The organism is Alkalihalobacillus pseudalcaliphilus, from assembly GCF_028610675.1.
GTDB lineage: Bacteria > Bacillota > Bacilli > Bacillales > Bacillaceae_D > Alkalihalobacillus > Alkalihalobacillus pseudalcaliphilus.
In genome coordinates this window covers 1,168,250-1,275,276 of record NZ_JAQQWS010000001.1, presented here as the reverse complement: position 1 = coordinate 1,275,276, position 107,027 = coordinate 1,168,250, and the positions used below count along the sequence as shown (strand labels likewise).

General features: G+C 37.6%; 99 protein-coding genes. 73 read left to right on the top strand and 26 right to left on the bottom strand.

What is annotated here, in order from left to right:
• The first annotated feature begins 817 nt into the window (after nt 1-817).
• Together trmL and PQ479_RS06375 are read left to right on the top strand one after the other, a co-directional pair.
• Entirely contained in the window at nt 818-1,291 is a 474-nt protein-coding gene (gene trmL / locus PQ479_RS06380; protein ID WP_047988511.1) for a tRNA (uridine(34)/cytosine(34)/5-carboxymethylaminomethyluridine(34)-2'-O)-methyltransferase TrmL, read from the top strand.
• 384 nt (nt 1,292-1,675) lie between these two features.
• Nucleotides 1,676-2,230 carry a DUF5366 family protein gene (locus tag PQ479_RS06375; protein ID WP_047988512.1) on the top strand — a complete coding sequence of 185 codons (555 nt, stop codon included), beginning with the start codon at nt 1,676-1,678 and terminating at the stop codon, nt 2,228-2,230.
• Nucleotides 2,231-2,295: 65 nt separating this feature from the next.
• Here PQ479_RS06375 and PQ479_RS06370 read toward each other — a convergent pair whose 3' ends face one another.
• Entirely contained in the window at nt 2,296-4,167 is a 1,872-nt protein-coding gene (locus PQ479_RS06370) for a transglycosylase domain-containing protein (RefSeq protein WP_047988513.1), read from the bottom strand.
• 210 nt (nt 4,168-4,377) lie between these two features.
• Between PQ479_RS06370 and PQ479_RS06365 the strand changes: the two genes are divergently transcribed.
• The 4 genes from PQ479_RS06365 to PQ479_RS06350 all read left to right on the top strand — a co-directional run bounded on the left by PQ479_RS06365 (nt 4,378) and on the right by PQ479_RS06350 (nt 10,337).
• On the top strand, nt 4,378-6,273 hold the full coding sequence (locus tag PQ479_RS06365; protein WP_047988514.1) for a PrkA family serine protein kinase: 1,896 nt from the start codon (nt 4,378-4,380) through the stop codon (nt 6,271-6,273).
• Between the two features lie 198 nt (nt 6,274-6,471).
• Complete coding sequence (gene lepB, locus PQ479_RS06360; protein ID WP_047988515.1) at nt 6,472-7,005, top strand: signal peptidase I; 534 nt, start codon at nt 6,472-6,474, stop codon at nt 7,003-7,005.
• Between the two features lie 489 nt (nt 7,006-7,494).
• Nucleotides 7,495-8,637, top strand: a complete 1,143-nt coding sequence (gene yhbH, locus PQ479_RS06355; RefSeq protein ID WP_420535538.1) for a sporulation protein YhbH — start codon at nt 7,495-7,497, stop codon at nt 8,635-8,637.
• 224 nt (nt 8,638-8,861) lie between these two features.
• Nucleotides 8,862-10,337, top strand: a complete 1,476-nt coding sequence (locus PQ479_RS06350) for a methyl-accepting chemotaxis protein (protein ID WP_047988517.1) — start codon at nt 8,862-8,864, stop codon at nt 10,335-10,337.
• A gap of 142 nt (nt 10,338-10,479) precedes the next feature.
• Here the strand turns inward: PQ479_RS06350 and PQ479_RS06345 are convergent, their stop codons facing one another.
• Nucleotides 10,480-11,295, bottom strand: coding sequence for a lytic polysaccharide monooxygenase (locus PQ479_RS06345; RefSeq protein WP_047988518.1), 816 nt, complete (start codon nt 11,293-11,295; stop codon nt 10,480-10,482).
• 303 nt (nt 11,296-11,598) lie between these two features.
• Here PQ479_RS06345 and PQ479_RS06340 point away from each other — a divergent pair, with 303 nt between their 5' ends.
• From PQ479_RS06340 to PQ479_RS06330, 3 genes are all read left to right on the top strand, one after another.
• On the top strand, nt 11,599-11,724 hold the full coding sequence (locus PQ479_RS06340) for a hypothetical protein (RefSeq protein WP_273716829.1): 126 nt from the start codon (nt 11,599-11,601) through the stop codon (nt 11,722-11,724).
• 77 nt (nt 11,725-11,801) lie between these two features.
• The gene (locus tag PQ479_RS06335) at nt 11,802-12,668 is read left to right on the top strand and encodes a ComEC/Rec2 family competence protein (RefSeq protein ID WP_273716828.1); all 867 of its coding nucleotides are present in this window, start codon (nt 11,802-11,804) and stop codon (nt 12,666-12,668) included.
• 406 nt (nt 12,669-13,074) lie between these two features.
• Nucleotides 13,075-13,917, top strand: a complete 843-nt coding sequence (locus PQ479_RS06330; RefSeq protein ID WP_047988519.1) for an AraC family transcriptional regulator — start codon at nt 13,075-13,077, stop codon at nt 13,915-13,917.
• Between the two features lie 313 nt (nt 13,918-14,230).
• Here PQ479_RS06330 and PQ479_RS06325 read toward each other — a convergent pair whose 3' ends face one another.
• On the bottom strand, nt 14,231-15,418 hold the full coding sequence (locus tag PQ479_RS06325) for a DUF418 domain-containing protein (protein ID WP_047988520.1): 1,188 nt from the start codon (nt 15,416-15,418) through the stop codon (nt 14,231-14,233).
• Between the two features lie 1,084 nt (nt 15,419-16,502).
• Here PQ479_RS06325 and nfsA point away from each other — a divergent pair.
• From nfsA to PQ479_RS06305, 4 genes are all read left to right on the top strand, one after another.
• Nucleotides 16,503-17,261, top strand: coding sequence for an oxygen-insensitive NADPH nitroreductase (gene nfsA / locus PQ479_RS06320; RefSeq protein WP_047988521.1), 759 nt, complete (start codon nt 16,503-16,505; stop codon nt 17,259-17,261).
• A gap of 147 nt (nt 17,262-17,408) precedes the next feature.
• A complete protein-coding gene (locus tag PQ479_RS06315) occupies nt 17,409-18,596 on the top strand; it encodes a pyridoxal phosphate-dependent aminotransferase (RefSeq protein ID WP_047988522.1) in 1,188 nt (395 codons plus the stop codon).
• A gap of 26 nt (nt 18,597-18,622) precedes the next feature.
• The gene (locus PQ479_RS06310) at nt 18,623-19,252 is read left to right on the top strand and encodes a fumarylacetoacetate hydrolase family protein (protein WP_047988523.1); all 630 of its coding nucleotides are present in this window, start codon (nt 18,623-18,625) and stop codon (nt 19,250-19,252) included.
• Between the two features lie 68 nt (nt 19,253-19,320).
• Nucleotides 19,321-20,064: a glycerophosphodiester phosphodiesterase gene (locus tag PQ479_RS06305; protein WP_047988524.1), complete on the top strand. Its 744-nt coding sequence runs from the start codon at nt 19,321-19,323 to the stop codon at nt 20,062-20,064.
• 382 nt (nt 20,065-20,446) lie between these two features.
• Here PQ479_RS06305 and PQ479_RS06300 read toward each other — a convergent pair whose 3' ends face one another.
• From PQ479_RS06300 to PQ479_RS06290, 3 genes are all read right to left on the bottom strand, one after another.
• Nucleotides 20,447-22,867 (bottom strand): glycogen/starch/alpha-glucan phosphorylase, encoded by a 2,421-nt coding sequence (locus tag PQ479_RS06300; protein ID WP_047988525.1) that lies wholly within the window; start codon nt 22,865-22,867, stop codon nt 20,447-20,449.
• On the bottom strand, nt 22,830-24,296 hold the full coding sequence (locus tag PQ479_RS06295) for a glycogen synthase (protein ID WP_047988526.1): 1,467 nt from the start codon (nt 24,294-24,296) through the stop codon (nt 22,830-22,832). The genes PQ479_RS06300 and PQ479_RS06295 overlap by 38 nt, the downstream gene beginning before the upstream one ends.
• Nucleotides 24,297-24,397: 101 nt before the next feature.
• Entirely contained in the window at nt 24,398-25,561 is a 1,164-nt protein-coding gene (locus PQ479_RS06290; protein WP_047988527.1) for a glucose-1-phosphate adenylyltransferase, read from the bottom strand.
• A 286-nt stretch (nt 25,562-25,847) separates the two neighbouring features.
• Between PQ479_RS06290 and PQ479_RS06285 the strand changes: the two genes are divergently transcribed.
• The 9 genes from PQ479_RS06285 to PQ479_RS06245 all read left to right on the top strand — a co-directional run bounded on the left by PQ479_RS06285 (nt 25,848) and on the right by PQ479_RS06245 (nt 40,893).
• Nucleotides 25,848-26,318: a chemotaxis protein CheX gene (locus tag PQ479_RS06285; RefSeq protein WP_047988528.1), complete on the top strand. Its 471-nt coding sequence runs from the start codon at nt 25,848-25,850 to the stop codon at nt 26,316-26,318.
• A 175-nt stretch (nt 26,319-26,493) separates the two neighbouring features.
• On the top strand, nt 26,494-28,035 hold the full coding sequence (locus tag PQ479_RS06280; protein WP_047988529.1) for a bifunctional GNAT family N-acetyltransferase/carbon-nitrogen hydrolase family protein: 1,542 nt from the start codon (nt 26,494-26,496) through the stop codon (nt 28,033-28,035).
• A gap of 177 nt (nt 28,036-28,212) precedes the next feature.
• Nucleotides 28,213-28,641, top strand: a complete 429-nt coding sequence (locus PQ479_RS06275) for a FixH family protein (protein ID WP_047988530.1) — start codon at nt 28,213-28,215, stop codon at nt 28,639-28,641.
• 219 nt (nt 28,642-28,860) lie between these two features.
• Nucleotides 28,861-30,519 carry a glycerol-3-phosphate dehydrogenase/oxidase gene (locus PQ479_RS06270; RefSeq protein ID WP_047988531.1) on the top strand — a complete coding sequence of 553 codons (1,659 nt, stop codon included), beginning with the start codon at nt 28,861-28,863 and terminating at the stop codon, nt 30,517-30,519.
• Nucleotides 30,520-30,573: 54 nt separating this feature from the next.
• Nucleotides 30,574-32,313 carry a phospho-sugar mutase gene (locus PQ479_RS06265; protein ID WP_047988532.1) on the top strand — a complete coding sequence of 580 codons (1,740 nt, stop codon included), beginning with the start codon at nt 30,574-30,576 and terminating at the stop codon, nt 32,311-32,313.
• Between the two features lie 159 nt (nt 32,314-32,472).
• Entirely contained in the window at nt 32,473-33,882 is a 1,410-nt protein-coding gene (locus tag PQ479_RS06260; RefSeq protein ID WP_047988533.1) for a SpoVR family protein, read from the top strand.
• A 370-nt stretch (nt 33,883-34,252) separates the two neighbouring features.
• Nucleotides 34,253-36,001, top strand: a complete 1,749-nt coding sequence (locus PQ479_RS06255; protein WP_047988534.1) for an ABC transporter ATP-binding protein — start codon at nt 34,253-34,255, stop codon at nt 35,999-36,001.
• A gap of 15 nt (nt 36,002-36,016) precedes the next feature.
• Entirely contained in the window at nt 36,017-37,831 is a 1,815-nt protein-coding gene (locus PQ479_RS06250) for an ABC transporter ATP-binding protein (RefSeq protein WP_047988535.1), read from the top strand.
• Nucleotides 37,832-38,400: 569 nt separating this feature from the next.
• Entirely contained in the window at nt 38,401-40,893 is a 2,493-nt protein-coding gene (locus PQ479_RS06245; protein WP_047988536.1) for a coiled-coil domain-containing protein, read from the top strand.
• Between the two features lie 77 nt (nt 40,894-40,970).
• Here the strand turns inward: PQ479_RS06245 and PQ479_RS06240 are convergent, their stop codons facing one another.
• The 4 genes from PQ479_RS06240 to PQ479_RS06225 all read right to left on the bottom strand — a co-directional run bounded on the left by PQ479_RS06240 (nt 40,971) and on the right by PQ479_RS06225 (nt 42,868).
• A complete protein-coding gene (locus PQ479_RS06240; RefSeq protein WP_047988537.1) occupies nt 40,971-41,654 on the bottom strand; it encodes a PspA/IM30 family protein in 684 nt (227 codons plus the stop codon).
• A gap of 118 nt (nt 41,655-41,772) precedes the next feature.
• Nucleotides 41,773-42,213 carry a hypothetical protein gene (locus tag PQ479_RS06235; RefSeq protein ID WP_047988538.1) on the bottom strand — a complete coding sequence of 147 codons (441 nt, stop codon included), beginning with the start codon at nt 42,211-42,213 and terminating at the stop codon, nt 41,773-41,775.
• A 31-nt stretch (nt 42,214-42,244) separates the two neighbouring features.
• Entirely contained in the window at nt 42,245-42,673 is a 429-nt protein-coding gene (locus PQ479_RS06230; protein WP_273716826.1) for a tetratricopeptide repeat protein, read from the bottom strand.
• Between the two features lie 42 nt (nt 42,674-42,715).
• Entirely contained in the window at nt 42,716-42,868 is a 153-nt protein-coding gene (locus tag PQ479_RS06225; protein WP_069187717.1) for a YycC family protein, read from the bottom strand.
• 242 nt (nt 42,869-43,110) lie between these two features.
• On the opposite strand from PQ479_RS06225, the gene PQ479_RS06220 reads away from it, so the two are divergent.
• The gene (locus PQ479_RS06220) at nt 43,111-44,322 is read left to right on the top strand and encodes an aminotransferase-like domain-containing protein (protein WP_047988540.1); all 1,212 of its coding nucleotides are present in this window, start codon (nt 43,111-43,113) and stop codon (nt 44,320-44,322) included.
• 183 nt (nt 44,323-44,505) lie between these two features.
• On the opposite strand, the gene htpX is transcribed toward PQ479_RS06220, so the two are convergent.
• Nucleotides 44,506-45,399 (bottom strand): zinc metalloprotease HtpX, encoded by an 894-nt coding sequence (htpX, locus tag PQ479_RS06215; protein WP_047988541.1) that lies wholly within the window; start codon nt 45,397-45,399, stop codon nt 44,506-44,508.
• A 19-nt stretch (nt 45,400-45,418) separates the two neighbouring features.
• Nucleotides 45,419-45,970, bottom strand: a complete 552-nt coding sequence (locus PQ479_RS06210; RefSeq protein WP_083991225.1) for a LemA family protein — start codon at nt 45,968-45,970, stop codon at nt 45,419-45,421.
• A gap of 279 nt (nt 45,971-46,249) precedes the next feature.
• On the opposite strand from PQ479_RS06210, the gene PQ479_RS06205 reads away from it, so the two are divergent.
• Together PQ479_RS06205 and PQ479_RS06200 are read left to right on the top strand one after the other, a co-directional pair.
• Complete coding sequence (locus PQ479_RS06205; protein ID WP_047988543.1) at nt 46,250-46,450, top strand: alpha/beta-type small acid-soluble spore protein; 201 nt, start codon at nt 46,250-46,252, stop codon at nt 46,448-46,450.
• Between the two features lie 65 nt (nt 46,451-46,515).
• Nucleotides 46,516-46,761 (top strand): hypothetical protein, encoded by a 246-nt coding sequence (locus PQ479_RS06200; protein WP_047988544.1) that lies wholly within the window; start codon nt 46,516-46,518, stop codon nt 46,759-46,761.
• A gap of 37 nt (nt 46,762-46,798) precedes the next feature.
• On the opposite strand, the gene PQ479_RS06195 is transcribed toward PQ479_RS06200, so the two are convergent.
• The 3 genes from PQ479_RS06195 to PQ479_RS06185 all read right to left on the bottom strand — a co-directional run bounded on the left by PQ479_RS06195 (nt 46,799) and on the right by PQ479_RS06185 (nt 49,526).
• Nucleotides 46,799-47,896, bottom strand: coding sequence for an ABC transporter ATP-binding protein (locus tag PQ479_RS06195; RefSeq protein ID WP_047988545.1), 1,098 nt, complete (start codon nt 47,894-47,896; stop codon nt 46,799-46,801).
• 136 nt (nt 47,897-48,032) lie between these two features.
• Nucleotides 48,033-48,917 carry a helix-turn-helix domain-containing protein gene (locus PQ479_RS06190; RefSeq protein WP_047988546.1) on the bottom strand — a complete coding sequence of 295 codons (885 nt, stop codon included), beginning with the start codon at nt 48,915-48,917 and terminating at the stop codon, nt 48,033-48,035.
• A 423-nt stretch (nt 48,918-49,340) separates the two neighbouring features.
• Nucleotides 49,341-49,526: a hypothetical protein gene (locus PQ479_RS06185; RefSeq protein WP_047988547.1), complete on the bottom strand. Its 186-nt coding sequence runs from the start codon at nt 49,524-49,526 to the stop codon at nt 49,341-49,343.
• 186 nt (nt 49,527-49,712) lie between these two features.
• On the opposite strand from PQ479_RS06185, the gene PQ479_RS06180 reads away from it, so the two are divergent.
• The 10 genes from PQ479_RS06180 to PQ479_RS06135 all read left to right on the top strand — a co-directional run bounded on the left by PQ479_RS06180 (nt 49,713) and on the right by PQ479_RS06135 (nt 58,732).
• Nucleotides 49,713-50,852, top strand: coding sequence for a DUF445 domain-containing protein (locus PQ479_RS06180; RefSeq protein WP_047988548.1), 1,140 nt, complete (start codon nt 49,713-49,715; stop codon nt 50,850-50,852).
• A gap of 88 nt (nt 50,853-50,940) precedes the next feature.
• Nucleotides 50,941-51,303, top strand: coding sequence for a YlbF/YmcA family competence regulator (locus tag PQ479_RS06175; RefSeq protein ID WP_047988549.1), 363 nt, complete (start codon nt 50,941-50,943; stop codon nt 51,301-51,303).
• Nucleotides 51,304-51,840: 537 nt separating this feature from the next.
• Entirely contained in the window at nt 51,841-52,683 is an 843-nt protein-coding gene (locus PQ479_RS06170; RefSeq protein WP_047988550.1) for an HAD family hydrolase, read from the top strand.
• A 149-nt stretch (nt 52,684-52,832) separates the two neighbouring features.
• A complete protein-coding gene (locus PQ479_RS06165; protein ID WP_047988551.1) occupies nt 52,833-53,099 on the top strand; it encodes a hypothetical protein in 267 nt (88 codons plus the stop codon).
• Nucleotides 53,100-53,125: 26 nt separating this feature from the next.
• Nucleotides 53,126-53,884 carry a membrane protein insertase YidC gene (yidC, locus tag PQ479_RS06160; protein WP_047988552.1) on the top strand — a complete coding sequence of 253 codons (759 nt, stop codon included), beginning with the start codon at nt 53,126-53,128 and terminating at the stop codon, nt 53,882-53,884.
• A 141-nt stretch (nt 53,885-54,025) separates the two neighbouring features.
• Nucleotides 54,026-54,385 (top strand): hypothetical protein, encoded by a 360-nt coding sequence (locus PQ479_RS06155; RefSeq protein WP_047988553.1) that lies wholly within the window; start codon nt 54,026-54,028, stop codon nt 54,383-54,385.
• A 299-nt stretch (nt 54,386-54,684) separates the two neighbouring features.
• The gene (locus PQ479_RS06150) at nt 54,685-55,368 is read left to right on the top strand and encodes a response regulator transcription factor (RefSeq protein WP_047988554.1); all 684 of its coding nucleotides are present in this window, start codon (nt 54,685-54,687) and stop codon (nt 55,366-55,368) included.
• Nucleotides 55,365-56,756, top strand: a complete 1,392-nt coding sequence (locus PQ479_RS06145; RefSeq protein ID WP_047988555.1) for a sensor histidine kinase — start codon at nt 55,365-55,367, stop codon at nt 56,754-56,756. The genes PQ479_RS06150 and PQ479_RS06145 overlap by 4 nt, the downstream gene beginning before the upstream one ends.
• A 164-nt stretch (nt 56,757-56,920) precedes the next feature.
• Complete coding sequence (yhaM, locus tag PQ479_RS06140) at nt 56,921-57,880, top strand: 3'-5' exoribonuclease YhaM (RefSeq protein ID WP_047988556.1); 960 nt, start codon at nt 56,921-56,923, stop codon at nt 57,878-57,880.
• Nucleotides 57,881-58,453: 573 nt separating this feature from the next.
• A complete protein-coding gene (locus PQ479_RS06135) occupies nt 58,454-58,732 on the top strand; it encodes a sporulation YhaL family protein (protein ID WP_047988557.1) in 279 nt (92 codons plus the stop codon).
• A gap of 39 nt (nt 58,733-58,771) precedes the next feature.
• Here the strand turns inward: PQ479_RS06135 and PQ479_RS06130 are convergent, their stop codons facing one another.
• On the bottom strand, nt 58,772-59,689 hold the full coding sequence (locus PQ479_RS06130; RefSeq protein ID WP_047988558.1) for a peptidylprolyl isomerase: 918 nt from the start codon (nt 59,687-59,689) through the stop codon (nt 58,772-58,774).
• 244 nt (nt 59,690-59,933) lie between these two features.
• On the opposite strand from PQ479_RS06130, the gene PQ479_RS06125 reads away from it, so the two are divergent.
• Together PQ479_RS06125 and PQ479_RS06120 are read left to right on the top strand one after the other, a co-directional pair.
• Nucleotides 59,934-60,017, top strand: a complete 84-nt coding sequence (locus tag PQ479_RS06125; RefSeq protein WP_081939220.1) for a YjcZ family sporulation protein — start codon at nt 59,934-59,936, stop codon at nt 60,015-60,017.
• An 86-nt stretch (nt 60,018-60,103) separates the two neighbouring features.
• Nucleotides 60,104-60,193 (top strand): YjcZ family sporulation protein, encoded by a 90-nt coding sequence (locus PQ479_RS06120; protein WP_047988559.1) that lies wholly within the window; start codon nt 60,104-60,106, stop codon nt 60,191-60,193.
• A gap of 81 nt (nt 60,194-60,274) precedes the next feature.
• On the opposite strand, the gene PQ479_RS06115 is transcribed toward PQ479_RS06120, so the two are convergent.
• Nucleotides 60,275-60,454: a hypothetical protein gene (locus PQ479_RS06115; RefSeq protein ID WP_047988560.1), complete on the bottom strand. Its 180-nt coding sequence runs from the start codon at nt 60,452-60,454 to the stop codon at nt 60,275-60,277.
• A gap of 188 nt (nt 60,455-60,642) precedes the next feature.
• Here PQ479_RS06115 and PQ479_RS06110 point away from each other — a divergent pair, with 188 nt between their 5' ends.
• The gene (locus PQ479_RS06110; RefSeq protein ID WP_047988561.1) at nt 60,643-61,209 is read left to right on the top strand and encodes a YpmS family protein; all 567 of its coding nucleotides are present in this window, start codon (nt 60,643-60,645) and stop codon (nt 61,207-61,209) included.
• A gap of 644 nt (nt 61,210-61,853) precedes the next feature.
• Here the strand turns inward: PQ479_RS06110 and PQ479_RS06105 are convergent.
• Together PQ479_RS06105 and PQ479_RS06100 are read right to left on the bottom strand one after the other, a co-directional pair.
• Nucleotides 61,854-62,450 (bottom strand): HTH-type transcriptional regulator Hpr, encoded by a 597-nt coding sequence (locus tag PQ479_RS06105; protein WP_047988562.1) that lies wholly within the window; start codon nt 62,448-62,450, stop codon nt 61,854-61,856.
• 189 nt (nt 62,451-62,639) lie between these two features.
• Nucleotides 62,640-62,948 carry a YtxH domain-containing protein gene (locus PQ479_RS06100; protein WP_047988563.1) on the bottom strand — a complete coding sequence of 103 codons (309 nt, stop codon included), beginning with the start codon at nt 62,946-62,948 and terminating at the stop codon, nt 62,640-62,642.
• Nucleotides 62,949-63,023: 75 nt separating this feature from the next.
• On the opposite strand from PQ479_RS06100, the gene PQ479_RS06095 reads away from it, so the two are divergent.
• Nucleotides 63,024-63,230 (top strand): hypothetical protein, encoded by a 207-nt coding sequence (locus tag PQ479_RS06095; protein ID WP_047988564.1) that lies wholly within the window; start codon nt 63,024-63,026, stop codon nt 63,228-63,230.
• On the opposite strand, the gene serC is transcribed toward PQ479_RS06095, so the two are convergent.
• A complete protein-coding gene (serC, locus tag PQ479_RS06090) occupies nt 63,217-64,317 on the bottom strand; it encodes a 3-phosphoserine/phosphohydroxythreonine transaminase (RefSeq protein WP_047988565.1) in 1,101 nt (366 codons plus the stop codon). The genes PQ479_RS06095 and serC overlap by 14 nt on opposite strands.
• A 179-nt stretch (nt 64,318-64,496) precedes the next feature.
• Here serC and PQ479_RS06085 point away from each other — a divergent pair, with 179 nt between their 5' ends.
• Entirely contained in the window at nt 64,497-64,958 is a 462-nt protein-coding gene (locus PQ479_RS06085; protein WP_047988566.1) for a GNAT family N-acetyltransferase, read from the top strand.
• Nucleotides 64,959-65,006: 48 nt separating this feature from the next.
• Here the strand turns inward: PQ479_RS06085 and PQ479_RS06080 are convergent, their stop codons facing one another.
• Nucleotides 65,007-65,435: an HIT family protein gene (locus PQ479_RS06080; RefSeq protein ID WP_047988567.1), complete on the bottom strand. Its 429-nt coding sequence runs from the start codon at nt 65,433-65,435 to the stop codon at nt 65,007-65,009.
• 1,130 nt (nt 65,436-66,565) lie between these two features.
• Between PQ479_RS06080 and PQ479_RS06075 the strand changes: the two genes are divergently transcribed.
• From PQ479_RS06075 to PQ479_RS06065, 3 genes are read left to right on the top strand one after another with little or no spacing between them, the layout of a single operon-like run.
• Nucleotides 66,566-67,309, top strand: coding sequence for an ABC transporter ATP-binding protein (locus PQ479_RS06075; protein ID WP_047988568.1), 744 nt, complete (start codon nt 66,566-66,568; stop codon nt 67,307-67,309).
• A complete protein-coding gene (locus PQ479_RS06070) occupies nt 67,306-68,526 on the top strand; it encodes an ABC transporter permease (RefSeq protein WP_047988569.1) in 1,221 nt (406 codons plus the stop codon). The genes PQ479_RS06075 and PQ479_RS06070 overlap by 4 nt, the downstream gene beginning before the upstream one ends.
• 13 nt (nt 68,527-68,539) lie before the next feature.
• Complete coding sequence (locus PQ479_RS06065; RefSeq protein WP_047988570.1) at nt 68,540-69,268, top strand: EcsC family protein; 729 nt, start codon at nt 68,540-68,542, stop codon at nt 69,266-69,268.
• Between the two features lie 555 nt (nt 69,269-69,823).
• On the opposite strand, the gene PQ479_RS06060 is transcribed toward PQ479_RS06065, so the two are convergent.
• Nucleotides 69,824-70,537 (bottom strand): cytochrome c biogenesis CcdA family protein, encoded by a 714-nt coding sequence (locus tag PQ479_RS06060; RefSeq protein ID WP_047988571.1) that lies wholly within the window; start codon nt 70,535-70,537, stop codon nt 69,824-69,826.
• 251 nt (nt 70,538-70,788) lie between these two features.
• Here PQ479_RS06060 and PQ479_RS06055 point away from each other — a divergent pair, with 251 nt between their 5' ends.
• The 14 genes from PQ479_RS06055 to pheA all read left to right on the top strand — a co-directional run bounded on the left by PQ479_RS06055 (nt 70,789) and on the right by pheA (nt 86,623).
• Nucleotides 70,789-71,190 (top strand): hypothetical protein, encoded by a 402-nt coding sequence (locus tag PQ479_RS06055; protein WP_047988572.1) that lies wholly within the window; start codon nt 70,789-70,791, stop codon nt 71,188-71,190.
• Between the two features lie 35 nt (nt 71,191-71,225).
• On the top strand, nt 71,226-71,870 hold the full coding sequence (locus PQ479_RS06050; protein ID WP_047988573.1) for a PspA/IM30 family protein: 645 nt from the start codon (nt 71,226-71,228) through the stop codon (nt 71,868-71,870).
• Nucleotides 71,871-71,931: 61 nt separating this feature from the next.
• Nucleotides 71,932-72,789, top strand: a complete 858-nt coding sequence (locus PQ479_RS06045; RefSeq protein WP_047988574.1) for a DUF4097 family beta strand repeat-containing protein — start codon at nt 71,932-71,934, stop codon at nt 72,787-72,789.
• A gap of 30 nt (nt 72,790-72,819) precedes the next feature.
• Complete coding sequence (liaF, locus tag PQ479_RS06040; protein WP_053070381.1) at nt 72,820-73,839, top strand: cell wall-active antibiotics response protein LiaF; 1,020 nt, start codon at nt 72,820-72,822, stop codon at nt 73,837-73,839.
• Entirely contained in the window at nt 73,836-74,885 is a 1,050-nt protein-coding gene (locus PQ479_RS06035) for a HAMP domain-containing sensor histidine kinase (RefSeq protein ID WP_053070382.1), read from the top strand. The genes liaF and PQ479_RS06035 overlap by 4 nt, the downstream gene beginning before the upstream one ends.
• 2 nt (nt 74,886-74,887) lie before the next feature.
• Nucleotides 74,888-75,520 (top strand): response regulator, encoded by a 633-nt coding sequence (locus PQ479_RS06030; protein ID WP_047988575.1) that lies wholly within the window; start codon nt 74,888-74,890, stop codon nt 75,518-75,520.
• 186 nt (nt 75,521-75,706) lie between these two features.
• A complete protein-coding gene (locus PQ479_RS06025) occupies nt 75,707-77,854 on the top strand; it encodes a transglycosylase domain-containing protein (RefSeq protein ID WP_047988576.1) in 2,148 nt (715 codons plus the stop codon).
• A gap of 1,199 nt (nt 77,855-79,053) precedes the next feature.
• Complete coding sequence (gene hemE, locus PQ479_RS06020) at nt 79,054-80,115, top strand: uroporphyrinogen decarboxylase (protein ID WP_047988577.1); 1,062 nt, start codon at nt 79,054-79,056, stop codon at nt 80,113-80,115.
• 17 nt (nt 80,116-80,132) lie between these two features.
• Entirely contained in the window at nt 80,133-81,062 is a 930-nt protein-coding gene (hemH, locus tag PQ479_RS06015) for a ferrochelatase (protein WP_420535528.1), read from the top strand.
• A complete protein-coding gene (gene hemY, locus PQ479_RS06010) occupies nt 81,062-82,480 on the top strand; it encodes a protoporphyrinogen oxidase (protein WP_047988578.1) in 1,419 nt (472 codons plus the stop codon). The genes hemH and hemY overlap by 1 nt, the downstream gene beginning before the upstream one ends.
• Nucleotides 82,481-82,728: 248 nt before the next feature.
• Nucleotides 82,729-83,280: a Spo0B domain-containing protein gene (locus tag PQ479_RS06005; protein WP_053070383.1), complete on the top strand. Its 552-nt coding sequence runs from the start codon at nt 82,729-82,731 to the stop codon at nt 83,278-83,280.
• Nucleotide 83,281: 1 nt separating this feature from the next.
• Nucleotides 83,282-84,562: a GTPase ObgE gene (gene obgE, locus PQ479_RS06000; RefSeq protein ID WP_047988579.1), complete on the top strand. Its 1,281-nt coding sequence runs from the start codon at nt 83,282-83,284 to the stop codon at nt 84,560-84,562.
• Nucleotides 84,563-85,267: 705 nt separating this feature from the next.
• Nucleotides 85,268-85,717, top strand: a complete 450-nt coding sequence (locus PQ479_RS05995) for an ACT domain-containing protein (protein ID WP_047988580.1) — start codon at nt 85,268-85,270, stop codon at nt 85,715-85,717.
• Between the two features lie 18 nt (nt 85,718-85,735).
• Nucleotides 85,736-86,623 carry a prephenate dehydratase gene (gene pheA / locus PQ479_RS05990; RefSeq protein ID WP_047988581.1) on the top strand — a complete coding sequence of 296 codons (888 nt, stop codon included), beginning with the start codon at nt 85,736-85,738 and terminating at the stop codon, nt 86,621-86,623.
• A gap of 38 nt (nt 86,624-86,661) precedes the next feature.
• Here the strand turns inward: pheA and PQ479_RS05985 are convergent, their stop codons facing one another.
• Both PQ479_RS05985 and PQ479_RS05980 read right to left on the bottom strand, forming a co-directional pair.
• The gene (locus PQ479_RS05985; protein WP_047988582.1) at nt 86,662-87,204 is read right to left on the bottom strand and encodes a transcription repressor NadR; all 543 of its coding nucleotides are present in this window, start codon (nt 87,202-87,204) and stop codon (nt 86,662-86,664) included.
• The gene (locus PQ479_RS05980) at nt 87,164-88,336 is read right to left on the bottom strand and encodes an IscS subfamily cysteine desulfurase (RefSeq protein ID WP_047988583.1); all 1,173 of its coding nucleotides are present in this window, start codon (nt 88,334-88,336) and stop codon (nt 87,164-87,166) included. Before PQ479_RS05980 ends, PQ479_RS05985 begins: the two co-directional genes overlap by 41 nt.
• A gap of 96 nt (nt 88,337-88,432) precedes the next feature.
• On the opposite strand from PQ479_RS05980, the gene nadB reads away from it, so the two are divergent.
• The 12 genes from nadB to yajC all read left to right on the top strand — a co-directional run bounded on the left by nadB (nt 88,433) and on the right by yajC (nt 100,624).
• Nucleotides 88,433-89,980, top strand: a complete 1,548-nt coding sequence (gene nadB, locus PQ479_RS05975) for an L-aspartate oxidase (protein ID WP_047988584.1) — start codon at nt 88,433-88,435, stop codon at nt 89,978-89,980.
• Nucleotides 89,981-89,992: 12 nt separating this feature from the next.
• A complete protein-coding gene (gene nadC, locus PQ479_RS05970) occupies nt 89,993-90,820 on the top strand; it encodes a carboxylating nicotinate-nucleotide diphosphorylase (protein WP_047988585.1) in 828 nt (275 codons plus the stop codon).
• Between the two features lie 28 nt (nt 90,821-90,848).
• Nucleotides 90,849-91,958, top strand: a complete 1,110-nt coding sequence (gene nadA, locus PQ479_RS05965) for a quinolinate synthase NadA (protein WP_047988586.1) — start codon at nt 90,849-90,851, stop codon at nt 91,956-91,958.
• A 215-nt stretch (nt 91,959-92,173) separates the two neighbouring features.
• The gene (gene safA / locus PQ479_RS05960; protein WP_053070384.1) at nt 92,174-93,319 is read left to right on the top strand and encodes a SafA/ExsA family spore coat assembly protein; all 1,146 of its coding nucleotides are present in this window, start codon (nt 92,174-92,176) and stop codon (nt 93,317-93,319) included.
• A gap of 178 nt (nt 93,320-93,497) precedes the next feature.
• The gene (locus PQ479_RS05955; RefSeq protein WP_047988587.1) at nt 93,498-94,343 is read left to right on the top strand and encodes a YhcN/YlaJ family sporulation lipoprotein; all 846 of its coding nucleotides are present in this window, start codon (nt 93,498-93,500) and stop codon (nt 94,341-94,343) included.
• Nucleotides 94,344-94,451: 108 nt separating this feature from the next.
• On the top strand, nt 94,452-95,030 hold the full coding sequence (locus tag PQ479_RS05950) for an intercompartmental signaling factor BofC (protein ID WP_047988588.1): 579 nt from the start codon (nt 94,452-94,454) through the stop codon (nt 95,028-95,030).
• 1,147 nt (nt 95,031-96,177) lie between these two features.
• Nucleotides 96,178-96,789 carry a Holliday junction branch migration protein RuvA gene (ruvA, locus tag PQ479_RS05945; protein ID WP_047988589.1) on the top strand — a complete coding sequence of 204 codons (612 nt, stop codon included), beginning with the start codon at nt 96,178-96,180 and terminating at the stop codon, nt 96,787-96,789.
• Between the two features lie 14 nt (nt 96,790-96,803).
• Nucleotides 96,804-97,805 carry a Holliday junction branch migration DNA helicase RuvB gene (gene ruvB / locus PQ479_RS05940; RefSeq protein ID WP_047988590.1) on the top strand — a complete coding sequence of 334 codons (1,002 nt, stop codon included), beginning with the start codon at nt 96,804-96,806 and terminating at the stop codon, nt 97,803-97,805.
• A complete protein-coding gene (locus PQ479_RS05935) occupies nt 97,802-98,020 on the top strand; it encodes a DUF2905 domain-containing protein (protein ID WP_047988591.1) in 219 nt (72 codons plus the stop codon). Before ruvB ends, PQ479_RS05935 begins: the two co-directional genes overlap by 4 nt.
• Before the next feature lie 79 nt (nt 98,021-98,099).
• Nucleotides 98,100-99,143, top strand: coding sequence for a tRNA preQ1(34) S-adenosylmethionine ribosyltransferase-isomerase QueA (gene queA / locus PQ479_RS05930; protein WP_047988592.1), 1,044 nt, complete (start codon nt 98,100-98,102; stop codon nt 99,141-99,143).
• Nucleotides 99,144-99,174: 31 nt separating this feature from the next.
• Entirely contained in the window at nt 99,175-100,314 is a 1,140-nt protein-coding gene (gene tgt / locus PQ479_RS05925) for a tRNA guanosine(34) transglycosylase Tgt (RefSeq protein WP_047988593.1), read from the top strand.
• Between the two features lie 46 nt (nt 100,315-100,360).
• Nucleotides 100,361-100,624: a preprotein translocase subunit YajC gene (gene yajC, locus PQ479_RS05920; RefSeq protein WP_047988594.1), complete on the top strand. Its 264-nt coding sequence runs from the start codon at nt 100,361-100,363 to the stop codon at nt 100,622-100,624.
• A 52-nt stretch (nt 100,625-100,676) separates the two neighbouring features.
• Here the strand turns inward: yajC and PQ479_RS05915 are convergent, their stop codons facing one another.
• Nucleotides 100,677-101,060 carry a TIGR04086 family membrane protein gene (locus PQ479_RS05915; RefSeq protein ID WP_047988595.1) on the bottom strand — a complete coding sequence of 128 codons (384 nt, stop codon included), beginning with the start codon at nt 101,058-101,060 and terminating at the stop codon, nt 100,677-100,679.
• A 172-nt stretch (nt 101,061-101,232) separates the two neighbouring features.
• On the opposite strand from PQ479_RS05915, the gene PQ479_RS05910 reads away from it, so the two are divergent.
• A complete protein-coding gene (locus tag PQ479_RS05910) occupies nt 101,233-101,895 on the top strand; it encodes a DUF421 domain-containing protein (protein ID WP_047988596.1) in 663 nt (220 codons plus the stop codon).
• Nucleotides 101,896-101,991: 96 nt separating this feature from the next.
• Here the strand turns inward: PQ479_RS05910 and spoVB are convergent, their stop codons facing one another.
• Nucleotides 101,992-103,557, bottom strand: a complete 1,566-nt coding sequence (gene spoVB / locus PQ479_RS05905) for a stage V sporulation protein B (protein WP_047988597.1) — start codon at nt 103,555-103,557, stop codon at nt 101,992-101,994.
• Between the two features lie 129 nt (nt 103,558-103,686).
• On the opposite strand from spoVB, the gene PQ479_RS05900 reads away from it, so the two are divergent.
• The 3 genes from PQ479_RS05900 (at nt 103,687) to secF (ending at nt 106,350) form a co-directional block, all read left to right on the top strand.
• On the top strand, nt 103,687-103,974 hold the full coding sequence (locus tag PQ479_RS05900) for a post-transcriptional regulator (RefSeq protein WP_047989523.1): 288 nt from the start codon (nt 103,687-103,689) through the stop codon (nt 103,972-103,974).
• Between the two features lie 137 nt (nt 103,975-104,111).
• On the top strand, nt 104,112-105,416 hold the full coding sequence (secD, locus tag PQ479_RS05895; RefSeq protein WP_083991289.1) for a protein translocase subunit SecD: 1,305 nt from the start codon (nt 104,112-104,114) through the stop codon (nt 105,414-105,416).
• Nucleotides 105,406-106,350, top strand: a complete 945-nt coding sequence (secF, locus tag PQ479_RS05890; protein WP_083991229.1) for a protein translocase subunit SecF — start codon at nt 105,406-105,408, stop codon at nt 106,348-106,350. The genes secD and secF overlap by 11 nt, the downstream gene beginning before the upstream one ends.
• Nucleotides 106,351-107,027 lie beyond the last annotated feature (677 nt).

The following is a 107,027-nucleotide window of genomic DNA, read 5'->3' as shown; positions in this document are numbered from 1 at the left end:
GAGAGGGTTAATGTGAAGATACGGAGGCCAAACCTCGGAGTATCTGCACAAAGAGAGGGTTAATGTGAAGATACGGATGCCAAACCTCGGAGTATCTGCACAAAGAGAGGGTTAATGTGAAGATACGGAGGCCAAACCTCGGAGTATCTGCACAAAGAGAGGGTTAATGTGAAGATACGGAGGCCAAACCTCGGAGTATCTGTACAAAGAGAGGGTTAATGTGAAGATACGTATGCCAAACCTCGGAGTATCTGTACAAAGAGAGGGTTAATGTGAAGATACGGAGGCCAAACCTCGGAGTATCTGCACAAAGAGGAGGTTAATGTGAAGATACGGACGCAAAACCTTGGAGTACCTGTACAAAGTGGTCATTCATGTGTAGTGACGACTTCTTAACCTGTGGGTACGTTTACAACTAGTCCTCTCCAAAACATGTAAGTAGGGTTTCACTCTTTAACTGGTGGAACTTCATTCAATTAATATTTGCTTTTTATTAGTTGGCTTTTCATTCAGTCAGTCATTCATTTGTTTTGTAAGAGAAGTTCTCTAACCAAGAAGCTTGCACCAACCCAAGCGGAGGGAATGGGGTGGCCGACTCCTGCAGGAATAGCCTGAGCCTTGAGACCCCGCAAGCGAAGCGCGGAGGCTCAAGCAAGGCCTGCGGAAAGCGTGCCCCCTACTCCCGAAGCGATCATCGAAGATGAGCATATCATCTTTCGTACACTTTCATATAAAAGAAATCGCCCATTGTTTTTCGCAACGATTAATAGGTATAATAAGGTTGTTTACTGAATGGAAAGAATAGGAGTGCTTAAGCTTGGGATTACATGTTGTCTTATATCAACCAGAAATACCAGCCAATACGGGTAATATTGCTCGTACATGTGTTGGAACGAATACATCTTTACACCTAATTAGACCATTAGGCTTTTCAACAGAGGATAAAATGCTAAAAAGAGCAGGTTGCGATTATTGGCCAGATGTTAAAATTCATTATTATGATTCCATTGAGGAATTATTTCAAAAATTCCCCGAAGGTGAATTTTATTTTATAGAAACATTTGGTACAAAAAATTATAGTGAATTTGACTATACCGATGAAAACAAGGACCATTTTTTTATTTTTGGAAAAGAAACAACCGGGATTCCACGAGAAATTACTGAGCAATATCCTGAACGTTGTTTTCGTATTCCACAAACAGATAAAATTAGGTCACTAAATCTCTCCAATACGGCTGCCATTATTATCTATGAGGCTGTACGTCAACAAGGATTTAAAGGGTTAACCTAATTGAAAAATGAGGACAAAAAAAGAAAACTCGTCTTGTCATATAGACTAGACGAGCTTCTCTTTACTTCATTACTTTTTGTGTGGGTTGTCTTCATATCCAGCAGTAAAGATTGAAATTAAAAATACAAGACAGACACCAAGAATCAAAAGTGTGTTCATCATAATGATAGGCCTCCCTTTATGTACATCATTCCATTGGGTGTTCAAAAAGTAAGTTTTTTACTCTTACACGTTTGCACATTGGAAAGTTAACTATGAACTATTATAAAGGATCATAACGAAAAAGAAAACGAAACGATTTCATTTTTCACAAAATCATTAATATTATTTTGTTCAAGTCGATAAAAATGTATGTAAAAAGTTTTAAATGTGGAGGAATTAGTAGTGTCCAATCGTTATATCACAAGTCATTTCCCACTCATCTCCATTGTGTTGTTTAGCTTGGCCTTTGCCTTATTTGTACAAGGATTTCTAATTGAACAATTGATGAGTTTTGGGCTATATGAAGGAATGAGAGAATTTTTTTCGGAAAATGGAATTAAATTAACGTTATTATTCTTATTATTATTACTTTTTTTTATGGTATTCTCGGCACTTAAACTAATTGCAGATACAACGCTTCAGCTATCCCTTTTATTTTTTAGTAATGATGAGGAAGGGAAAGACTTAATAAAAGTCCGAACTGGCTCATGGGTGTTTTTTATAAGTGGCATGTTATCATTGTTTTTGGTCACGGAATGGCGCTGGTTATTGCTTTTATTTTTAGTCGCATGCCTCATTTATTTTGTGTATTTTATATATCAGGTGAGCGATTCAATGAGTTTTTTTGGAATGTTTGGAATGGTATTTTTCCATGTTATATTTTGGACAGGCTTTTTGCTTCTAACCTTATATGCAGCCGTCAAATTATATAACAGCTTTATTGCTAGCCTACCTTAGTAACAGTCGGTATCAATGAGAATACAACAGTAAAAGACCAACCTATTGGGTTGGTCTTTTTGGTTTTAATCAGCTTGCATGATTTCTTTCCAAATCAACAGTTGTGGTTGTCGGTCATTGACTGCAGCTAGGCTAGCCTTTTTGTCATAACCTATCCAAACTCCAGCCGTATAGTTTTCCGTTAATCCGACAAACCAGAGATCGTGATATTCATTGGTAGTACCCGATTTGCCTCCAATATATTCACTAGGGAAGTAAGCCCTTCGTCCGGTGCCATTTGCGATAGCCGCATATAGCAATTCATGCACCTTACCCACGGTTTCTTCATTCCAAACTTTCACAGGCGACTCATTCCATTCGTACAGCAATTTCCCATCAAGAGAGGTCACTTTTTGAATAGCTCTAGCTGGCTGATAAAAGCCATCATGGAAGCTTGAATACGCTCTCGTTATTTCTAAGGGTGAAAAACCATACTGGAACCCACCTATAGCTGCAGGTAAGCGGTAATCCTCCTCTGTCACTTTTTCAAATTGAAAGGAATCTAAGTATGAAAAAGCAGTCTGTATACCTGTTTGATCGAGGAGTCGGACAGCAGGCGTATTATAAGATTGCTGCAATGCTCTCGTCAAGCTTACATACCCATACTCAGAATTTCCATAGTTATTAGGGCAATAAGCTTGACTACCTTGCCCATAACAAACATTATTCGCGTTGACAGTTGACGACAATGGAGCTTGCGTTTCTTCTAAATAAGGAGCAAAAACAAGTAAAGGCTTAATAGTTGAACCCGGCTGTCGATAGCTTTGATAGCCTCTATGGAAGTCAAATTTTTTAAAACCACGACCACCTGAAATGGCGACTAACTCATTCGTATGATGATTAATTAATGAAGCGGCACCTTGAATATCGGTATGCTGAAGGTGGTTCTCAAAGGATTGAATCATTTGGTTTTGTTTACTTTGGTCCAAAGCTGTGTGTATGTAAACGCCGTTATCTACAACGGCTTGCACACGTTCCTTTAATGATTGTTGTATATGCAAAAGTTCCTCTTCAGATGTTGCTAGGTGTATTTTTTGAGTGTATCCTTCTTTCTCCGCAATTAATTGCTCGAGTTCATGATGAACAAAGGTCGTGTAATCAGGAAAATAATCCGTTTTTCCACTAACCTCTAAGGTGATTTCCTCACTCTTGGCGGCGTCCAGTTGTTCCTGATTAATAGCCCCATGTTCAAACATTTTATCGATCACCCATTCTTTACGTAAATGCGTACGTTCAATATGTTCTAATGGGTTGTAATAAGAAGGGTTATTAGGAACCGCTGTTAATAAGGCAACTTCAGCAATAGAAAGGTCGTTACTTTCTTTATTGAAGTAATATTGACTAGCGGCTTCAATCCCATATACTCGGTTATGAAAAAAGACGGTATTCAAATAAAGTTCTAGAATTTCTTCTTTGGAAAACTGGTTTTCTATCTCTGTTGCATAAAGGATTTCAGAAAATTTCCGTTCATAGCTTACATCATGAGTTAAGTAGAGGTTACGTACAAGCTGTTGAGTTATCGTGCTTGCCCCTTCTTCAATGCGATTGCGCTTCATATTAATGGAGAGAGCTCGAACGATTCCAGGAAGGTCATAGCCCTGGTGCTCGAAGAAACGATGGTCTTCCGTCGAAATAAAAGCATCAATAAAATGCGGTGGGATATCCTCATATTGGATGTATTTGCGATTTTCATCCTTAAATATTTCAGAAATAACCGTCTCATCCTCAGCTAAAATATAACTATTTCTTTTAAGCGAATAATCGTTCAAGTCCACTCTTTCTTGAATAAAGGAATCAATGGAAGTGGTTTGAGCGAGTTCAATGGAGGTTTCTTTTAATAAAAAGACAAAACCAATAAACATTAGTATGGTCATGAACCAGCCTGTACCTACTTTCATGACACACCCTCTTTTCTATTTCTTTTTTACTATTGTAGCATTGTCATTGAGGTTGGTATGTAGTTCTTTTTCTGAAAAATGCAACGGATAGTAAAAATATCCAATTAAAATGGATAAGCTGCATTTGCAATTCAGATGCATGTTCATGTTAGCAGTTGCATAAGTTTTATTAATCTCGCACTTGACCACGAGGATGGAGGTACGCGAATTATGGATATATTACGAAAAGTTGAGAAATATCGTGAAGAAGAAGAACGTTTAAAGTGGGAAGGTACCTTTGCTGAGTATTTACAACTGTTGAAGGAAAAGCCTTGGATAGCCCAGACTGCACATTCACGTGTCTACCATATGATTAAAGATGCTGGTGTAGAAGAAGAAGATGGCAAAAAGGAATATTCCTTTTTTAAAGACCAAATTTATGGGCTGGAGGATTCAATTGAAAGACTTGTAGAAGAGTATTTCCATTCGGCGGCAAAACGGTTAGACGTTAGAAAAAGAATCTTATTATTAATGGGTCCCGTTAGTGGAGGGAAATCAACCCTTGTTACAATGTTAAAGAGGGGATTAGAGAAATATTCTAGAACGGATGGAGGAGCAGTGTATGCCATAAAAGGTTGTCCAATGCATGAAGACCCTCTACATCTTATCCCCCAGCATCTCAGGAAAGAATTTCAGGATGAATATGATATTAAGATTGAAGGCAATCTATCGCCATTAAATATGATGAGGTTAGAAGAAGAGTACGGCGGAAGAATTGAAGATGTGGTTGTAGAAAGAATCTTTTTTTCTGAAGATAAACGGACTGGAATTGGAACCTTTAGTCCATCTGACCCGAAGTCGCAAGATATTGCTGATTTGACAGGAAGTATCGATTTCTCTACGATAGCCGAATTTGGTTCTGAATCTGATCCGCGAGCTTATCGATTTGATGGGGAATTAAATAAAGCTAATCGTGGTATGATGGAATTCCAAGAAATGTTAAAGTGTGATGAAAAATTCCTTTGGCACTTATTATCGCTAACGCAAGAAGGAAATTTTAAAGCGGGTAGATTTGCATTAATTAGCGCAGATGAACTGATTGTGGCACATACGAATGAATCGGAATATAAATCATTTATTTCAAATAAAAAAAATGAAGCCTTGCATTCGCGAATTATTGTCATGAAAATTCCTTATAATTTACGGGTCACTGAAGAAGAACGTATTTATAAGAAAATGATTGAGGATAGTGATTTATCACATGTTCATATTGCTCCACATGCCTTAAAAGTAGCAGCCATTTTTACGATCCTGACCCGATTAAAGGAGCCTAAAAAACAAGGGGTCGATCTCGTAAAGAAAATGCGGCTATATGACGGTGAAAATGTAGAAGGGTTTAATGCTCAAGATTTGCAAGAATTAAAAGAGGAATACCCTGATGAAGGGATGAGTGGCATTGATCCACGTTACGTGATTAATCGAATTTCTTCAGCGATCATTCGTAAGCAACTAACATCGATTAATGCGTTAGATGTTTTGCGCTCAATTAAAGAAGGGTTAGATCAGCATGCCTCCATTTCAAAAGATGATCGGGAGCGCTACCGCGACTTTATTGCAACGGCAAGAAAAGAATACGATGCTTTAGCAAAAAGTGAAGTACAGAAAGCTTTTGTTTACTCTTATGATGAGTCAGCCGTTACGCTTATGGATAATTACTTAGATAATGTTGAAGCATATTGTAACAAAAATAAACTTCGAGACCCATTAACAGGTGATGAAATGACACCAGATGAAAAATTAATGCGTTCGATCGAAGAGCAAATTGGAATTTCAGAAAATGCAAAAAAAGCTTTTCGAGAAGAGATTCTCATTCGTATCTCAGCTTATGCGAGAAAAGGGAAGAAGTTTGATTATAACTCCCATGAAAGATTACGGGAAGCAATTCAGAAAAAATTGTTTGCAGATTTAAAAGATATTGTTAAGATAACGACTTCTACCAAAACGCCTGATGAATCACAATTGAAAAAAATCAATGAAGTGATTGCTCGCTTGATTGATGAGCATGGCTACAATTCGGTTTCAGCCAATGAATTACTTCGATATGTCGGCAGCTTATTAAATCGTTAAGAAAAAAGGCACTTTCATCATGAGGATGGGAGTGCCTTTCGTACGTGCTAATGATTGATTCAGACATCATAAGGAATTTCGATGCCAATCGCTTATGATAAATTTCCACTAATTTTTTTATTCACTAGACTTTTACTTGTTGCTATCGAAAGTAAATGTTAAATTATAGAAGAAGACGAACCATAAAGGGTGAAGTACATGTTTTCGGAAGAGAATCATTGGGTTGAAGGTTGTAAGGCATTTATCCTAGCTATTTTACTAGCTGTTATTATTAAAACATTTTTATTTGCAAGCTATGAAGTTCGTGGTGAATCAATGCTTCCAACCGCACAAGATGGTGAGCGTTTTATTGTTAATAAAATTGGTTATGAATTTTTAACACCTCAGCGCTTTGATATGATTGTATTTCATGCGAATGAAGAGGAAGATTATATTAAAAGGGTCATTGCCCTACCTGGGGAATCTTTAATGTATATCGATGACGTATTATTTATAAATGGGGAGTCTGTAGAAGAGCCATTTTTAGATGAAAGAAAAGAAGATTTCCGAGGGATTTATACACAAGATTATTACTTTGATGGCGTCATACCAGAAAATCATGTTTTTGTGTTAGGTGATAACCGACCAAACAGTACAGATAGTAGACGGTTAGGTCCAATTCCAATAGATGAAATTGTAGGCAAGGTCGATTTACGCTTTTGGCCGATATCGGAGTTAGGGATTATGAAATAAGCAGTATATACGAATCACAAGAAACAAAGCGAGCAGCTAAAAAGATGCTCGCTTTGTTTAGCGTTGCATCAGAGTGGAATTTGGGAGTTTTGATGGGAGTGATGTCTTGTTTAGGTCATCTATCGAAAAATGGAGGACCACCTAACTTCAAGGCATAACTATCGCATCCAAGCAACTCCCACACAAAAACAATCCCAAATTATTCAGAGAAAATCAAAGCTTAACTCTTGAACTTTGGCTTGTCCATCAATCATTTATCAGAATTTATTGGCAACTAAAGATTTAAATTGCATAGGATAGAGTAAGCCTTTAAATAGGTGTGAAATCACTTATTGCGTACGTGTTTCGTCATAGTGTATGCAAATGACTAATGATTGGTGTTTGTATGTTGATTATTTTCAGTTGTATGGAAAAGGAACGGTTTATATAGGTGTAGTTAATATCATAGGAGGGAAGCGTGTGAAAAAAGAAAACAACCATAACTTTGTCATGTCACAGGAGAACTGGACCCTCCATCGTAAAGGTCACCAAGATCAAAGAAGGCATCAAGAAAAGGTTCAAGAGGCGATCAAAAAAAACTTGCCTGATTTAGTTAGTGAAGAAAATATTGTCATGTCAAATGGGCGCGATGTAATTAGAATTCCTATTCGCTCATTAGACGAATATAAGATTCGTTATAATTATGATAAAAACAAACATGTCGGTCAAGGTAACGGAAAAAGTAAGGTAGGGGATGTTGTTGCTAGAGATCCAAGTGGACAGCAACAAAAGGGGCCAGGGAAAGGTCAAGGAGCAGGAGAGGACGCTGGAGAAGATTATTATGAAGCTGAAGTATCGATAATGGAGCTTCAGGAAATGCTTTTTAAAGAATTAGAACTGCCTAACCTGCAAAAGAAAGAGGATGCTAATATTATTATTGAAGATATTGCTTTCCATGATATTCGCAAAAAAGGACTGATGGGGAATATTGATAAGAGAAGGACGATTTTATCTGCTATAAAAAGAAATGCACTAGAGGGAAGACCTGGTATTGTTCCTATTAGTAATGACGACCTTCGGTTTAAGACATGGACCGAAGTGACTCGCCCAGAATCTAAAGCGGTTGTTTTAGCAATGATGGATACGAGTGGCTCGATGGGAAGATGGGAAAAGTATATGGCACGTAGTTTCTTTTTTTGGATGACACGTTTTTTAAGAACGAAATATGAAACCGTAGATATTGAATTTATCGCTCACCATACAGAAGCAAAGGTCGTATCGGAAGAAGATTTCTTTTCTAAAGGGGAGAGTGGAGGAACCATTTGCTCGTCTGCTTACAGAAAAGCTTTAGAAATCATCGACCACAAGTATGACCCTGTTCGCTATAATATATATCCATTTCATTTTTCTGATGGTGATAATTTAACTTCTGATAATGCAAGATGTTTAAAGTTTGTGAATGAATTAATGGATGTTTCAAGTATGTTTGGCTATGGGGAAGTCAATCAATATTCAAGACACAGCACATTAATGAGTTCTTATAAAACGATTGATGATAAGCGTTTTCGTCATCATATTCTGAAAGAGAAAGGTGACGTTTACCACGCAATGAAAACCTTTTTTAAAAAGGAAGATGAAGAAACGTTTGCTTAAAATATGGTTTTACTTATTCATTTATCTAGATACTATCGACAGGTATGATGTACTCGTCGATAGTATCTTTTTTAATTAAGTCATTGTGATTATCTTTAAGGGCAAGTTCTAACATATAGTTCTAGTGTGACCTAAGGGTTAGTTAATTAGAATTAAAAAAAGTATACATATTACCCCTTTTTTAGTACAATATTCCTATAAAATGATTGAAGGGGAATGGAAATATGAGCATCGAAGAGTTACAACTACAAACCTTAAGAAAAAAGAATTTAATCACTTTGTATATGTTTTTAATTGCGATCTTATTGGGAGTAGCTGTTGAGGTTGTGTTAGCGAAGCCTCTCATACTTATCTTAACTATCGCTATTGGTGGAGGGATAATTTGTGGGTTTATTGCCTTTTGCCATTATAGCCATAAATTGACGAAGCAACTTCCTTACGTGGTCATCATAGGGCTTTCGTTAGTGTTAGGAAGTATTATTTTAATTAGTCCATCTGAGAATAATTTATCACTTATTTACTTTTTACTAGTTAGCTCAGCTTTATATATGAATTTAATCTTATATTTTATAGGGACAGGCCTTGGAGTAGCTCTATTATTTTTTGCATTCAATCTCAATGGTGACATTTATTCTGCTGATATCCTCACGTATTTATTAATATTTTCACTTGCTGTTATTGTGTTATTTTTCCAACAGAGGATTATGGGCAAGTTAGAGTGGGATTTAGCACATATGGAACAAGAATCTCAAGTAAAACTTGAGAAGCAAAGAAAGCAGAACGATATAATAGAGGAAAGCTCTATGGTTATAGCTGGAAATATGATAAAGGTTACATCCCAAACAGAGATCGAACAATTAGCGTTAGAGGAATTAAATGTCGCCGTGCAAGCAATAGCAGAAGGAACACAATCTCAAAGTGACTCCATACAAGACTTTATGGAGTCTATCCAAAGAACAAGTGGACAAACGGCGTCGATGAAAAATCAGGTTACTCATATCGATTATTTTACAGATGAGATGACGAGCAAAATAGATGAAGGGCAAGTTCAGTCACAAGAATTAAATAAACAGATGGATGAGTTTCAAGAATTTATTACTCAAATGGAAAAAGAGTTTAATCAATTAAGCGATAAGATTGAACAATCATTAAACTCCATTGAGGCCATTCAGGGAATTACAGCCCAAACTAATCTACTTGCTTTAAATGCATCAATCGAGGCAGCACGAGCCGGAGAAGCTGGGCGGGGGTTTTCAGTAGTAGCGGAGGAAATTAGGAAGTTAGCTGATTCTTCTGATCAGACCGCGGAGGAAATTTCTACAACCTTAAATCAACTGTATGATAATAATCAAATGACACAAAAGCAAATGAAAGCTGTTTCAGACAAAATGGTCGTTACTAGTCAAGGAACCGAGCGGAATCATGAGATCTTTGATTCGATTCAATCATCTATCTATCAGCTCCAAAAAGATGTGCAGGCGTTTAGCCAAGTTTCAAGTGTAATTGATAAAGATACAGAAAAGATGAGTATAGCTATGAATGAATTTGCAACCATTATTGCAGAATCTTCTGCATCATTGGAAGAGATAACCGCTACGGTTCAAGAGCAAACAGTCAATAAAGCGAAGTTAGCCGATTTAGTTCAAATGACTAATCAAGCGACACACAAGCTTAAGGGCCTTCTAAATGAAAGGGATTAATTGAAGTTGATATCAAGGATGGGACTTGCTAGTGCAGTTTGTAGTTTGGTAACAGTCAAAGATAACAAAAAACGGTGACAGTCCTAAGTGGATGTCACCGTTTTTCTATTTTTTCTATGTTTGTTTTATTAAATCGTATGGATTAAAGTTGTCTCCAAACATAAGAAGCAGTCTCTGGATTTTCACCCATTGTCCACCATCTTGCTTCATACACTTTGCCATTATAAATAACTTGACTACCACCTACGTAAGCTGTATTCGGATCCCAAGTAGGGAGGTTAGGTAGCTCTGGATCTGGCTCATTTGGATCTGGATCAGGATCTGGTTGTCCTGGGTCTGGACCTGGATTCGTACCACCGCCGAAGTTTACATCAATGACATTATAGAAAGCGTTTACAGTATCAGCAACATCCCATACACCTAAAATAACGTGATAACCTGTACGTTGTGGAATGGTTACGTCATGACTGACTTTTTGACCAGGTCTAGCTCCACCATCATACACTTCATAAAAAGGAACAAGCTCAAATTGATCACGAGTAAGCGGAGCATTTGGATTCCAATTTGGCTTTGTAATATAGTAATGCCACTTAGCTGTTGCATGCATAGCTGTTAGATGCCAATTCATTGTATTACGACCTGAATTTAAATTAACTTTTGCCCAACGATTGGAGGATTGTTCATCTAACTTAGGGAAGACCCCACCTGCTGATGCAATTTGACCATCAGGGATACTAGGACCTGGGAAGCCTTTAGGTGCTTCTAAACTTTGCGGTTCCCAAACGACACCACCACAATCTTGATTAGCCCCTTCTTTACATAGTAGTCCACGTGACTGTGGATTCTCAAGGTAACCGTGGGCTGAAGCAGACTCAACACCAACAAAAGAGAATAATGCAAAGGCTGCTATTGCTGTTCCCACCATTTTAGTGCTTTTCTTCCTAAGGACTTTTAACATAAAAAACCTCCTTAAAATTTTGTTGATAGATTATAACAATCTATCGTTATAATCATTGTATAAATAATTTAGAAAATTTTAAATAGTAAATACTAAGTATTTTTGTTTCTCTATGTGGTCGTTTTAGAAATAAAAATCATGCTTTGTAACTAGACTTATCATAGTCCTGATCTATTCTTTCGTAGAAAGCGAAGAAATTTTATCGAAGAAGGAGAAGTATTTTTTATATTAGATGAATGAGTTTAATTTTATTAAAAGAGGGTATTTTCTTATTGAAGTATGGAGCTACCTTAGGAGGTAAGAATGAAGAAGGATCAGAAGCTTGAGCTTTTATTAAAGTATTTTGAGAAAAAATATCAGAAGTCTTTGAGAAAAGTGGAGCGTGAAATGATAAAAGCATATATGTCAAAGGAAAATATTCTTAAATAAGAAGAATCATGCTTGACAGTCGGATGAGGAACAATCATACTTATTTTTCGTATCGACTGTGAAGAGGAGAGGATTTATTGTATAAGAATGTTTGGTTAGCCATGGTAATGGCTCTTTTTTTGGGTGGTTGTTCCTTAGAAGAATTAGAGAGAATCGTGACAACGACAACAAAACAAATCCAATCACCTATCGTAGAAGGAGAAGCGATGATTGCTTTTCTTGACGTAGGTCAAGGTGATAGTACATTAATACAAAGTGAGCAAGTAACGATATTAATTGATACGGGAAGACATGACTCTGAATTAATTTTTAGTCGATTAGAAGAATTTAATGTAGATTCGATAGACCTTCTAGTATTAACCCACCCGCATGCAGATCATATTGGGAATGCAGATCGAGTTATTGAACAATATGAACCGAATGAAGTTTGGATAGATGGTAATGAGGCTACAAGCAGAACATTTGAACGGTTAATTGATGTTTTACTTGAAAGTGAAGTGACTGTTAACGAACCACGTGCTGGCGAAAGCTATGAAGTAGGAGATATACTTATTGATGTATTAAGTCCGTTTGAATTAACGGGTAATCTTAATGATGATTCAATTAGTATGAGGATTACGTATGGTGATGTGCGGTTATTGACGACAGGTGATGCCGAGCGAAGAAGTGAGATGAAAATGCTTGAGAGTGGTTCGGACTTAGCTGCAGATATTTATAAGGTTGGCCATCACGGTTCATCTACTTCTAATACCAAAGAATTTGTTCAGGCGATTTCACCAGAAGTGGCTATTTATTCAGCGGGTAAAGATAATCAGTATGGACATCCGCACAGAGAGGTTATCGCTCTCACGGAACAATTAGGGATCGACATGTATGGAACAAGTGAACATGGTACAGTCATTATTGCAACGGATGGCGAAACTTTTGAATTAAGTTACAAATAAGTGAAAACCAAACGATCTGACCAACTAGACAAGGTCAGGTCTTTATTTGTATATCGAACCATTTCATTATTTTCTACATGTATATGAATAAATTAATCTTATTAAAGGAGGTTTTTGGTCTCTAAAACAAGAACATAAGTATATGAATCAACCTATGATATTTTAGGTGAATTCCTAAGACAAATTCCTTAAAGAAGAGAGCGATTTTTTCAAATTTTTATATTAATTAGTTATTTATTATATATAAATGTAAATGAAAGCGCTTTATAATAGGGGTGTATAAGTAATTGATTGTATTTTAGTTCGTTAGTCTTAGAGGAGTAAAATGCAAAGCAAGATGAAAGGTCAATACTTTTAATGAAGTTCAGTTATGAAAAAGTGAAATAGCTAAGGAGGACTGCGTATTATGATGGAAACGAAAAAGCGATATTCTTTTTCAACATCTGAATCATTTCTACCTCTATTCGTTGAAAGTATTGGATTTAACCCAAATGAAAGTGAAATGAATAGACCGAATGGATATCCCTATTACCACTGGATTCAAACCGTTGAAGGGGAAGGTAGAATTAGCTTTAACAATGAGGAAATCACATTATCGAAAGGGAGAGGGGTATTGCTTTTTCCGCATACTCCACATAAGTATTACCCAAAAAGTAATCACTGGTCAACGATAAGTATGACGTTTGGGGGAAGTGCGGCTGAATCTATATTAAGAGCACTACAAATAAATCGTACCGCTGCTTATATGGAAACGGATCAAGGGTCTTTTCAGAGTGTCATTTTTAAGATGATTGAGGCTGTTGAAAAAGAAGAAACCTTTTTACAGCTTGATTATTCCAAAGATTTATACCATTTCTTAATCATGATTAAGAAATTTGGACAAATGAATAATCAACCATCTTTATCCCAATCTTATGAGAAAATTAAACCTGTAGTTACTTGGTTGGAGAAAAGAATTGGTGAAGATGTGCGTTTACCAGATATGGCGAGGTATGCGAATATGAGCTCCCAATATTTAAATTTATTATTTAGAGAATCTTTTGGGATGAGCCCTTATTCATATTTAATACAACTTCGTATTCGAGAATCCAAAAGACTATTAATAAGTGAAAATGGATATTCTCTAAAAGATATAACAAAAAAGGTAGGCTTTAAAGATGTCAGCCATTTTGTAGCAACTTTTAGAAGGAAAGAAGGAATTACACCGAAGAAATATAGGAATCTTCACAGAGTCTCGGTCACAGTCTAACAACCTTCACATAACGTTCATGGATAGTTATCATAGAGAGGATGTCCAACAATAATATGAATAAGCGGGAGTGATGATCATCACTCCCGCTTTTTTTGATTTGAATTATACATGGATAACTTACTAAGCAACTCACCACCAACAAAGATGAAAGTGTGGTTTCGCTCTTTACCGGTGGCGACGAGTAACGCTCTATGTTCGCACTAACTTTCATACAAAACGCTCATGGCGAAGCTTATGTCGCTCCGCCACGAACAAATATAGAAGTAGGTTTTTGCTCTTTGACTGCTGGAATTTCGTTCAATTGTATTGATTACTTCTTGAATTTAGGCATAATCATATAGGTGACTGCTCTGAAAAACCATTCAACAGGTCCAATTACAAATCGGCTCAACCACCACTTGCTTACGAGTACTTGTAGTACAAAGAACACAATCGCGATACATGTCCCTACAAAAAATCCAAGCTGGCCAAATAAGCCAATACCGTATCCATAAAATAAGGTGGTAAAAACAATGGACTGAAGTAAATAATTCGTTAGTGACAATCTCCCAACATACGTAAGCGGGTGAAGTAATTTTGCACCTTTCTCAGTCCTTGATAAAAGGATAACCGAAGTGACGTAAAATATAGCAGTAAATGGTCCACCAATAGCTAGCATTAAGCCTTCTGAAAAGTAAGTAGGCGAAATCGCATAAGGCAGTTTAGTACCAAAGCCTACAAAAAGAGTAACCCACCAAATTTTCTTAAATAAAGAAAGATTGCCCTCTATATCATCCAGCCACTTTTTCCTAGCGAAATAAGCACCAAGTAAAAACATCCCCATCACCGCAATGACAGTCGATATTTCCATAAGAATATCGCCAAATATACCTAGTCCGGTGATGTCAGATGTCATCCGGAACTCAAGAACTTCTAAGTAAGTACCATTTTCTAATACTTCCTTCTCTGCTAAAGAGTATTGATACATCGTGTCTTCTTGCTGTTGAAGCTCACTTACATCTCCTGACCCTGGTGGAGGTATAAATAAAAGCATGACACCTAAGAAGATAATCGCTGAGATTAACAGCCCTTTTGCTTTAAAAAATAAGAAAAAGAAAAGTATAAAAGAGGCGATTGCATAGGTGACTAAGATGTCGCCTTCCCAAATATAGGTTCTATGTAATATACCTAAAATGAATAAAAAGAAAGCTCTTCGCCAAAATATCCCGGTAAAGCTTGCTTCTTTTAATGTCGATCTATCTTGAAGAATAACCATACCGTATCCAAATAAGAAAGCAAAAAGTGTGTAAAAACTTGTGCGAATAAATAAATAGAGGATGCTTTCTGTTAGTTGATCAATTGTACCAAGCGGGTAATATTGATGTACATCTGGAAGTAATAATAGCCCGTATTGAAAGTTCATAATGTTGACTAATAAGATTCCGAGGATGGCGAGACCGCGCATCATATCTAGAGGCTGCAAGCGTCCTTGGTTAAGGGGTGCTAAGGTTGGCTTCATAATTAGCTTTCGTCCTTTCGTAATTCAATATGTGTCTTTTTTATCGTACTGAAGTTCTGGTGAATTCTCAATAGTTTTGTATGAAAGTTTACTTAAGGGTGATAGTGTGTAGATACAGATGCCACACTATGGAGCATCAGCACAAAGAGGCGGTTAATGTGAAAAAAGGCCGAACGTGACAGTTACTCAAGGGGATGAAGTCACAAGGACCTCTTGAGCTTAATGATTAGTCGTAACCTGTAAAACACTGGAAGTGAAATTGACGAAAATCAGTGCATCACTCATTGAACGTTCATATAGAACCCACATCGTGGAGCCAGAACCGATCCACCACCAACAAAGATGAAAGTCATCTATCGCCACCTTAAGGCTCATAAGGAATCGTGAAGATACTAAGGCCAAACCATGGAGTATCTACTCAAAGAGGTGGTTAATGTGAAGATACTAAGGCAAACCCATGGAGTATCTGTACAAAGAGCGGGTTAATATGAAGATACTAAGGCAAACCCATGGAGTATCTGTACAAAGAGCGGGTTAATGTGAAGATACTAAGGCAAACCCATGGAGTATCTGCACAAAGAGCGGGTTAATGTGAAGATACTGAGGCCAAACCATGGAGTATCTGCACAAAGAGCGGGTTAATGTGAAGATACTGAGGCCAAACCATGGAGTATCTGCACAAAGAGAGGGTTAATGTGAAGATACTAAGGCCACACTATGGAGCATCAGCACAAAGAGGAGGTTAATGTGAAGATACTGAGGCAAAACCTTGGGGTATCTGCACAAAGTGGTCAATCATATGTAGTGACGACTTCTTAACCTGTGGGTACGTTTACAACTCGATCACCATCAGGAGTCGGCCTGAACAAACAGGGAGCACTGTCCTATTAAGGTCATTTATCTCGAGATGGATGACGAGCTAACTTCACGGCACAAACTATCGCCCCTAATTAACTTTCATATAAAATGAAAAGCCGCTGAGTAAAGCTAATACTTTTATGTTTTGTAGTTCAACAACACCGAATCTTTTGTATTTTTTTATATTTTAGTCTAGAATATGTAGTGATATGAGGGAGGTTTTTTGATGTCAAATGAAGTTATTAAGCTTATTCAAAGTCATCGTTCAATTCGTGCTTTTACAGATCAAGAGATAAGGGAAGAACAGATTACTGATATTGTTGAAGCTGGTAGAAGGGCACCTACTTCTCACAATGTTCAAGCATACAGCATTGTAGTTATTCAGGACCCAAAAAAGAAGGATGAACTGGCTCGTCTGTCTGGAAATCAATCATATATCTCAAAGTGCCCGGTCTTTTTTGTATTAATTGCAGACTTTTATCGTTTGAAAAAAGCGAGTGAAATCCACGAACAGCCTTTTGAAGTTGGTGAAGTGGAGCAGTTGCTTGTAGGCAGTGTAGATTGTGCGTTAGTTGCAGAAAATATGTTGGTTGCGAGCCGCTCACTTGGACTTGGTGGTGTGATGATCGGTGGTATCCGAAATAATCCAGAAGAAGTAGCAAAGCTTTTGAATTTGCCAGAGTATACATTTCCAATTATGGGACTTTGTATTGGTTATCCAGATCAAAATCCAGACCAAAAACCAAGATTGCCTAAAGGTGCTATTGTATTTAATGAGAATTATGATACGGATCAAGTGGAGGCAGGTTTGAAGGAGTATGATGCGGTTACTGAGGAATATTATCGTCAGCGTACAAATGGCTTAAAAACAGATTCTTGGTCCAAACAAATGGCTACTTTTTCATCCAATCCGAAGCGTTCTCATGTTGGTGATTATGTGAAAGGGCAGGGCTTCTTAACGGCTTATCATAAAAAGAACTCTTAATAGTTTGAAAATCTCTTGCAAGTTGATAGGGAAACTAAGTATGATAGATGCAATCAAAAAAGATTATGAGGAGAAGTCTGTCCTATGAGGTGATGATGACCTTTTGGGGCAGTCTCTTTTTTACAAAGAAATAGGGGAGTGGAAGATGTGGTTGAGTTTTCTAAATCAAATGCGTTAGACAGGTTGCCGAAACAATTTTTTGCGAAGCTAGTTAAGAAAGTCGCAGAAGTCAAAAAAGAGCATGATGATGTAATTAACCTAGGTCAAGGTAATCCAGATACGCCAACACCAAGGGGAATTATCGAACAGTTGCAACAAGCTTCAGAAAACCCTCTGTATCATAAATATTCACCATTTGATGGCTTTCCTTTTTTAAAAGAAGCTGTAGCTGAATACTACAAAAAAGAATATGGGGTGGAGATTGATCCTCAGACAGAGGTAGCCGTTTTAAATGGGACGAAAACAGGATTGGTTGAAGTTAGTCAATGTTTACTGAATGAAGGAGACGTTGTCCTACTACCTGATCCAGGTTACCCTGATTACTTGTCAGGAATTGCTTTAGCCGGAGCTACGATAGAGACGATGGAATTAGTTGAACAGCTCGGCTTCCATCCTGATTTTGATCTAATAGATAAAGATGTTTTAGAAAAGGCTAAACTTATGTTTTTGAATTATCCTAATAATCCAACGGGGGCTATTGCATCGGTTGAATTGTTTGAAAAAACGATTGAAGTGGCTACTGAGCATCAAATTTGTGTCGTTCACGATTTTGCTTATGGTGCCATTGGTTATGACGGTCATAAACCATTAAGCTTCTTACAAATACCAGGAGCCAAAGATATTGGTATTGAAATGATGACTTTGTCAAAGACCTATAATATGGCAGGATGGCGTGTAGGTTTTGCTGTTGGCAACCCTAGTGTGATTGAATCAATTGAGCTTCTTCAAGATCATTATTATTGTAGCTTATTTGGCGGGATTCAAGAGGCTGCTGCCTATGCATTAACTTCGAACCAAGATTCTGTCCGAGAGTTAGTTCATTTATATGAAGGGCGTAGAAATAAGCTTGTTCAAAAAGCGGAGGAGATGGGCTGGCATGTAACAGCGCCTAAAGGCTCTTTTTTTGCATGGTTTAAAGTTCCAAGTGGTTTTACGTCTGAACAATTTGCCGATTTACTACTTGAAAAAGCACGAGTAGTAGTGGCGCCCGGTGTTGGTTTTGGTGAAGCGGGTGAAGGTTATATACGTATTGGCTTATTGGCAGATGAAAGTGTGTTAGAGGAAGCCATGCAGCGAATCGCAAGCTTAGAAGTTTTTGCTTTAAAGAATCATTAATTTGACGTGAGAAGGAGAGATAAAAGGTGGCAAATATTTATTGTATTGGTCGGAATTATGTAAATCATGCCAAAGAATTAGGCAATGAAGTGCCGAAGCAGCCGCTTTTGTTTTCAAAGCCAACCCATGCTCTTGCACGAGCAGATGGCTCTACGTATACGTATGACTATAACAAGGAAGATATTCATTATGAGCTGGAGATTGTTTTGCATATTGGTAAAGCTGTAAGGCCGGGAGATAAGGTCGATGATGTCGTTGACAAAATAGGACTAGGTGTTGATTTAACTTTAAGAAATTTACAATCAAAATTAAAAGAAAAAGGGCACCCATGGCTAAGAGCTAAAGGTTTTCCGAACTCAGCCATTCTCACAAACTTATGGGAATTTAAAGGTGTAGAAGATTGTCGAAATAGGCTTTTTTCTCTTTATCAAAACGGAAATCAAGTTCAGTGTGGTTCAATTCGTGACATGTTATTTGATTTTCAAGCGATTATTGACGAATGTTCAACGTGTTTTGGACTTGGAAAAGGTGATCTTATATATACAGGTACACCAGAAGGGGTTGGATCAGTTGAGCATGGAGACCATTTTGTTTTAAAATGGGATGAAGAAGTTGTTGGCTCATTTCAAACACAAAGGTCGCAATCGTATCAATGAAGTTCATATAGGGTAACGACATATTTTATTTATTTGAAAGAGCCAAGAAAAAAGAAGGAGTTGTCATCATGATTCATAATGAGATTTTTGCCCATCGAGGTTTTTCAAGTAAATATCCTGAGAATACAATGGTTGCTTTTCGTGCAGCAGCTGAGCTTGGTATTGAAGGGATCGAAATAGATGTTCAGTTAACAAGGGACGAAGAGTTAGTTATTATGCATGATTTAACTTTAGACCGGACAACGAGTGGTAGTGGCTTTGTTAGGCAGACATCTTCTATTGAAGTTACAGGTCTATCAGCAGGAGCGTGGTTTTCAGAGGAGTACAAAAATGAATTTGTTCCAACATTAAAGGAAGTTCTGGCGTGGATTAAGCCTTTATCATTAAAGTTAAACATTGAGATAAAAGGTTTTGTTGAGGATCGTGAGAAAACGATTAATCAAGTTATTCAACTAATTCGAGACTATCAATTAGAAGATAGAGTTATATTTTCATCCTTTGACCACCGTGGTATGAAAATCTTAAAGAATCGTGCCCCAGAAATTGAATCAGCTGTATTAGCGATGGCCGCTATTTTTGGACCGGAAAATTATGCGACATCTGTTGGTGTGGAAGCCTACCATTTCTATCATCCAACACTTTTAGAAGAGGAAGCTAAAGAATTAATTCGTTCAGAATTTCTTATCCGACCATTTACAGTAAACCGCGAAGAAGATATCCGTAAGTTCTTAAGTTGGGGAGTCGCTGGAATCTTTACTGACAAACCAGATGTAGCCCTTAAAATTAGAAAAGAGCTTGAGAATAATAACTAAGCCAACAAACATGAAAGTGATGCTTAGTTTTTAACAACTCAGCTCCAGGTGATTGTCGCGGAGCATGATTTTCGGTAGCGGTAAGTATAGCGCCGCATATGAGTATCAACTTTCATACAAAACACTCATGGCGAAGCGAATTCACTTCGCCACCGACAAAGATCAAAGTAGTGGCGACTTCTTAAACAGTTGGCTCGTTTACAACTCCATCACCATAAGGAGTCGCACGAACAAAAAAGGGAGCAGTGTCCTGTTAAGGTCATTTATCGCAAGATGAATGACCAGCTAACTGCAAGGCACAACCTAGCGCTCCTAAATCCACTTTCATACAAAAGCTAGGATAAGCACTAAAGCTTACCCTAGCTTTTTTGGTTATTGAGAACTATTGTGGGTGGATGTCCCAAATTTGATTAGCATATTCAGAAATGGTTCGATCGCTTGAGAATTTTCCGGAATGAGCCATATTAGTGATACTTTTTTTCAGCCAACTCTGCTGATTTCGGTAGGTTTGCTCCACATGTTGTTGGGCCTCTACGTAACTATCGAAATCCCTTAATACAAAATATTCATCATTGTTGTAGAGCAACGAGTAATAAATATTTTTAAATTCTACATCGTCAGGAGAGAAGAAAGTACCAAGCAGTTTATCCATCACTTCTCGTAATCGTTTATCACTATTATAAATATCTCGTGCTCGGTATTGGCCATTTTTTTGATAATCAAATACTTGGTCAGAGGTTAAGCCGAATGTAAAAATGTTTTTAGGGCCAACCATATCACTAATTTCTATATTCGCGCCATCAAGTGTCCCAATCGTTAAAGCACCATTCATCATCAATTTCATATTCCCTGTACCCGATGCCTCTTTACTTGCGGTTGAAATTTGCTCACTTAAATCGGCTGCGGGGATTATTTTTTCTGCTAAGGAAACCTTATAGTTCTCAAGAAAAACAACCTTCATTTTATCTTTTGTAGCGGGGTTATTATTAACCTTCTCCGCTGTTGCAGTTATAAGCTTTATAACTTGTTTAGCAAAATGATAGCCTGGTGCTGCCTTCGCTCCGAAGATAAAAGTACGAGGCACCATTTGATAATTAGGATTATCAACACAAAGTTGATACAAGTGTAAAATATGAAAGAGATTAAGCAACTGTCGTTTATAACCATGTAACCTTTTGATATGCACATCAAATATAGAGTTGGGGTTAATCGTGATTTGATAGTGCTCCTTAATATAAGCAGCTAATTTTTCTTTATTTGTATGTTTTACCTCAGCGATTTGTTTTTGGAAACTAGCATCATCTGCGTATTTGATTAATTGGATGAGTTCGCGTGGCTCTTGTATCCAGTTTTCACCGATAGCTCCCGTAATTTTATTCGCTAAATCTCGGTTAACATTGAGTAGCCAGCGCCTGTGTGTAATTCCGTTTGTTTTATTATTAAATCGTTCTGGGAAGACGGTGTAGAAGTTTTTCATCTCTCTATTTTTTAGAATGTCTGTATGAAGCTTAGCCACTCCATTGACAGAGTAGCTACCGACAATTGCCAAATGGGCCATATGAATTTGTTCATATGAAATAATCGCCATATCGGCAATCTTCTCTCGTAAATGAGGAAAGTCAAAATAAATAGACTGGCAAAAACGCTCATTAATTTCTTCAATGATCATATAAATGCGTGGTAATAACGATTTGACCATTTCGGTTGGCCATTTCTCTAGAGCTTCAACTAAAGTGGTGTGATTGGTGTAGGCGACTGTGCTCGTGGTGATCTCCCAAGCATCATCCCAACCAAACTTTTCCTCATCCATGAGGATCCGCATTAATTCAGGGATAATGAGACTAGGATGGGTATCGTTAATTTGTAGAGAGACTTTTTGTGGGAGTAATTGAAAGCTTTGATGTTTGCTTTTAAATCTTTTTAAAATGCTTTGTAAACCTGCTGAAACAAGGAAATATTGTTGTTTTAGACGTAAAAGCTTGCCTTCATAATAAGAATCATCTGGATAAAGAAATTCTGAGATTTGTTCGACGGAGCGTTTGTAATCTAGGTAGTGGTAATAATCATGTCCTTTAGGGGAGTGAAAGTGAAAGGAGTTAGGCATTGATTCTGCACTCCATAAACGTAACGTATTGACGGCGTCCGTTTCATAACCAACAATAGGTACATCATAAGGGACGGCTAAAACCCGTTCATAATTTTGGTGGTGAACCGTATACTGGTTGTCTTTTTTTTCAAGTGTTACATGACCGCCAAAATGAACTTCGACAGCCTTTTCCGAACGTTTTGTTTCCCACATATAGTCGTCGTTTAACCAATAATCAGGTAATTCTACCTGATAACCATCGACCATTTTTTGTTGGAATAGTCCGTATTTATAACGTATCCCGACACCATGGCCTGGTAAGTTAAGTGAGGCTAAAGAATCAAGGAAACATGCAGCAAGTCGACCTAATCCCCCATTTCCTAACCCGGCGTCATGTTCTTCCGTAAAGACTTGAGCGGGCTCAAAGCCAAGCTCTTTTAAGGCATTTTCACATACTTCTAATAACCCCATATTTAACAAATTACTTTCAATCAATCGCCCTAATAAGAATTCCATCGAGAAATAATACATTTGCTTTTCGTCTGTTTCCAGTTGGTTTGTTTGTGTTAATTGCCATTTCCTAAGAATGATGTCTTTTAATAATAAACTGACGGTTTGGTAAGCTTCTTTATTCGTTGCTTCTTCAACCCTAATCCCTAATGTTGTGGTTAGTTTATCGTTAAATAGGTCGATGAATTCTTGTTGGCTCAAGCTCATACGTTGGCACCCCTTCCACTCCTAGTAAATGATTATATAATTGTTGGTACTGAACGGCTGATTTACCCCAGTTAAAATTGGATTGATAGACGTTTTGTAAAAGTAAATTCCAGAGCGTTTTATTTCTAAATAAGGTAATAGCACGGTTAAGAGTAAACAAGAAGTCATTAGCATTATAATTCGTGAAGCTTAGTCCATTTCCCTCTAATGTATGTTCATTAAATGATAAGATTGTATCTTTGAGACCACCGGTTTCCCGAACGATGGGTACCGTTTCATAATGAATGGCAATCATTTGGCTAATCCCACATGGCTCAAATAACGAAGGCATAATAAGAAAGTCGGAGGCTGCATAGACTTGACGTGCTAAGTCTTCTGAAAAACCAATAATCGTACGAACTTTAGTAGGATATTTACTTTGTAACTTTAAAAAACGCTCTTCGAAAAGCTTCTCACCTGAGCCAACAATAATCAGTTGTACTTGATGGTGTTCTAAAAATAAATCAGCAACAGATAACAATAAATCAAGACCCTTACTTTGAACTAATCTCGATATGACAGCAAATAAAGGTAAATTCTTTGAAATGGATAGTTGGAGTTCGGTTTGAATCTTGTATTTATTTTGGCTTTTGATGGTAGCGTTTTGTTTATAAGGGTATGTGAGAGCTTGATCGGTTTGTGGATTGAATTCGTCGGTATTAATGCCATTTACAATGCCAGAAAGCTTAGACTGATATTGACGGAGGACAGGGGCGAGTCCATGTCCTCCTAATTCGGTTGTTATTTCTTCTGCATAAGTGGGGCTGACCGTTGTAATGTGGTCTGCGTGAAAAATAGCAGCCTTCATAAAATTAACGAGGTGGTTATGAGTAATACCAGGTAAGTGTTCACTTGAGAAATGAAGTAATTCATCAAACACTGAAAGTGGAAATTGACCTTGATATTGTAAATTATGAATCGTAAAAACCGTTTTTTTCACCTGTTTTGTCCCTTGAATTTTTACATAAGCAGGAATTAAACCTGTTTGCCAATCATGGCAATGGAGAATATCAATGGGGTGTCGCAGACTTTCCATTACTTCTAGAGCGGCATGTGTAAAAAAGGTGAAACGCTCCCCGTCATCATCATATCCATAAAGTCTGTCTCGACCAAAGTAATAATCATTTTCTATAAAATAAAAGGTAATCTGATCTTTTTTTAATTGATAAAGTCGGGTCACTTGCTTCCGCCAAGTTACATGGACATGGAAGCTTTTTTGAAACGTTAATTGCTTGTTATATTCAGCAGGCAGTGCTTGTGCTTTAGGTAGAATAACGGCTATTTGATTATGGGGACTAGCTAACTTTTGTGGAAGAGAACCAATCACATCGGCGAGACCACCAGTTTTAAAAAATGGAAAACACTCACTTGCTACAAAAACGATATTCATATTAAACCGTCCTTTTCTTTTTCTGTATCAACATATACTCGTTGGAATCCTATTGTTAAGCGGATATAGCTTAGTATGTGAAACAGCTTTAGCGTGTGTCATTAAGCATTACTAACACGTTTTTGTGAGATTAGTTGATGAATAAAGTCGTGATTAACCGTCAGGATACGTTCTGGTGTACCAGTGATTTTCATGTTGGCTGGTATGATTGTTTGCTCAGTAACGATGACATTTTCTAAGTGAACATTGGCACCGATAGAAGCACCTGGAAGAATAATTGCTTGATAGATAGTGGCTCTTGAGTCTATTCGAACATCCCGATAAATATACGATCTACGAATATAACCATTGGTTTGTGCATGGTTATCAATAAACGAATGTTGGATAGCGTGATGATCGTCAGGAATAAATGAAACTTGAGCAGGTTTGTTAGTCGTCAAGTTCCATGTCTTTGCATTCGGATTTTTTACAGTGTAATCGATGATATCCATATGGGCGTGCCAGTAGCTTTCAATCGTGCCAACATCCTTCCAATATCCTTTAAAAGGGAAAGTGAACAATCTTTTTTGAGCTGCCAACATTTTAGGAATAATATCTTTGCCAAAGTCATGATTTGATTGTGGATCGTTTGCGTCTGAAATGAGGAATTCTTTTAAGAGCGCCCATCTAAATACATAAACACCCATTGATGCCATATTACTTTTGGGATGTACTGGCTTTTCTTCAAATCCAATGATTTTCTGTTCACTAGTAGCTGTCATAACCCCAAAACGATGTGCCTCAATAAATGGCACATGAATGACGGAAATCGTGGCATCCGCTTGTTTTTTGAAATGAGCATCTAAAAGTAGCCTGTAATCCATTTGATAGATATGGTCTCCTGAGAGAACTAATAGGTGTGTAGGGTTCAAGTGTTCGATATAGGACATATTTTTATAAATGGCATCAGCCGTTCCTAAATAGGTTGAGTTATCATCATCATGTACATAAGAAGGGAGACTTGTTAATTGACCTTGATTTTGAGGGAAGTTCCATGCGGATCCATTCCCTAGATGTGCATGTAATTCTAGTGGTAAATATTGAGTTAAGACACCAATATGATTGATGCCTGAATGCATACAATTATTCAATGTATAATCGATAATTCGATAACCTCCACCGAAATGAACAGCAGGTTTAGCGGTTTTCTTTGTTAATACTCCTAGTCTTTTTCCTTCTCCACCTGCAAGAAGTAGAGCAAGACAATTCGTTTGATTGCTGGACATGAATAAACCCCCTTCTGAAAAAGCGAACTAAAAATAAATCTCAAATGATTTCAATGATGTCTATGTAATGGAAAACGTTTACTATTCCAAGAAAAAAAAAGAATATAAAAAAGTAGGTCATGGAGAACTTGTTTCTTTCGAATCAAAATTTATTGAATAGTACTTTATTTCTAGTCTAAAAGTGTTATAGTAGAACTATATATGTGGATTAGGGCTCGTTTTAACGTATGATTCTTTATTTTTTAGATAAAATGAACTATAGATAGGAATAGGGAGGAGGAAAAAGATGGAGGTAAAACATATTAATGCGATCTGTCAAGCGACGAAACAAATTATTTCTACGCATTTTGGTGTAGGTGTTGATATTCTAAGGCCTTCGGCTGGTAGAGGAAAGTTAACCTCTGAAGAGATTTCAGTGATATTAGGGATTAAAGGACAATTAAGAGGACAAATCATCTGTACATTCTCTACAGAAACAGCTCGTAGTATTATAAGTACGATGATGGGAGGTATGGTTGTCCAAGATATTGATGAGTTAGGATGGAGTGCTGTACAAGAGTTTGGAAACTGGGTCGCAGGAACAGCTGCAACGGAACTTTCAAAAGAAGGTTGTTTGATTGATGTCACGCCACCAATTATTAATGAAGGAGATTCTAAATACTATTCAGAATCACCTTTTATATCGATTCCACTTCACTCAGCACTTGGACATATTGGTGTACATATCAGTGTTCAAGAGGTAAGACAAGGCGCTTAAAAGCTTGGAGTTTCACTGGAGGGTTTGTTTCGTTGCCTCCAGGGGAACTTTTTTTTGTTTGGGAGCTTCTACTTTTTTGTAGTTGCGTAGAAAAAAAGTATTCAAATAGATTAAAAAAGGGTAAACTCATGATGGAGAATCTGAAAGTTGTTTTAGTAAGAAGGGGTGGATGGCAATGACTTCTGAAATCGATGTATCAAAATTCGAGAAGAAAATGATTATTCGACAAATCGAAGAAAAAGATTTTAAAGAGATTATTGAAATGCAAAAAATATGTTTCCCAAAAATGGAACCTTGGGAGATTGTTCATTTAGAGAGTCATGTCCATATATTTCCAGAAGGGCAAATATGTGTGGAATATGACGGTAAGATTATTGGCTCTTCGTCAAGCTTAATTATTAATTTTGATGAATATGATGACCAGCATACATGGGATGAAATTACCGATAATGGATACATTACGAATCACGATTCTGAGGGCTATAATTTATATGGAATTGAAGTTATGGTCCACCCAGATTATCGTCGAATGAAAATCGGGCGTAGGCTCTATGAGGCAAGAAAAGATATCGCACGTCAACTAAATTTAAAAAGTATTATCATTGGGGGGAGAATCCCTAATTATTATCAGCACTCTAAAGAAATGACACCAAGGGAATATGTAGAGCAAGTTACCATGCATAATATTTATGACCCAGTCTTAACTTTCCAAGTGTTAAATGGTTTTTCATTAAAGAGAATTAATCGAAATTACTTAGATGATGATAAAGCTTCATTAAAATACGCGACTTTAATGGAATGGAATAATATTGATTATCAACCAACGACACCAAAGCGCTCTTTTAAGACTTCGTTTCCGGTTCGGATTACAAGTATACAATATGAAATGAAAAAAATTGATTCCTTTGATGATTTCGCGATTCAGTGTGAATATTATACTGATGTTGCAGCAAGTTATAGCTCTGACTTTGTAGTCTTTCCGGAGATTTTTACCTTGCAGCTTTTATCTTTTTTACCAGAGAAAAGCCCAAGTTTGGCGATACGCCGATTAACGGAGTTTACGGAGGATTATATTGAATTATTCACGAATTTATCGGTGAAATATAATGTAAATATTATTGGAGGCTCTCACTTTGTAGAGGAAGAAGGGAAGATTTATAATATCGCCTATTTGTTTAGGCGTGATGGAACGATTGAAAAGCAGTATAAGCTACACATAACACCAAATGAGCGAAAGTTCTGGGGTATTACTGGTGGTGATGAAGTGAAAGTGTTTGATACGGATTGTGGGAAGATTGCTATTCAAATATGTTATGACATTGAATTCCCTGAGCTTGGTCGTATTGCTGTAGATAAAGGAGCTAATATCATATTCACTCCTTTCTGTACGGATGATCGTCAAGGTTACTTACGAGTACGCTATTGCTCTCAAGCAAGAGCGATTGAAAATCAAGTCTATACGGTATTGTCGGGGACAGTTGGTAATTTACCAGATGTGGAGAATATGGACATCCAATATGCACAATCAGGTATTTTTAGTCCTTCAGATTTTACATTTGCCAGAGATGGTATAGTCGGTGAATGTAACCCAAATATCGAAACAGTCGTTGTGGGAGATGTTGATTTGGAGATTTTGCGTCGCCATCGCCGAGCAGGTAGTGTGAACCAATTACGTGATCGTAGACATGACATTTATGAGATTTCATACAAACAGTAAGGTTCATATTTGATGATATAAAAAAGACTATTTCCGTTAGCCGAAGTGCTTAACCGGAATGGTTTTTTTTTTTGAATTGGTCGGGCTTTAAGGGTTTTTCTCTTTGAGCAAGCGTGGGTAAATGTTTACTCGTACTAGACATTGGCAACAATGTTAGGTGGAAGGAGTGACATTTAGATGCAAGTCGAGAAGGTACAAAGATTACCTATTCCTATTCAGATCGGTCTTGTACTTGTTTTTGTTTTGATTGGAGGGGCTATTTATTCAACTAGTCAACTATTCATATCAAAAGAGGAGGCAACGAATTGGCATGTTGAGCTTATACATCGTGATCAGTTGGCTATTGGTATGACAGAGCATTTGCAAGTGCTTGTACAAGATAAAAGCGGGATGCCATTAACTGATAAGAATGTTGAAGTAATCATGATAGAAAATAGTCAATCTTATCAAAAAGAGTATGTGCTACATCATGTTGAAGGTGGCTTATATGCAACCGACATCATGATTCCTTTTTCAGGAAGTTGGGAAATTAATGCCGTCATCGAAGACTCTCAAATGTATAGGACAGAAAATTGGTTGGTGCACGTGTATACGTATCATCAATAAAAAGCCGTTTCAGTGAGTTCTTCTCCTTGAAACGGTTATTTTTATATTTTTTACAAAGTGGAAGGCATTTCATGATAAAAATAAAAGGAATATCCTTCACGATTATTTTACTTTACATTCAGATGAAATTCATTTTTTTTATACATAAAGTAAGGTACAATAAGTGGTATATGACAACAAGTGAAGAACATCATGTACGATTATGGAAGGGGTAAAAAAATGCGTGTTTCTTTTTCTAGTGCCAATCGACAAACATGGATGGCGGAATTAAAAAATCATACGGTTGATTTATTAGTGGTTGGTGGAGGGTTAAGTGGTGCAGGAATTGCATTAGACGCCTCATTACGTGGATTAGAAACGATTCTTTTAGAAAGAAAAGATTTTGCTGATGGAGCATCTGGACGTTCTAGTAAACTATTTCATGGAGGCATGAGTTATTTCCATGATTTTGATATGAAAAAGTATCAGGTATTGACAAGAGAACGTTCAATATTAAGAGAAAATGCACCACATGTTACAAAAAAAAAGAAAATGCTTATACCTTTATATAAAGAAAGTCTAGTTGATCGTTTGAAAGCTTCAGTTCACTTGAAGCTCTTTGACCATGTCGGGGAAGTCAAAAAGACGGAGCGAGTAGAACTGTTATCAAAAAAGCAAACGTTAAAACTTGAGCCGATGTTACATCATGAGCGCTTAAAAGGAAGTGGCTCTTATATAGAATATCAAATCAATGATGCAAGGTTAACGATTGAAGTTCTTAAAGAAGCCATTAATCGTGGAGCAAAGGCCCTTAATTACATGCAGGTAGAATCTTTCTTATATGAAGAAGGTAAAGCGTGCGGCGTAATTGCGGTTGATCAACTAAGTGGCGAAGCTATAAAAATCAACGCTAAAAAAATTGTTAATGCCACCGGTGCATGGACAAACCAATTAAGGGAGCAAGACCGAACACCTATTGAAAACGGTATACATTATCAGAAAGGTTCACATATTGTGATCAGGAGAAATAAACTGCCTTTGCAAACCGGTATTTTTTATCGGAAGAAGGAGGGGAATAAAGCGATTTTTGCAATCCCACAGGAGAATGAAGTCTATATTGGTATGGCTGAATCCGAGTGGAGTGATGAACGGGGGGCGATTACTTGTACAAACGAAGAGTCTCAGTTCATTTTAGATGAATTGCAGCAGCTTTTGCCAGGAATTTCGATAGGTCAAGAAGATGTTATTTCTAGCTGGAGTGGTGTTGCTCCTTATATGATGCAAACAAAAAAATCGAAAACGGTCGATGTCTATCAAGATATCCATATTTCAGAATCGGGAGTTATTTCTGTTTTGTTGGATACCTTAACTGGATACCGCTTATTAGCAGAACAAGTCGTCGATCATTTGTGTCAGGACTTGGGTATTCATGTACGCTCTGTTACTGAATCCATTACATTAACGGGTGGTTATGTAGGTGGAGCTGATATGTATGGTTCTTTTAAAAAGCAAAAGGTCGAAGAAGGTAAGCAGTTAGGCTTAAGTGAGAAAAAGGCATCCATGTTAGTTGATTTATATGGCTCTAATATTGGTAACATTTATGCTAAAATTAAAACGAAAAGCCGTTTTGCACAAAAGTGGGGGCTACCACCGGAATTGTACGCTCAACTAAGGTATAGTATGGAAGAGGAAATGGTCATGAACCCTAGGGATTTCTTTATTCGACGTACAGGGGCAATATATTTTGATTACGAAAATGTTCGTCAGTATTATGAACAGATTTTTATTTATTTTGCCGAACATTGCCATTGGACAACTGAACAATTACAGCAATATTTAGATGAGTTTCGTCAACGATTAGATCTAAGTTCATCATCTGATGAAATCAGTCATGTATGATTACCTAAACATGCTATAATAAGAAAGACCTAGATGTGAGTTGGAGGAGATTAAATGGATTGGAAAAATGAATATAAAAAATGGCACTTACATAGTGAATTTGATGCAGAGTTAAAGGAACAGTTGGAACCATTAAAAATAAGGGAGGAATTATTAGAAGATTGTTTTTATAAGGATTTAGAATTTGGCACGGGTGGTATGCGAGGAGAAATTGGACCCGGCCCAAATCGGATGAATACATATACAGTTAGGAAGGCTGCAGAAGGGTTAGCACTCTATATTAAATCTAAAGGAATTGATGCAGTAAAACGAGGTGTGGTCATTGCATATGACTGTCGCCATAAATCACCTGAGTTTGCGATGCAAGCGGCTCTTACATTGGGGAATCATGGTATTACCACTTATGTATTTCGTGATTTAAGGCCGACACCGGAGTTATCGTTTGCCGTTAGATATTTGAATACATATTCAGGTATTGTAATCACAGCAAGTCATAATCCTCCAGAATATAATGGCTTTAAGGTGTATGGTCCAGATGGTGGACAGTTGCCCCCTGGTCCTGCAGATGAACTCGTTTCCTATGTGCAATCGGTTAAAAATGAGTTAAAAATTGAGGTTGGTGATGAGCGACAGTTAAAAGCAGAACGACTCATACAAATTATCTCTGAAGAAATTGATGAGGCCTATAACGATAAGTTAAAAACAGTAGTTGTGAACCCTTCCTTAGTAAAAGAATACGGCGACAAGGTACAAATTGTCTTTACGCCACTTCACGGCACTGCTAATATCCCGGTTCGTCGAATCTTAGAAGATAGTGGATTTTCCCATGTACAAGTTGTTGCTGAACAGGAGTTACCAGATCCCAACTTTTCAACGGTTTCTTCACCAAACCCTGAAGAACATGCTGCCTTTGAGCTGGCCATTCAATATGGAGAAAGAAGTGAAGCTGACTTATTAATAGGTACAGACCCAGATGCAGACCGTGTCGGTTTTGCTGTGAAAAATAATGACGGTGATTTTGTAGTTTTGACAGGCAACCAAACAGGTGCGTTAATGCTTGATTATTTATTGTCTCAAAAAGCAGCTACAGGGGAATTACCCGAAAATGGAATTGTGATGAAAACCATTGTTACCTCTGAAATTGGGCGTGCCATTGCGGAGGCTTATGAATTAACTGCCGAAGATACATTGACCGGCTTTAAATTTATCGGTGAAAAAATAGCCGAATTCGAACAGACAGGTGAGCATACATTCTTGTTCGGATATGAAGAAAGTTACGGTTATTTAATTGGAGACTTTGTTCGTGATAAGGATGCTGTTCAAGCTTGTCTAATAGGAGCCGAATTAGCTGCCTATTATAAATCAAAAGGCAAAACGATATATGAAGGACTACTAGACGTATACCAGAAATACGGCTTCTATCTAGAAGATCTTCATTCTCTTACACTCAAAGGGAAAAGTGGCATTGAAAAGATAAATCAAATTTTGGCTTCTTTCCGTGAATTCCCTCCTCAAGAAGTGTCAGGAAGTGCGGTCTCGAGCATTGAAGATTATCAATTGAGTGAGGCGAGAAGCGTCGAGTCAAATGAACGCCAAGACATTGCTTTACCAAAATCTAATGTTTTGAAATATAAATTAGCTGACGGTTCATGGTTCTGTATTCGCCCATCAGGAACAGAACCAAAGGTGAAATTTTACTTTGGTGTTCGAAAAGAGAGCTTACCAGAAGCACAGTCCCATTTACAGCAACTAAAAACAGCTGTAATGGACATTGTTACTCAGAAAATGGCATAAGTAGCTAGATAGTATGTAGAAATGACAAGTGCGGGGTTGGACCCTGTGCTTGTTTTTTTACGCACAATATGACTACGATACCCGCTTCGTCTATTTCTTTCTTTCATCTTTTCGACACCTTGAACATAGATTGTAAAAAGCGGATGGAGGAGGGTCTTCATGAAAGTGGATGATTGGAAAGAGTTAGAATATGCCATCGCGGAAATAACAGAAATTGCTTCTGGGTTTGGTCTCGATTTTTATGAAATGCGTTATGAAATATGTCCAGCAGAAATCATTTATACATTTGGAGCGTACGGCATGCCGACGAGGTATTCACACTGGAGCTTTGGTAAACAATTCTATAAAATGAAACTTCAATATGATTTAGGTTTGAGTAAGATTTATGAACTTGTCATTAACTCGGATCCTTGTTATGCCTTTTTATTAGATAGTAATACATTAATCCAAAACAAGTTAATCGTCGCACACGTTTTGGCACATTGCGACTTCTTTAAAAATAATGTGAGGTTTTCTAATACGAGAAGAGACATGGTCGAATCGATGGCTGCAACAGCTGACCGAATTGCCCACTATGAACATATTCATGGAAAAAAGGAAGTAGAGGATTTTCTCGATGCTGTCCTGGCCATTCAGGAACATATTGACCCGAGTTTATTAAGGCCAAAGCTTGACTGGAGCAAAGATGAGTTGGAGGTGCCGCTCACTCGGAAACGTGGCGAATTTGATGACCTGTGGGATTTGGATAAAAAAGCTCAACAAGCACCAAATACCAAGTCAAAAAAGAAGTTTCCTCCGCAGCCTGAAAAGGATCTTTTATTATTTATTGAACAATATAGTCGAGAACTTGAGCCATGGCAAAGAGATATACTGACGATGATGCGAGAGGAAATGCTCTATTTTTGGCCACAATTAGAAACAAAAATCATGAATGAAGGCTGGGCCTCCTTTTGGCATTCACGTATTTTGAGAGAAATGGATTTAACGAGTGATGAAACGATAGAATTTGCTAAACTTAATGCAGGAGTTGTGCAACCTTCTAAAACATCTATTAACCCTTATTATCTCGGATTAAAAATATTTGAGGATATAGAAGAACGTTATAATAATCCGACGAAAGAAATGATCGAGAGGCAAGGGGCTACAAAAGGTAGTGGACGTGAAAAGATGTATGAAGTTAGGGAGATAGAGTCGGATATTTCCTTTATTCGTAATTACTTAACGAAGGACTTGATCATGCGTGAGGATATGTATTTGTTCCAAAAGCAAGGAAGCGACTATAAAGTTATAGATAAGGAGTGGGAGCAAGTTCGTGATACTCTGGCGAATTCACGAGTAAATGGTGGTTTTCCTTATTTGACAGTGACGGACGGAGATTATTTAAAAAGTGGGGAATTATATGTAACGCACTCATTTGAAGACAAGGAGCTAGATGTTTCTTATTTAGAAAAAGTATTACCTTATATTTATCAGCTTTGGGGCAGACCTGTCCATTTACAAACGATGATTAATGAAAAAGATATTGTCTTTATTTATGATGGAAAAAAAACACATCGAAAATACTTATAAAGACATTTTCTCCGTTATTAAAATGATGTGTAAGGAACTGAAAGAGTGTGACAGTTGCAAGGTTGGTCTCTTTTACGCACTCCATAATGTCATATTAAAAGAATGATTCTAAATGAGACGGCATATCATTGGATGTGTCGTTATTTTATGTGGTAAAATTTGTACGAGTTGAAATCAGAAAATTTACAAAAAAAGATTGACTATTAGTAGCAAAAACGAGTATGATTATTCTTGCTATTCATATTTATTTCGAGTTACTAAATTCTTTATAAAGGTGGGGGAGACCAAAAAAGAATCTGTGAATCTTCAAATATGGAAGCTAGAATAATGATAATATGATTACAATGTAAGATTTGAAGGCGGTGGAGAGATGATTACTTTTAAACGTCTGAAGGAGTTTTATTTGCCTTATAAGAAATACTTCTTCTGGTCGTTAATTTCTTTGTTAGGTGTTACCGGTATGACGGTTGTGTATCCAATTATATTGCAGATAGCCATTGATTCCGTGCGGGCGGGAGAATACGACATCATTCCAATATTAGTTTTAGCTTTATTAGTTGCCACATTAATTAAAAGTGTTACAGCATTTATTAACCAATACTATGGAGATTTATTCGGAATATCCTCCGTTTACCAACTTCGTAAAGCTTTATATAAAAAGCTACAATTCCTTCCATTCAAGTATTATGATAATGCCAAAACAGGGGATTTAATGTCACGATTAACAGCAGATGTTGAAGGCTTTCGCTTTTTCCTATCATTTGGATTCGCACAACTTGTGAACTTAATTTTATTAATGGTATTTAGTTTTTCAGTTATGTTTTTTTACTCTGTACCATTGACGTTGATGACGATTGTTACATTACCTTTTTTATGTGTAGCCGTCTATATGTTTGATAAACGAGTTCATCCGCGATTCCGTGGGATTCGTGTTTCACTTGCAGCATTAAATACAAAGGTTCAAGAGAATGTAAGTGGAGTGCAAACGGTAAAAGCATTGTCGCAGGAAGATGAAGAGTCAAAACGATTTGACTCAAAAAATGAAGATTATCGCATGAAACATATTGATATTGCGAAAGTGTGGGGTAAATATTTTCCACTTATGGAGACAATCGGGAATATGTCTTCTGTTATTTTAATTGGTTTTGGGGGATATCTAGCTATTTCGGGAGGTATGTCACCAGGTGAGTTTGTTGCCTTTTTTAGTTTAATCGGTTTTATTATTGGTCCGATTATGCAGCTAGGATTCATTATGAATACTTTCTCTCAGTCCAAAGCCTCTGGGGAGCGTTTGCTGGAAATCTTAGACGCTGAGGAACGTGTTGACGAACAACGTTTTGACAAAGAAAAAGTCCGTTTACTTGGTGAAGTACAATATGAACATGTTGATTTAGCCTATAATTCTGAGTCCTCCACAGCCTTGAAAGATATTTCCTTCCATGCTCAAAAAGGTCAGACGATAGGATTGGTCGGTGCTACAGGTTCAGGAAAATCAAGTGTTATTCAGTTATTAACCCGTTTTTACCAAAAAACAGATGGAGAGATCTATCTTGATGGTAAACCGATTGAGGAATATTCAATGAAACAAATTCGTAGCAATATTGGGGTAGTTTTACAAGAAACCTTCTTGTTTTCCTCGACGATTAAGGATAATATTTCTTATGGTGTTGCGAATGCATCAATGGAGGAGATTATTGCTGCTGCTAAACGAGCAGATGCCCATGAGTTTATCTCCGAACTGCCAGAAGGGTATGATACCGTGTTAGGAGAGCGTGGGCTCGGTTTATCAGGTGGGCAAAAGCAAAGGATTGCGATTGCAAGAGCGATCCTTATGGATCCTGCGATTTTAATCATGGATGATGCAACAAGTGCCGTTGATATGCAAACGGAAGTGAAAATTCAAAAAGCATTTAGAGAGGTAATGGAAGGAAGAACAACCTTTATTATCGCTCACCGAATTTCTTCAGTTAAACATGCCGATCAAATTCTTGTTTTGGATCAAGGTGAAGTGGTTGAACGTGGTACTCACGAGCAATTACTACAAAATGAATCAGGTATGTATCGTCGCATTTACGATATTCAGAATCAAGATCAACAATATGTGCTTCAACAGGCTTAAGGGAGTGTTAGTTAAATGAGTGAACGTGCTGTAAAGGGGAAAAATGCACGGTTTCATTATACAGTCGAAAATATCATTGAGAAGCCATTTAACTGGAAGCAAATGACAAGACTTTTACAATATATGAAACCTTATGCAAAATCGATTTTACCTAAGACAATCGTCATGATGTTAATCGCAACTGCCATTCGTTTAGCGATTCCATTTATCGTCGGATATATGGTCATTGAGCATGCGATTATTCCAGAGGATTTTACGATGCTAAGCTATTTAGCGATAGCAGCTTTTGCTTTATATGTCTTATCTTACTTTGCGAATATGTTCCGAATCCGTTGGATGAATGAACTTGGGCAGCATATCATCTTTGATATTCGAGAATCGCTATTTAAACATATTCAAAAGTTATCACATCGTTTTTTTGACCAGCGTTCCGCTGGATCGATTCTTGTCCGAGTCATTAATGATGTAAATTCATTGCAAGATTTATTTACTAATGGGGTCATCAATTTAATTATGGATATCGTTATGCTACTAGGGATTGTTTTCATCTTGTTCTATTTAAGCCCTGAGTTAGCGATTTTTGTATTAATTGTTGTTCCTATCATGTTTTTTATCTCTACAAAGCTACGTAGAAAAATTCGTCGTGCATGGCAATTTGTACGTGTGAGACAATCTATTTTAAACTCGCACTTAAATGAAAGTATCCAAGGTATTCGTGTCACACAAGCCTATGCTCAAGAAAAAGAAAATATGGAGTTCTTTGAGAATGTGAACCATGAAAACTTTAAAAGCTGGAGAAATGCGACAAAACAAAATGCTCTGTTCCGTCCATTCGTTGAAATGGCTAGTGTCATTGGAGCAATTGTATTAATTTGGTACGGTTCCACATTAATTCAAGGTGGTTTAGAGGTCGGGGTATTCGTATCTTTTGCTTTTTACTTAGGAATGTTCTGGGAGCCTATTTCACGGTTAGGTCAAGTTTATAACCAGCTTTTAGTGGGGATGGCTTCTTCTGAAAGAATCTTCGAATTTTTAGATGAGAAACCATCTGTTCCGGAAAAGGAAAATGCTTTATCCATTGGCGATGTGAAAGGTGAAATGGTCTTTGAAAATGTAGAGTTTTCTTATGATGATAAGCGTAAAGCTTTAAAAGGAGTAAACTTACATTTTAATGCAGGGGATACAATTGCTTTAGTAGGTCATACAGGGTCAGGTAAGTCAACGATTGTTAACCTTATGAGTCGATTCTATGACCCGACTGCGGGTCGAGTATTACTAGATGGCAAAGATTTACGTGACCTGAAATTACATGAGCTAAGAACCAATGTAAGTTATGTTCTTCAGGATACATTTATTTTTGCGGGCACGATCTTAGACAACATCCGTTTCGGAAAACCTGGTGCAACCGACGAAGAAGTCAAAGCTGCTGCTAAAGCTATTGGGGCACATACTTTTATTGAACGGTTGGATAAAGGTTATGATACGGAAGTAGAAGAAAAAGGTAGCGTTCTATCGGTGGGGGAAAGACAGCTATTATCATTTGCTCGTGCTCTCCTAGCAGACCCGAAAATACTAATTCTAGATGAAGCGACAGCAAGTATAGATACAGAAACGGAGCTGAAGATTCAAGAAGGTCTTAAGAAGCTTCTTCATAATCGAACTGCCGTGATGATTGCCCACCGCTTATCAACAATTCGTGATTCGGATAAAATTATTGTTTTAGATCATGGTAATATGATGGAGCAAGGGACTCATAATGAACTGATGGATGCGAAAGGTATCTATTATAATCTTGTGAAATCACAATATTCCGCGATACACGCTGATTAAATGAATGTAGAGAAAGGTTACCTCTAGTCGAAGAGACTTAGGTGACCTTTTTCAATTAGCTCAGCGCCAGCCTGTAGGAAAAGCGAGGAAGTAACAACATAAGCCACTAACAGATATGAAAATGTGGTTTTGATTTATTGGTGGCTCTTCATTCATTTATTTATTTATTTATTTATTTTGTATGAGAAGTTCACTAACCATGAAGCCTGCACCAACCCAAGCGGAGGGAATAGGGTGGCCGACTCCTGCAGGAATAGCCTGAGCCTTGAGACCCCGCAAGCGAAGCGCGGAGGCTCAAGCAAGGCCTGCGTAAAAGCGTGCCCCCCATTCCCGGAGTGATCATCGAAGATGTGCATATCATCTTTAGTACACTTTCATACAAACACAATGAAGAATCATCCTTTCAATTTTGTTGAAAGCAGAGGAATAGGCGTTTGAAACGAAACTTTTGTTTGATTAATTCGTAAAAGATATAATGAAGATTATATAGGTAGTTCGTATGAATTCACTTAAGTAAAAAATGATTCTATATTATAATGAATGTGAGAAGGAAATAGGGGGGCGTAGGGATGAAACGTATCGTTTCACTTTTTAGTTTAGCTATTGTAGTCATATTATTTTTAGCTCCTATGTATGCTAAAGCAGATGTGACCATGTTTGATGAAGTTTCATTTTTTACAAATGCAGAACAAGAACAAATCGAGAATGAATATGCAGATACACGATTTGATTACTTAATCATGTCTGTTCATGAGATGGAATTGAACACGATTGAAGCTGAGGCAGAGCGTTTGTTTGAAGAAGGGCAAGCAGATGTTCTTTTACTTTTAAATGCAGAATATGAGGCACAGTTACAAGTAGGTGTAGGAACTGACGCCGAGGTAGCTATTACCGAGGGCTTTGGGACAAATGCACTTCAAAACTTATTAGAAACAACTTTTCTAACATCAGCTATGGATGACCAAATGCAAGAGGGTGTAGAGCTCTTAATTACGGAGGTTGAAGAAAGAGCTGTGCTTTATTTTGATGAGCAGACAGAGTCAACTTCACCAGCTCCGGAAATTATTCCTCCAACAGACTCTAGTGAAAACAATTCTTCTTCCGTTTCGGGATTCGATTTGTTCATTTCACTTATTTTGGTTAGTATTTTTGTTGTTGCTGTTGTTCTATTCTTCAAAAGTCGTCGTAAAAAGAAAATGGAAATCTTCAAAAAAGAAATCATTGATTGGCAAAACCGGATATTATCTCGAGTATTGAAACCTTATAATCAAACGAGTGATCGCCTTCGATTGGCAAAAGGTGAAACAGAAAAAGTGTTAAAAGATTTGTCTGATCAACTTTTTGCTATTTTGACACAAGCGAAAGAGCGTGAGCATGCTATTAATAAGATTAATATGAAAAAGTGGGAGCCATTTATGAAGGCAATGAAACCACTTGAAGAAGTATCTGAAGCAGATGAGTATCAGCTCGAGAAATTAATTGTAGAAGTCAACCAGTTATTTCAAGAAGAAATGAACATGACAGAACGAATTAAAGAACATGTGACGGTACAAGAACAAACGATAGAAGTTTTTAAAAGTACGCAAAAGAAATATGATGAACATTTTCCTTCTTTAGAAAATGACCTTAAGAACTTGTTAAAATCAGGTGAAAAAGCAAGTCAGCTAGAGAAAGACTTTGACTTTATTGGTGCTGCAAGGTTATTAAATCTATCAGTAGAAGAGAATACTCAGTTTAAAAATAACTTAGAGTTACTTGATAAATTCATGGAGGAAAGCCAGCATTTAGATAAGGAAATGAGGCAAAGAAAAGATCGGTTATTGGGCAAAATGAACAAAGAAAAATTAATAGGAATTTCACAAGATATTGATACTTTTTTTGAATCAGCTAGCCAGGCCTTTCAACAACTTAAGGATAGTATTAAACTGGGAAATGTTAAAAAAGCTGCAGATACCCATAAAAAGATGTTAGATGTTTTAACCGAGTCGGAACAGTTTGTTCAAGACCTTATTAAAAAAAGGGATGATTCTAAAAGAATAGTAAGTAAAGTTGAAGCGGATATAAAAAATGATTCAGATTTGGAGTCTAAATATCAATTAGAGTTAACCCGTTTACAATCGGATTTCCTTGAAAATCATTGGTCCGATATTCCGAGCCTTTATCAGAGCATACAACGTGAAGTAGCTGAATTAAAAGCCGATTTGCCTAATGTCCACTATTTATTACAAGTGGAGGTTCAGGATTATAACCAAGCTTTTGAGTTAGCTTTAAGGATACAGAAACATGTGATTGACTTACAAAGTAAGTACAATGATTGCTTTAAACGCTATGAGTCGCTTCAATATACTCATAAAAAGCTGCAATTTAGAATAAACCAGTTAGAAAGTGATGTATCAAGATTATCCGCTCTGATTAATAAAGAAGGGCTTTCCGTTTATATAGAAGAGCTACATTCCCTAGGAGATGAGATTCGATTTAGGACGAAGGAGTCCCGTCAAACTCCAATAGACCTAGAGCGAATTCAAAGTAGTATAGAAGAATTGGAGCGGAAGTTTAAAGAGCTCGAAAAATATGTCCAGCATACGATTAGGCAAAAACGTGATGTAGAAAGAGAATGGCAGGAAAAAGAACGAGCTTACTCTCAGGCACAGCATAGGTATGGAAGAGGGATATCAACACGGTCTTATGACAGTCAATATCAAGGTATACGTTCAGACGTACAGGGGCTTATTTCTAATGGGGACTATGAACAAGCTCGAGGAAAGATTTCTCAGCTTTCTTCCATGACGAGAAATATGAAAAGAGATTATGACCAGCACCGACTACATCAACGTAATCGCAATCAATCAACTAGAAATGCTGCCTCTTTTATAGTAGGTACCCAAGTTGGGAAATCAATGAGTGATCGGAATCGTAATCATCGTTTTCCTAGTAATTCTGGCTCAAGAGGCGCAAGTGGGGGCTTCGGTTCGCGTAACTCTGGGTCGAGAGGAGCTGGAGGAAGCTTTGGTGGCTCCAGAGGTGGATCTCGTGGAGCAGGTGGTAGTTTCAAAAAGCGCTAAGCGTTAATATGAAGAAAGAGTTGGTCAAATTTGACCAACTCTTTTTTCTCTTTATCATTATGTTGAACGAATTGATATTATTCAGCAGGCTCTTCGTTTTTCGTTGCTAACTTTGCCTTCAAAGCAGCAAGTTCTGAATCTACACTTGAATTGGTCGTTAATGCGGCCAATTCATCATCTAAAGAGCGGTTAGCACTTCTAAGCTCCTCAGAGCTAGCGGCTTCTGCTTCGTTACGCATGACCTTTTCTTCCATTCGATCGAAGCCAGATTTAGCTCCACCAATCCCACTTAAGGAATTGTTAACTTTTGTACGTGCTTTGGCACTTTCAGAACGTGCTTTAAGAGAATCTTTTTTCATCTTCATTTCTCTTAACTCATCATTCATTTCTTTTAACTTGTCTTTTAATTCGCCTGAAAGTTTTTTAGCCTCTTGCCAAGATGTACTTAAAGAATCAGCATGAGATTGGTGTTTGTTTTTATCTTCTAAAACACGTCTCGCTAGGTCTTCGTCACCTGTTTCTAACGCAGTCATAGCTTGCTCTTCGCGTTTTGTGACTAATGCTGCAGCTTCTTTATATTGCTTCTCTAGTAATTTCTCGTTAGCAATTTGTTTGGCAACTGCTGATTGGACATCTGCAATATCATTTTCCATGTCAATAACAAATTGATCGACCATTTTTACAGGGTCCTCAGCTTTGCTTAAAAGTGAGTTTAATTCTGATGAAACGATTGTTCGTACGCGATTAAAAAAACGAAACATGGTCATCCCTCCATAAAAGTTAATATCTTCTATTTTAGCACATTGTCAACGATTAATGTGTTCGATACTTTATTTACGGATGAGATTCTAAAAGGTTTCAAATAATTTTTTAGAATGCTCACTCCCAGAAGATAAGCCATTCCTTTTCTACTTTTGATACGATTACATTTTGTGTGAGAGTTAGTTGTCCGTATTTTGAATCGTAATATTGATGAACTTTTATCGAGTAACCATCTATGGTTTTTTCGTCGTTCATTTGAAAATTGGAGACTTTGTTGGGATTTTCTAATGTGTATTCAAAGCTATCTGTTCCAAAATGCCCCATAAATACATGGGCACGATCTTGTATATAACTGCTTATAGGAAAACGTTCCTGAATAGTTGGGTGTAATAATTGCCACGAAGATGAGAAATTACCTTCTTGTTCGTATTGGTAAAATGAGTGAACCGTTTTCTCTGCGTGGTTGCTCCCGCTAGGAATTAAAAGAAAAATGACGATAAAAAAGGTGAAAAAAATGGTGATGAGGATCAATATAGGGTTGGTTCGACGACGGTACATATTCTCCTCCTTACAAAGTGCGTAGTTATTATTATATATATTTTGCTTTAGCGCTTGTATGAGGAAAATCGATAATGAATGATGTGAAGTGAATCAAGAGCAAACGATGAATTTCGGGGTTGCGGGCGGGAAAAGAGGGAGAAAGCCCGAGCAAACGGTGAATCTCGGGATTGCGGGCGGAAAAAGCGAGAGAAAGCCCGAGTAAACGCTGAATCGCGGGGTTGCGGGCGGAAAAAGCGAGAGAAAGCCCGAGCAAACGCCGAATCTCGGGATTGCGGGCGGAAAAAGCGAGAGAAAGCCCGAGCAAACGGTGAATCTCGGGATTGCGGGCGGAAAAAGCGAGAGAAAGCCCGAGCAAACGGTGAATCTCGGGGTTGCGGGCGGAAAAAGCGAGAGAAAGCCCGAGCAAACGGTGAATCTCGGGATTGTGGGCGGAAAAAGAGGGAGAAAGCCCGAGCAAACGCCGAATCTCGGTTATGAGCTGTGGTGGTCGCCACAGTAACTATTCGCTTTCTCCATTGTTTTCCTGTTTTTCAAGTTCAGCTAATTTCGCTATGAGAATATGCTGAGGCATATGCATAATCTGCTCAATCGGTAAATTTAATGACTTTGACAATTTTTGTGCGGTTTCCGCTGAGATTTGTAAAGGTCTCACTTCTAACACTCCTCTAGAAAATAATACTATTAGTTTAACTTATTTTTGTACAAGATGCATAGGGGAAAAACGTTGAACGATAAACAAGATATTTATACATTATCACCAAAAAGCAAAAAAGGATTAAAGGAGTTTGAATAATCTAAAAATAACTGAAGATCTTATTGACATATGTGTTGAATAAGGTAGTATGGTTATAATATTCAAAAATCAAAATTGTGAAAAAATAGAGGTGTCTTATTATGAAATATGCGTTTGCAAAGCGTGTTCGCCATCTTCAGTCTTCTGCTGTAAGAGATATTTTAAAAGTTGTGGGGCAAGGGGATGTTATTTCTTTTGCAGGAGGGCTACCTGATGATGAGCTCTTTCCAATGAAGGGGATAGAAGATGCATTTGCACGAGTGTTTGCAACGGGAAAAGGCTCAGCTTTACAATATGCAGAAACAGAAGGTTATCGGCCATTAAGAGAAGAGATTATTAAAAGAATGAATGAAAAAAAGGGCATAATGAATTATTCTTCTGATGAAGTTTTAGTAACCACTGGTTCACAGCAAGCCATTGATTTATTTTCAAGGATTATGCTAGGACCAGAAGATTATGTATTAACCGAGGATCCTACTTACTTAGCTGCTCTGCAAGTATTCCATTCCTATGAAGCTAATGTCTTAGCCGTCGATTCAGATGATGATGGCATGTTTCCAGACGATTTAGAACAAAAGATGAAACAATACAAACCTAAAGCTGTTTATGTAGTTCCTACTTTTTCAAATCCAGCAGGTAGGGTCTGGTCGCTTGAGCGAAGGAAAGCTTTAATCCAGCTTGCACATAAATATAATGTAGTCATATTTGAAGATGATCCATATGGTGAATTGCAGTTTTTGGATAATGAACAGTATACACCGTTAGCAGCATTAGATGATGGCACACATGTTTTATATACAAGTACTTTCTCAAAGATTGCCGTCCCTGCCTTACGAACAGGTTGGGTTATGGGTCCCTATCAAATTATTCGTATGATGTCACAAGCAAAGCAGGCCAATGACCTACACACTAATTCACTTTCCCAGCAGGCTTTGTATCAATTATGTACGAACTTTAATTTAGATGGACATATTGAGCAATTGATTTCTGTTTATCGTTCAAGAATGGAAGTTATGGTGGACTGTTTACAAAAAGCTGATTTACCGGAATTATCCTTTGTTAAGCCAAGAGGCGGTATGTTCTTGTGGGTAGAACTGAGCGAGCGCTTGAACACCACAATTTTATTAAATGAAGCGGTAAGAAATGGTGTGGCTTATGTTCCTGGAGAACCGTTCTACGCGGGGCTTGCAAAGAAAAATACGATGCGTCTGAATTTTACACATGCCACACCAGAACGAATTGAAAAAGGGATTAATCTTTTGGTGGAAGTCCTCTCAAAAAAAGTGGAACATCAAGAACATTTTTTCGTCTAAGGTTCACAGAAAGTAGAGTAGAATTTAGAAATTTTCATGGAAAAGCCCGCTTCACTCCGCCGCTATCAAAGATAAAAATCTAGCATGTTTTTTCGGTCAAATTCACGTAAAATCTGCTCGTATCGGTCAGGTTTTCTTACAGCAAAAAAGGCTTTTATCCTTTTAAGGAGAAAGCCTTTTTCTTTACATTTGATCGAGCCTTCGAATTCTTTCTTCGGGGCGAGGATGTGTTGAAAACAAGTTGCGTGCTTTTTTCTTGAGTGGATCTGAGAAATATAACGGTGCTGAAGTTGTGGATGCCTCTTTAACTGGCGTATTGACACTTGTTATTTTGCTTAATGCAGAAGCAAGAGCACCAGGGTTACGAGTTAATTCAGCTGCCGAAGCATCTGCAAGGAATTCACGATTCCTAGATATCGCTAATCGAATTAATGTTGCGACAATGGGAGCGAAAATAATTAAGACGAAAGCAACAACAAAAATGATAGCCGATTGATTATTGTTATTATTTCCATGGTTTCTTCTTCGCCCAGAGTAATAAAGAATACGTGAGCCTAGATCACTTAAAATGGCTACGACTGAAACGAGTGCGATGGCAATGGTGGCTAAGCGAATATCATAATTTCGAATATGGGCAATCTCATGTGCGATGACACCCTCTAGCTCTTCTCGATTTAATGTATCTAGGAGACCGGTTGTAACAGCAACGGCTCCTTTTTTAGGTGATGTGCCAGTTGCAAAGGCGTTTGGGCTTGGATCCTTGATGATGTAAACTTTCGGAGTGGGGATTCTTGCAGCAAGAGCCAATGCTTCTACGGTATGCCACAAAAAAGGGTGATCTTGAGCTTGCTTGATCTCCTTGGCATGATTCATTTTCATTACAACATTTGTGCTAGATAAAAGCATAATGAATGTATAGCCGCCACCTAATAGGCCAGCAATTACCATACCACTAATATAATCGCCCATTTGTATGTAGGTAAATGCAGCACCTACTGCTAATACGAATAGGATAAAACCTGTAACGATAAAGACAGTCTGTCGTTTATTCCGTTCTATCTGCTTATATAAGACCAACCTAATTCCCCCGAATCAATTAAAATTCAACTTTTACATTCTCCTGTTCTTGTGGAGGGACTCTAAACATATCTGCTTTTTGGAAATTGTGTAATGAAGCAACGATATTAGATGGAAACGAATCAATCTTTGTATTATATTCACGAACGGTTTTATTATAAAGTTGTCGTGAGTAAGCAATCTTATTTTCTGTACCTGTTAACTCCTCTTGTAACATTAAGAAGTTCTGATTCGCTTTTAGCTCAGGATAATCCTCACGTAAGGCAAAAAGCTGCCTAATTCCTTGAGAAAGTTGATTATTTGTTTCCATTTCCTCGGACCTTGATTGCTCGGAGGTTGCCCCTTGGTTTCTAAGTTGAATAACACGTTCTAATGTTTCTTGCTCATGTTTTGTATAACCTTTAACCGTTGAGACTAGGTTTGGAACTAGATCATAGCGTCGTTTAAGTTGATTTTTAATTTGATACCATGATTCCTCAACCCAATTTTGATATTTAACTAACGAATTATAGCAGACAATCCAAATGATGATGAATAGAACAATAATACCTCCGCCGATATAAAAACCCATAAACATAACTCCTTTCCGATCTTCATTTTATATACGTTATGTAAAACAAAAATGTTTCATTTCTAAAGCATAACACGAGCTAAAATTTCTTTAAATATGAGATTTGACCTTTTTATGGAAATTGATATTTGTCGATCGATGGCAAAGACAATCTTTTCCGAATGATCAAAACCCAAATTTTAGTTTTCCGTGTTCATTTTCCGTTTATTGCTAATTAATTTTCTACATAAGATTTAAGAAAAAATCCAAACTATGATTACACAAGGAGGTGAGACAAACATGGCAAACAACAGTTCAAATCAACTTGTAGTACCAGGCGTACAACAAGCTTTAGATTCAATGAAATATGAAATCGCTTCTGAATTTGGTGTACAACTTGGACCAGACGCTACAGCGCGTGCTAACGGTTCAGTTGGTGGTGAAATCACAAAGCGTTTAGTTCAAATGGCTGAGCAACAATTTGGTGGTTACCAAAAATAATAAGTGTGGATTAAGAGGTGAGTTGATGCTCACCTCTTCTTAATTGTTAAGAGGAGAGGTTGTCTGTGAGTTTATGTCCAGTATGTAATGGATTCTCAGTCATTAAGAAACAATGTTCGAGCTGTCATCATTTATTGATCGATTTTGGCCGTGTTAACGATTATATCGATAAATATAGTGCTTATGAGGAGATAGATATTATTAACTTAGATAACCAAATTAGTCATGACCATACGAATCAACTTTGTACCCATTATTTATATTGTAAAACATGTCAAGAAACGGAGATTATTTTGTTGAAAGAAAAGTAAAACCCCATTACTCACAAGAATAATGGGGTAAGGTGAATTAACGAATACGTAATTCAGTATCTTTATCAAAGAAATGAGCTTTATTCATGTTAAAAGCAAGGTCAATGATTTGTCCATTTTGAATGTCGGTACGTGAATCTACACGTGCAACAAAGTCTTGACCTTCTACTGTAGAATAAAGAATCGTTTCAGCACCTAATAATTCAGCAACATCAATGTTCGCTTTTAAATTCGTATCTGGTGATGATTCGATAAATACTAATTCATCATGAATATCCTCAGGACGGATTCCAAGAATTAATTCTTTATCCGCATATCCTCTTTCACGAAGGATTGATAATTTGCCTTCAGGAACTTTTAAATTGAATTTACCAACTTTAAAAGTATCGCCTTCTAATTGTCCAGCTAAGAAGTTCATAGAAGGTGATCCAATGAAACCACCAACGAATACATTCTCAGGGTTATCATATACTTCTTTTGGTGAACCTACTTGTTGAATATATCCATCCTTCATAATAACGATTCGTGTTGCCATCGTCATCGCTTCAGTTTGGTCATGCGTTACATAAATCGTCGTTGTTTGTAAACGCTTGTGTAATTTAGTAATCTCTGCACGCATTTGAACACGTAACTTAGCATCAAGGTTTGATAATGGCTCATCCATTAAGAATACTTTAGGGTCACGAACAATAGCACGCCCTAATGCAACACGTTGACGCTGACCACCTGACATTGCTTTTGGTTTACGGTCTAACATTTCCTCTAAACCTAAGATTTTCGCCGCTTCTTTTACACGACGATCAATCTCGTCTTTTTTGAATTTACGAAGCTTTAATCCAAAAGCCATATTATCATATACATTCATATGTGGATAAAGGGCATAGTTTTGGAAAACCATCGCGATATCACGGTCTTTAGGTGCTACATCATTCATTCGTTTATCATCAATCATTAAGTCACCCTTAGAAATATCCTCAAGTCCAGCAATCATACGTAATGTCGTTGATTTACCACAACCTGATGGACCAACAAATACGACAAACTCTTTATCTTGAATATCTAAGTTAAAGTCCGTTACCGCTTGTACATCACCATCGTAAATTTTATAAATATTTTTTAATTGAATACTTGCCATGTTATGTACCTCCCCTTATATGTTACATTCATTGTAGAATTTTTCGGAATTATTCACTATAGGGAGCTTGCACAAAGATTTATAAATTTTTTGTGCAATTTGTATACGTTACCATTTTGATTCATGGTTTGGTGACTTAGGTATGATTTTTTATCGGAAGTAGTAGTAAGAGAAACTGTACAAATGCCGCCTCTGAAAACTGCTTAATGTCAAAACCAGTTTTATCAATGAATTTGTCTAAGCGATATTGTAGGCTATTTCGGTGCATATGTAATTTTTTTGCTGCTAATGAGAGATTCAAATTGGTCTCAAAGAAAACGGTGATACTTTGTATTAATTCATGATCATCGATAATTTCTTCGGGTAAAAATAGTTGAAGCATTTTTGTTCTTTCTTGTACAGGCATAAAGGAAAGAATATGATACTGATTAATTTCATGTTCAACAAATACTTTCTTTTTCGGATTCATTTGATGAGCACGTAGTAACCCATTTTGTTCAAGTTGAAAGCGTTGAAGGTTAGGATGAGAAGAAGTGTGGCCAATGAGAATACTCATGTCCACATAAAAATCTGATGAAACCGCATCAATTAAGCCAGTGAAATCCGTTTCTTCCGCGTGGAACAATTCAACATTAATGATGACACCTAAATAAGGAGTGAACCAAATAATTGGACTAGGTCGCTCAAGCATATGCTCCCATATGTCTTGGAAGGCAATAAAATCCTCAATGGGCTGTTCTAAACTAAAGTGAATAAAACGTATAGGTCCTTTATTAGGAGCCGCTGTACTTCCATCAAGCCATTGCTTCCACGAGTTCTCCTCGATCGTTTTGGGTAAAGGAATATGTACATACTTTGGATACAGTTCATTTAGTAAGAGCATTTCTTTTTCAGTTAATTTGGAACGCTCAAAACCAATAGGTGTCCCCTCGACATTGAGCCATAAATAAGAATCATCTGATTTTGAATAATCTTGAACAATGACTTGTCCAAACAATCGTAATAACTTGTCCTTATGCATAACGAACTCCTTTATGTAAACTTATAAAAGATTATATCAAATCACAACAAACAACCCAACAATTAAAAGGTGCGATAAACGACTGAGGTAAAATCTCGAAGTATCTGTATAAAGAGAGGGTTAATGTAAAGATACTGGAGCCAAGCCTTGGAGTAACTGCACAAAGATAGGGTTAATGTGAAGATACGGAGGCAAAATCTTGGAGTAACTGCACAAAGAGGTCATTCATGCGAAGTGTGGGAAGTAGTGGTAGAGCTTAGATCCAGCAGCATAGCCAATTAGCTCAGCACCACCCAACAGGACGCGGAGCATGATTTTCGGGAGCGATGAGTATAGCTCCGCATATAAGTTTTAAGCAACTTTCATACAAAAGCTATCTAACAAAGCAAAAAGAGCTTCATTAGATAGCAGTGTTCTGAACGTTTATTGCTCTTTTGAGGTAGGCTTGATGGGGTCTTCCTTTTCTAACTTACGGGCTTCTTCTATGATACCAGTCTGATCATCACTAACCATTCCTCCACCGAGCCCTTCATTAATCATTCGATCCACATCCATAAAGAACTCTTCTCGCCCTTCAGTATGAGCTTCATTCTTTTTTTCCTTCGACAATTGTACCGCCTCCTTATCTTTATGTTTTGTTACACCTCAAAAAATATGCAAGTAGTAAAATAGGAAAGAAACCAAAAGCTATTAGTGATCGTATAAAGATTAACGTATAATAAAGCTTAAAGTTGAAAATGAATAATGTTTATAATTACAGCAAAAGGTAACGGCGACATAGGGAGCTGATGAGTCATGAATTCAGTGGTAACGATTTTTATTATGGTTATTATTGGGGCACTTATAGGTGGGCTTACCAATTTATTAGCGATTCGAATGCTATTTAGACCATACAAGGAAATAAAAGTGGGAAAAGTAACTATGCCATTCACACCAGGTTTAATTCCAAAAAGACAAGATGAAATATCTAAGCAGTTAGGTAAAACGGTATCTAATTATTTACTTACAAGTGAAGGTATACAAGAAAAGGTACGAAGTGAGTCATTCTCTGAAGGCATAACCACTTGGCTAGAGGAGGAAGTTGATAAACTCACCACCAATGAAGAAACATTAGCTCAACTAATAGAAAAACACTTTTTATTACAGAATCCAAAAGAAATTCTTCAACAAAAACTTAAAATTCAAGTGGAAAAAGAATATGATTTGTTTTTTGAGAAAAGGACAACCGATGATTTAGGAAAAGTAATTCCAGATCAAATGCATGCATATATTGAGAATTCGATTCCACGTTTGACTTTATGGATTCAAGAAAGTCTCGACAAACGATTAAGCAGTAAAGAAGGAAGAGAACAATTAAATGAGACCTTTGAACATTATTTAATGCGTAAAGGAACCTTAGGTAATGTGCTGCAACGATTTGTAGGGCATGAAAGAATAGTAGACAAGCTTCAGCCTCAATTAAGTAAAATATTGCAGGATAAGCAAACAACGGTATTAATAGAAGGGGTACTAAGAAAGGAATGGATCAAACTTCAGAAAAAATCAATGACGGAATTACAAAGCTTTATCTCAAAAGAGCAAATAATTTCAGAATTGCCGCCAATTCTAGAGAGAAAGGTGCCGATCATTAATTGGCTCGACAAACCTGTCAGTGTGATCATAAGACCTTATACAGATTCATTAAAACTAGTCACGATTCCAAAAATCGTTGATTTCCTTATTAAACACTTAGACCAATATATACCGATGATTGTAAAAAGATTAAATATAGAAGAAATTGTTCAAAAACAGATTGAACGTTTTCCATTAGAGCAATTAGAGGAACTTATTATTTCTATAGCAAAAAGAGAACTGACGATGATTACCTTATTAGGTGGGTTCTTAGGTGCGCTCATTGGGCTATTTCAAGGTTTAATGGTTATTTTTTTATTTTAGAATCTTTCGAATGTAAGGATATGATTCGATTTATTTGAATGAACATGTTATAGTCGTTAGGAACTAATTAATGAGGAGGCGATTACACATGTCAAACGTATATGATGTAGCCAATCAGTTAAAGCAAGCGATCGCTGAAAGTGAAGATTTTACAACTTTAAAGACATTACATGAGCAAATTAATCAAGATGAAATTGCGAAGAAAATGCTTGATAATTTCCGTCAACTTCAGTTAGATCTTCAAAGCAAACAAATGAGCGGTGAGCAAATTACTGAAGAAGAAGTACAAAAAGCACAGCAGCAATTTGAACTTGTTCAGCAACATGAGTTAATTTCTAAGTTAATGGAAGCTGAGCAACGTTTAAGTGTTGTTATTGGGGATGTTAATAAGATTATTACTGAACCTCTTGAAGAAATTTATGGCAACCCAGATGAACAACAAAACAATTAATTGATAAAAAGGCAGCATAGCATACACATGGCTAAGCTGTTTTTTTGTATGAAAGTTACCTTGGGGCGATGGGTTGTGCCTTGAAGTTAGCTGGTCATCCATCTTACGATAAATGACCTTAGCAGGACAGTGCACCCTTTTTGTTCAGTCGACTCCTAATGGTGATCGAGTGGAAACGTGCCAAATGTTTAAAAGGTCGCCACTACTTTTGTCTTTGTTGGCGGCGAAGTACTCTGCCGCACATTATTATATAAATGTTGTTCTAATGGTATTAGTTTTCCCCTTAAGAGATCGCTATGGGAATTTGACAGGAGTAAGCTAAACAGCTTCTTATCTGGCTCTTTCCAGTGACTTTTCATTGTCTCTACTTTCGTTTCTGTAACCCGGTGTTAGTACTGATTCGGAATTTTGAGCAGTAGGTTATTTTGCATGATTTTGTTATTTATTCTTTTTGTAGTTCTAAGGGGCATTTAGATTCATATGATCGTTAGTATCCAAGCAAATAAGGTGGAATAGACATCAAGAGGAGGATATGCGATGACCTATCGATTGTTGGCCATAAATATGGATGGTGCTTTATTAGAATCTGACACAAAAATGAGTAAACAGACGAAAGCAGCAATCGAATATGTGAAAAACAAAGGGGTGAAAATAGTTTTAATTACCTCTAAACCATATTTGTCTGCTCACAAAGTAGCGAAAGCACTTAAAATAAATGACTATTTAATTTGTAGTGATGGAGCTTATATGGCTAAAAGTAATGAGGATATTTTACTAGCAAATCGCATAACAGAAGTGCAATGTGAGGAAATCATTGATATTTTAGAGCGTTTTGATTGCCACATTCGCGTTTTTAATGAACAATATTCCCTTGGAAATAAGGTCAAAAATAAAGGGCAAATGGTAGCGAAGCTTTCGATAAATCTAGATGAACCACGCTTTTATCCATTAAATTTTGTTGATTCTGTTTACGATCACGTTGTCGACTATCCCATTTCTCCACTAAAGATTCAAGCCCAATTCGCTAATAAAGAAGATTTAAAAAAAGCAGTGAGGCAAATTGAAAATATGGAACAGCCCTTTACTATTAGGCAAAGCCAAGATTCTAAAATTGAACTTTTACAAAAAGGCGTATCTAGAGGAAAAGCTTTGAGGTATCTAGTTCATTCCTACGGGATTAGTATGGAGGAAGTTGTGACGGTTTGTGCTTCTGAAAGTGATTATGAAATGATGATAGAATCTGGTCTAGGTGTTGCGATGGGTAACGCTCCTAGCCGAATAAAATCTCATGCAAAATGGTTAACAAGAAGTAAAGATGATCAAGGGTTTGCTTACATGGTTCGTGAAGTGTTTCGTAAGCAATTAAAAGTAGAGATATAATGAGGCATTTACCTTTGAGACTACTCAAAGGTTTCTTTTTTTTGAATAAAAATTTTTCGGATTATTAATTGAATTGTTTGTTTGTTTTCTTTTGGAAAGTTTTATCTTATAATGTTAGTGATTATAGAAAATGGAAGGGGGCGAACAAAGTGTTGGAGATTATTGTTGATACGTGGGCTTTTTGGAGTAGCGTGGTTTTAACAATCTGGTTAGTATCGGCTTATACAAGAGCTGAGTTGTTTAGGTTTGAATTTACGTATCAGGCGATGCTTCATTCCAATCAGGTTCAAATTACACCGGGGCAGATTTATTTACGCTTAACGTGTAGACCGATGACGATATTTTATCGCCCAAAAATTCCAAACTCCTTTGACCAAAATGATGATGAAGATTCTCCATTTATTTATTCTCGTTAATGACGAAATAAATAAGGAGGATTTACGTGAAAAATAAATGGATGTTATTAATGGTTATCCTTGGCTTAGTACTCGTGCTAACAAGCTGTGGAACGGACCAACCAATCAATGCAGAATCAACAGGTATTTGGAATCACTTTTTTGTGTATCCATTGTCTTGGGTCATTATTCAAACAGCAGCTCTATTTAAAGGGAATTTTGGCTTAGCGATTATATTAGTTACCGTTGTTATTCGCTTCATGTTGTTACCTTTAGTATTAAAGCAGCAAAAAAGTTCAAGAGCGATGCAGGCAATGAAGCCGGAATTAGATGAACTACAAAAAAAATATAAGACAGATAAGCCAGATCCTAAAAAGCAACAGGAGCTTCAAAAGGAAATGATGACACTTTATCAAAGGAATGGGGTTAATCCAGTAGCGGGCTGTTTACCTATGTTTGTGCAAATGCCTATCCTCATGGCGTTTTACTTTGCTATTATGCGGACAGAAGCCATTTCAGCCACCTCATTTTTATGGTTTAATCTTGGACAACCTGATCTGATCTTACCTTTTGTAGCTGGATTAACAACTCTTATTCAGCTGAGGATGACCTCAGCAGAGATGCCACAGCAAATGAAGGTTATTATGTATATTATGCCTATCATGATTATTGTCGCTGGATTGTCGTTACCATCAGCTTTGTCAATGTATTGGGTAATCGGAAATATTTTTACGATATTCCAAACCTATTTTGTGATTGTTCTTCCAAGGAAGGCCGCACAGCAACAAGAAGTTTCCAAGGTTTAATTAGATAAAAGGAACGTAATGAAAGAATGAGTATTCTTTTGTTACGTTTTTTATTGAATTCATCAATTAAAATAATACGTCACCTTTTCTGGGCATCTGAATAGCGTGTAGTAACGTTAATAAAATGAAGAGGTGTTTTGGATGAGTCAGGCGGAAATGATAAAAGGGCACTGTGAGGAATTGGTGAATCAACCAGTATCTATTCAATTTCAAGGTCATCCGATAAGTGGTGTTATTGAGCATGTTGATGATGAACATGTCTATTTATTAGTGGCTGTTGACGACCAGGGTCAGTATATTGATTATCATAGTCTACTGAATCAACAGCAAGAGGAAGCTCATAGGCAAAACCGTGTTGATGGATACACAAGAAATCCTTACATGGGACCCTATGGTGCACCTGCTTATATGCCATATCCATATTGGGGTCCTAGGCCAGTAAATTGGAATCGTCTTGTTTTACCGTTAGCAGCTTTAACTGCTGTTGCCGCGATTTTGTAAGGTTTAAAATAGTCGTATCTGTTTCTTATAGGAAGCTGATATGACTATTTTTATGTATATAAAATAATCAGCATCCTTTTTAGTGATCATACAGCTATAAAATTCGTAACATTGACGAATTGGTTATGTTCTGATGTAAAAAATAGTGTGAACTTATCTAAAATAGTGCACAATAACTAAAGAAAAGGTATGATAGGATCAAATGAGGTTTCAGATCCACATTTTGGTGGAATACTAAATAGATAATTTATATGCAATTATTCATTAAAATATATGTTTTTTATTAAGGAGGATGCGAGTTGAGTAGTTATCTCGTTTATCTAGTAGAAGATGAAGAAAATTTATCAGAAGTATTAAAAGCTTATTTAGAAAAAGAAAATTGGGAAGTAAGAGTGTTTGAAAATGGACAAGATGCGGCAGACGCAGTAGAAGATAAACCGCATTTATGGATTTTAGATATTATGCTTCCTGGTATGGATGGATATCAATTGCTTAAAACCATTAAGCAACATGAAGACACACCTGTTATTTTTATCTCGGCAAGAGATCAGGACTTGGATCGGGTTTTAGGTCTTGAGATGGGAAGTGACGATTATTTAGCCAAGCCCTTTTTACCACAGGAATTAATTATCCGAGCCAAAAAGATTATTAATCGTGTTTATGGAAGTTCAGGACAAGAGCAGAAAAAGATTGAAATTAATCAATATGTTGTTGATCCGATTGGCCGAACTGTCGTTGATATGGAAGAAGGAGAAGATGCACTTGTAGACTTAACAACAAAAGAGATGGATCTTGTTCTATTATTGACAGGTGATATTGGAAAGGCATTTTCACGCGATAAAATTATTGAGCATGTATGGGGAGAAAATTATTATGGCTCCGAGCGTGCCGTTGATGATGTTGTTCGTCGCGTTCGTAAAAAAATGCCTCGTGTACATCTTGAAACCTTATACGGGTATGGCTATCGCATTTTATCGTCATGATTAAAATAAATTTGACGCAGCGAATTTGGCTAGCGTTTATTTCGCTTATTGTTTTAGTTGGTCTATCCGTTATTATTATTTTTCCGATTTCGATTAAGGATACGTTAACGGAGGAATCGTATTGGTTAATAGAAAGGGAGCAGGAACGAGCGACCAATGGTTTATTTGATTTTCTAAACCCTCCACAGGATGGGAGTGGTTTCTTCGAACAAAGTGAGGCAGGAGAAGTGTTTCACTTTGTTTTATATGATACATTAGGAATGCCCCCACACGGTGACCATATTCCACCTGCTGAGGTCATTCGGGAAATGGCGATTAAAGCTTTTGCTCAGGAGTCATTAACAGGTCGTTATGAGCTACAATACGGGGGACAAACGGTTTTTTATGTGGTAAAAGAGGTCATATTGGACCAAAAAGCCTATCATATTGCTTATATGTGGGATACATACCGTGATGAAATGGTTAACAAATTGTGGGAAAGATTGCTTTATTTATTTTTACTAACAAGCGTATTGAGTTTATTACCTGCTATTTGGCTGAAGCACTATTTACGTCAACCACTTATTATATTAGGGAATCATTTAGAGCAAATTGCAAACAGGGACTGGAAAGAGCCATTGAAATGGAAAGGCGATGAAGATTTTCAACGCTTGTCTGACCAGTTTGAAAAAATGAGACAGAACTTAAATATGTATGATAGTGCTCAAAAAACGTTTATTCAACACGCTTCTCATGAATTAAAGACACCTATTATGGTGATTAAAAGCTATGCTCAATCAGTGAAAGATGGAATTCTACCCAAACAAAACTTGGAACGGACAATGGATGTCATCATCGAGGAAAGTAATCGAATGGAACGTCGTGTCATAGATATGCTCTATTATACAAAGTTAGATTCTTACAAAGAGGATTCATTAAATCAAACGGAGTTTTATTTTGGTCAGCTAGCTTTCAAAATTGAAGAACGTTTTCGCATGCAACGAGAAGATGTATCCATTCATGTATTAAATTCAGACGTTAAAATTAAAGGTGATGAAGAACAATTAGAGGTACTGATTGAAAACCTGGTAGAAAACGCATTAAGATATGCGATTAGTGGGATTTGGATCAATGCTGAGAAGGTAGATAAGTTGATTAGGATTTCGGTTGAAAATGACGGAGAGACGATTCCAGAAGATGACATACCAAAACTGTTTAATCCTTTTTATAAAGGGAATAATGGGAAATTTGGTTTAGGATTAGCGATTGTCAAAAGAATTGCAGAGCTCCATCATGGATATCCTGAAATTGAGAATACAGATAAAGGTGTTAAAATGAAAGTTTATTTACCGGCAATTGACGATAAGAAGTCTAACGGTACAAGTAAAAATAAGAAAAAGCAAAGATAGTGAATTAAATTTAAAACGAGTAGCTGGAAGGACAATGAGCTGCTCGTTTTCTATGTTATAAAGTTGTTAGTTTTTTTATTATAAATATGAATGCACGTAGAGGTATCCGTCATGAAAGTAATCTATGTTATACTATAAACAAATTATGTGCCGAGGTGATCAGAATGACTAAAGGAATTAGATATTATCAAGTTGGTGATAAAATTGATAGCTATTTTCTTATAAAAACGGCGACACGAGGAATCGCAAGTAATGGAAAACCATTTTTGACATTAATTCTAGGAGATCACACTGGTGAAATTGATGCTAAATTGTGGGGATGCTCACCAGAGGATGAAAAAACGTTTATTAGTAAGTCGATTGTACATCTTACGGGTGAGTTAGGTGAATATCGTGGTCGTAATCAGTTAAAACTGCAGAGTATTCGTCCGACTACAGCGATGGATGATGTGAAAGTGACAGACTTCGTTCGTTCCGCCCCTATATCTCCAGAAGATATGTTAGAGCAAATAACACAATACATTTTTGAAATGAAAAACTCAAGTATCCAAAGAATTACAAGACATTTATTAAAAAAGCATCAGTCAGATTTCTTAGAATCGCCTGCTGCGACAAAAAATCATCATGAGTTCCATTCGGGGTTGGCTTACCATGTTGTCTCAATGCTACATATTGCTAAAAGCCTAGCCGAACTCTACCCATCCCTCGATACAGACCTACTCTATTCAGGCGTCATCTTACATGATTTAGGTAAGGTACGTGAATTATCAGGCCCAATAGATACGGTCTATACGTTAGAAGGGAATTTACTAGGTCACATTACCATTATTGTTAATGAAATCGATGAAGCTGCCAAAGAACTAAGTATCGAAGGCGAAGAAGTGCTCATTCTAAAACATCTTGTGCTGAGCCACCATGGAAAAGGAGAGTGGGGCAGTCCTAAGCCACCACTTATAAAAGAAGCTGAAATATTACATATGATTGATAATATTGATGCTAAAATGAATATGCTCGATAGAGCTTTAGAGCGAATTCAACCTGGAACTTTCTCAGAGCGTGTAATGGCTTTAGACAATCGCAGTTTCTACAAACCAAGCTTCCACGAACCACCAATAGACTTATAACTAACACCCTAGAAGCTATATGAACGAGTCATATAGCTTCTTTTTGGTGTGACAAATATTTACCTACTACACCAACAAGAATGAAAGCAGTGTTTGGCACTTTAACTGGTGGAACTTCATTCAATTTGGTTTTTGAATGAGAAGCACACGAACCAAAGGACCTGTATGAATAGGGATGAGTATTAGTGTGAGTAACGCCACGATATGTCGATGAAGGAAGCTGGTCGACATGATCATGAGTAAAAAAGGCCAAGAACCTGTCGATGAAGGAAGCTGGTCGACATGAACATGAGTAAAAAAGGCCAAGAACCTGTCGATGAAGGAGGCTGGTCGACATGAACATGAGTAAAAAAGGCCAAGAACCTGTCGATGAAGGAGGCTGGTCGACATGATCATGAGCCAAAAAGGCCAAGAAGAACCGAATGTGTCCTTTACTCAAGGGAACCGAGGACCAGCTAACTTCAAGGCACAACCCATCGCTCCTAAGTAAAGTAACTTTCATTTAAAAGTTCTAACCACAGTACAACGAGCATATATAAAAGTATCGGACAAGTATTAAAGGGGGAGCAAAGGATGAATACAAATAAATTAAGTCAACGAATTGCCTTACTATTACTCATTAGCTTAATTGTCGTTTTCCTATTTACTCAAACAAGTGCAGGCACTATTTTACTTTCTAGCCCTTGGTGGATTTATCTTGTTATTGCAGGCATCATCTTTAGTGGCTATATGAGTATGAAGCATTCACTAGATGACAAACATGTTGAACATGAATATATAGAAAAAGAGGGTCATATTTTTATAGAAAGAATGGAAGAAGAACGTGCCAAAAGAAACGCCGAAAAATCCTAACGTTTCAACGTTAGGATTTTTCTATAGACAAAAGCTATTTTATTCTTCGGAAGCTTCCTCAGTGCTCTCTTCTTCTGTAAACAAATCAGTAAACCTTGAATCCTTTACATCGATATCAGCATCAGCTAAAATTTCTTGTAATACTTCCGGACCAGACCTAGCTTGTTGAGCTTCTAAAGTATTTTGAATCTCTTCCTCAAAGTCTTCGTAAGATGTTTTCTTACCCGTTACTTTAATGATATGGAAGCCATACTCAGATTCCACTAAACCACTTGTTTCACCAACTTCTAAAGCAAATGCAGCTTCAGAAAATTCAGGTACCATACGTTCATAAGCGAAATAACCTAATTCTCCACCTCTTGAAGCTGAGCCGTCGATAGAATATTCTTGTGCTAATTCAGCAAAATCCCCACCGTCATTTAATAGTTGTAATACTTCTTCAGCTTCCTCTTCTTCAGTGACTAGGATATGACTTGCTTCAATTTGCTCACCATAAAGATTTTGGTTCTCTTCATAATAGGCTTGTTTGTCTTCCTCCGTAACTTCTACGTCCTTTTTGGCTAATGCGTCAATAATAAGTGGAGGAATGATATAACCGTCGACGAATTCCTCAATGGTATCAACAGCGATACCATTTTGTGCAGCAACTAATTCAAGTAACTCTTCATCTGATTCAGCTTGAAAATTTGTTTTTAAATACTCGAGTTCTTCATCAATTTCTTCTTGAGTAATACCAGAGTTCTCACGTTGATCGTGAATTGCTTTTAACTGAACAAGCTCTGTTAATGTCATCTCACCGTAACGTTCTTTTAAGAGTTCTACAAACTCTCCTTCTGTAATTTCCGTTCCATTTACGACAACAACGACTGTATCATCATTGGCTGTATCATCATTTGTACAGGCGGCAAGCATGGCGAAAGCAGCTAGTCCAACGGCTGATAATATGTATTTCTTCATTAATTTCACTCCCCTATATTTAGGTCGACTCCATAAATGTAATCACAGCATTAACTATACCATAAATAGTTAAATTATAAAAAGTATTTCATGAAGAATTAGAAAATCCATGGAGATGAATGCTAAACGTATGGACAAAAGCTGAAAAGAATCTGGATTTTCGCCTTAATTTGGGTCATTCGCCCAGTACATAAAGAAGGCATTTGCATAAGATATCCTAACAAAGCACAGAGGAGGTGTTATTATGTCTCACGCATACCAAGGTGGATTTGCGTTGATCGTTGTATTGTTCATCTTATTAGTCATTGTAGGTGCAGCTTGGTTGTAAGCTGGCGACGACATCTCTTTTTTTTGGAGTAATCAATCACATAGCTTCAACTAAACTAATTAAAATACACTAAGGAGGATTTTACTATGGGTTATGCATACGGAAATAGTGGATTCGCGTTAATCGTTGTACTTTTCATCTTATTAGTTATCATCGGTGCTTCTTGGGTTTTCTAATAGATGAATCTTAAAGAAAAAGAGTGAGCCCAAAAATGCGGCATCACTCTTTTTCTTTTTTCTTTCCGAACTAGCATTGACTTACGTAAAAAATATTTTGACATACGTCGATGTTAATAAAATAGTCATTAGAATATTAATCGTTCGAAATACCTGGGGTTGTTTTTCGGCAGGAATTTCTCGACGTTCACATAATGCATCGGTCATTGAGTTCATTGAATACAAAATAAAGACCGCAAATAGAATGATAAAGAAGACCATTCGTCTGCCTCCAGTCTAGCCATTGATAGTTAAACTTTATCAAAAATAGTCAAAAAAAGATAGAGATATGCTATGATTTCTTATATTATCCTATGGTAATCTCTAGAATCATAGAAATTGTTTAAACAAACATATCTCATTACAAATTGGGGTATAGGACTTTAATTGGTGTAAAAGGGGGCAGTTGGATGAAAAATAGGTGGAAATTAGCTTTTTCGGTCTTGTTCATTTTTAATATCATTGTTGGTATAAGCCTTTTTCTATTTGTAAGAAGTTTGAGTGTAGATGGAGATTTTGCATCCTACACGGAGCAGCCTATAGAAGGAGAGACATTATTAGAAGTAAGCAGTAATAAAGAACGATTGCTCCATCTTATACATACTGCTGACATCGATGCGGATTATGAATTTGAGGTCGATTTTGAAGGAGAACGAGTTAGGTACGATTCAACGATCGCAATCCTAGGTCAGCAAATTGGCTATTCGATTTTTTTGACGCCAGAAGTTTCAGAGTATGGTAATCTTTCCCTTTATGTGGAACAAGTACAAGTGGGCTTCTTTGATGTGCCAGTGAGTATGATATTATCTGGCTTAGGAAGTGCCGCTGATTTTCCTGATTGGGTAATTTCCGATCCGGGAAATGAGAGGATACTAGTCCAAATTACAGAGATAGAATTAGGGGAATCCTATTTCTTACGACTTAAGGAATTCAATCTCGCGGAGGACCAAATACAAATGGAGCTAGTAGCAAAATAGGTAATAAACAGTATTATATTAAAATAGAAATCAAAGAACAAAAAATACCATAAATAAAAGAACACCCAACTTCTTGTACGTTTTTATCACCACTTTTGTGAGTGACTGCTGTTTACGAGGTTTACTAAGAAGATGCCACGTGGTTAACTTTGTTTTGAACTATCGTAGAGATGTTTAACATATTGTTTTAATCAATTTTTAATCTTTCATTTTCACGAATGGTAGTGGAATTCTATTTGACTATGAAAGGAAGAAAAAAAGGGGCAACCTGGCAGAAATGAGAGCCATTGTGGGCACAGGTTACCTCAGTGCAACATTAGACCACAGTATGATTTACAAAACGCACATGGCGAAGTCCGATTCAGTTCGCCATCAACAAATACGAAACCAGGATTTTGCCCTTAACTTGAGGCTGTTCATTCACTTTGTTTTTTGTTGTCAATCAATTAAAGGAATGTTTTAATTGTTTTTGAACTAGAGAATGTAGGTTAACCTAGCGGAAAAAAATATGTGGAGATTCTCGCGGAGTGCCACCCAGCAGGACGCGGATCATAATTTTGGTAGCGACGAGCAACGCTCTATGTTCGCACTAACTTTCAAACAAAAAAGAAGTCGTGGACATGAACGACTTCTTTCTTTTTGGCTTATTTTGTTGCTTCTAGGAGTTGAGCGACAGTTTCGTGTGGCTCCGGCTTTTTTAATTGACCGTCGTTATCTATGAAATCATGTTCTAGTTTCATTAAGGATTGTTCGAATGTATCGACGAATTCTGAGCCATATAAATGCCTCACAATACTTATTATTTCTGAGAATTCAGGGAACTTCCCGTATAATTCCTTAATTGGTAACGCCCCTTCAAAGATGCTATACGTATTTAACTCATAAGCCTCCATTGTTTTTACAAACAAATCGCGGCCTTCTTCTGTTAAGCATACGTATGTATTACGCTTATCAGTATCTTTTTTTGAAAAGGTTAAATAACCTTTCGCTTCTAATTTTTTGGAAAAATTAAAGGCTGTAGATACATGCATAACACCAAATTTAGCAATGTCAGAAATGGCGGCGCCATCCAACTGATAGGCAAGCCATAAAATATGATGCTCATTAATATTAAGGTCAAAAGGTTTAATCCATTTCTGCCAATCCTTTTCTACTGATTTCCATAACGCTTTGCTAAGCTGAGCAACCTTATGGCTAAAAAGTAAGGATTGTAATAATGTACTGGATTGGTGATGCTCCATTTTTCTCCTCCCATCCAAAAAGTTCACTTTTTCTGTGTCTTTTACATATAAAATTATAGCTGAATATTTTCACTTCTTATTATGACAAGAAATGAAGAAAAAAGAAAGAGCAAAACAAGTGTTTAAACAAACTTTTTTGAAAATTTAAATATTTATTGAAGTATAATTAAATGAAAAGTAAATATTTGGTTAACCTTGTTGTTTGTCAAAATTTTCCTTTCGTTTATTCTCAATTGTTTGATTGAGAATTTCTCCAGAAAGGATTTGGTTTTTCCAATTCTCAGCAGCGTGAATTAATTTATGACTTGTGTCACTTATTAATGGGCAAGATGTATCTTGGTGATTGGAAGATGTCGTACTTAGGCCGTTCGTATTGACTAATTGGTCATGTAGTTTACTTCTAAGCACTTTTCCAGAATAGGGGGCAGTCAGTAGACTACATAAAGCGCCAACACTGACCCCAGTAATTAGTCCAAAGAGATATGATTTAGCTTTCATTGTGACCACCTTTCATTTATAGATAAATTCATGAACGAATCCGACTTCACATATACATGATTAAGGAGGGATTGTATGGATGCATTAATCTTATTAACTCTTGCTGTTTGTTTACTTTCATTATATAGTACAATTTTTATGGTGGCTCAGCTAAAGAAACAGGAGTTTACAGATAAGCAGGTAAGGTGGACGCGTTCTATATATCTTATGTTAGCTATCACAATTATTGCAGCTATCTTGACGATATGGTTAATCATTTTTTATTTTTTTAAAGGCTTGTAGATGTACGTGCCTCTTTTTTAAAACGAATCATCAAATCTCGTAAGGCGATACACGCTTCGAGTGGAACAGCATTGTAAATGGAAGCACGACAACCACCTACAGAACGATGACCTTGCAATCCGATAAAACCTTGTTCCTCGGCAACCTGGAGAAACTGCTTGTTCAGTTCCTCCGTTTGCAAATTGAAGGTAATATTCATTAAAGAGCGGCTATCATTTGTTGCATGTCCTAAATAGAAACCATCACTTTCATCTATTACTTCATAAATGATTTGAGCCTTCTCTTCGTTTCTTTGTGCTATTGATGAAGTACCGCCACATTCTTTTACCCAGGTTAAAACTTGATTTAACATGTAGATAGAAAAGGTTGGTGGTGTATTGTATAAAGAACTTGCTTGAATATGAGTTTGATACTGAAGTATAGTTGGTATTTTTGAAACATCTTTCTGAAGGATGTCTTTTTTTATAATAACGACTGTGACTCCAGAAGGGCCTAAGTTTTTCTGAGCACCTGCATAAATGAGACCGAATTTGGTTATATCAATTGGTTTGGAAAGAATATCACTCGACATATCTGCAATTAATGGAGCATGTGTGATGGTGGGAAATTGCTGATATTGAGTGCCATAGATTGTATTATTGGATGTAATGTGAAAATAGGCATCCTTTTCATTTGTCGCAAAAGAAGGTATGGTTGGGATTGAGCGATATCCTTCCTCTTTGCTAGATGCAACGATTTTTGTTTTACCAATGAGACTGGCTTCTTTATAGGCTTTTTCTGACCAAGAACCTGTTAATAGATAATTTCCGACTTTCTCCTCTTCTAGGAGATTCATCGCAAGCATAGTAAATTGCAGGCTCGCCCCACCTTGCAGAAATAAGACTTCATATTGATCAGGAATTTGGAGCAGCTCTTTGAGGAGCTGTATCGCTTGATAATGAACTTCCTCGTAAGGTTTACTTCTGTGACTGATTTCCATGACAGACATACCTGTTTTTTGAAAATTAATTAGTTCTGATTGTGCTCTTTCTAAGGCGGTCTTTGGTAATGCAGATGGACCTGCATTAAAGTTATAAATTTGGTTCATCCTCTCCACTCCCTTGTTAAAATAACTCCTCTTCTGTTTGTATAAGAGGGAATACTATTAGATTACGCATATCGTACCATACTTCTTTTGAAAATAATTGTGTTTTTTTGTTATTTTCAGAATTTAATTCACTTGATATAATGGGAGTAACTGGTAGTGTTGTGAAGGGAGAAAGGGTAATGGAAATTATTAAGGTGGATAAAGAGGCTGCTCACTTTCGGGATGCGGTCAAGAAATATTGGCAGGTATGGGGTGACGAAGATAACTATACCTTTTACGAAGACTGTATGAAGCACTCTCATGAAACAAAAGATGGAATTCCGAGCTTTTATATAGGAACTGATCAAGGTCAAATTGTTGCCACATTTGCTTTGATTCGAAATGACCTCAATAGTAGACAGGATCTATTCCCTTGGCTTGCTTGTTTATATGTCGATGAGAATTATCGCGGCAGTCGAGTGGGGTTTCAGCTCCTGGACTATGCACGCCGTGTTGCTGGGCAATTGGGCCATGAAACACTTTTTTTAACCACTGATTTGGACGGTTATTATGAAAAGGATGGTTGGGAAAATATCGGTAAAGCTTTTGGTGTAGGTGGTGGCTCTATTAAAGTATACGCTAAAGGAACAATGTTAGATTAGATGGAAAAAAGCTAAGCCTAACAATAGGGGGCTTAGCTTTTTTGACATTTACATATAAGAGGCAATGGCATCGGACATTTTTTTCAAATCCTCACTGCTATATTCCGAACCGTGCTCTTTCCAAACGGCTCCGAATCCGTCGCCTTTACCGTAACGAGGTAAGAGGTGAAGGTGATAATGGAAAACGGTTTGACCAGCTAAATCTCCATTATTATTAACAATATTGAGACCCTCTAGTTTAAATGTTTTCTTAAGGGCATTTGCGATTTTAGGTACTGTTTGAAACAGCTTACTAGAAACATCGGGCGTAAGTTCGAAAACATCCTTTTGGTGAGCTTTTGGGATTACTAAGGTGTGACCTTCTGTTACTTGGCTAATATCAATAAAAGCTAAAACATCCTCATCTTCGTAAACCGTTGCAGAAGGAATTTCTTTGTTTATAATTTTACAGAAAATACAATTTGGATCATGTGCCATACTATCCTTCCTTTCTATACTTACAGTTTTATATATTAACTATAAACGAGTTTTTTGATTGTTTGCAAGTAATCAGAGAAGTTGAATAAACGTTCATGTAGGTAATGCTAGATTATGTATGTGATTTAGTTATGGAGTGGAAAGGGGACCGATGTGGAGCAAATGGAGATGCCAATGCGGAGCAAATGAAAATACGCAGCAATGAAGTCAAAAAAGAGCCAACAATACGGCGTAAGTGAATAAGAGAGTCAATTTGATATCAAAAAAGCCCGTATTCAACACGGACATTTATCCATCCTGATTTTAGCTTTTGACTTCAATAATGTTCATTTAGTTTACTTTTTAACTGTTGGCATTTCGTTCAATTTGGTTTCGTTCTTTTTCAATTAAAAAAATGTAAGATTGGTTTGTGAACTTGAGAATGAGCAATAACCCAGCGGAGCATGATTTTCGATAGCAGTAAGCAAAGCTCCGCATATGGGCATCAGCAGTAAATTTTATATAAAACTCCTAAGATGACGCCTGCTTCACTTCGCCATCAACAAAAATGAAAGTGGTTTTTAGCTCTTTGACTGTGGTATTTCAATTAATAAGAGAAGTGGGTGAGTAACGTCACGATAAGAACCCAACGTGTCCATTATTCAAAGGAAGAGGAAGAGTAAAGTCGTGAAAAGGCCAGAACGTGACAGTTACTCGTGGCCAGAGGAAGAGTAAAGTCACGAAAAGGCCCAAACATGACAGTTGTTTTTTTGATTAATTTGATTTTGTTCTTTTTCATTTTAAAAGAATGGTGTTAGATTGTGTTGTGAACTTGATAATTAGCAGTAACCCAGCGGGCGAGTCATCCGGAGGCTCTCGCGGGACGTAGTGGAGGGCTGAAATCCACTGGCAAAGTCAGTTAGTTCTGCACCACCCCGCAGGACATGGAGCCTGATTTTCTTTAGCGATGAGTAGAACTCCACATACCAGCATTAAGCAACTTTCATATAAAAGTTAAAGTTAATTGGATAAAATATGTAGAAGTGCTAAACTATTGATTAAGAAATGGTTGAAGATTTGAAGGTCAATCACATGATATCAGAGAATTACTTATATGGCATATTTGTTCATCAATGACTAGGGGGTAAATCATGAGCGAAGTTTTGAAGATACAACAATTAACAGGGGGATATCACCCAAAAAGACCGGTGCTTCATAATGTGAACTTTGAAGTGAATAAAGGGGAAATTGTTGCCTTAATTGGATTAAATGGTGCGGGCAAGAGTACGACGATTAAGCATATTTTAGGTCTACTAGATGCAACGAGTGGATCGGTGACTATCAATGAATTATCTTTTCAAGCGAATAAAAATGATTATAGACAATCCTACGCATATATTCCTGAAACACCCATTTTATATGATGAGCTTACTTTATGGGAACATCTTGAATTAACTTCATTAGCTTATGGAATTGAGGGGAATGTTTTTAAAGAACGTGCTGAAAAGCTGTTAAAAGAATTTAGAATGACGAAAATGAAAAAATGGTTCCCAAGTCATTTTTCTAAAGGGATGAGGCAAAAAGTAATGATTATGAGTGCTTTTTTGACAGACCCTCCTGTTTATATCGTGGACGAGCCTATTGTTGGCTTAGATCCTGTAGGAATTCAATCCTTCTTAGATTTAATTTCTAGTGCCAAAAATCAGGGAGCTGCAGTATTAATGTCCACACATATTCTTGCCACTGCTGAGCGTTACTGTGATCGCTTTGTTGTTTTACATCAGGGAGAGGTCGTGTTGACGGGAACCTTAGAAGAAATGAGAAGTGAACTTGGCAAACCTCAAGCAACGTTAGATGAAATATATCTTGAAATGACAAAGGATGAACAGTCATGAGAGATGGAATGAGCTTATGGAAAGGCAGAGTACAAGGCTTTTGGACTGAAGCCATGCGCTATATTCGGCTAATAGCTAACAGTGGTTTCCTTTTTACAATTTATATCTTACTTTTAATTGGAAGCTCTTATTATAGCCAAGTCTTACAGCAGTTACCGGAAAACTTTCCGACATTAACGATATTTGTTGTGGTTTTTTCATTATTATTAACAAGAAGCCGTGTGAGGACTTTTCTTAAATATCCTGATATTGTCTTTCTTTTACCATATGAATCAAAACTAGACCGCTATTTTAGAGCTTCACGGCTTTATTCTTTTGCTTGGCATGTGTTCTATATATTTGCTGTTTTTGTTGTCCTTTCACCACTTTTTCAATTGAGGTTAGGGGAGGAAGCAGGAGCATTCTTTTATGTGTTCTTCCTTTTGATAGTAAGTAAATTTTGGAATATACAAGGCTTTTGGTCTGAACAGCGTCTTGCAACAGCAGGAGAGAGATGGAGCCATGCCTTCTTGCGCTTATGCATTAATTTAGTATTTACATACCTTGTTTTTTCAGGAGCACCACTTGCTTACATGCTCGGTTTATTTGTTTTAATGGCAGTTATCTGGTTCTTCTATTATCAAGGGTTAGAGAAAAAACTAACCTTAAAGTGGGACCACTTAATTGATTTAGATGAAAGAATGGTGATGACCTTTTATCGAATTGCAAATGCGTTCGCTGATGTTCCGAAGCTGCGAGACAAGGTGAAGGAAAGACGTTATTTGAACTCAATCATCACCTATTTAGTGGGGAGAAATCGAACCGTGTATACGTATTTATTTGCCCGTTCGTTTATTCGTGCGAATGATTACTTAGGTATTTACATTAGACTCGTTCTAATTGCGACCTTGTTTATATACGGTTTCCAAATCAATTGGGTGCAAGCTGTTCTACTTTTATTATTTATGCATATGGTGATGATGCAACTATCAACACTATGGTTTCATTATGATACGAATATGTGGGTTGATTTATATCCTTTAAAGGATGAAGAGAAAAAAGCAGCTTTAACACAAATTAGTTTTCGGTTAATGTTATTAATGACGTTCTTTCTATTTGCGGTCTTACTTGTGGCGGCAGAGGTTTTGGTAGCTGTATTATTGCTACTAATTGGTTTAGTTTTTAGCTATGTAGGTAGTCATTATATTATTCACCGTCGCAAGCGTAGAAAAGTGTAAGGGAAGGTGAGTTATGGTATACGATGATGTAGCGAGTGAAGAACTGGCACGTTGGAGAAGGAAGGTTAGAAAAAATCCTTCCATGACAAGTAAGTTGACAAAGCAGTGGCAAAATAAATTCAATGGGATAATCCCTGAAAAAGTCCATACAGTTGTGACGACTAGTATTAAAAATATGGTGCAAGCAACGATTTATGGAACAGAAGTAACAAGTAAGCATCAACCTCTTGAAGCTCTCACATTTCAAGAACAGGAAGAAAAAGCAAAGGCTTTAATTGAACGCTATAAAAAAACCGCCGCTTTAGAAGGAGCGGGTACGGGATTTGGTGGAATCTTGTTAGGTATGGCCGATTTCCCTTTGCTGTTAAGCATTAAAATGAAATTCCTTCATGACATGGCCACCGTATATGGCTATGATGTTCGTGATTATCGGGAAAGATTGTTTTTATTAATGATTTTTCAATTAACTTTTTCGAGTGGTGAAAAACGACAAGCGATGTTAACGAAGGTGGAGACGTGGGAAAAAGATCGCCTTCTATTACCGGATGAGGATAAGTATGTTGAACATATTGATTGGAAAGAGTTTCAACTATCCTATCGTGACTATATTGACATCCCGAAAATGTTACAGCTTATCCCAGGCTTTGGTGCGATTGTGGGAGCAACGATTAACTACCATTTTCTAGACCTATTAGGGGAAGTCGCGATGAATTGCTATAGGATTAGAAGATTTGAAGGCTAAAATCTATCCATAACCCGCTAAAACACCTTTCCATCAGCGGCTGCTGTGATATGTGCTGCATAGGCTGTTATTGGTAGTGGTGCTATGAATAATGCGGTAAAGTGTACGAATCAATTTTAAATATTGAATAGGTGATTTGATGCACAAAATTTTGGCGATCTTGATTTTAGGAACCGGTTTAATTGGTAGTGTTTTAATGGCGTATGTCGTTCAGTTGTTTACCGCCGATAGGAAATATGTCGAAGATGGGTACGGCTGTATTAGCATTAGCTTTTGTTATAGTCGCTGTCTCAGCACTAGTATTACGTCAGCGAATAGATGAAAAAAGAGTGGTTTAAAGGAATGGACAAACTTGTCTATTCCTTTTTTTTTATGAATTTGTTTTTTTGATTGTTGGCTCTTCTTTCATTTTAAATGAATCGTGTAAGAATGTTTCTGAGCTTTAGGATTAATAGTAAGCCAGAGGAACATAATTTTGGTAGCGACGAGTAGCGCTCCATGATCGCACTAACTATCATAAAAAAACCACCTGTGTAGGTAGCTTTTTCGTCGTTATTAAATTTTAAATGGCGTGAATTGTGATAAGAACATCGATAAGCGATAAAATTGCCCACTAACGAGTAATAAACCTAATACAATCATAATTACACCACTAGCTTTTTGGATGCGTGGTAACCATTTGTGAAACTTACGAAGCTTATCAATCGACTTAGAATATAACAAACCAACAAGTAGGAATGGTAAACCAAGTCCCATTGAATAAATGAATAAATAAAACATGGCCTGACTCACTTCCGCCATGGAAGCCATATAAAGAATCGCCGATAAAATTAAGCCGATACAAGGAGTCCATGCCGCAGCAAATAATAACCCTAATAATAATGAGCCTGTAAAGCTTGATCCTTGCTTAGGTTTCTTGGCGATTCTTTTTTCGCTTAATAGCATTTGTAATGAAATAATCCCAATCATTTGTAATCCAAAAACAATGATAATGATACCACCGACTCGTTCAAATAATTGACGATATTCTAAGAATAAATTTCCGATAAATGTAGAGGAAGCCCCCATAAGTAAAAAAATCACCGTAAAGCCGGCGATAAAACCTAAACTTCTCGTCACAATTAATTTGGTTGATGCATGAATTTTATTATCACTAATCGATGCCCCAGTTAATTGAGCTAAATAAGCAGGGATTAATGGGAAAATACAAGGTGAAAAAAAGGAAGCAAGTCCTGCTAAAAAAGCTAAACCGACCGTTACTTCAATCATTCAAGTTCCTCCTAAATATATATTTACAAATTATTAATATGTAGGTCATCCATTTTGTAGACATGGTTCGGTTCTATTATAGCCGACAGAGTTAATAAAACCAAAGTAAACTGTAAACATTCACGAAAAGATCACAGAAGTCTGAGAGAAAGATCAGCCCTAAGGCTGAGTGAAAAACATGCTCGAGCTCGGCTTCAAATATTCTATTCTTGCTTAAAATAAGAGTAAGTTAAGAAAAGGAGGGGAGTTACATGAATAAAGCAATCAAAATCGTTGGTGGCGGATTTCTCATTTTTATTGGTCTATCCGTAATTTTAGGTTTACTGGGCATTCATTTAGGAGGACTTCTAGGAGTGATAATTGGTGCAGCCCTTCTCTACTGGGGTTACTCACGGTGGGAAGAAACCGGGCAGTGGAGCTTTAGTACCATTGTCATTATCGCACTCGGAGCACTCATCTTATTTGGTGGGATTGGGGGATTATTCAGCTTATTACTCGGAGCGCTATTCCTTTATGGTGGTTATCGCTTAATTGTTTCTAAAAAAACCAATCCAGATGTATTTGAATCAGACTTTAAAGAAGAAAGTAGCTTTAAGTCGAAACGAAAATATGATTCATTTGATGATGAGTTTGATCGTTTAATGAATAAATAAAACATGAATAAAATAAAAAAATGGAGGTTTTACAAATGGCATTTACACGTATTAAGAGATATCTTTTTGCAACCATTCATGAAGGTTTAGATAAAGTGGAGGACCCAGTTATTATGGTGAAGCAATATTTACGTGAATTAAAGGAAGAAATTCAAAAAAAGGAAAAAGCAATTGATAAGCAAGAGCACATGCAATATACTTTGGAGCGAGATAAGCGTGAGGCAGAAGCCATTGTTGAAAAGCGCGACCATCAAGCTAAACAAGCCATTGATGCGAACGAAGAAGGCTTAGCCAAAAAGGCTTTATTAAGCAAACGTGAAGCCTATGAGGAAGTCATTCGTTATCAAGAATTGCTAGAGGCAAGCTCTGAACATATCGTAGAGCTCAAAAAAGGAATTGAGCTTTTACAAAAGAAGTATCAACAATTACGAGATAAAAGAATGGAGCTTGAGTTAAGGAAAGAAGCTACTTTAGCTAATCATGAGCTGAAGAAATCGATGCAACGCCATTCTTATCGTAACCTTGAGAGAAGTTTTCATCATTTAGAAGATGAGCTTGATGAAAATGAGTGGAAGTGGAGAAGTAAACAAGAACAAATGGATGGACCTACTCACTTTGATGAGGAAATTGAGCACGAATATAAGCAATTAATAGAGGCAAAAAATCGTCAAGAGGTGTAATATGGAGAAGTGGTAGAACTTGTTTCTACCACTTCATACTTGCTTATTTGGAGGGGCGCTTGTGAAAAAGGTTTTTGGATTTATATTTATTTTAGTAGGTTGTGTCATAATTATGGCGGTTATTGGTATACCTTTTTTTAATCAAACTGCCGAACTTGATTCTGTTGAAGTCAGTGGAAATGATTTTCAAACGATTTCAATCAAATCAACTTCTATTGACCTTGAAGTGCGTGAGTCTAATGGAAACGAGATTTACGTTGAATTAGTTAATCCTAAAAAAAATCAGCATTTAGAAGTGAATGAAAGTCGTGATGATTTAACGATTGAGACGAAAGAAAGAACAAGATTTCAATTTTTTAACTTTTCTAAAGATGATACCGAACTCATTGTTTATTTACCAAGTGATTTGGATGCAGAATTGGATTTAATTACGGTTTCAGGTGACATTCAACTCATCGATTCTTTACAATTACGTACAGCTTTTATGAAAACAGTTTCTGGAACGATTGAAAGTAAGAATCAACTGAATGCGAAAGAACTTGAAGTGGTTACTGTTTCTGGTAATGTACAACTTAGCCATTTTAATGGTGAGTCACTGGATTTTAAATCGACATCTGGTGATATTGAAATGAATGATGTAACTGGTGAATTAGCAGGTAAAACGGTTTCTGGAAATGTTTCCGTACAGTTTTTGGGTGAAAATCAAGGTCTAGATATCGGCTCGACATCAGGAGGTATTATTGTCCATGTAGAGCAACCAAATATGGAATTCGAAATGCGTACGACATCCGGAAACTTAGTTGTTTCTCATGACTTACATGATCATAGTACATCTAATCGTGATATTTCTGGTAAAATAGGAACGGGTGATTACTTCGTTCAATTACGAACGACATCTGGTGGTATAGAAATACGTTAAAATAGAAACAACAAGAGAGGAGGCGGAGAAATGTCGAAAAAATCGCTGTTTGGATTAATCATCATCATCATTGGTGCGATCATGCTACTTAATATCTTTTTTGCATTTACCGGCTCTTTATTGGCTCCGCTACTCTTTATTGTCATCGGATATTATTTTTATCAAAAAGGGCATCGATTTTTAAGCTCCCTCTTTTTTATTTTAAGTGGTATTTTAATCTTTGATGAATTTTTTGATTTAAATTTTTTAGCTTTATTATTTGCTGGGTTATTTATCTACTATGGTTGGCAGTTACTTAACGGTGCTCCTAAGCATAAACAGAACAAAAGTAAAAGAAAGAGAAGCAAGACACGACAAGAGAACCCGTATCAAACCACATATACATCTGAAAGAGATAAAGAAAAGTCGAGTAAGGATGACGTAGAGGCAACTTGGTATGATGAATTGGATGAAGACCTAGCGGCTTTAGAGGATGAAATAGAGAGTTTGACGGATGAGCTTGATTTCTATGAAGAGCAAATTGAAGAGTCACCATGGGGTGATGAGGATACAGAACGTGATAAAAGGAGAAACGTAAGAAGAAAGAGAATGGCACATGAGGAAAATCATTTCAATCATAAGGACGAAACGTTCAGACAAAACGATACGTCTGATCGAAATCACTTTCAATCCAGCTATGATCCGATTATTAAGCGGCATATTTTAGGTGATATTCGCTATAAGCGTCGAGAGTTTGAATTAAAGGATATGACTATTTGGAATGGTATTGGTGATGTGAAAGTTGATTTATCACGAGCAATTATACCTGAAGGTGAGCATATTATTATCATTCAAGTGATAGTCGGCCAAATAGATATATATATACCTGAGGATTTACAAGTGGCGATTCAAGCTTATTCTCTTATCGGTGACGTGGCCATCTTTCATGAAAAACATAGTGGCTTTAATAAGCAGATTCACGTTGCAGATCCGAGTTATAAACAGTCACCAAGAAGGGTTAAATTAATTTTGAATACATTAATTGGTGAAGTTAGGGTGAGGTCGATATGAAAAAGCGCTTAGCAAGAATGCGATGGCAATTTATTCGCTTTCATATTCTTATTAGCTTGTTGACCGTTTTACTCACCCTTATTATCTTTACCTATGAAGAATCTAGGGGATTACTCGTTGTTTTTGATCGGAAGCTATTAGAGATCCCGATTTTTTTCTGGTTTCTTGTATTGTTTATCATTGTAGGAGGAATAGGTGGTTTTATTCAGGCTGATGGAATCAAGAAGCGTATTGATCTATTATTAGATGGAGCTGTTCGTTATGCTAGGGGCTCCTTTAGTCATCGAATGGATGTTCAAGGTGATGATGAAATATCTGAATTAACAGAACAGATGAATGATATGGCAAGTCATATTGAAGAACAGGTCGCCTCCCTACAACGATTGTCGCAAGAGCGAGTTCAGCTTCAAGATACGATTAAGAAAACAGCTGTAACGGAGGAAAGGCAACGGTTAGCGCGAGATTTACATGATGCCGTGAGTCAGCAGCTATTTGCCATTTCAATGATGATGGCAGCGATCAAACAAAGTACTATACATCTAGATGAATCTTTACAGAAGCAAGTTCAGTTAGTTGAATCAATGGCCAATGCGGCTCAAGCGGAGATGCGGGCATTATTATTACATTTACGTCCAGCACATCTTGAGGGTAAGGATTTAAAGGAAGGTCTTGAACAATTATTTATTGAGCTTAAACAAAAGCAAAAGCTTGAGGTTATAAGTGAAATTCGTTTAGTGGATAAGCTACCAAAAGCGATTGAAGAACAATTATTTAGGTTGACACAGGAAGCATTGTCCAATATATTACGTCACGCACAAGCAGATAAAATCGAGTTTCATATACGGGAAGTGAACCAAGAATTAAAAGTGAAAATTATTGATAATGGAATTGGTTTTAATCTTTCTGAGGTGAATCAAGGATCGTATGGCTTACAGACGATGAAGGAAAGGATGAATGAAATCGGTGGTACCTTACATATTATAACGGTTCCAGAAAAAGGTACCCAAATTGAAGTAAAGATTCCAATCGCTTGGAGGGGAGAGTAAATATGATTCGTGTTTTATTAGTCGATGATCATGAGATGGTTAGAATGGGGTTAAGTGCTTTTTTATCAACTCAATCTGATTTAGAAGTTGTTGGTGAGGCACCGAATGGGGAAGAAGGGGTAAAAAAGGCACTTCAGTTAAAACCTGATGTCATATTAATGGATTTAGTTATGGAGAAAATGGACGGAATAGCGGCTACAGCTGCTATTACAAAAAAATTACCCACAGCAAAAATTATTGTACTAACAAGTTTTATTGATGACGAAAAAGTATATCCAGTTATTGAAGCGGGTGCTTTTAGCTATTTATTAAAAACATCTAATGCTCCAGAAATAGCGAGTGCGATTAGGGCGGCTGCAAAAGGTGAGGCTGTGGTCGAGGCGAAAGTGACCAATAAAATGATGACAAGAATGCGGCAGGCAAAGGAAGAGAAATTACACGAACAATTAACACCAAGGGAATTAGACGTTTTACGGTTAATTGGTGACGGAAAAACCAATCAAGAAATTGCCGATATGTTGTACATAGGCATTAAAACGGTCAAAACTCATGTGAGTCACATATTAGATAAGTTACATTTAGATGATCGCACGCAAATTGCGATTTATGCCCATCGTCAAGGCTTAGTTCAATGATGGGTCGAACTAAAGGTGAATGGATGATTATGAATAAGCCTTCCTTTTATTAAGCAGAATGATTCCGAGACCGGAGTGATTCTGCTTTTTGTTATTGTCGTCGTTTGATTAAAAATAAGTGAAACATTTTGATAGATTTGTCGTATATACATATACTAAAGAGTGAGGTTTGTGAGGAGGGGTGTTATGAAACGTAAACTATTCCTAGTGGGTTCTTTAGTCATGCTTACATTAATGATTGCCTTTATAAGCTATTTATTTATTATATTATTTGGAAATTATGCGATTGATGAGGAACAGCTACAATTTAATGAAACTAGTGTTATTGTTGATCAATCCGGAGAGACTATCAGTAAATTATTTATAGAGAATCGAGACGTTGTAACCATTGAACAGATTCCTGAACATATTAAGCATGCATTTGTAGCTGTAGAGGATGTGCGCTTTTATGAACATCATGGCTTTGACTTACGAGCTATTGGTCGTGCGCTGTATCGCGATATTTTAGCGGGTGCAAAGGTTGAAGGAGGTAGTACGTTAACACAGCAACTTGTGAAAAATGTCTATCTCTCTAATGAAAAGTCGTGGCTTAGAAAAACGAAAGAAGTTTTAATTGCCATTAATGTGGAAAGAAGATATAGCAAAGATGAGATATTGACGATGTATTTAAATAGTATTTATTTTGGTCACGGTAATTATGGGATCCAAACAGCTTCTCAATACTTTTTTAATAAAGATGTGAACGAATTAACTGTAGAAGAAGGGGCGTTACTTGCCTCTATTCCTAAGGCACCTTACCATTATTCGCCTGTAGTAGACAAAGAAAAAAGTGGGGAGCGAAGAAACCTGGTATTAGCTTTAATGGCCCAGCACGGGTTTATTTCTGACAAAGAAAAAGAGAAACATCAGGCTGCTGAGATTCGTTTGGATATTCAGGAAAGCGAAGAACAACAAGCTTATTATACGTACCTCGATATGGTTATTGCTGAAGCCAGTGAAAAATATAATATTACTAGTGAGGAATTACTCACAAATGGTTATCAGATTGTTGCACCGATTGATCAAACTCTTCAAAAACAAGCGTATCAAGTCATCCAAGATGAAAGGTACTACCCAGAAGGAAGCACGGACGCAGAAAGTGCTTTTGTCTTGATGGATACTGAAACGGGTGGGGTACTGGCTGTTCAAGGTGGTAAGGAATATGTACGCCTTGGCTTGAACAGGGTTAACGTAAAGAGGCAACCTGGTTCTACTTTAAAGCCCTTATCTGTATACGCACCCGTTATGGAAAAAGGGGATTACCATCCATATTCTCTCGTCAATGATGAAGAAATGACATTTGCAGGAGGGTATGCGCCGAAAAATGCAGGTGGTATATACCGAGGAGAAATTACGGTCTATGAGGCTTTAACACACTCAAGTAATGTACCAGCAGTTTGGTTGTTAAATGATATGGGAATTGATACGTCATTGGATTATTTACAGAAATTTGGTTTTCATATCGATGAACGTCAATTAGGCATTGCTTTAGGAGGTTTGAATGAAGGAGTTACTCCATTCGAGTTAACAAAGGCTTATCGAGCATTTGCTGCTGAAGGTAAAATCATTGAACCTTATTTTATCGAAAAAATTTATGACTCAGGTGGACATTTGATTGCGGAGAATAAATCTGAAGAAAAGGAAGTCATAAGTGAACAGACGGCTTGGGATATGACTCGTATGCTTGAATCGGTCGTGGAGCAAGGAACAGGAACAGCTGGCTTCTCTCAGAACTCATTAGCGGGGAAAACTGGGACGACTTCTTTTGAAGGTGTGAGTGGTGGAACGAGAGATGCTTGGTTTGTCGGTTATAATCAAGAGGTTGTTGGAGCGATGTGGCTGGGATATGACCGAACAACAGAGGACTCGTATTTAACAGGCGGGAGTTCTTATCCGACTAAAATGTTTAAGGAAATCCTTAATGAATCTCCTAGTCATTTTCAGCAGGTTGCTTGGAGGGTACCTAGTACCGTTGACGATCTTGAACCTCCTGTAAAACTACCAGAGGTAAATGATTTAGTGGCAATTCAATCTTTTGGTGGTGAAGGGCTAGTGAGTGTGGCATTATCGTGGAGTGCTTCAGAAGATAGTCGCGTTCAATATCGCGTGTATGAGGTGAACGGCGAGGAAAGAACGTTATTGTCTACGGTTGTCGGTGGCAATTTCTATTATCAACCAAAGTTGAATATTTTTTCGACAAGTCACTATGAGGTTGTTCCTTATGATTCCCTCACACATCAGGAAGGAACCCGTTCTAATATAGCTGCATCCGAGTTTAAGTTTGGATTTCATTAAGAAGAAACAGGTATGAGTCGGGGCTCATACCTGTTTTGTATGTAGGTGTACTAAAGATAATATATGCATCTTCCATGATCGCTGCGTGAGTCGGCCACCCCATTCCCTACGCCACCAACAAAGATGAAAGTCATCTATCACCATCTCAACGTTCCATAATGTTTGTGTAGATGCTGGGTCGGGATGACGGAGTATCTACACAAAGAGAAGGTTAATGTGCAGATACGGAGCCCGAATCATGGAGTATCTGCACAAAGAGGTGGTTAATGTGTAGATAAGGAGTCCAACCCAAGGAGTATCTGCACAAAGAGGTGGTTAATGTGCAGATAAGGAGGCAAAACCTTGGAGTATCTGCACAAAGAGGTGGTTAATGTGCAGATAAGGAGTCCAACCCAAGGAGTATCTGCGCACAAAGAGAGGGTTAATGTGCAGATAAGGAGCCCGAATCATGGAGTATCTGCACAAAGAGAGGGTTAATGTGCAGATAAGGAGCCCGAATCATGGAGTATCTGCACAAAGAGGTGGTTAATGTGCAGATACTGAGGCAAAACCTTAGAGTATCTGCACAAAGGGGTGGTTAATGTGCAGATACTGAGGCAAAACCTTGGAGTATCTGCACAAAGGGGTGGTTAATGTGTAGATAAGAAGTCCAAATCATGGAGTATCTGCACAAAGGAGTGGTTAATGTGCAGATACTGAGGCAAAACCTTGGAGTATCTGCACAAAGGGGTGGTTAATGTGTAGATAAGGAGTCCAACCCAAGGAGTATCTGCACAAAGGGGCGGTTAATGTGTAGATACGGAGCCCAAATCATGGAGTATCTGCACAAAGGGGTCATTCATGTGTAAGTAGGGTATCGTTTGTTATAGCGGTGCTTTTATGGCTTTTGATTGGATGTTTTTATTTTCTTTTTTTGGATAAAATAATAGAGTTGGAAAAAATTACGAGCGAATATTTCCTTTTTATAGGAGGACTTTGCATATCAATTCACAAACTTCTTTTAATCGTCTAAAATAGAATAATCATTATTAATAAAGAATGAGTAAAAACGGAACAATTTATGACAGTTCGCGAAAAGACTATACAAGCTTGGCTTAGAACTTTATAGTAGTACATGTTGAAAGTTTTTTGTCGGTTACGAACGAATGATAGTCGTTCGAACATAGTAAATTGTACATAGTGCTGCAAATGATTAAGGGATGGTGTTTGTTTTGGAGAAAACGTTTAATGATTCATTTTTAAAAGCCTGTTTAGGTCAAGAACATGACCGTGTACCTGTATGGTATATGAGACAAGCAGGGCGCTCACAGCCAGAATATCGCAAAATTAAAGAGACGCATTCACTTTTTGATATTACTCATGATCCTGAGCTTTGTGCGTACGTGACAAAGCTACCTGTTGATCAATATGATAATGACGCGGCGATTCTTTATAAAGATATCATGACGCCATTACCAGCAATAGGTGTTGATGTGGAAATCAAAGCTGGAGTTGGTCCAGTTATTTATAATCCAATTACTTCTAAGGCTGATGTAGAGCGACTTGGAGAAATTTCACCTGAGCAGGATGTACCTTATGTTCTTGAGACGATTAAGCTTCTCCGTGAACAATTAACGGTTCCTTTAATTAGCTTTGCAGGTGCACCTTTTACAACAGCAAGTTATATGATTGAAGGAGGCCCATCGAAAAACTACCATAAAATGAAAGCTTTTATGTATGGACAACCAGATGCTTGGTTTTTATTGATGGACAAATTAGCAGATACCACAATTACATATGTGAAGGCTCAAATTAAGGCTGGAGCACAGGCGATTCAAATTTTTGATTCATGGGTAGGAACTCTAAATGTTGCGGATTATCGGAAATATGTGAAGCCCGTGATGGAACGTATTTTCCGTGAGTTGAGGGAAGAGAATGTGCCTTTAATTACATTTGGTGTTGGTGCAAGTCATTTAGCTAATGAGTGGAATGATTTACCGGTTGATGTCGTTGGACTTGACTGGAGATTATCGATTGATGAAGCAAGACAGCGCGGTATCAAAAAAACGGTGCAAGGAAATTTAGATCCAGCTATTTTATTATCAAATTGGTCAGTGATTGAAGCGAAAACAAAAGAGATCTTAGACCAAGGGATGAAAACGCCTAACTTTATTTTTAACTTAGGACACGGAGTTACCCCGGAAATTAGTCCGGACACGCTTAAGAAATTAACAGCATTTGTTCATGATTATTCCCAAAATAATAAGAGAGTTACCTATTGAAGGAGATGAGTTTCATCATGAAGAAGAAAACAGGTTTATTAGTTATGGCATACGGAACACCTCGAAAAAAAGAGGAAATTGAACCGTATTATACCCATATTCGTCACGGACGCAAGCCTTCAGAAGAAGCACTTCAAGACTTAACGGATCGTTATGAGGCGATTGGTGGCACAAGTCCGCTTGCAAAAATTACGGAAGAGCAAGCGTCTAACCTTGAACAACATTTAAATGAAATCTTTGAAGACCGTGAATTTAAAGCTTATTTAGGTCTTAAACATATCGATCCTTTTATTGAAGATGCTGTTGCAAGTATGAAAGCAGATGGTATTGAAGAAGCGGTAAGTATTGTATTGGCTCCTCATTTTTCAACATTTAGTGTGAAATCCTATAATGGTAGAGCAAAAGAAGAATCAGAGAAAATGAATGGTCCTGTGATTCATAGTGTCGAAAGTTGGTACAAAGAGCCAAAGTTTATTCAATACTGGTCTGATCAAGTGAAGCAAACGATGGAAAAAGTATCAAAGAAAGATAATACATGTGTTATTTTCTCTGCCCATAGCTTACCTGAAAAAATTATTCAACAAGGAGATCCTTACCCGGAACAGTTGCAAGAGACGGCAGACTTAATTGCAAAAGAATCAGGTATTACGAATTATGCAGTTGGTTGGCAAAGTGAAGGGAATACACCAGAACCTTGGTTAGGACCTGACGTGCAGGATTTAACAAAAGATTTATATGAAAAGCATGGATATTCTGCAATGGTTTATTGCCCAGTAGGGTTTGTAGCGGATCATCTGGAAGTGCTTTATGATAATGACTATGAATGTAAGGTTGTAACAGATGAGCTAGGCATTGATTATTATCGACCTGAAATGCCGAATGCCAAGCCAGAATTTATTGATTGTCTCGCTACTGTTATTGAAAAAAAATTAGCGGAGCAAGCGTAATGAGTGCTACGAGTAAAAAAGTAGCAATTATTGGCGGCGGCATAACCGGACTAGCAGCGGCACATTGTTTACAATCCGCATTAAATCAACAAGAGTTATCATTGGACTATGATGTTTTTGAAGCATCTGATCAGTTTGGAGGCAAAATTCAAACCTTTACGGAGAATGGCTTTGTGATCGAACGTGGTCCTGATTCGTATTTAGCTAGAAAAACGAGTATGACGAGTTTAGCCGAAGCTGTTGGTTTGGCTGATGACCTCATTTACAATGAAACAGGTCAAGCTTTTATACTCAAGGGAAGGAAATTGGAGCCCATTCCAAAGGGAGCTGTGATGGGGATTCCCACAAAATTTGGTCCATTTGTTGAATCAAAACTTCTTAGTCCTTTAGGTAAAGCGAGAGTACTTGCTGATTATTTTTTACCGAAGACAACTTCAGAAGATGAAGATGTCTCAGCTGGTTATTTTTTTAGAAAGAGACTTGGGAATGAAGCTGTTGATTATTTAATCGAGCCACTCTTATCAGGTATTTATGCGGGTGATATGAATCGGTTAAGCTTAAAGGCTACCTTTCCGCAGTTTCAACAACTTGAAAAAAGTCATCGTAGCCTTATGAAAGGAACGAAGATTAACCAAGAGAAAGCAAAGGTTAAACTAGCGGATCAGCAAGGTAAAAAGAAAGGAAACTTTTTAACGTTTCGTCATGGATTAGAATCGTTTGTTTCAGCGATTGTCAGCCACTTGCCTGCCGAAAAGTTACATGTGAATCGTCCACTTACGTCGATTGTTAAGAAGAAAGATGGTTATCAATTAACTTTTGAAAATGGTCGTAAGCTAGACTACGATAATGTGATTGTTACAACACCGCCACACCAAACTGGACAGTTGCTCCAAGGTTATAAGGAGTTTGATTATTTACGTGAAATGGAGCTCTCAACTACCGCAACTGTTGCACTTGCCTATCGGAAAGAAGATGTGAGTAATCCTTTTGATGGTACAGGGTTTGTCGTTTCGAAAAAAAATGATGTATCCATTACGGCTTGTACATGGACTGATAAAAAGTGGCCACATACAACGCCAGAAGGTTATACTCTTTTGAGGTGTTATGTCGGTCGTTACGGTGATTCAGAGATAGTTCACCGCTCGGATGGAGACATTGTCAAGAGTGTGCTAGCTGATTTAGAGCTTGTCATGAATATGAAAGCAGAGCCTCTATTCTTTAAAGTTACAAGATGGCATGAGGCTATGCCACAATATCAAGTCGGTCATCCTTATAAAATTGAAAAGCTGAAGGAAGATTTACATAAAAAGTTTAGTGGTTTATATGTTGCGGGTGCAGCAATAGCAGGTGTAGGTCTTCCAGATTGTATTGATCAAGGAGAAGCGGCGGTTAAAGATATTCTTTTGAAGTATCACTAATTAATCATGAGCCTGATAGGTCTGTCATGCAGGATAGGCATTCTACGTATCTGAGAAAATCTTTTTAGGATAGGGTAATCGTGCAAACGATATCCTATCCTTACTTTATGGCTATAGGTTGGTTATTAAAGGATGGAGAATTGCGGGTGTTTTCTCTCGTGTTTGTTTTGCACAAACGGTGTCTTTCCTTAAGCACTTTGTGTTATGATGGATACAATGTATTTTTATAAAGATAAGGGGTTATGAATATGACGAAAGAAATAAATGTAATAGAAGCACTTCGTCATAATCGTCATGATTGGTTAAATGTGATGCAACTAGTTAAAACCAATTTAGCTTTAGGAAATTACGAAAGGATTGAGGAATTAATACAACAGACGGTACAAACATGTGTCAATGAATCAAAGCTTTCAAGTTTAGGAATTCCTAAAGTTGCAACAAAATTGTTGACGTATAATTGGTTATATGGAAAAGAGAGTTCTTTACATGTCGAAGTGAATGTTGCTGGTAATGAAGCAAATCTAAATAAACGTGAAGACTTGATAGATGGGCTTGTAACAGAGTTACTTTCATCATTTTCTAAATATAGTGATTGGCGGACAGAAAATCATTTATTAATTACGTTTGTTTTGAATGAGAGCTGTTGTGAATTACTTTTTCAGTACGAAGGTGACCTTCAAGTAAGTTCAGAGAATCTCTTCGTATTTGATCATGGAAATGAGTTTAAAATAGAGATAGTGGAATGGCAGCGTGATACATGCTTATTAAGGGTGCAGCTGCCCATTAATAGAGGTGAATGAAATGTTTGTAGATAAGGTAAAGGTATATGTAAAAGGTGGAGACGGTGGTAACGGTATGGTTGCTTATCGCCGAGAAAAATATGTTCCAGATGGTGGCCCGGCTGGTGGAGATGGTGGCCGTGGTGCGAGTGTTGTTTTTGAAGTGGAGGAAGGTCTACGTACGTTAATGGATTTTCGTTATAACCGCCATTTTAAAGCATCTAAAGGAGAGAATGGGCGTTCTAAAAGTATGCACGGAAAGAATGCACAAGATATGATTGTAAAGGTTCCACCAGGTACGACAGTTATTGATGATAAAACAGGACAAGTACTTGCTGATTTAACTGAACATGGTCAAAAAGCAACAATAGCAAAAGGTGGTCGCGGTGGCCGCGGTAATATTCGATTTGCGACACCGGCAAACCCAGCACCAGAAATTGCTGAAAATGGAGAGCCGGGAATTGAGCGAGAAGTTACAGTAGAGCTAAAAGTACTTGCTGATGTTGGTTTGGTAGGATTTCCAAGTGTAGGAAAGTCAACGTTATTATCGGTCGTATCTGCTGCAAAGCCAAAAATCGCTGATTATCATTTTACAACGATTACGCCAAATTTAGGGGTTGTTGAAACAGATGATCAACGCAGTTTTGTTATGGCAGATTTACCTGGTTTAATTGAGGGAGCACATGAAGGAATAGGTCTAGGTCATCAATTTTTGAGACATATTGAACGGACAAGGGTAATTGTTCACGTTATCGATATGTCTGCCTTAGAGGGGAGAGATCCTTACGAGGATTATGTAAAGATTAACGACGAACTTAAACAATATAATTTAAGGTTACTTGAACGTCCACAACTCATTGTCGCTAATAAAATGGACATGCCTGAAGCTGAGGAAAACCTTCGTATTTTTAAAGGGAAATTAACAGATGACGCACCCATTTTCCCTATTTCAGCCTTCACAAAACAAGGTGTACGAGAATTGTTGCTCGCTGTTGCTGATAAAATTGAGGAAACGCCTGAATTCCCACTGTACGAAGAGACAGAGGAGGCGCGCGTTGTTTATAAGCATGAGAAGAAAGAGGAGCCATTTATCATTACGCGTGCAGATGATGGGGTTTTTGAATTAGCTGGAGCGGAGTTAGAACGACTCTTTAAAATGACTGACTTTTCAAGAGACGAATCCGTCAAACGCTTTGCGAGACAGATGCGCGGAATGGGCGTTGATCAAGCGCTTCGTACAAAAGGAGCAAAAGACGGCGACCTTGTCCGTATCATGAAGTTTGAATTTGAGTTTATCGAATAGATGTAAGTAAACAACTACCTACACTAATGCCCATGACCAAGTAGCATGGGCTTTTTTTGCGAAAAGAGAAGCGCCTATCGGTTTGGTTAGTAACAGGCAAGGCCATAATGTGCAAATATGGAAGCTGGTGTGGAGCGTATTTCAAAGAGAGGCAGTTAATGTGCAGATACGGGAGAGGAAGTAGTCGGTATCTGCACAAAGAGCCGGTTTATGTACAGATACGGGAGAGTAAGTAGCCAGTATCTGCACAAAGAGTCGGTTTATGTGCAGATAAGGAAGAGTAAGTAGCCAGTATCTGCACGAAGAGCCGGTTTATGTACAGATACGGGAGAGGAAGTAGTCGGTATCTGCACGAAGAGTCTGTTTATGTGCAGATAAGGAAGAGTAAAGAGCCGGTATCTGCACAAAGAGTCGGTTAATGTGCAGATAAGGAAGAGTAAGTAGCCGGTATCTGCACAAAGAGGCAGTTAATGTGTAGATACTGGAGAGAACCAGTACAGTAACTTAACAATAAACATCACATTTACAAAACCAAAATGGTAGAGTCAATACCTCTATACAATCAGCAGGACAAATGTCTATCCAATATATACATTTTCGTTTAAAGTGGTTGTCAAAAAGTTTCGTCAATTCTATAATAGAAAGAAGCTCATAAAAAGTGTTAATCATTTAATAACGATTGGCACACATAGAGAGGGATATAATATGTCAGAATCACAAAAACAATTTTATCTCGTACGTGAGGATATCCTAACAGACGCGATGGAAAAAACATTAGAAGTAAAGTCCCTATTAGAGTCTGGGAAAGTTAAAAAAATAAATGAAGCAGTTCACCGTGTGGGCTTAAGTCGAAGTGCTTTTTATAAATATAAAGATGGTATTTTTCCTTTTCATACAATGATGAAAGAAAAAATAATTACACTATCTTTGAATTTAGTCGATCGCTCGGGAACACTTTCACAACTATTAACCTTGATCGCAGAATCAGGTGCAAACATTTTAACGATTAATCAATCAATTCCCTTACAAGGTAGGGCACATATTACACTTTCGATCAATACCTCTTCAATGAAAATGGATTTATCTAGTTTAAAAATAAAGATAGAAGAACTAGAAGCAGTGGAGAAAGTGGAGTTAGTCGGATCTGGCTCCTAAAAAGAGAGGGAGAAACCATTGACACAAGTAGCATATTTAGGTCCAAAAGGAACTTTTACAGAAATAGCAGCACGTGCAGCTTTTCCTGATTACTCGCATAAGCCATTTCAAACGATTCCAGCTTGTATTGATGCTGTCAGTGACGGCGAAGCTGAATTAGCAATTGTTCCTATTGAAAATGCAATAGAAGGCTCTGTAAACTTAACATTAGACTATTTAATTCACAAAAAAAGATTACCGATTATAGGGAGTATGACGGTACCGGTAGCTCAGCATTTATTTAGAAGTAATTGGCAAAAGGAAACAAAGGAAGAACCAGTTAAAGTGTTATCACATCCACATGCCATTGCTCAATGTCATGATTATCTGCAAATGCGTTACCCAAATATAGAATTTGAGTATACGAATTCAACAGCACAAGCAGCTAAATGGATTGCTGATAACCCGAAAGAACATGTAATTGGAATCGGAAATGAACTCGCAGCTGCTGAATATGGTCTAGATATTTTAGAGTATAATATTCATGACTTCGATAATAATCGTACCCGTTTTTTTGTATTAGCAAAAAATAAGGATGTATACCGAGTGAGTGGACCATTTAAGTTAGGTGATAAGACGACACTTATGATTACTTTGCCATCTGATTATTCGGGGGCACTTCATCAAGTATTATCGGCATTTGCTTGGAGAAAGCTGAATTTATCTAAAATTGAGTCAAGGCCAACTAAAACAGGTCTTGGTAATTATTTCTTTTTGATTGATGTTGACTATCGTCTCGACGATATCCTTATACCTGGTGTTGTCGCTGAGCTGGAAACATTAGGCTGCGGAGTAGATATACTAGGTAGTTATGAGAGCTTTTCTGTAACAGCTATCCAAGAAAATGTATCCCATGAAGTTCTATAAATGAACTTCATGGTTTTTTTGTTAGGATCGGGAGCAGATTAGCTATTTTCATTTAAAATAAATCCATGTTCTGATAACGCGATGGTTGCTCTTTCGATATCTGCTTCTGTTTGTGCTTCAAGTGTATGCAAATGTACGCCATCTGTAAGAAGAGAAAGAAGAGTAGCATTTGTATGAGCTATTTTATCACAAAAGGCTTTAACTTCTTGACGATTAGAAATTTGTAAAGACGCAGTAATTTCACCATAAATAGGGTGTTCAATAATGACATCTTTAATTGTTACGCCATGGTCGACAAGAAGATTTAATTCGTCCATGGTCTGTTCAGGGGTATGATAGCAAGCGACTATTTTAGTGAAACGCGGCCATGTATATGGTTGTTGATATATATAGCCCTGAGAAGTCGCAAGGATCGGTTCGTTCTTTGCTTTGAGAATGGAGATATCCTGAACAATGACTTGCCTACTCACATGTGTACGGTTTGAAAGTTCCGTTCCTGTTAAAGGTTTATTTTCTGAGCGTAGCCATTGGATAATTTGATTACGGCGTTCTTCTCCCAACAATTTCTTTGATTTCTCCATGTAAATCCTCCTTATAGGTTGCTGATATTTCTAATAATGCTTGGCTTAATGTATGTATATCTTCTTCTGTTGTTTGCTGACCGAAAGTAATACGAATGAATTCGTGTGCCTCGGTGATACTTCGTCCGATTGCGAGTAATGAGGCTGGTGGTTCGGAAAAGTGGGCTCGGCATGCAGAGCTCGTAGATATCGCTATCCCTTTCCGTTTACACTCTAACATTAAAAGTTGTCCCTCCATACCTATTCTTCTTAAAGCGATGTGAAAAGGTAATCGATTGAGTCGATCGCCCTCTAAGACAAAAAGCTTATCTTGTGTAAGAACCAACGATATTAATAAGGCTTGTAGTTGCTTAAGTCTTTTTTCTTCTTTGACTTGATTCGCTGTAATTTCTTCAGCAGCCTCTGTAAAAGCAACGATCGCTGGTATATCGACGGTGCCAGCTCTAAATCCAAATTCGTGCGAAGTTCCGGTTAAAAAAGGTTGCCATTGTACGGTGTTTCTTAATATAGCGACTCCTAATCCTTTTGGGCCATAAATTTTGTGACTTGACAGAGTGAACGCATCAAGGGACTCAAAGGGAATTTCGGTTTTACCAAAGCTTTGCACACAGTCACTCACTAAGAGTATATCATGTTTTTTTAAAAGCCACGAAAGATGTCCCAAATCTTGAATCGTACCTAATTCACTACTTGCATGCCCAATAATCGCCATACTTGTATCATGCTTTATCGATTTCTCAAGCTGGCTCTTTACCACCTTGCCCACGGAATTTAAAGGGATTGCTGTAGAGGTAAAACCGAACCTCTTTAGATAGTGCAGTGCTTGTTTGACGGAATGATGTTCAGTTTCTAAATAGATGATATGTTTACCCTTATGTATGGAAGCTAGGGCAATAGAAACAATCGTTAAAAAATTTGCCTCACTACCAGAGCCGGTAAAATAAATAGAGTGGTGTGGAACATTTAGTAATTGCATGAGTGAATTTCGGCACAACTGTAACACGTTGTCAGCCTCCTCGCCATCATGGTGTAGACTTTGGCTATTTCCGTAATAATGTCTGGCTGCGTGTATGTAAGCTTTTAGGGCGGTTTCGCTCATAGGTGTTGTCGCACTATAGTCAAAATAAAGCATCTTTAATCACCTCTAAAAAAATTCTTGTCAGTATCTTTATTTTATGTAAAGATAGGTGACAAGACAACTGTAATTTTAAAAAAAGGGTGTGAGTAGGTGTCAAAAGCCGGTGTAATAGTGATAGGTAGTGGCATTGCAGGGTTAATGACAGCACATTTATTAGCTGATCAATTTCATGTGATTATTCTCACAAAACATTCATTAACTACGTCGAATTCCTATTTAGCTCAAGGTGGAATTGCTGCAGCTATAGGTAAAGATGATGATTGGAGTAAACATTATGAAGATACAGTTACGGCAGGTTATGACCATCATCATGAAAAACATGTGGAGGAAATGGTTCGGCATGCACCCAGGATCATTGATTCCTTAATAAAGTTGGGTGTACCTTTTGACCGTGACTTACATAAACAAATCAGACTAGGCAAAGAAGCGGCTCACCGAGTAAGGAGAATTGCTCATGTACATGGTGATGGAACCGGGGCAGCATTTATAGATTGTTTGTTAGGACAGCTAAAAAATCGAGTTGAAATCATGGAAAACTCAAGAGTGGAACGACTTTTGGTGGATGATGAACAAGTTGTCGGTGTTCAAACAAATAATTGTAAGTTATACGCAGATTATACCGTGTTGGCAACGGGTGGATTCGGACAGCTTTACACATATACATCCAATTCAATAAGTGCTACAGGAGATGGCGTGACTTTAGCCTATCGTGCAGGTGCAAAACTAATTGATTTGGAATTTATTCAATTTCATCCAACGGTCATCATACAAGGGGGAAAAGCGATTGGCTTAGCGAGTGAAGCTTTACGTGGAGAAGGAGCTTATCTCATTAATGACGAAGGCAAGGCATTTATGAATAGCTTTCCTCAAAAGGATTTAGAAGCTAGAGATATTGTAAGTCGGGAGATTGAAAAACAGCTTGCTGCTGGAAGAAAAGTGTATTTGGATATTAGTTTGGTCAACCATTTTGCTACACGCTTTCCGCAAATCGAGCGAATCTGTCAAAGAAATAACATCAATACAAAAAAAGGAATCGTAGAAGTAGCTCCAGGTGCTCACTTTACCAATGGTGGAGTTCAAACAGATTCTTCAGCTAGAACCTCTCTGTCAAATCTATATGCGGTTGGTGAAGTCGCTTGTACGAAAGTTCATGGTGCAAATCGCTTAGCAAGTAACTCATTACTAGAAGCTCTCTTTTTTGCGGAAAAAGCGGCCACTGATATGTTGAACAGAGCAGTAACTGGCAATGAGATAGGATTGAAATGGATCAATGAAACAGGCAAAATGGACTCGATAAAATCATCTCTTTTCCTGATACCGAGTATAGATGAATTGCGAAAACGCATGTTTCATGCTGTTGGAATACATCGTGAGTCTCGTTCATTAGTGGAGTTTCTAAATTGGTTAGAGGTTTATAAAAATTGGTTTATGGATGAAGAAAAAATTGATTCTACACAAAGAGAGGAAGCCAATCAATATTTATTAGCATATTTGGTTACGAGTGCTGCATTGGGACGAAAAGAGTCACGCGGTGGCCATCATCGACTTGACTTCCCGGAGACAGAATCAGATTGGAATCAGAAAACCTTACAATGGGGCTTATCAAAAAATCGAACAAAATTGACAACGTACATATAGGGGGTAGGAAGAATGAATCAGATTAAGCTTGAACAGCAATTACGGGATTTTTTAGAAGAAGATATAGGTGATGGAGATATAACAAGTCAAGCGTTGCCACAAGGGTTAAAGAAAACGGCTTATATTTTTGCAAAGGAGGATGGCGTTTTTGTTGGTGCATCCATCTTAAAGGTTGGATACTCGATCATAAACCGTCATATAAACGTAAGGTTGATGAAAGCAGATGGTCAATTTGTGGAAAAAGGAGAAACAGTTGCAGAAGTAACAGGTGCTGTTGATCAACTTTTATTAGGTGAGCGTGTTTTTTTAAATCTAATTCAGAGGTTATCAGGTATTGCCACATTAACGAAGAAGTCCATTGAGGCATTAAATGACCCGACGATAAGAGTGTGTGATACAAGAAAAACAACTCCAGGCTTAAGGATGTTAGAGAAATATGCGGTTCGATGTGGAGGAGGATTTAATCATAGAAGAGGTTTAGATCAAGCTGTTTTATTAAAAGAAAATCATCTTGCAGCGTATGGGGGAATTCGTCAAGCTGTTTCTCGTGTGAAAGAAACGTTAGGTCATATGACAAAAATTGAGGTTGAAATTACGAATAAGCAAGAATTAATTGACGTAATCGAAGCCGAAGTGGATGTGATCATGTTTGATAATTATTCATCACAACAAGTAAAAGAACAACAGCCTTTAGTACCCTCAAATATTGTTACAGAGGTTTCGGGTGGAATATCACTGAAAACTATTCGTGAATTCGCTGGATGTGGGGTTAACTATATATCTTTAGGTTTCCTAACCCATTCATACAAGGCCATTGATTATAGCTTCTTACTAAAATAATTTTTCATGATGAAAAAGGAGGGCTAGAATGAGTATTTTGGAGGAATTAAAGAGAGTAGAAAGGTTACCGAAGGAATATTTGAAGATGACAATGTCAGAAAAAGAACAAAGAATCAAGGAAATCAAACAAAAGTTCGGAGACAAACTATTGATACCGGGTCATCATTACCAACGAGATGAAGTCATTCAATTCGCTGATGTAACAGGTGACTCACTTCAGCTAGCTCAAGTAGCTCAGCAAAATCAATCAGCTGAATTTATCGTATTTTGCGGTGTTCATTTCATGGCGGAAACCGCCGATATGTTAACCAATCATAAACAAAAAGTCATCCTACCTGACTTACGTGCAGGCTGTTCTATGGCTGATATGGCAACGATTACTCAAACTGAAAAGGCTTGGGAAAAGCTCATCAATTTGTTTGATGAAACGATCTTACCTATTACATATGTTAACAGTACAGCTGCGATTAAAGCTTTTTGTGGAGAACATGGAGGAGCAACCGTTACGTCGTCCAACGCCAAAAAAATGGTAGAATGGGCCTTTACTCAAAAGCAAAGGTTGTTATTTTTACCAGATCAACATCTAGGGAGAAATACAGCCTATGATTTAGGCATTTCACTTCACGAAATGGTCGTTTGGGACCCGTTAGAAGAAGTAATCGTTAATGAATATCAAACACCTCTACAAGACGTAAAAGTAATACTTTGGAAAGGACATTGCTCAGTCCATGAGAAATTTACAGTCGGCCAAATTGAGGATTTACGAAAACATCGTCCTGAAATGAATATACTCGTTCATCCAGAATGTACATATGAAGTTGTGCAAAAAGCCGATTTAAATGGTTCTACCCATTTTATTATTGAAACGATAAAAAAAGCCCCAAAAGGTAGTGCCTGGGCGATTGGTACGGAGATGAATCTTGTCTCTAGGTTAGCCAAGACTTTTAAAGAGGTAGAGATTATTTCTTTAAATGCTACAATGTGTGCCTGCCTAACAATGAACCGAATCGATATCGATCATTTACTTTGGACACTAGAAGATTTGGAAAAAGGAAATTTGAGAAATGTGATTACGGTTGATGAAAGGACAACGGCATTTGCTAACTTAGCACTTGAACGAATGTTAAAACAATCTTAAATCTTACACATAAGAGCTTATTGTTCATGAAACAATAGGCTTTTTTTCGTTCATGACAATTCGTAGCCCTGTCCACTGGTATAAAACAGTTAAATCTCACATACATTTGCGAATAAGTATAATTTCATTCTAGACGTAATCTATAATTTGGGCACTTTTACAGTGTCAACTTGCCTATAATCTCATACAATGTAATGAATGTAAGAGGAGGGAGCATGATCGTGAAAATTCATATTGTCCAAAAAGGAGAATCTCTTTGGAAAATAGCTCAAAAGCATGGAGTTAATTTTGAAGAATTAAAAAATGTGAACACACAACTAAGTAACCCAGATGTTTTAATGCCTGGCATGAAGGTGAAAATTCCAACTGGCAGTGTACCTGTAAAAAAAGAAGCACCGATATCGCCTCAAACTTTAATAAAAGAGCAACCTGTTGCTCCAGCTGTAAAGGAGCATCCTATTATGAAAAAAGAGCAACCGATTGCTCCAATTCAACAAATGCCTATACAGCAACAGCCAGCTTCGCCTAATTATGAGGCTAATATGAATGTATTTCTATATAACCCACAGCCTAAAAAAGTAATGCCAGCCAAAAAAGAGCAACCAGTTATTCAAGCGAAGGAAAAGCCGGTGGCACCCAAACCAATAAAAGAAAAGCCGATCGCTAAGCCGCCAAAACCGCAACCTCAAGTACAACAAATGCCACAGATGCCTGTGCAACCACAAATGGAAGCACCAGAATATTGTGAGCCAGTTATGCCGCAACCATGTCCACCGATGAATATGGTTCCAATTAGTCCTATGATGCCAGGTTGTGCTAATTGTGGGCACCCTGTTCAGCCTATGCCTTATGGTCAAAAAGGTCATTGGTTTGCTCCACCACCAATGCATCATCAAGGGCATCATCATTATGGGAATATGGGTGGTACTCAGATGCATCAATCAAAAGAGGAATGTGTGGTGGAACCTGTTCACCATCATCCGCCGGCCCAAACATTTCCATCGTTTAACCATCATTACCAACCAGACCATCATGGGAACGGAATGATGCCAATGCCGGGTCAAAACGGAAACGGAATGATGCCAATGCCGGGTCAAAACGGAAATGGAATGATGCCATTCCCAGGCCAAAACGGAAACGGAATGATGCCATTCCCAGGCCAAAACGGAAATGGAATGATGCCGATGCCAGGTCAAAACGGAAATGGAATGATGCCATTCCCAGGCCAAAATGGAATGATGCCAATGCCTGGTAACCAAGCTGGAATGTTCCACAGTATTCAAGATCAATTTATGCCAAGACATCAGGAGCCAAAGGCGAATATGAAGCATTATAGTGAAGAAGACGATTATGAAGATTAAAAGAGCAGCCTCATGAGCTGCTTTTTTTATTACTTAAGAAAATGTTGCGAAGATGAAAACTTTTTTATTCCTGTTAAAAATTTAATGCAAAACCCAATAAACTCCATGGTACGTAAGATGTAACAGACTAAAATGTAGTTTGGAAAGCCACCATATTAGTGAAAGGGGGCTTTCAAATATGAGAAAATTTGCTTTGTCAATTGCATCTGTTATGGTGCTAGCAAGTAGTTTAGTCGCTTGTAATAATACGGATCAAGCGGGTGTACGAAATCATTCCATTACAGGGATGGAAATGAGTGAGACGCGTCATGAAATGAATGGCCACCGTACGAATACTTTTTCTAATAAAGGGTATTATGGTGGTTCAGAATTTGGATCAACTCAAGCACCGAGTCAAGACAATCAAAACACTTATGGACCAAAAGGTTTTGGGCACAGTCCTTATCGTATGAACAATAATCAAATTGGTCATCATGATAAGCGTAGTGGTTTTTGGACGAATGGTGTAACCGGTAATGACCGTGCTCGTATGGTTGATGAGAATGGTGTTGTCAATAAGCGTGCCAATCATCGCAACTTTGGTGTCCGTAATTCTCATCATAATGGTATGAATGTTGAGAATTTCCGCGGTAACCATTCAATTGGTCGTGATCACAACACTGGATTAAGAGCAACTCAAACACATCGTGGTCAAGCCGCATCTAAAATTGCTAAGCATGTAGAAGCTATTGATGGTGTAAATGAATCCCATGTTATTATTCATGGTAATGATATTGTGGTTGCAGTTGATGGTAACGTTCAAGGTACAGAAGATAAAATCAAACGAACAGTACGAGGGTTAACAAACGGAGACCGTGATATACATGTGGTGACAGATAAAGACATGTATGGTCGAGTTCAAGGTTTGAATAACCAACTTCGTCAAGGCACCGGTGAAGCTGTTGATGAAATCGGCTCAACGTTTGAAGCCATGTTAAAAGATATTGGACGTGCCGTCCAACGACCTTTTGAACGTACACGATAATTTGAACATTTGATTTCAACCTTTCTAAAATGAATGAACAAGGCCATTTATGGGAACGCTGAACCCATAAATGGTTCATTTTTTTTATAAAAGGATAGGTGGAGACAAATGAAAATCATTAAATTTTTAATCAACAAAAAAGAATATCCTATTATCCTTGGCTTGTTGTTTTTTATAGGGCTAAGTTGGTTTTTATTATTGGATCAAGAAGATGTAGTCGAACCAAGTGATCATAGTACTTTAGATGTTCGAGAAGAGAAAACCGTTGGAGCCTATGCTCCGTTGACAATGAAGGTTGTCTTAGAACGGCTTTATTTAGATGGAAATGTGCAGAAGGAAGTCATTGAGGAAACGATTTGGTCCATGGAAGACTTTTGGGCCCAGTATGAGGGTTGGGATCTAATTGACCAGAATCAAGATGAAATGGTTTTTCAAACAGAAGTAGATGATGTTTCTCCCATTGTTAAAATTAATGGCTTTTTTGGTTTAACAGACGATAATTATTTACACATTTATGAAGGTATACCAGAAGAAGACCAAATTATTCATTCGTTTTTTCAGATTGATACCGAAAAACTTGAAACGAAACAGTATCAGCAATTAAAAGAAGGGGTTCGGATTCAAGATAAAGCTCATTTTCAAAAGGTTATTGATATGTTAAGGGCTATGCAAAAAGAAGAAAGCTAATTGTATGGTTATAGCTCGAGGCAAGAGGAACGAATAACTTTTCTAAAGCACAAAGACACGTATAAGGTGATTTGTGCTTTTTTGTATGAAAGTTAGTACTCATTTCTCGAGATAACTTGACATTTCGGTCTTTGTTTTTGGTCCGTTTTTGAAAATAGAAATGACCTCACAGACGAATGAATTCGTCTGAAGGTTCATTTCTATTTTCAAAACTTCACGCAGTCGCGTGAAGTAGCCAAGCAAGCTTGGCTAACGGTCCAAAAACACTTGGATTTTAGATGCTAATCCTGATGAGTTATTACTCTCTCTTTTTTTTTGTTGGTGGTGGCTGTTTGTCAGTGCGCTGAATCTTTTTAGGAAAGCTCTTGCGAGCTCCTTTCTAAAAAGCGGCGGGGTTACGGCAAAATGTGAGAATCCTCAAAACCGTTATGAATGAAAAACCACCAGTTAAAGAACAAAATCACACTTTCATATTTGTTGGTGGCGTAAGTGAATCTGTGCTTCACCATGTGAGTTTTGTATGAAAGTTACCCTAAAGGTGATGGGCACTTCTTCGAAAATCGGTGCCCTTTCCTCCTGCAGGAGTTGGCCCCAATCCCTCCGCTAGGGTTCGTGCAGGCTTCTTGGTTAGTGAGTTTCTCTCATATAAAACTTGCATGATAACTTGCTAAGCAACTCATCACCACAAAAACGAAAGTTGGATATTGTTATTGGCTCGGTGGCTCCTCATTCACTTTGTTTTTGTTGTTATTTACTTTAATGAAAGTTATTTGTATTTGAGAATGAGCAGTCACCTAGCGGACGAAAACATGCGGAGACTCCCATGGGGGGTAGTGGCAGAGCTGAAATCCACTAGCGAAGCTAGTTAGTTCGGCGCCACCCCATAGGACGCGGAGCATGATTTTCGGTAGCGGCAATTAGTGCTCCACATTTCAGCGTTAGTCAACTTTCATACAAAATAAATAAAAAGTTATCAAAATCCGTTTAGTAAAGAAAAAACACTACTTTCATATTTGTTGGTGGTGAAGTGAATAAATAGGACTTCACTTCACCATAAGCGTTTTGTATGTGTGTAAAAAGCTATTCGGGAGATGGGGGATATGCTAAAATAGAAATAAATGTTCGTATTTAGAGGAGAGTTTATCAATTGATAGAATATGTATCAGGAAAATTAGTGAGTGTAGAAACGCCATATATCGTTATTGACCATCACGGATTGGGTTATCAAGTTTTTTGTGCGAATCCATTTGTATTTGAGAAGAGTATGAATGAGCACATTCAAGTTTATACCTATCATTATGTGAAGGAAGATTTAATCCGTTTGTTTGGATTTCAGTCAAAGTCAGAACGAGACTTGTTTGAGAAGCTCTTAAATGTATCAGGTATTGGACCAAAAGGTGCCTTAGCCATTTTGGCTTCAGGACAGCCTGATCAAGTCGTCTCAGCCATTGAATCAGAAGATGAAGCTTTTTTAGTCAAGTTCCCTGGTGTTGGTAAAAAAACAGCAAGGCAAATTATCCTTGATTTAAAAGGTAAATTAGAAGAATTTACGATTACATTATTAACGCCTGCTGCTGACGTAAAAAGAACGGCGAAAGTCACAGCAAATAATGAGGCTTTGGAAGAAGCATTTGAAGCGTTGCGTGCTTTAGGTTACGTAGAAAAGGAACTCAAAAAGGTGCGACCAACATTATCAGAGGAAACCCTCTCAACAGATGCCTATATAAGAAAAGCGTTACAGCTTATGCTTAAAGCGTAAAAGGAGGTAAAGTCATGGAAGAGAGAATGGTTTCGGCCAGTCAGCAGTGGGAGGATCAAACCGCTGAACAATCAGTGAGACCATTACGCTTATTAGATTATATTGGTCAAGAGGATGTTAAGAAAAATTTAGAAGTATTTATAGAGGCTGCTAAAATGAGAGAGGAAAGCCTCGATCATGTCTTATTGTACGGTCCTCCTGGGCTTGGAAAAACAACGTTATCAACGATTATTGCAAATGAAATGGATGTACAAATTCGAACGACGTCTGGCCCGGCTATTGAGAGACCGGGTGATTTAGCAGCCATTTTAACGGCTCTAGAACCAGGTGATGTACTTTTTATAGATGAAATTCATCGATTAAATCGGATCGTCGAAGAGGTATTATACCCGGCAATGGAGGATTTCTGTCTCGATATTGTGATTGGTAAAGGACCTACAGCACGTTCAGTGCGGTTAGATTTACCTCCTTTTACGTTAGTCGGTGCTACAACGAGGGCTGGTATGCTCTCAGCTCCTTTACGCGATCGTTTTGGGGTTTTAGCCCGACTTGAGTTTTATAACGTGGATGAATTAACACAAATTGTCAAGCGGACGGCAGACGTATTAGATATTGAAATGGACCACGAAGCGGCAATAGAAATGGCAAGTAGATCGCGTGGCACACCAAGGATTGCCAATCGCCTTTTACGGAGGGTGAGGGACTTTGCCCAAGTGCAGGCAGATGGGGCTGTTTCCTATGAAATTGCCAGTCATGCTTTGCAAAAACTTCAAGTTGATGAATTAGGACTCGATCATATCGATCATAAACTTTTATTTGCGATGATGGACCGATTTAATGGTGGTCCAGTTGGTATTGAAACGATTTCTTCGACCATTGGGGAAGAGGCTGATACGATTGAAGATGTCTATGAACCATATCTTTTACAGATTGGATTTATTCAAAGAACACCACGTGGACGAATTCTGACGCCGTTATGTTATCAGCATTTTCAACGGGAGGAACCATCGAAATGAATACCATCCCTAAGTTCATTATTACGATTGGAGTCGTTTTGATTGTAGTCGGCATTTTGTGGCAACTATTTGGACGTTTTATCCCACTTGGCAAGCTACCAGGTGATATTGTCATTAAAGGAGAGAATACAAGCTTTTATTTTCCTGTTGTTACATGTCTACTTATAAGTGTGGTACTGTCACTTATTTTTATTTTGATTGGTCGCTTTCGCTAAACTCTTGATTAATTGTTAAAGTTTCGATAAAATTATTAAGATGCCCAATTTTGAACGGATAGAAAAGGTGACCTTACGAATGCACGTAGAAGATTTTGATTTTCATTTACCTGAACATTTAATCGCACAGACGCCGCTACAAGACCGAACGGCGTCTCGTTTGCTTGTCTTAAATAAACAAACTGGAGAGATTCAGGACGATCATTTTCCTGATGTTTTAGCTTATCTTCAACCTGGAGATTGTTTGGTATTAAACGATACCCGCGTTTTACCAGCAAGGTTATTTGGTGTAAAAGCCGAGACCGGTGCTAAGGTTGAGGTTTTATTACTAAAGCAAGTAGAAGGTAATAGTTGGGAAACATTAGTAAAGCCCGCTAAACGGGTGAAGGTTGGAACAGAGCTTGACTTTGGTGAAGGCATGTTAAAAGCTCGATGTACGGAAGAGTTAGAACATGGTGGCCGTGTGATGGAGTTGCATTTTGAAGGCATTTTGCATGAAGTGTTAGATAAGCTTGGAGAAATGCCGCTACCACCGTATATTCGTGAACAACTTGATGACCGCGAACGTTATCAAACCGTGTTTGCTGAAAAGAGGGGTTCTGCAGCGGCCCCGACTGCTGGGTTACACTGGACGGAAGATTTACTAGCAGAAGTAAAAAAGATGGGAATTCAAATCGCTAAAATTACGTTACATGTTGGTTTAGGTACTTTTAGACCAGTGAGTGTGGATTCTTTAACTGACCATGCTATGCATGCAGAATTTTATGAAATGAGTAAAGAAACGGCTGGAATCTTAACAGCAACACAAAAAAATGGCGGTAAAATTATAGCAGTAGGGACAACCTCTGCAAGAACACTTGAAACCATTATGCAAGAGCACGGTCGTTTTTGTGAGGCATCAGGATGGACCTCTATCTTTATTTACCCGGGGTTTCAATTCAAAGGGTTAGATGCTTTATTAACCAATTTCCACTTACCCAAGTCAACATTAGTTATGTTAGTGAGTGCCCTTGCGGGTCGGGAAAATGTATTACATGCCTATCATCACGCCATTTCAGCTCAGTACAGATTTTTTAGTTTTGGCGATGCGATGCTCATTACTGACCGGAATCGAGAAAAATAATAAGAAGGTTTTTGAAGGAGGATTTACTTAGATGGCAGCTGTCACCTATGAATTAATAAAAACATGCAAACAATCAGGAGCTCGTCTTGGTAAAGTTCATACACCTCATGGTACAATAGAAACACCGATCTTTATGCCAGTAGGAACTTTAGCTACAGTAAAAACAATGAGTCCTGAAGATTTATATGACATGAATGCTCAAATTATATTAAGCAATACATACCACCTTTGGTTACGCCCTGGGCATGACATTATTAAAGAGGCAGGCGGCTTACACAAGTTTATGAATTGGAAGCGCCCAATTCTAACTGATTCTGGTGGTTATCAAGTATTTAGCTTGAGTGATTTAAGGAAAATTGAAGAAGAAGGGGTTCATTTTCGTAACCATTTAAGTGGGGAGAAATTGTTCTTAAGCCCTGAGGGAGCGATGGAGATTCAAAACGCATTAGGGTCTGATATTATGATGGCCTTTGATGAATGTCCGCCGTATCCGGCTGATTTTGAATATATGAAGCAATCTGTAGAGCGGACAAGCCGTTGGGCAGAGCGTTGTATTTCTTCACACCAACGCCCGCAAGACCAAGGTCTTTTTGGAATCATTCAAGGTGGAGAATATGAGGAACTGCGTAGGCAAAGTGCTGCTGACCTCGTTTCCTTAGATTTTCCTGGTTATGCGATTGGTGGATTGTCAGTTGGAGAACCAAAGGATGTTATGAATAGAGTTTTGGAATTTACGACACCACTTATGCCAGCTAATAAGCCACGTTACTTAATGGGAGTTGGCTCACCAGATTCGTTAATTGATGGTGCGATTCGTGGGATTGATATGTTTGATTGTGTCTTGCCAACGAGAATTGCCCGTAATGGTACGTGTATGACAAGTGCAGGGCGGTTAGTTGTTCGAAACGCCAAATATGCAAAAGATTTCCGTCCTTTAGATGAAAATTGTGATTGTCACGTTTGTCAAAATTATTCAAGGGCCTATATTCGTCATCTTGTTAAGTGTGAGGAGACATTTGGGTTCCGCTTGACGACGTATCATAACTTATATTTCTTATTAAATTTAATGGAGCAAGTAAAACAAGCCATTCGTGAGGATCGCTTATTAGATTTTAGAGAAGAATTTTTCGAACAATACGGTTTTAATAAACCAAATGCGAAAAATTTCTAATCATATATAAAGATAAGTTTTACTAAATGAAAGGGGTGAATAAAGAATGGAAATGTTAATTTCTTTACTGCCATTAATTTTAATGTTTGTCGTATTTTATTTCTTATTAATTCGACCGCAACAAAAGAAACAGAAACAAATTCGTGAAATGCACAGCGCGTTATCGCGTGGTGACAAAATTATTACAATCGGTGGATTACACGGAACGATTGACGCTGTTGATGATGAAGTGATGGTTATCTTAGTTAATGATAATCGTAAGCTTACATTTGACAAATCAGCAGTACGTGAAGTAGTTAATCCTGACTGATGAACCAAAAGTAGCTGACAAGTGGGACTTCCCATGCTTGTCAGCTTTTTTATTAGGAATGACCGCCAAATAAATTAACTCCTACCATACCTCCAAATGCACCACATACGATATATGCGCCATGAAATAAATATTGCTCAAGTGTAAAGCTTTGATCAAACCCAAGAAACTGGACGAAAAATGTAATCAGGCAAAAAACAAGTGTGGTTGTGGCACCGATTAAAAGCCCCTTGGACTTTGATTTTGCACCGGCGGCAATTCCGCCAATTAAAATGGTTATAAAGGCAACGATTTTTGTGACTAAACTTAATGACTCCTCAGTCAACTGTGTCAATGACAAAATCGTTGCAGCTATTAGACTAAACACAACTGCTATAGAAAAAATGGTGAGTAATCCAATTAGTATAGCTGGAAAAAAGTGACGATACGACTCCACAATACTTCCCCCTCTCGGTTCTCATATAACAGCTTATTCAGGCTTGTTCAAAAAAATGATTTCAATTACGAATTTGCCTCATTCGTTTTTCCAAAAGCTACATGGTACAAAAAAATGAATGAGGACAAACTAAAGGTAAAATCAATCATATTTGTAAAAGGGGAGAAAGTTAGTGGATATTTCAACAATTGTATTACGAACATTCCTCGTTTACTTTATTATATTGATTGTCTTACGGTTTATGGGGAAAAGAGAAATTGGACAGTTGTCTGTGTTAGACTTTGTTGTTTCGATTATGATAGCTGAGTTAGCGGTTATTTCCATTGACGATGAGCAGTCTTCTATGCTTCATTCCTTAGTACCTTTAGTTGTTTTAGTATTGATTCAAATTGTATTTGCTTATTTATCACTAAAGAGTAGTTGGTTTAGAAAATTAGTGGATGGCAAACCAACTGTCCTTATCAATGCCGGAAAAATTGATGAACACGAGATGAGAAAGCAACGCTATAATTTTGATGATCTTCTCATGCAGCTAAGACAAAATAAAGTGAGTAAAGTTTCTGATGTAGAGTTCGCCATTTTAGAACCTTCAGGAAAATTGTCTGTAATCGAAAAAGACAAAAAAGATAAGCAATCCAATCACAAGCCAAAATTACCATTGCCGATTATTTTGGATGGCAAGATACAGGATGATAATTTAGAGCAGATCGGAAAAACACCGCTTTGGGTAAGACAACAAATGAGGAAGCTTGGATATCGTGATATCAAAAAGATTTCCTATTGTTCATTAAAAGATGATGACACATTTTTTGTGGATTTAAAAGATGAGAAATGAGCGATGTTTGACACAGACAAATACACCACAAAGGCTCGCCCATAAAAGAGCTTGTGGTGTATTTGAGTTACTTCAACACATGATTATAGTAGTCATTTAACGGACAAAACGGCCTAATATCTTGCCAAAGAGTGGGAGCCTGTTTACTTCGTGTTTGTTAACGAGCTTTAATAGGAAGGTGAGTGCGATGTAAAAAATGGCTGTTAGGATAATTGCTATACTAGTATCAAGCAATAAAGAGTTGGATATGTCAATAAATTGATTACTAGCATAACTGAATAGCGTCGTTGCAGCTAATAAAACTAACATTTTTGCGATTAAGCGTATTTCGAGTGTAAAGCCAATCGTTTTTACGACAGTGGCAAAATGAAGGAGCGTAACAAGTACAAAACCGATAATGACAGCTAATGTGGCTCCCATGATACCAAGCTCAGGCTGCGAGGCTAAAGCGAAAATCGCGGCTATTTTGATGATGGCACCAAATAAACTATTCATCATCGCTGCTTTGGCTAAATCAAGGGCTTGGAGAACGGCTTGAAGAGGCCCTTGTAAATATAGAAATATGCTGAACGGGGCTAACAACTTAATATACATAGCAACATTGGGTGCATTGTACATGAGTGTTACTACTTGTTCGGCAAAAATATATAAAACGACACAAGAGATGCCCCCTGAAAGAAGAGCTAGTCTTAATGCTTGAGTTAACCTATAATGAATCGTTTTAAAATGCTTATGTGCAGCTGCTTCGCTAATGGCGGGTACGAGAGAAACCGATAAAGATTGCGTGATAAAAGTGGGAAGCATAAGTAATGGAATGGCAAACCCAGCTAGCTCACCATATTGTTTTGTAGCCATAACCGTTGCCATGCCAGCAATAGCTAAGCTTTGAGCGACGACAATCGGTTCAAAAAATAAAGCGATTGAACCAATGAGTCGACTGCCGGTAGTAGGAATGGCAATGCGCATTAAGTCAGATAAGGTTTGCTTGCCCCCTTTTGCATAGGTCATAAACTGTTGTCTTAATCGAAAAGCTTTTTTTTGTTTGAATGCCCAAATCATATAAATTAATGAAATAAACTCTCCGGCTACAACCGAAATCATCGCCCCAGCTGCTGCATATTCAACCCCTAATGGCAAAAAGGCGGTCGTAGTAACAGCAACGAGTGTAATCCGTACAATTTGTTCGATTACTTGGGAAATGGCGGTTGGTGTCATATTCTGTTTTCCTTGGAAATAACCGCGTATAATAGCTGATACAGCGACGATTGGTACGATAGGTGTAATGGCTATGAGTGGGAAGAAGGCACGCTCGTCTGTTAAAAGATGGGCAGCAACTAAAGGGGCGAATACAATCATTAATGTTGTAAACACAACGGTAAGGGTTAACGTAACACTTAAAGAAACAACGAGCACTCGTTTGACTCGTACCCCGTCATTTTTGGCTGCAGCCTCAGCGACAAGTTTTGAAATAGCAACAGGTAATCCGAGTTGGGTTAAGGTCATGACAAGTAATAGGGTCGGGATGGCCATCATATAAAGGCCGACCCCTTCAGCTCCCATGATTCTAGCGACAACGATTCGATTTATAAATCCAAGAATTTTGGTGATAAAGCTTGCGACAATTAAAATAAAAGCCCCTTTTAAAAAGGTTTGCTTGGACATATTCACCCTACTTTCTCAAAAAAAGTGATGGAAATTTTACGTATTTATATATATGCTAGAAAGTGGGGCAAGCATGACAAGCTTTTTGATGGAGTGATTGCTCAATTCGTTTACATAGGCGGTGATGATATGGGGGAAAAACAGCAGTTTGATGGATGGCGTAATGCTGTTGAACCAGCCTTAGACAGTAAGGTTGATGAGTTTCATTTATTAGGATATGAGCGAGTTACGAAAGACGAGATTTGGGATTGCCTAATGTATGAGCTTCGTAAACCAAAGGAATTTATACATATCAACCAATTTGTGAACAAGCTTTTATTATTAAAACCACAAGCGTATATGAATTGGCTAACAGTAAAGGCTTATCAGGATCCAACAGATTGGTTTGCAGACTTTGAAAAGGACGCACAATCGTAAATTAGGACTATACGAGTATTTGAAACCAAGTCAAATGAACTTGGTTTTTAATCTTGGTCAATTATGGTATTATGTTAGAAAAGTGTATTTAGAAGTATGAGCGTTTTGTTTTTTTATAAAGGGAGGTCATAGTGGGTATGGTCAAAAAGGGTCGAATTGCCGCTTTTTTTGTCATTGTTGCGGCTATTGCGGTCTTAATTAGCACAACCGTGATGGACATAACAAAGGATGTAAATTTAGGCTTAGACCTTCAAGGTGGTTTCGAAATTTTATATGAAGTCGAGCCTGCCAATGAAGGAGATGTCATTGATCATAATGCATTAGTAGCAACAGTAGCTGCATTAGATCAACGAATTAATGTTATTGGAGTATCTGAACCAAATATTCAAATTGAAGGAGACGATAGAATTCGTGTCCAGCTTGCTGGTGTTGAAAACCAACAGCAAGCCCGTGAAATGCTCTCGACTGAGGCGGTTTTGACGATACGTGATGTTGACGACAACATTTTATTGGAAGGTTCTGATTTAAGGCAGAATGGGGCTAGTGTCGGCTTTGATGACCGTACTGGAGCACCAGTTGTTCAAATAACTTTAAGAGATGCAGAAAAGTTTGGAGACGTCACAAGGCAAATTTATGAAAGACGTGACACACAAGAAAACTTGATGGTGATCTGGTTAGACTTTGAAGACGGTGATTCCTTCTATGGGGAAACAGGTAAAGGGGATCCAAAATTTTTATCAGCAGCTACTGTAGGTGAAGTTTTCCGTACGACGCAGGTTCAAATTACCGGCGATTTTACGATGAACGAAGCTCAAAACCTAGCTGAACTTCTGAACGCTGGTTCTCTTCCTGTTAGTTTGACGGAGATTTATTCTAATTCTGTTGGAGCTTCACTCGGTGAGCAAGCGATGGAAAAAACGATTTATGCTGGTTTTATTGGGGTAGCATTAATCTTTATTTATATGATAGTCTATTATCGCTTTGTTGGTGTGATTGCTGTCCTTACGCTTTCAGCTTACATATATTTAGTGTTATTAGTATTTAATTTAATGAATGCTGTATTAACTCTACCTGGAATAGCTGCCTTAATACTTGGGGTTGGTATGGCGGTTGATGCCAATATTTTAACGGCAGAACGAATAAAAGAGGAGCTTCGAGCTGGTAAATCAGTGATGTCTGCGTTTAAAGCCGGAAGTAAACGAGCATTTACAACGATTTTAGATGCAAACTTAACGTCACTTATTGCAGCGGGTGTGATGTTTGCTTACGGGACAAGCTCTGTACAAGGATTTGCCGTTATGTTAATCGTTGGTATTCTTGTAAGTTTTGTCACTGCTGTATTTGGAGCACGTATATTATTAGGTTTATGGGTTAACAGTAGGGCCTTGAATAAAAAGTATTGGTTATTTGGGGTAAAGGAGGAACAAATCGATGAACTTTAATACACAGGATTTAAAGATTGATTTTGTTAAACATCGTAATAAATTCTTCCTTTTCTCAGGTTTATTTTCGTTACTAGGTGTGATTTTATTATTTACGTTAGGTTTTAATCTAGGCATTGATTTTCAGAGTGGTTCTCGAGTTGAAGTACTAAGCTCGGAAACACTTACAGCGGAAGAGGTGACAGAGCAGTTCGCTGCTATTGATGAAGCCTTAATTCCTGATGATATTGTACTTGCGGGTGATAATCGTGAAATTGCCAATGCTCGTTTTACAGAGGAACTGCCAAATGCTCAAATTGCTCAAATACAAAATCATTTTTTAGAAGAATATGGATCTGAACCAAATGTTAGTACCGTTTCACCAATGGTTGGGGAAGAACTAGCTCGTAATGCGATCATTTCTGTCATTCTAGCGTCGTTAGGAATTATGGTGTATATCGCTTTTCGATTTGAATACTTATTTGGAATTGCAGCGATTGTTGGATTGATTCATGATGCGTTGTTTGTCTTAATGATTTTTAGTTTATTTCAGATTGAGATTAATATCCCGTTCATTGCTGCAATTTTAACCGTTGTGGGTTATTCGATTAATGATACGATCGTTACCTTCGATCGAATTCGTGAAAACATGAAGTTTGCTAAGAAAATTAAGGGATATAAAGATTTAGCGGATATTGTTAACAAAAGTATTGTACAAACATTAGCACGTTCGATTAATACAGCGTTAACGATTGCTTTTGCTGCCGCGGCGATTATGGTGTTTGGTGGCGAATCGATTCGTTCGTTTGCTTTGGCACTCGTAATTGGTATCATTGCCGGAACATATTCTTCGATGTTCTTAGCCGCTCAATTATGGGTCGTATGGAAGGCAAAAGCTTTAAAGCGTCAAAAGAATAAACCAAAAAGAAGAGAAGAGGTTGAGCCAACGACGTAACCTAGTTGTTAGAAGACTAGAAAGTGGATCCGTGATTATATGAGCCGGTGATTTTTTACTAATCGTAAAATATCACCGGTTTTGATTTGGGAAGCAGTTCCTCATAGCTATAGGGATGTTGAAGAGGGTTCAATACTAATGTGGTTAGTAACTCAACAAAGAGGGCTGTTAATGTGCAGATAAGGAAGAAAAGGTAGTCAGTATCTGAACAAAGAGGCGATTAATGTGCAGATATGGAAGAGAAAAGAGCTAGTATCTGAACAAAAAGGGTGCTAATGTGCAGATGCGGAAGAGAAAAGAGCTAGTATCTGAACAAAGAGGGCTGTTAATGTGCAGATAAGGAAGAAAAGGTAGTCAGTATCTGAACAAAGAGGCGATTAATGTGCAGATATGGAAGAGAAAAGAGCTAGTATCTGAACAAAAAGGGTGCTAATGTGCAGATGCGGAAGAGAAAAGAGCTAGTATCTGAACAAAAAGGGCGTTAATGTGCAGTTAAGGAAGAAAAGGTAGTCAGTATCTGAACAAAGAGGCGATTAATGTGCAGATACGGAAGAGAAAAGAGCTAGTATCTGAACAAAAAGGGTGCTAATGTGCAGATGCGGAAGAAAAGGTAGTCAGTATCTGAACAAAGAGGCGATTAATGTGCAGATACGGAAGAGAAAAGAGCTAGTATCTGA

Coding starts and splice junctions, on each gene's coding strand:
- nfsA (WP_047988521.1), top strand. CDS start 16,503: ATGTCAAATGAAGTTATTAAGCTTATTCAAAGTCATCGTTCAATTCGT.
- yhaM (WP_047988556.1), top strand. CDS start 56,921: ATGACTAAAGGAATTAGATATTATCAAGTTGGTGATAAAATTGATAGC.
- PQ479_RS06265 (WP_047988532.1), top strand. CDS start 30,574: ATGGATTGGAAAAATGAATATAAAAAATGGCACTTACATAGTGAATTT.
- PQ479_RS06130 (WP_047988558.1), bottom strand. CDS start 59,689: ATGAAGAAATACATATTATCAGCCGTTGGACTAGCTGCTTTCGCCATG.
- PQ479_RS05935 (WP_047988591.1), top strand. CDS start 97,802: ATGAATACCATCCCTAAGTTCATTATTACGATTGGAGTCGTTTTGATT.
- PQ479_RS06220 (WP_047988540.1), top strand. CDS start 43,111: ATGAAATATGCGTTTGCAAAGCGTGTTCGCCATCTTCAGTCTTCTGCT.
- PQ479_RS06210 (WP_083991225.1), bottom strand. CDS start 45,970: ATGGGTTTTTATATCGGCGGAGGTATTATTGTTCTATTCATCATCATT.
- hemE (WP_047988577.1), top strand. CDS start 79,054: ATGGTGTTTGTTTTGGAGAAAACGTTTAATGATTCATTTTTAAAAGCC.
- hemY (WP_047988578.1), top strand. CDS start 81,062: ATGAGTGCTACGAGTAAAAAAGTAGCAATTATTGGCGGCGGCATAACC.
- PQ479_RS06170 (WP_047988550.1), top strand. CDS start 51,841: ATGACCTATCGATTGTTGGCCATAAATATGGATGGTGCTTTATTAGAA.
- PQ479_RS06125 (WP_081939220.1), top strand. CDS start 59,934: ATGTCTCACGCATACCAAGGTGGATTTGCGTTGATCGTTGTATTGTTC.
- PQ479_RS05985 (WP_047988582.1), bottom strand. CDS start 87,204: ATGGAGAAATCAAAGAAATTGTTGGGAGAAGAACGCCGTAATCAAATT.
- PQ479_RS06065 (WP_047988570.1), top strand. CDS start 68,540: ATGGTATACGATGATGTAGCGAGTGAAGAACTGGCACGTTGGAGAAGG.
- PQ479_RS06060 (WP_047988571.1), bottom strand. CDS start 70,537: ATGATTGAAGTAACGGTCGGTTTAGCTTTTTTAGCAGGACTTGCTTCC.
- PQ479_RS06365 (WP_047988514.1), top strand. CDS start 4,378: ATGGATATATTACGAAAAGTTGAGAAATATCGTGAAGAAGAAGAACGT.
- ruvB (WP_047988590.1), top strand. CDS start 96,804: ATGGAAGAGAGAATGGTTTCGGCCAGTCAGCAGTGGGAGGATCAAACC.
- PQ479_RS06135 (WP_047988557.1), top strand. CDS start 58,454: ATGAATACAAATAAATTAAGTCAACGAATTGCCTTACTATTACTCATT.
- spoVB (WP_047988597.1), bottom strand. CDS start 103,557: ATGTCCAAGCAAACCTTTTTAAAAGGGGCTTTTATTTTAATTGTCGCA.
- secF (WP_083991229.1), top strand. CDS start 105,406: ATGAACTTTAATACACAGGATTTAAAGATTGATTTTGTTAAACATCGT.
- PQ479_RS06370 (WP_047988513.1), bottom strand. CDS start 4,167: ATGAAAGTAGGTACAGGCTGGTTCATGACCATACTAATGTTTATTGGT.
- PQ479_RS06275 (WP_047988530.1), top strand. CDS start 28,213: ATGCAAGTCGAGAAGGTACAAAGATTACCTATTCCTATTCAGATCGGT.
- nadC (WP_047988585.1), top strand. CDS start 89,993: ATGAATCAGATTAAGCTTGAACAGCAATTACGGGATTTTTTAGAAGAA.
- PQ479_RS06120 (WP_047988559.1), top strand. CDS start 60,104: ATGGGTTATGCATACGGAAATAGTGGATTCGCGTTAATCGTTGTACTT.
- PQ479_RS06260 (WP_047988533.1), top strand. CDS start 32,473: ATGAAAGTGGATGATTGGAAAGAGTTAGAATATGCCATCGCGGAAATA.
- PQ479_RS06195 (WP_047988545.1), bottom strand. CDS start 47,896: ATGGCAAGTATTCAATTAAAAAATATTTATAAAATTTACGATGGTGAT.
- PQ479_RS06340 (WP_273716829.1), top strand. CDS start 11,599: ATGAAGAAGGATCAGAAGCTTGAGCTTTTATTAAAGTATTTTGAGAAA.
- PQ479_RS06105 (WP_047988562.1), bottom strand. CDS start 62,450: ATGGAGCATCACCAATCCAGTACATTATTACAATCCTTACTTTTTAGC.
- nadA (WP_047988586.1), top strand. CDS start 90,849: ATGAGTATTTTGGAGGAATTAAAGAGAGTAGAAAGGTTACCGAAGGAA.
- PQ479_RS06285 (WP_047988528.1), top strand. CDS start 25,848: ATGGAGGTAAAACATATTAATGCGATCTGTCAAGCGACGAAACAAATT.
- PQ479_RS06030 (WP_047988575.1), top strand. CDS start 74,888: ATGATTCGTGTTTTATTAGTCGATGATCATGAGATGGTTAGAATGGGG.
- PQ479_RS06270 (WP_047988531.1), top strand. CDS start 28,861: ATGCGTGTTTCTTTTTCTAGTGCCAATCGACAAACATGGATGGCGGAA.
- PQ479_RS06295 (WP_047988526.1), bottom strand. CDS start 24,296: ATGAATATCGTTTTTGTAGCAAGTGAGTGTTTTCCATTTTTTAAAACT.
- PQ479_RS06300 (WP_047988525.1), bottom strand. CDS start 22,867: ATGAGCTTGAGCCAACAAGAATTCATCGACCTATTTAACGATAAACTA.
- PQ479_RS05980 (WP_047988583.1), bottom strand. CDS start 88,336: ATGCTTTATTTTGACTATAGTGCGACAACACCTATGAGCGAAACCGCC.
- PQ479_RS06235 (WP_047988538.1), bottom strand. CDS start 42,213: ATGTACCGTCGTCGAACCAACCCTATATTGATCCTCATCACCATTTTT.
- PQ479_RS06085 (WP_047988566.1), top strand. CDS start 64,497: ATGGAAATTATTAAGGTGGATAAAGAGGCTGCTCACTTTCGGGATGCG.
- PQ479_RS05995 (WP_047988580.1), top strand. CDS start 85,268: ATGTCAGAATCACAAAAACAATTTTATCTCGTACGTGAGGATATCCTA.
- PQ479_RS06115 (WP_047988560.1), bottom strand. CDS start 60,454: ATGGTCTTCTTTATCATTCTATTTGCGGTCTTTATTTTGTATTCAATG.
- PQ479_RS06110 (WP_047988561.1), top strand. CDS start 60,643: ATGAAAAATAGGTGGAAATTAGCTTTTTCGGTCTTGTTCATTTTTAAT.
- PQ479_RS06245 (WP_047988536.1), top strand. CDS start 38,401: ATGAAACGTATCGTTTCACTTTTTAGTTTAGCTATTGTAGTCATATTA.
- PQ479_RS06080 (WP_047988567.1), bottom strand. CDS start 65,435: ATGGCACATGATCCAAATTGTATTTTCTGTAAAATTATAAACAAAGAA.
- PQ479_RS06325 (WP_047988520.1), bottom strand. CDS start 15,418: ATGAAGCCAACCTTAGCACCCCTTAACCAAGGACGCTTGCAGCCTCTA.
- PQ479_RS06050 (WP_047988573.1), top strand. CDS start 71,226: ATGGCATTTACACGTATTAAGAGATATCTTTTTGCAACCATTCATGAA.
- PQ479_RS06005 (WP_053070383.1), top strand. CDS start 82,729: ATGACGAAAGAAATAAATGTAATAGAAGCACTTCGTCATAATCGTCAT.
- secD (WP_083991289.1), top strand. CDS start 104,112: ATGGTCAAAAAGGGTCGAATTGCCGCTTTTTTTGTCATTGTTGCGGCT.
- PQ479_RS06175 (WP_047988549.1), top strand. CDS start 50,941: ATGTCAAACGTATATGATGTAGCCAATCAGTTAAAGCAAGCGATCGCT.
- queA (WP_047988592.1), top strand. CDS start 98,100: ATGCACGTAGAAGATTTTGATTTTCATTTACCTGAACATTTAATCGCA.
- PQ479_RS06330 (WP_047988519.1), top strand. CDS start 13,075: ATGATGGAAACGAAAAAGCGATATTCTTTTTCAACATCTGAATCATTT.
- PQ479_RS06180 (WP_047988548.1), top strand. CDS start 49,713: ATGAATTCAGTGGTAACGATTTTTATTATGGTTATTATTGGGGCACTT.
- PQ479_RS06025 (WP_047988576.1), top strand. CDS start 75,707: ATGAAACGTAAACTATTCCTAGTGGGTTCTTTAGTCATGCTTACATTA.
- PQ479_RS06345 (WP_047988518.1), bottom strand. CDS start 11,295: ATGTTAAAAGTCCTTAGGAAGAAAAGCACTAAAATGGTGGGAACAGCA.
- liaF (WP_053070381.1), top strand. CDS start 72,820: ATGTCGAAAAAATCGCTGTTTGGATTAATCATCATCATCATTGGTGCG.
- PQ479_RS06155 (WP_047988553.1), top strand. CDS start 54,026: ATGAGTCAGGCGGAAATGATAAAAGGGCACTGTGAGGAATTGGTGAAT.
- PQ479_RS06280 (WP_047988529.1), top strand. CDS start 26,494: ATGACTTCTGAAATCGATGTATCAAAATTCGAGAAGAAAATGATTATT.
- PQ479_RS06145 (WP_047988555.1), top strand. CDS start 55,365: ATGATTAAAATAAATTTGACGCAGCGAATTTGGCTAGCGTTTATTTCG.
- PQ479_RS05955 (WP_047988587.1), top strand. CDS start 93,498: ATGAGAAAATTTGCTTTGTCAATTGCATCTGTTATGGTGCTAGCAAGT.
- PQ479_RS06205 (WP_047988543.1), top strand. CDS start 46,250: ATGGCAAACAACAGTTCAAATCAACTTGTAGTACCAGGCGTACAACAA.
- PQ479_RS06255 (WP_047988534.1), top strand. CDS start 34,253: ATGATTACTTTTAAACGTCTGAAGGAGTTTTATTTGCCTTATAAGAAA.
- PQ479_RS06055 (WP_047988572.1), top strand. CDS start 70,789: ATGAATAAAGCAATCAAAATCGTTGGTGGCGGATTTCTCATTTTTATT.
- PQ479_RS06075 (WP_047988568.1), top strand. CDS start 66,566: ATGAGCGAAGTTTTGAAGATACAACAATTAACAGGGGGATATCACCCA.
- PQ479_RS06240 (WP_047988537.1), bottom strand. CDS start 41,654: ATGTTTCGTTTTTTTAATCGCGTACGAACAATCGTTTCATCAGAATTA.
- PQ479_RS06305 (WP_047988524.1), top strand. CDS start 19,321: ATGATTCATAATGAGATTTTTGCCCATCGAGGTTTTTCAAGTAAATAT.
- yhbH (WP_420535538.1), top strand. CDS start 7,495: ATGTCACAGGAGAACTGGACCCTCCATCGTAAAGGTCACCAAGATCAA.
- PQ479_RS06095 (WP_047988564.1), top strand. CDS start 63,024: ATGGATGCATTAATCTTATTAACTCTTGCTGTTTGTTTACTTTCATTA.
- PQ479_RS06100 (WP_047988563.1), bottom strand. CDS start 62,948: ATGAAAGCTAAATCATATCTCTTTGGACTAATTACTGGGGTCAGTGTT.
- PQ479_RS06350 (WP_047988517.1), top strand. CDS start 8,862: ATGAGCATCGAAGAGTTACAACTACAAACCTTAAGAAAAAAGAATTTA.
- PQ479_RS06070 (WP_047988569.1), top strand. CDS start 67,306: ATGAGAGATGGAATGAGCTTATGGAAAGGCAGAGTACAAGGCTTTTGG.
- PQ479_RS06035 (WP_053070382.1), top strand. CDS start 73,836: ATGAAAAAGCGCTTAGCAAGAATGCGATGGCAATTTATTCGCTTTCAT.
- serC (WP_047988565.1), bottom strand. CDS start 64,317: ATGAACCAAATTTATAACTTTAATGCAGGTCCATCTGCATTACCAAAG.
- hemH (WP_420535528.1), top strand. CDS start 80,133: ATGAAGAAGAAAACAGGTTTATTAGTTATGGCATACGGAACACCTCGA.
- PQ479_RS06250 (WP_047988535.1), top strand. CDS start 36,017: ATGAGTGAACGTGCTGTAAAGGGGAAAAATGCACGGTTTCATTATACA.
- tgt (WP_047988593.1), top strand. CDS start 99,175: ATGGCAGCTGTCACCTATGAATTAATAAAAACATGCAAACAATCAGGA.
- lepB (WP_047988515.1), top strand. CDS start 6,472: ATGTTTTCGGAAGAGAATCATTGGGTTGAAGGTTGTAAGGCATTTATC.
- PQ479_RS05950 (WP_047988588.1), top strand. CDS start 94,452: ATGAAAATCATTAAATTTTTAATCAACAAAAAAGAATATCCTATTATC.
- PQ479_RS05900 (WP_047989523.1), top strand. CDS start 103,687: ATGGGGGAAAAACAGCAGTTTGATGGATGGCGTAATGCTGTTGAACCA.
- PQ479_RS06290 (WP_047988527.1), bottom strand. CDS start 25,561: ATGTCCAGCAATCAAACGAATTGTCTTGCTCTACTTCTTGCAGGTGGA.
- yajC (WP_047988594.1), top strand. CDS start 100,361: ATGGAAATGTTAATTTCTTTACTGCCATTAATTTTAATGTTTGTCGTA.
- obgE (WP_047988579.1), top strand. CDS start 83,282: ATGTTTGTAGATAAGGTAAAGGTATATGTAAAAGGTGGAGACGGTGGT.
- safA (WP_053070384.1), top strand. CDS start 92,174: ATGATCGTGAAAATTCATATTGTCCAAAAAGGAGAATCTCTTTGGAAA.
- PQ479_RS06190 (WP_047988546.1), bottom strand. CDS start 48,917: ATGCATAAGGACAAGTTATTACGATTGTTTGGACAAGTCATTGTTCAA.